Genomic DNA, 115,343 nt, shown 5'->3' on the forward strand with positions numbered 1-115,343 from the left:
AAAGCGTGTCGAATGATCGAGTGTTTTCAGTTTGAAGGTTCGGGCATCGAGCTCCGCCGACTAATTGTTGAATTAAATAAAAAGATCTATTGGCGAAGAAATGTGGAGTGGCAACGAAAAAGTGAAAAAGTATTTGGGGGCGGGCATGTGCTCGATTTTGTTGAGCCGATTTTGCTTCCAATTGAAGACACGCTAACGGTTTTCTAAAAAGCCCATCCCGTTAAGAAAACAGGTTTTAAAATCGATCTGCATGTCTATTCTTCTCTGTCAGGACAGTTGTCGTAAGGCACAAATAAATTAAGCTCCAGAATTTGTTTTTCTGGAGCCTATGTCGGGTCAATCCATCAAGGTGATTTGTAATACAAATCGGATTAGAAAGAGATAGGATGAATCTTTTTTTAGATTGCCATTAACCTGCATGTGAATCGGCTATCGGTTTTTGGAACGCGTATCCCATGTCCCAAGGGAAATAGATCCATGTATCCTGACTGACTTCGGTCACAAAAGTGTCAACGAGTGCGCGGCCTTTCGGTTTTGCATAAACTGTTGCGAAATGGGCCTTCGGAATCATATCGCGAACGATTTTTGCTGTTTTACCCGTGTCAGTCAAATCGTCGACAACGAGAACTCCTTCTCCATCATCGACTTTGACGTTGTCGCTAATTCCCTTAAGTATCTCCATTTCCGATTGGTGTCGGTAATCGTGATAAGATGCAATACATACAGTTTCTATAAGGCGAATCCCAAGTTCACGACAGATAATAGCAGCGGGAACCAAACCGCCGCGGGTGATGGCAACCATAGAACGCCATTCCTTTTTCTGGTCAGCAATACGCCACGCCAAGGCGCGTGCATCACGATGAAATTGATCCCAGCTTACGGGAAAAGCTTTATCCGGAAGCGACATACCAAGCTCCTAAATTTCCAAAAATTTTGATTGTGCCTTGTAATCCTTTTTTACCGTCCATATCAAGCAGTTAGCCATCAGTTATATCATTTGCCGATTAGAATCTGTGTCAGATCGGCTCGCAACCATAAAGTCACCGCAATCAGATGTTTGCGATTCGCAAGAATAGACATTGAACAAAGCGATGAACGATTGATGGTTAGAATCTGCATCGCGACAGCGAATTTACGATATGGGTTTTAATTCACCGAAACGATAAACCGGAAACCGGTTAAACCGGCTTTTTGTTCCGTTACAATAGACAATTATTGGCAATCAACGTTCGGCAGTACCGTAAAAAGTCAAACAAGATCGCGCTTTTTGGCGTTTGAGGGATCAGCAAAAATATGTATTTAGCTGGTGTACTTATGTCGGGAAAAGCAAGAATTTTTAAACGAGTTGAAAATTTTTTGCTAAAAGGTGTTGACCTGACGCGATCTCGCCCGTATGTTCCGCCCACTTTCATCAGGTAATCACCATAGTGAAAGAGCGCGTAGCTCAGCCGGTAGAGCAACTGACTTTTAATCAGTAGGTCCAGGGTTCGAATCCCTGCGCGCTCACCAGTTCATCAAAAAGTTTGTTTTTATAAAACTGGTCTGATTTACATTCTTTTCCGTATAACAAAATTAATTGCTTTAACTCCCGTAGGGTCGGAATAGGCTTCCGAATTTTATTTCCCTTGTGCTATTTGCTTGCCTCTCAACCTCATTATCACATTGGTCGGTATTGCAAAATCAAGAAGGGCGACAGGATTGGAAAAGCGCGTTTGTTAACGATATTTTAAGAAAGTCGGCTCACGCGCGTATACACTTCTTAAAGAATTATTAAAGATGTGTTAATTGAAACGGCATGAAATCTTATCCAACACGATAAGGCTCGGGAACGTGGGTAAATATGTCAAGGTTAATGATCGCCTCACGTCACCTTCTCTTATTGATGGTTAAATCAGACGGGTTAGTTGATGCTGTTAGAAGTTGAAAAGAATACAAAGAACAAAAGCAAGGTTTTTGCTCGTGGTTTATTTGTTTCAGTCGTTGCAATAATGCTTTCAGCGTGTGCCAATCATGCAAAAGAAGTAGCAGGCACAACGCCTGTCAAACCCGAAAGCAGCCAAGTAAAAGCTTATACAGTAATACCTGCTGCAAAACCGGCAACACCGCATTTGAGAAAAGCAGTACAGGCCGAAAATAGCTTCTATAAAGAAGGCAAGACCGCAAGGCCCATTGCTTATCTTTCAACATCCGAACGGGCATATAAAAAAGTAGGTCGTGCGTCATGGTATGGAGCAGCTTTCAACGGTCGTTTGACGGCGAATGGCGAGATTTATGATATGCATAATTTGACGGCGGCCCATCCGACAATGCCTCTCCCGAGTTATGCACGCGTAACAAATCTGGAAAATGGCGCTTCCATAATTGTTCGCGTCAATGACAGAGGGCCTTTTGCAGCTGATCGGGTTATTGACCTCTCTAAACAAGCAGCCACAATGCTTGATTATAAAGATGACGGTTTGGCTGACGTAAAAGTGGAATATGTCGGGCGGGCTCCCATTGAAGGGAATGATAAAGAGTTCCTTATGGCGTCTTACAAGCCAGGCAATATCACTCCCGAGACATTGCTCGCTATGGCCGGGGTAAACCTTAATTTGCCGACGACACAGAATGCATCGGAAAATTCCAACATAGAAGCTGCTCCACAATTTAATGAGCAGACGACAATTGGAACGACTTACCCGAATTTACCGGACGTTGGACCTCTTCCTGCTTTCAAGCCGGAAAACTCCCAATTGGTGGCCTTTGCTGATCAGGCGATCAAGAACTCTAAAGATGACGTTTTCAATACCGTTCTCAATCACAATGACAATTTAAAATCTGTTCCTGTTTCGAAGGATTCTTCTGCAAATAAAGCTGGAAAACCGGCCGACAAAAACGACATGAAAGAGAGCGCAAAAACAACTGTTGGAAAAGATTTTGCGAAAGCCGAGGTAAAGTCGGCTGCAAGAGTTGCAAAAGCAGCCGTTGGAACACCGGATCATGGTCTTGAACTGGCTTGGGCAACAGGTGTGAGTGAAGCTTTCAGTTTTGCTAGTCTCCGTTAAGCACTTGAGTGAACCGCTGGTTTGTGCTGAAATCAAATCACGGAGACCAATGATGCGCTCAACTATTATCAAACTGTTATTGTCCATTTTTTTCGCTTTTGTAACGTCGAAATCTTTTGGCCAAAATTTTGAAGTTTCAGCCACACAAGCGATCATGATCGACGGTGAGACAGGGTCGATACTTTATCAGAAAAGCCCTCACACGAAATTTGAACCTGCATCTCTTGCCAAACTGATGACTGCGGAAGTGGTTTTTCATCTGCTCGATAGTGGCGCATTGCGTGAAGACCAGCTTTTTCACATCAGCATTAACGCATGGAGGACCGGAGGTGCACCATCGCGGACAAATACAATGTTTGCTCCGGTTAATAGTGATATAAGCGTTCTTGATTTGCTGCGCGGCATGATTATCGTAAACGGCAATGATGCGGCAATTGCTTTGGCGGAAGGTATTTCCGGCAGTGAAGAAAAATTTGCTGATCTTATGAATGAACGAGCCAAAGAATTGGGGCTGAACTCGAGCCATTTTGTAAATGCAACCGGATTACCGCAAAATGGCCAATATACCACCGCCAGCGATATTGTAAGATTATCACGATATATAGCGACGCATTATCCGAAATATTTCAAAATTTATTCCGAGCCGGAAATAACCTGGAGCAGAATTACCCAACGTAATAAAAATCCGCTTTTTGCATTGGATATCGGTGCTCAAGGTTTTGCAAATGCCTATAGTGACAGTTCAGGATTTTCCACATCTTCAGTTATCCAGAATAATAACAGACAACTTTTTCTGGTTTTAAACGGTATTAAAAAAGAAAAAGATCGGCCGACCGAAGCAGCGAAATTATTGAACTGGGGAATGAATGCATTCGAATTCAAACAGGTTTTTCCGAAAGATGTAATTGTTGGTTACGCACGTGTTTTTGGCGGCGTGAAGCCGGTTGTCCCGCTTTCGGTCAAGGAGCCTGTCGACATTTTGATGAATGTCGAAAAAAAACCGGTCATATCGGCCAGGATCGTTTATCATGGCCCATTGGACGCGCCTATATCGCCTAATGTTGAAGTCGGTAAATTACAAATATTGGCGAATAAAACCGTTCTTCTGGAAAAGCCGGTTTTTACTGCTGATGAAGTTCATGAGACAGGACTTGTCGGAAAAGCCAAAGATGCCTTATATGAACTGACAATCGGTTGGCTAAGAAAATATATTTGATCTGTCATAAATAATATTCAGGATTTCAAAGTGAGTGGCTATTTTTTTACATTCGAGGGTGGGGAGGGTGCTGGAAAGTCTACTCAAATCAATCTATTAGGACAATTCCTTAAACAAAAAGGTTATGACGTGGTTGTTACCCGCGAACCCGGTGGCACTGAGGGTGGCGAGGCAATAAGGCATGTCCTTCTTTCGGGAAGCGCTTTAAAAGCCGGTAAGCTTTTTGAGGCCACACTTTTTGCCGCCGCACGCATTGATCATGTGAACGAAGTCATCGAACCGGCATTAAAAGAAGGAAAAATTGTCTTGTGTGACCGGTTCATTGATTCGACCAGAGTTTATCAGGGGGCAAATGGCGAGAATATCAATCAATATCTCGAGATACTCGAGAAATCGGCAATTCATGGGCATATGCCCGATATCACTTTTATACTGGATTTACCGGCAAAAGCGGGTATGGAAAGGGCAAATAAGCGGCGTGGAAAGGCCGTAAAAGTGGACCGTTTTGAAAAAGACGCTCTTGCAGTTCAAGAAGCGCGTCGGCAAGCCTTCCTCAAAATAGCGGAAGCAGAACCGCAAAGATGTTATGTTATCGATGCAACCCGGGATATTAATGACATCGCGAAAAAAATAGAAAATATAACTTTGCTTTTTTTGGACAGGAAAAAAGATGCCAGAACTTGAAACGCCAAGACAATATGATGACATTGATGGCGTTATCCGTCCTTCGCAAAACACACATATTTTTGGCCACAACAGCGTAATAAGCTCGCTCGGCAATATGCGCAAAGAGGGGCGTCTCCATCACGCCCTGTTGTTTGGAGGCCCGCTTGGTATCGGAAAGGCAACATTAGCTTACCATCTGGCATGGAATATTCTTTCCTCGGCTTCCGGAGATTTTATAGCACCCGATGATAGCTCGCCGATTTGGCGGCAAATTGCTCAAGGCAGTCATCCTTCCGTTATCCATATTTCAAGGCGATATGACAACAAAACAGAACGCTTCAATACCGGTATAACGATTGACGATATAAGAGAAATCAACCGGTTTTTAGGTCAAACCTCCTATAATGGTGGCTGGCGAGTCGTGATCATCGATACCGCTGACGATATGAATAGGGCTGCCGCAAACGGCGTTTTGAAAACCCTTGAAGAACCACCGGAAAAAACGCTTTTTATTCTTATATCGAATTCGTCGGGACGTTTATTACCGACAATCCGTTCGCGCTGTCATCTCGTCAAATTTCGTCCACTTGATTACGATAATATGGAAAAAGCGCTCCACCATATTTTGGTAAACCAGTTACCACAGACATCTGAATTGGACGCAATCATAGCAGAATCCGAGGGAAGTGTCAGAAAAGCAGCTCTATTGATATGTTATGGCGGAATGGAAATTATCCGTGTTCAACGGGAACTATTGAATGGGTCGGTCTTTGATGTCGTTAAAGCTCAGACAATTGCGCAAGCCTTATCGGGGCGCGACGCTATCATTCAATTTCACCAGTTTTGCGATAATTTGCTTTCTATTATCTCATCAAAAGCGATGAAAGCAGGGCTTGGCGGGAATTCGTTGCTAAGTAACCGCTATGCCGATGCTTGGAAGAATATTGCCGACGAGATCGCAAAAACAGAAGCTTTTAATCTGGATAAAAAACAATTTGTGATTAATGTTCTTTATAAGCTTCATAAATTGATTGCGGAAGATGTCTGACTATTTGGTTTTTCCGTGACAAGTGCCTCAACTATCGCTATGTCAGATGAAAAGCTGATATTGATATAGTTGGATATCCGATGCGTGAAAAATTTTATATAACAACACCGATTTTTTATCCGAATGGCAATCCCCATATAGGTCATGCCTATAACGCTATTGCAACAGATGCTATGGCACGTTTTGAACGAGCCAATGGCAAGGATGTGTTTTTTCTTTCCGGCACCGACGAGCATGGTTTAAAAATGCAGCAGACTGCCGAAAAACTGGGATTGACACCACTGGAGCTGGCGGACCGTAACAGCGCCGTATTTCAAAAAATGCTCAAGACATTGAATGTCTCGAATGATGACTTTATTCGCACAACCGAAAAGCGCCATTATGATGCCTGTCAGGCCATCTGGAAGTTGATGGAAGAAAACGGCGACATTTATCTTGATCGTTATTCGGGCTGGTATTCTGTGCGTCAGGAAGCTTACTATGACGAGAGCGACACTGAAGTAGGGGAAGATGGAATCCGGCGGGAGAAAGAAGTCGGTTCACCGGTGGAATGGAATGAAGAGGAAAGCTATTTTTTCCGTCTGTCTAAATATGAAGATCGTTTATTGGAATTTTACGAAAAAAATCCCGACTTCATTGGTCCGAATGAACGCCGGAACGAAATTATCAGTTTTGTGAAATCCGGTCTGAAAGACCTTTCGATATCCCGTACAACATTCAATTGGGGAATACCGGTACCGGGTAATCCCAAGCATGTCATGTATGTGTGGGTCGATGCGCTGACAAACTATCTGACAGCCACCGGTTTTCCGAACAAGAATACGCCAAGGGCAAATTTTTGGCCTGCGAATGCCCATATCATCGGTAAAGATATTATTCGCTTTCATGCAATCTATTGGCCGGCATTTTTAATGTCGGCGGGGATTGCGCTTCCAAAGCGTGTTTTTGCACACGGATTTTTATTGAACCGTGGGGAAAAAATGTCGAAATCAGTCGGAAATGTTATTGATCCGTTCAAGATGGTTGAACATTACGGCCTTGATCAGGTGCGCTATTTCTTTCTGCGGGAAGTGCCGTTCGGTCAGGATGGAAGTTATAGTCACGATGCTATCGTCAATCGGACAAACGCTGATCTCGCCAATGATCTTGGTAATCTCGCGCAGAGATCACTTTCGATGATTATGAAAAACTGTGATGGCCTTGTGCCGGTTCCTGACAAATTTCTTAAGCAGGATAGCGAGCTTTTGGATAAATGCAAAAACGCGCTTCAAATAGCTCGTGAAACAATGGCAAAGCAAGCACCGCATTTGGCTTTAAGTGCCATTTTCGCAGTTATTTCGGATGCGAATCGTTATTTTGCTGGCGAAGAACCGTGGGCACTAAAAAAGACGGATTTCAAACGCTTCTCGACGGTTCTTTATGTAACAGTTGAAGTACTGAGAGAAGTTGGCATTTTGCTTTGTCCTTTCATTCCGCAATCAGCTTCAAAACTCCTTGATTTGCTGGCAATTGATCAAAACGAACGTATGCTTGATGATATAGTTAACCGGAAAATTGTTCCGGAAACGAAATTGCCGGCACCAGAGCCGGTATTTCCACGTTACGTTCCCACAGAAGACGAAGATTGACCATGCTTGTCGATACACATTGCCATCTGGATTTCGAGACTTTCAGCAAAGAGCTCAATGAAGTCGTCGATCGTGCTCATAAGGCCGGCGTGGCTCGGATGATCACTATTTCCACGATTGTTCGGGATATGGACAAGCTGTTGGATATAACAGAACGGTTCGAGGATGTGTATTGCTCGGTTGGCACACATCCAAGTTCTTCTCATGACGAAAATGACACGACAGCTGAAAAACTTCTGGAATTTGCAAAAAATCCGAAAGTTGTGGCGATAGGCGAGGTGGGGCTCGATTACCATTATGACGATGCTACACCCGCGGAGCAAAAACGTAATTTTCACGAACATATCGTTGCCGCCCGCGAAAGCCTTTTGCCACTTGTTATCCATACACGCGATGCCGACAATGACACACGCGACATTCTGGTTGAAGAAACAAAAAAAGGAAGATTTCCTTTCATCCTTCATAGTTTTTCATCCGGAGGTGAGCTTGCACAAACGGCACTGGAACTTGGCGGATATATCTCGTTTTCAGGCATATTGACGTTCAAAAATGCTGAAAATGTCCGCCAGATTGCCAAAACCGTGCCAATAGAACGAGTGTTGGTCGAAACCGATTCACCTTATCTCGCGCCCGTGCCGTTCAGGGGCAAGACAAATGAACCTTCCTTTGTCAAACAGACTGCGTTAGTATTGGCTGATGTTCTTGGTGTCCCGTTTGATGAAATAGCCAAGCACACCACGGAAAATGCTTACCGTATTTTCTCCAAGATGAAATAGGACAAGATTTATGCAAGATCGCTACAAGTTTACAATACTTGGTTGCGGCTCCTCGCCGGGGGTTCCCCGTGCTAATGGTGATTGGGGGGCATGCAACCCCGATAATCCTAAAAATTATCGCTATCGCGCATCGATATTGATTGAACGTATCAAGGAAAATGGAGATCGAACAACCGTTGTTGTCGACACAGGGCCAGACTTCCGTTCGCAGATGGTTGACCATCATGTTCATGAAATAACGTCTGTCGTCTATACTCATCCTCATGCAGATCATATTCACGGAATTGATGATCTGAGGACTTATGCAATAAGCCAACATCATCTTATGAATATCTATACCGATGATGAGACATACCAAAGACTGGACGAAGCATTTGGCTATTGTTTCAAAACGCCGGAAGGGTCGAATTATCCTCCAATATTAAACCGTATAAGAATTACCCCTTACAACAAATTCACGATAGATGGTGCGGGCGGGCCGATAACCCTTATGCCTGTTTTACAAATACACGGGGATATCCACTCGCTCGGTTTCCGGCTGGATAACGTCGCCTATTGTACCGATGTGAATGCTTTTCCTGAAGAGACCCCACAATATCTCGAAAACCTTGATGTGTTGATTATCGGTGCTCTTCAATATCGCCCTCATCCAAGTCATTTTTCCGTCGACCAAGCGGTTGAATGGGGTAAAAAACTCAATGCCAAGCGGGTTATCTTGACACATATGCATATTGCTCTGGATTACGACGAGGTGGCGAAATATACGCCCGACAATGTCGAACCAGCCTATCAAGGACTAACTTTCGAGGTCGACGCAAAATAGGCCCATTGAATAAAAATGCCGGCACAATATTCTCGGTTAAAAAACATCCAGATGTCGGCATTTTTTCTGCAAGATGTCGGGTAATATAATCACATATTACGGTGATGATTACATGGCACTGTGAAAACTTCCCAGTTTTGGAATGAGCCCAAAATCCTGTCGACTAATCAATGACTCCAGTTAACAAACAGCTTTGAAACTGGCCATCTTTTCAGTTTTTTGTTCCCAAAGATCATGAATTTGAGAGGCTGAAAAGAGTGCGCCGGACAAATTCGGAATATTGGGTTTTAACCCATTATCCGGCATATCGAATGGGTTATATTGATTGATTAGCTATCTCGTTACTAAAGTGGATAGCAAAAATAATTTGTTAGCTTCATCGCATACGGAAATCTATTAGTTCAAAATGTCGAAGTTTTTAGCATTTCCGCAACCACAACAAGGGCAGGTGGAGCGCTCAATTTTATCATGACGGTGTCTACTCGACTTAATATCCGTATGATCTTATAGAAAACAGGTAATATCCGAAAATATTCCCTTATTTTTTGAGATTGCAAACTTGAGAAATTTTATATAGTTTACGCCCTAAAATAAATTGAGGGCGATATGAAACTGGATTTACACAACGTAAAAGCCGGATATGGCAAGTTGACAATCTTGCACGATATTTCCGTCAATTTTATTCCTGGTGAAGTTACAGCTCTTATCGGTCAAAATGGTTGTGGCAAATCAACGCTTCTCAAAGCGATCATGGGGTTTTTGGATCTTCAAGGTGGCAAGATCACCTTGGATGGGCGCGATATCAGAAGTTTTCATCGGAAAAAACTTGCGCAACTCGTTTCATATCTTCCTCAGGAGAGTTTTTGTCCCGATTATCTGACATTGGGACAACTTATCGAGCTCTCCTCTTATGCACGTAATTCTTTGTTTTCCGGCCCGTCAGCGAAAGATCGCGAATATTTCCATCAGGTTCTCGAGATTGTCGGGCTAGCTGACAAGGCGCATTTACCAGTTAATTCTCTTTCGGGCGGACAAAAGCAAAGAGCCTGGCTCGCGCTCGTATTGGCGCAAAAAACCGATATGATATTGCTTGACGAGCCGGTCAATCATCTCGATGTCAAATATCAGTACGCTATTTTGAAGCTCGTTCGGGAATTGAGTTGCGAGCTGAAAAAGACTGTCATCGTCGTTTTGCACGATATCAATCTGGCGACCTATTTTGCCGATTATGTTGTGATGGTGAAAGCGGGCAAAATTCATGCTCACGGCCGAACGCAAGATGTTGTTACGGAAGAAAATTTACAGCAAGTCTTCGGAATTCCGGCAGAATTGTTTGTTCATAACGGGCATCTCATTTGTCAGCCTTATCCCGACGCGGCCCAGTCTGTTCGTTACATGGAAGAATAAAATGAATTTTTCCAAGTTCTGGGCTGGGAGTGTTGTTCTTTTTTTATTTGTTTTCTATCTCGGAATAGCTTGGGGTGGCACATTTTCTTCGCCGTCTGATGTTTTTCAAGTTCTGGTATGGCGAGAGCCGAACAATTATGGTCAGGCATCCATCCTTTACCAGCGCCTCCCACGCGCAATTATTGCTATTTATGCAGGTCTGATTATGGCAAGCTCGGGATTGGTATTTCAAGGGCTTATCCGTAATCCGCTCGCTTCGGCTTCTTCACTCGGAATCAATGCAGGAGCTACGCTTTTTGTCGTGGGTGGTGCGCTACTTTTCGGTGCAAATCTGGCAGAGCAGGGGTTGGCCGCTTTGTGTGGTGGCCTGTTCGGTTTTGTTCTCTGTACAATCATTGCACGTATAGCCGGCGGCAATGAAAAGACCACCGGTCTCATGCTTATTTTATCCGGTTCGCTTGTATCCATGCTGCTCATCGGCCTAAGCAATGCACTTTTACTGTCTTATGCCGATAGAAGAGGCGAGTTCCTGTCATGGATTGCCGGTAATATCAACCATGCATATATTGATCGGTTGTATCAATTCTGGTGGATTGGTATCTTGGCGCTCGCATTGATTTTTATGTTGTCGAAGCCGCTAACCCTCATTCTCCTTGGCAGCGAGAAAGCCTCTTCAATGGGGGTAAGAACGGTCGCTGTTTCCCGCTTCGCTCTGGCATGTGCAATTGTCGCCTCATGTTCTGCCGTAGCGGTCTGCGGACCAATCAGTTTTATAGGTCTGATTGTTCCACATATGATAAAACCGCTTGTCGGACAGGATTTTAAAGTAACTTTACCGGCTTCCGCATTAACGGGAGCAACCCTTTGTCTTTTGGCGAGTACTATCTCGCAAAATGCTTTTCAACCCTATGTCGTCAATACCGGAATTATTCTGGATCTATTCGGCGGTATCGTTTTCATTTTATTGATCCGAAAATTCTATGTTTCTCCAAAGAACAGGAACGACATATGAAGATATCGCGCACACTTGACGAACGGCTTTCGATCCGCTTTGCAAATGGAAAAGAGCTTGTCATCCGCAATTTCCTGGTCGGGATTTTGCTTTTATTGTCCGCATTTTTTCTTTTTCTCATTTCCTTGAATTTGGGGACAATCGATACCGGCCTTTACGATTTCTTGAAACTTGTCTCGGGCGAAGAGATCAATCACCAATCCTATTTTGCTTTATGGGATGTGCGCCTTCCACGTTTGGCTTTGGCATTTTTGATTGGCTGGAGTGTGGCAGTTTCCGGAGCTATTCTACAACCGATTGCCCGTAATCCTTTGGCTGATCCGGGTTTGTTCGGTATCAGTCACGGTTCCTTGACAACGACAATTGTTTTGCTTGCTTTCATTCCTACAGCATCCCGTCTTCTCATCACATTTGCCTCTCTTGCCGGAGGCTTGGGCACCGCATTAGTGTTGCTTGCTTTGGTTGGTAACCGGCATTCTGGCGGTCTGGTCATTCTCTTAATGGGGATTGCCGTTGCAACGGTTCTCGCTTCAATCAATTCTTTCCTGATACTTTATCTGCCAACCGAAGCGTCCTACAATGCATCAAGCTGGATGGCCGGTTCTCTCTTTCAGGCCAACTGGTTAAGCGTTTCGGCATTTTTACCGCTTTTTGTGTTCAGCCTCGTCGGAATTTTTCTCTCAGGACATTCGCTTAACCGGTACGACTTGGGAAACGAGCTTGCGCAGTCGCTCGGTGAACCGGTTATCATTTCCCGTCCCCTATTATTATTATTCGCAGTCTTGTTAAGTGCCGCTTCTGTAACAATTGTGGGGCCGCTTGCTTTTTTAGGCATTCTGGCACCGCAACTTGCACAATTTATGAGTGGTGCGAATGGGAGTGCCAGACTTTATCTTTCGGGTCTTGTGGGGGCAAATCTCGTCATCGGGGCCGACATCATTTCGAAAAACGCAACAACCATTGCTATGCCTTTGGGATTAACAACCACCATTATCGGTGTTCCGTTGTTCATTATCGTTTTACGCCTAAAAACCCTTCGTCAGTATTTTCAAAAATAAGGAAATATTTCATGCGTATCAAATATTCAACTTTGTTAATTAGCACTGTTCTACTGACAATTTCCGCAACCGCCGAGGCTCGGGAAGTCGTTGATACTATGGGGCGCACAGTCGATATTCCGGATCATCCCGAGAGGGTCGTTGTAATGAGTGAGCCAGCAATCGCCATTCCGATGATCGAGCTTGGAGTCAATCCGATTGGCAGTTTTGGCCGCGCCGATGACGGCACATATCAGGTCGGTGCCGATTTCATTGATACTCTGTTCGGGCCGAACCAGAAAAAACCTCAAGGAATAGGGAATAACCGTCAAGTTGATCTTGAAAAACTTTATTCAATGAAACCGGATCTTATTATTGGTACGGAGTTCGATGTCGATAAGGTCAAACAGCTTTCTACCGTTGCGCCCGTCTATATGCAGCATTACACAACCGGCCATCTTGATAATTTTGTCATTGAAGAAAACCTTGCAAAACTTTTTGGCAAAGAAACCGCATTCCAAACTCTAAAAGAAAAATATCTTGAAGATGTTCAGGAAACAAAAAAACAGCTTCCGGAAAGTCTCGAAAACAAGACATATCTACCCGTCATCATAATGGATCAGATCAACATTGTGGGAGAGGGAATTGGCGTTTCTCAACCTCTTAATGATTTGGGGATGAAACCTTTTGAAGTTTCGAACGACAAGACCCATTCAGACGGATCTCCAAAAATAGTATTGCCAATCAGTGCAGAAACATTCGGTTCCCTTAATCCGGATATTCTTGTTGTAATCATTAACTGGGGGGCCCCTGACAAAAGCGTTGAAGCGACAAACGAAGCTTTGAATAAATTGGTGCCGGGGTGGGCAACCTATATGAAACCGGCGCGTGAGGGACGAGTCATTTATCTTGATGGCTCCAAGGTCTTCACACCCAGTTTTTTGAGTGCCCGTTACACATTAGGCGAAGTGAGAAAATGGGCCAAAACAAAATGAGGATATTTTGTTTCACTATATAAAATAATTATTGACTTAATTTATATCATGAGTAATAAACTCATATTTTCTTCGTTTTCCCTAAAAGGTTTCATCTGATGTCAAAAACGTTATCGAAAAACCGGTTTTTCCTATCGTCAGCCCATTATCGGATCATTTGTGGTCTGATTGTATTATCTTCTGCAGTTCCTTCTGCTTTTGCCGAGGAAAAAGAGGATCAGAAACAAACAACGTCTAATAATACTGTATTGGAAAAAGTCGTCATTAGCGGTGAAAAATCTTTGCGATCGCTTCAACACACCGCAAGTTCGGTGACGGTGCTCAGCGGTGACCGTATCGCGGAACGGCCTGCTGTGACAACGCTGACCGATCTTCTCAAAGGAACGCCGAACGTTCTTTATACAAATGACAGTGATGCGCCGATTATCCGTGGCGTTGATACTAAAGGTCCGTTGGTAAAAGGTAATGCCTATTTGGCTAACCCAATTCCCCGTGCGACAATCAGCGTCGATGGACGTTATCTGAGTGCGGGCGAATTCGGTATTGGCGCTGCACCGATTTGGGATGTCGAATCTGTTGAAGTATTCCGCGGTCCGCAGACCACAACCCAAGGGGCAAACGCGATCGCCGGTGCGATTGTTATCAAGACAAAAGATCCTACTTTTACGCCAGAGGCAGAAATACAAACTCTCTATGGCACCAGACAACAAAAACGCGGCTCTCTTATGGCTTCGGGGCCTATAACACCAGAACTCGCTGGTCGTATCGCACTTGATTATAGCGGGCGCGATACGTTTATCAAATATACAAATCCCCAGTTTCTGGATTCGGATATGGATAACGACCCGCGTAATGTCAACGGCCGTGTAAAACTGCTTTGGCAACCGTCAGAAATACCCGGATTGGAAGGCAAGCTTACCTATTCACACATGGATTCACGGCGGCCTGCTTTCGAAATTGCCTCACACCCTTATGACCAACTTCACGATACACGTAATAGTACAGACAATATCCAGACCAAAACCGATGCCGGTATTTTTGACATGAAATACGATCTGGGAAACACGGTTATTCTGTTTAACGAGTTAGAATATTCAAACGGCACTTATGATTATAACTTCGGTCGTTCGTTTAACGGTACCGCTTCAAAAGACTACGATAATGTTTCGAACGAATTTCGCGTCAATTTTGGCGACGAAACAACGACTTTAAGTGGTCTTGGCGGCGTGTTTTATTCAAAAAGCAATTCGGACAACCATATGTTGCACGACTTTGCATCAACCGATTTTACCGTCGATCAGGACAGTGTCGGTGTTTTCAGCGAACTGACATATCGTTTTGCTGAAAAATGGGCGTTGACCGGAGGTTTGCGTTATCAATATGACGGTATCCGGCACGACGGTGTTGCAAGCTATGTTCCGGGTGTTCGCCACATTTATGATGAAAGTTTTGATGCGGTACTTCCGAAAATTTCACTCTCTTACGATATTCGCGACGATATAACTGTTGGTGTTATGGCTTCTCGCGGTTATTTGCCGGGCGGAACCGGACTTAATTTTTCCGGTAAGCGGTATTATGATTTTGATGCTGAAAAAGCGTGGAACTATGAAATTTTCTCGCGTATCACCGTGCTTGACAGCAAACTCTCTATTACTCCGAATATTTTCTACACCCGCTACACAGATTCCCAACGTTCTGTCACCGATTACATGAACGGCAAACAATTCGGTTCAATCATCGTCAATGCCGATGAAGCAAAAACTTACGGTGCGGAATTGGGAGCCGATTATCAATTGCTTGACAATCTTCTGTTGCGCGGAGGCCTCGGGCTTCTCCATACCGATACAAGTGAATTCGGTGACACACGCGGCAATGTGTTTGATGGTAAGAAATTTGCAAAAGCACCGGGTTACATGTTCAATGTCGGTGCTGATTGGGATATCATCGAAAACCTTCGTTTGAGTGGCGATGTGCGCTACACAGATGACTACTATTCAACAGATGATAATGATCCGGCTTTACGCGTGGGATCCTATGCAATTGCCAATATGCAGCTATCATATAAACCGAATGATCATATGGAAATATTTGGCTATGCAAAAAATCTGTTTGATGAACGTGTTCCGACAGAAAAAAATCGCGATCGTATAGCTGGTATTCAAGCTTATATTACCGAACCACGTGAATTCGGTGTTGGTTTGAAAATGAAATTTTAATGGTCGTTATTACATATTGACTGGTCAAATCACGAGAAAGCCATATAGCGTTCTATATGGCTTTTTCGTTAGCCATTTATCGAGCGAGATATTTGTTTCATAAAAAAATACAGGAAACATAAAACGCACCACTTGTTCTTTTGATTGTTTGGATTGACTGAAATGTTTGAGCCGCCTGTCTAATTAAGTAGGCTAATCCACTGTTTCGGGTTAATAAAACCATTAAAACAGGAATGATGCAGACACATAGTGGGTGTAGATTCATCGGGCAGTTTCACCCCGATAAATTGTCACTCATTAAAACTTGCTCGCGTCACATAATAAGCAGATTTTAAAGACAAAAAGTTGTTAGGCTCGGAAGCCATCTGATTGTTCTATTCAATTGTTCGTGATATATTTTTTCAAATTTCTTTCTTAAAACTCGAACAAAATTGGCTCTAATGACTGAACCGCCCAAAAAACTTTCACGGGGAAGACCGCCTACAATCAACAAAGATAGAATACTGGAAGCCGCTATTGAAATTGGGCTACCCAAAATTACATTTGTTGGCGTTGCTGAAAAATTAGGTGTGAGCCATATGGCTCTCTATAATCACGTTAACGGGTTGGAGGCTTTAAAAACTCTTGCTGCAGAAACCATTTTCTTGAAGTGGAAATTACCTCAAATAACGTCAAACGTTAGTTTGCATGATTATCTTGTAACACTTGCTTCTTCATTGTGGAAACTCGTCGAAACTCACCAAGGTATAACGCCTTATCTGCTTCGCCGCGATATGATTACTCCCGCAATCGAACAGCGCATTTTTATACATCAACAGAAACTCGCTGAAACCTACCATCTTTCGTTCATTCAGTCGCATTGGCTCGCTTTTACCATTTGTTATCATACACTTTCGGTAGCCGATAGCGTTTTGCCGGATAATACAGATGAGGAAGATTTAACCCGTTATCAATCAAGCCTCGGCATTTTGGGTATAGATGATGAATATGCCATTGGCATTCGTGCACTTATATTGGGTAGCCTTTCTATTCTTGATGAAATTTCCGAACGAAAATAAATGGATGTAAGATATTTGAGGGGTATCAAAAATCTCTATTCCATTGATGCGATAACGTTCATCGATTCTATATTTGGTTAAAAGTCCGCGGTATGTGAATATTGATGCAAAACTAAAAAAAGAGAAATTGAAACTTAGCTCATCGGCAGTAAACATTCCTTCAAATCTTGAGGTAAGTAGCCGACAAAATCGACATTGATATCAAGGCACCTCGCTTCGATTCAACATGTGTTCCTTGAAATTCTGGATTTTTATTTTGCCGCTGGGTTGAACAAGTTTCACTCACCTCGCAATCGGTTTTTGAAATCAATTCTTGATATTTATTAAACTATTTAACGTATTAAATATTATAGTAACCAATAGATCGGTTGTGCTAGTAAATTTTATCGTGCCACATATGATTGTTGAATATTCAGCGAATTTTGAAAATCGCATTGATATTGATGTGTTGTGTGACTCGCTATGGTGAGTTCTTAAATCGAACCCGATATTCACTTTAGGCGGTATAAGGGTTAGTGTTTAACAGACAGAAATTTATCGCATAGCCGATTGTGCGCTTTTATATCGCTGACGCTAGGCATCGGAGCAGGGCACACAAAGCAACAAATCATTAATGCCGGTAACAAAATTTTCTAGTTGCAAGCAAATTTTGCGCCGAGCTTTTTAGCGAACCAAATTTCACGCTTTCATTCGAGATTAACAAAATCAATAAAAACGCTTCCCGAAAGAAAATTCCATCCGTTCACGTTTGAAAAATAATGCATAGCAAGGGTAGAGGACAGATGGCAAAAATACACTGAGAGAGCGGATTGAAAAGGCGAATAAAGATTTTGAACGGTTTCGTCGTGATGGAGTACTTAACCAAGTCAATGACCATTCGGTAGCCGCAGATGATGGAAGAACGGCTTTCAATGTGATTTCACAGGTTGATCTTGAAATTATTGCGAAAGCAGCTCACTGTTCTCTTGTTTCCTTTGGTGAAGGTTCTATGCATGACACGTCTATGGATGTTAGGCGTATTAGGTGGAGAAACCTACAAAGGGACAGCGGAGTTTGTTACCGAACTCTTTGCTATTTCCGGAACAGGGCAGGTAAATGCCGTTATGTCGCTTGACTAATAGAAGTTGAAGAACCAGTCAGATACGAGAAAGAGGATAACTACCGACTGGATTAACGATATTTCCTTGTCGGAAAACAAAACTCAAAATCGGTAAGCTACTTTTCTTCGGGCTGGCCAGCGTTTTCTTCCAATATTTTATGGATAATGGTACCAGCCAGTTTAGCTTTTTCTATAAATTCACCAAGCAATTTATGCAATTCTGACAAATTCTCTCGGCAGAAAGCCCGACTTATTTCGTTATATATCACTTCGGAACCAACCCCGACTTCCCCGATGAGGTCGGAACCGGTTTTGCTTATCATTACCATTGAACGTCGTCCGTCTTCTGGGCTAGTCCACCTTTTTATCAGTTTCCTGTCTTCAAGATCACGTAAAATGCGTGTGAGCGAAGGACCCAGAATGACAGTAGAGTCAGCCAAGTCGGTGGTAGAAATTTCATCGACTGCCGTTAAGGTTCGCAACACGCGCCACTGCTGTTCTGTTAGATTGAAATTCCTCAAATGCGGCCGGAGATACTCCATAATCGCTTCACGTGCTGAAAGGAGCGCCATAGGAGTCGATCTCTGGAATGATCGAAGTGTCATTTTCGTAATCTCGATGTTGGATTGCACGCATATAAATTGCGAACAATAAAATTGCAAATTGTTAGATCGGTCAGAAGGAGCTCTTGTTCTGTTGTCACTGCGCCGTAATCACTATGCACCGGGAGTTCGTTCTCTTATTCGTCCTTTTATTGCATAAGATATATTATGGAACTTTTTTATATCGGGCACGAGAGACGGGGACGCTGGTCGTTGATCAAATCAGCAATAAAAATGTCCAGAAAATAATAAAGCTCCTCATTATTGATAACCAACCCGACATAAATACCATGCCGATGTTTTGGTATGTTGAACTGGCACTTTCTCCGGTTTTGTGAAAACAAAGGTCTCAACCGCTATAAATACGCCAAAATAGTTAGGACTCTTATTCTAAGTTGTAGCCAAAATTTATCGAGCCTAGCGACTGACAAAACGTGTAACATTTTTCAAGTCATTTATTGAAACCCGGCCGAGCATCGTCATAGCTTTTTGCAATTCCATTGCCAAAATGGCGATCATCGCATCAGCTCCCTGTTCATCTGCGGCAGCCAATCCCCAAAGTGGTGCTCTACCAATAAAAACAGCCTTGGCGCCGTAAGACAGCAGTTTCAATACGTCACTGCCGCGACGCACGCCGCTGTCGACGAAAACCGCTAGGCGATTGTTTAGAGCTTCAACGATTTGGCCCAGCACATCCAAAGGTGTGACAGCAATATCCAAATTTCTCCCACCATGCGCGGAAACCACAATGCCGTCTGCGCCGATTGCCCGTGCTTTTTGGGCATCGTTGACACTTAAGATCCCTTTTACAATGATCTCGCCGCGCCATTTTTTACGCAGCTCTGCTACATCATTCCAATTCAACAAATTTTCGAGCTGCAAATCTTGTGATTGCACCGACGATGTAACGTTATGGCGGAAGTCTTGCGGGTAATGCCCGTAAGATGGCATTCCGCCAGAACGCAGATATGGCAATAAAACGCGAAAAAACCAGCGAGGATGGGTTGCAACATCCAAACCGGCCCGTATGGAAGGCCGGAATGGTATTGAAAAACCGTTTTTCAAATTGTATTCACGATTAGGCGAGACCGGTGTATCAGCCGTAATCACCAGCGTTGTCACGCCGCTTGCCCAAACACGATCCAATAATTGATCGGTCAATGCGCGGTTTTTCCAGACATAGAGCTGAAACCATAAATCCGCATCAGGCACCCCTGCCCTGATATGCTCCACTGGTGTGACCGATTGGGTAGAAATCGTAAATGGTATCCTGGCTCGCTCTGCAGCGCGCGCTAGTTTCACTTCCCCGTCAAATGACACAAGTCCTGCCAATGCTGTAGGCGCTATCACCAAAGGGAGTGCGTGAGTTTTCTCGGCAAACATAAAATCGGTTTGAACTGTTTCCAATCCGCTTAGAACTTCAGGAACGAAGCGCACACTATCGAGCGACTGGCGTAATTCTGTCAGAGCGATTTCATCTTCTGTTCCACGGTCAATATATTCAAAAAGAAGACGGGGAAGTTTCTTTCGCGCATAGGCTCGAAAATCATAAAAATTATGGAGCTTTGTCTCCATGTTCCTCCCCCCCCTTCATGCTTCTCCCCCTTCTCTTTAGCTATGATTTTCTATTCAAGCTTGTCTGCGGCGCGTAGGAATTAAACTTGGAAAATGAAATGGATGTAGCCGCCACTTGTACATACGGCGCCAGCTCTTCTTCTGCCCGCTCGACTGTCCAGCGTGTGGTTGGCACAGCAATGTTCAAGCCCGCGACTGCTACTCCGTGCTCATCCGTAATGGCGGCTGCAATGGAAATATCGCCCATAACCGTTTCATTAGTCACGATGGCGTAGCCTCGTTCGGCTGCCTGTTGCACGCGGTCGCGGATTTTTCGTGGATCGGTGACCGAAAACGGCGTCAGCGCCTCAAGTCTGGTCTGCGCCAACACGATATCGAGATCCTCTGAAGGACGGCGCGAGAGGATCGCTGTGCCGGTTGCTGTAAAGACGGCAGGCAATCGGCTGCCAATAGTAATATCGACATTGACCAGATGCTGCCCGGGGAAACGTGCGACAAATACTACGTCGGCGCCGTCCAATTCCTGTAGATTTGTCGTTTCTCCAATATCACGACTGATGGCCAAAAGATAAGGCGCAGCTTTGTCGATCAATTCGTTCGAGCGCAAATAATCATAAGAAAATTGCAGTATTTTGGGCGAAAGCGCATAATTACGCGTTTGATGCACCCGGCGCAGATAACCCAAGGTTTCCAAAGTGTAGACGATGCGTTGGGCTGCACTCCTATCCAATCCTGCACGCTTTGCAATGTCGGATAAAGGCAAATGGCGCTGCGGCCCGTCAAAGGCATGCAGCACCCTGAATGTTTTTTCCGTAGACCCGATAAAAAGTGAAGAACCTTTCGGATCCTTCTCCTTTTTTTTCGTTTGCTTGTTTACATCTGCCGAGGATCTGCCCATTATGCCACTTCCACTGCCAATAACGTTGTTGCGCTTATAAAGACACGCACGCCAATATGCAAAATCTTGCGAACGACATTATTTTCCAGAATATTCGAAACGTTCAAGCAATTCACCATAAACCGCACGTAAAGAAGCGCGTAATGTCTCGGCTGGCTGTTCCAATGGCATAAGAACATGGGGAGCGTTTACGCCAACCATATCCATTACCGCTTTCATAGGCCCCGGATTTGTTTCGGCAAATGCCAAATTCATCATCGGAATCAATGCCTGGTGAATCTTCAAAGCTTCATCAAGCCGCCCTTGTGAACACAGGTCGAACACTCTGCGCCATGCTTTGGGCAACATGGTTGCTGTCACCACAATGCCGCCGACAGCACCTGCTACCATATGAAGAGGAAACAACGTATCTTCACCGCTTAAAACCGCAAAATCCGACCCTACGCCTGCCATGATACGAAGGAAATGATACATATCCGTGTTACATGCCTTCATACCAATAATATTTTCATGTCTCGATAGCTCATGCAAAACGTCCGGACTGATTGCAACACGTGTTCGATAGGGAATTTCGTAGATCAATACAGGAACAGGCGATGCATCGGCGTAACGCATGAAATAGTCACGGAGACCATTTTGTGTAGGGTTTGTATAATAGGGTGTAAGAACGAGCAGAGCATCCGCTCCGGCGCTTGCCAGTTCCTTTCCTGATGCACAAGCGTCATAGAAACCGGTATCAAGAACGCCGGCAATAACGGGCACCTTTTTATCTATTGCCTGCGCGGTCAAACCAACAAAGCGCACACGCTCCATCCTTGACAAAGCCCCATATTCACCTGTTCCGCCAAGCGTCAGGATACCATCTATGCCCTGTTTTGACAGCCATGAAAACATTGCGTTTGAGGCTTCAACATCCACGACATTGTCCGTGGTCACAGGTGTGGGAACGGCGGGGATGATGCCTTTAAGGCTTTTTGCGTTCAACATGATAATCAATAACCTTTCAAAAATGTATACGCTTGTTCAACGCTTTATGCTGCGTTGACGAAATTTGTCGGCAACAAAGATCAGAATAGCGATAAAGATCAAAATCCCGCTTGAAACAGCAGCAATAACAGGCGAAACGGATAGGGTGACTTCGTCCCAGAACTGTTTTGGCAAAGTTGTTGTCACGCCGCCCGTCGAAAACAGAGCAATCGTCAATTCATCGAACGAGGTTGCAAAAGCAAATAGAAAAGATGAGAACATGCCGGCGCCCAAAATCGGGAATGTTATGTCTTTCAAGACCTTCCAAGGGCGCGCGCCCAAGCTTTGCGCTGCCAGATCCAACCGCACATCATAGTTGCGCAGAACCGCCATCATCGTCATCACCACATAGGGGACCGCAACAACGGTATGTCCAAGGATAAGACCGAAAATTGTGCCGACCAACCCCAATTGGGCAAAGACATAGAACAAGCCGACAGCAACAATGATACGCGGAACGATGACAGGAGAAAGAATGAAAGCCAGCATAAAAGCTTTCCCCCGCATCTGTGAACGCACCATTAGAAATGCTGCCGGTACGCCAATCAGCATTGACAGGATTCCCGTTCCCGATGCGATCACCAATGAACGCCATATCGCTTGCATCCAAACGGGTGAATTCCACACAGCTTCATACCATCGCAACGTAAAACCATTTGGCGGCCATGAAAGGTTGGCGGTGCTGAAGGATAAAGGGATCATCAAAAACGCTGGTAGACTGATCACAACAAGCAATAGCCAGACAAAAAGACGTGTACCGAAGGCTGCCTGTTGTTTCTCGCTTTGACGACGGGGAAAGAGCGACAAGACACGGTCGCAGAGGTCGCCGATCAAAGATAGCAAGCCATTACCAAAGCGGCGTAGCCATGAATCGCGCTGGGCGCTATTGGCAGAATTATCACCAGTCAAGCTTTCAAAACCGAATATACGATCGTAAACGATGAAGATGATAATAACGACCAAGAGTAGAAAAACGGAAACCGCACCTGCGAGCCCCCAGTTCAGGGTTTGTTGTATCTGGTCGATAATCAATTGGGTAATCATCGTTTCACGGCGTCCGCCCAGAAGCGCAGGCACGATGAAGAAACCGATAGAGGTGACAAAAACCATAATGCTTGCGGCAGCTACGCCAGGCATGGACAAGGGGAAATAGACTGTCCAGAAGGCTTTTGCCGGTCGAGCACCCAAAGTGCCTGCGGCTTTTGGCAAGTTACGATCAATATTTTCCATGACTGACAGCATGGTCATCACAGCCAATGGCAACATGGCATGGACCATACCGATCAAGACAGAATTCAGCCCGTAAAGAAGGTTGAGGGGTTGGTTGATCAGGCCTGACGACATCAAAGTGCTATTGATCACACCGTTACGTCCCAATATGACAACCCATGCAAAGGCCCGCACCAGAAAACTTGTCCAAAAAGCAAGCAAAACCCAGAATATCAACCGCCCCTTCGACTTTTCACTTGCCGTCGATATGACATAAGCTACGGGATAACCGAGCAGTACCGCAAAAAACGTCGTCAAAAACGAGATTTTCAACGTCAGCCACATAACATTAAGATAAAGCGAGGAAGCAAAGAGTTGTTTATAGGGAAGAACAGACCAGCCATCCTTGCCCCAGACACTAAGGAACAGAAGCTGCGCCACCGGATAAACCAGAAAAGCTGCCAAAAGGAGTATAATGGGAGCGCCCAAAAGTATGGGTTTGCACCAACGCGATGATGGTTTTGAGGATGCAGATGAATGCGTCATTCTTTCCCCTCCATCAAGCCGGTATGACAACGGCATCACGACCGCGCCACGAAAGGTTGAGCACATCGCCAGCATTGTAATGCGCGTCGTCGTTGCGTGTCGGGAATGATGCTACAAGTTGCCCCTGCCCCTCCTCTATTGGATTGAAATATATCTTCGTCAAACTTCCGGTCACCATAACATCGTTGACACAGGCTTTTATCGTATCAGCGCCCGCTTCGTCGGAAATAACGATATTTTGCGGTCGTATCATGATCCGGACATTTTGCTGATTTGCCACATCGACATTATTGCGCATGGCTTTGATTGTAGCGCCCGACCTGAGAACCCTCAGTGTAATCTCTTCGTCACTGCCGGAACTGACATCAGCCGAAATAATGTTGGATTCACCCAGAAACTCGGCAACAAATAAAGAACGCGGGCGAAAATATAAATCGGCCGGTGAGCCAAGCTGCGCTATCTGTCCGGTATTCATGAGACAGATACGATCAGACATTGTCATCGCTTCTTCCTGATCATGGGTGACGTAGATAATTGTGGTTCCCAGATCGCGATGCAATTGCTTGATCTCGATCTGCATATGTTCCCGAAGATTTTTGTCCAACGCACCGAGCGGCTCATCCATCAGGATGATTGATGGACGATAGACCATGCAACGCGCCAGAGCGATACGCTGTTGTTGACCGCCCGATAGCTCTCTGGGGTAGCGTTTGGCCACATGTGGCAGCCGCACCATATCCAACGCTTCCTGCGCCATTCGCAATGCTTCATTGCTTGCGACCTTGCGCATGCGTAGCGGAAAAGCAATGTTTTCTAAAATTGTCATATGTGGGAAAAGCGCATAATTTTGAAACACAACACCAAAATCACGTTCATGTGGCGGACGATAGGTCATATCGCGTTCTCCCACCACCACAAATCCCGCATCTGGACGGGTCAAGCCGGATATAAGATTAAGCAATGTGGTTTTACCTGATCCCGACGGCCCCAAAAGCGTAAGAAACTCACCCGCTGGTACAAACAGGTCGGTTGGTGCCAGCGCGACAAACTCGCCATAGCGTTTTTCAAGTTGTTTGACTGTCAAACTGAATGAAGACATGCCGTGTTCCTCTTATTGTTTTTTGCGAGATTTTCATTCGAGCGGGTATAGCAGAGGGCATAAGCCACGCATGATAGAAGTGGCCTAAATCGATCTCATATATGTCGGGGAAAGGTTACCCTCTCCCCGACATTATCAGCCCAAAAGCCATTGGTTATATTGCTCGATTACCTTGGCTTGATTATCGCGCCAATAAGCCGCGTTAATCTGCAACCCCTTTTCGCTATTGGCCGGGAAGCTCGGCGAATTCTTTGCAATTTCAGGTTTGATGAAATTGAATGCGTCAACCTGCGCAATACCAGCGGGAAAGAATTTCATCAATCCTGCATTACGTTCGGCATCGGAGGCAAAAATGATAAATTCGCGGCACAGATCTGCATTGGGTGTTCCCTCCAATATGGCCCAATTGTCCACGCCCCAGATATTTTGATCCCAAACGACACCGATATCTGTACCGGCAGCTATGGCCGAGTGGGCACGCGAAACCCAGGTCGGCACCATATCGACTTCACCAGATTGCAACATTTGTTCCACTTGGGCGCCGCTTGTCCAGAAAACATCGATATCTCGTTTGATCTGGTCCAGCTTCTTGAATGCTCTGTCGATATCGCAGGGATAAATATCCGCGCTGGCCACGCCATCGGCGAAAAGTGCTTCCTCAATGGTATCAAAAGGATGGCGGCGCAATGCACGACGACCTTCAAATTTATCCTTATCAAAAAAGTCCTTCCAGGCAGAAGGTACGGTTTTACCTTTAAACGCTTCGTTCCGATAGGCCAGAACGGTTGCATAAATATTATTTCCAACGCCCCATTCACTCATATATTTTTGCGGGATTGTAGCAATCGTCGGATTGCTTTCCAAATTATGCTTTTGTAGATATTTTTTGTCTCCGCTTGTCAGCATCAAGATTGTCGGCTGGGAAATCTTTGCCATATCCCAAGTGTAACTTCCCGCCTCAACCATTGAACGAATTTGGGCAGCAGGTTCGGCATTGGCAGGAACGCTGATAACCTCGATACCGGTTTTTTCTGTAAAAGGACGATAAAACACCGCGCTATAAGCAAGGTTATAGATGCCGCCATCATCGCGGATCGTTATCCGCTTTTTACCCTGTGCCTGCGATGGGCTCCATATCGCAGGCACAGCCAAGGTCCCCATCGTCAAAGCTGCGGTTTTCAATAATTTTCTTCGTGAAATTTTGTTCTTCATCATGCTCTCCTCTTCATGGTCAGATTTTATTATAATTTAGGCCTCAACCTTGATCTGCAGGCAATAATTTGCTGGGGTTGAGCAAATTCTTCTTGTCAAAAACCGACTTTATTGTGTGCATCAACCTCAGCTCTACCAGTGACTTGTAATGCGCCATTTCGGGCAATGAAACACGTCCGATGCCATGTTCGGCACTGAACGTCCCATGGAGGTGCATCGCCGCATCATCCACAGCACGACGCAGCCGAACAGCCAGAGCATCTCTATCCGCGCAATCCTTCCAATATTCGAATGATAAAAGTGGAATAAAATGGATATTGCCGTCGCCGAGATGACCGACAACAATGATGGGCAAATCGGCAATAATTGCGTGAACATTTTTCGTCGCTTGGCGGATAAAGTCGGGGATAGCCGAAAGTGGCACCGCACAGTCGGTTGTTAATCCAATACCAGCCTTTTTATTGGCTTCGGATACGCTATGCCGCACTTCCCAAAAGGTTAAACGCTGCGTTTCGTTTTGCGCGATAACGGCATCCTCTATCAAACCCGCTTCAAACGCTTTTTCAAGTACGTTTTGCAACGCTGCATCCAGTTCTTGCGGGGCGCCATTATCGGATAATTCAAGCAGGAGTTGCCATTCGAAGGCAGTCTCTAAAGGCGCACGCCTATCATGCACATGCTCTACCACCAGATCAACCTGCAATTGGTTGAGAAGTTCAAAAGCAGTTAGCTGCGAGCCGCATTTTTCCTGCACGAGTGGCAAGAGCTGCAATGCTGCATCAAGCGATGTCAACCCGACCCATGCCATAGCATGATTTTTTAATAGTGGATGCAGCTTTAAAACAGCAGCGGTGATTATTCCCAACGTACCCTCCGAACCGATGAATAGCTGTTTAAGATCATAGCCGGTATTGTTTTTACGCAGCCGATTAAGCCCGCTCCATATGCTGCCATCGGCAAGCACAACTTCCAACCCCAGAACGTTTTCACGTGTATTGCCGTAGCGTAGAACGGATGTCCCACCGGCATTTGTAGCTATCGTACCGCCAATCTGGCACGAACCTTCCGCACCCAAACTGACAGGATAGAAGCGGTCGTGTATCAGCGCAGCGTCATGGATGTTAGATAGAATGCATCCGGCATCGACATCCATCGTGTTGGTCACAATGTCGATATGTCGGATGCTGTTCATACGGTCAAGATTGAGGATGACGGGTAGTCTTCCTTGCGCATCAGGAACCGCACCGCCACATAGACTGGTATTGCCGCCCTGCGGGATAACCGGAATATCATTCTCGAAACAATAGCGCATCGCTTTGGAAACGGCCTGCGTCGTATCAGGTCGCAATAGGCACAATGCTTCCCCGCGGTAACGGCCGCGCCAATCTTCGGTTGCCGATTGTAGTTCGATTTCGTCTGTTGATACAGTTTTCTCGCCCAATAGCTGAACGAGCGCCCCAATATGCTCTTTGTTCCCCATTTTAATCTCATTACGATTGGATTAACTTTAATAAGAATAGAATAATCGAAATGAATATTAATGCAAATGAATCTTGCATTTATCTTGCAGAAAAATCATGGATTAAGGCACAGTCCAATTTAAAATATGCGCATTGCCTTTTTTTGTTATACCTCGAATACATTTTCGGCGTCGCAAGATTTAAACTTGATATATGTCAGAACGTGGTACGCATTTCCAATGCTCATGTGATTTCGGACCAATGTAACAAGGTGAAAACTGCCAAAAAGTTATACCTTTGCAGCGCATTTCATTTACGAGCGTCAAAACTTCTGCAACAGCGGTTGCATCACCGCTATCCGGACGGTCTTTTTAAAGGCTTTAAACCGACTTCAACAAGGGGTTCAAGCGCGCAACAAGTTTTCATGTAACCGTGTCGATGGTTATTCCCTTGACAATAGCAGAAAAACTATGGCCGGCTCGCTTTTTTCCCTCTATTTGTTAAAGGATTTGCGATCGTATAACGCATGATCTGACAAGAACCAGCTATCAGATCAAAAAACCTGAACTTTGAATTAACGTTTTGTGCTCCCTGTGAGAAGATTGAAGACAATCAAAAGGTATCTTCAGACCAATCATGGAAAAGATTAGAAGAGATGCTGCGTTACATCCCGATGACTTGGTATTCAGTCTTTTAGGCAAAGGTTTAGAAACCCGTTGCTTCAATGGACAGTACTTATTGGGTAGTGATCATTCAGTTCTTGTCGATAACAAACCGGTGACCGTTTCCAATCAGCAAGCAGGAACGGCAACTACATAGTATTTACCTGATTGCAATCAATCATTGAAACTGCTCATATTCCGGAACTAGATGCCGTTCAGCTTCGCGACATTGGATGATAAACGCGATCATAATATATTTTTCCGTGACCAATAATATCTTTGACGGGCGTGGTCGTTCCAATGCCGCACTTGGGCTTTGGCAACGGGCTTGCACTTCGAAAACTGACTTGAACAAGGAAAATTATAAAGCTCCTGATAAATCCATGACGAACCTGGAAAGCGATAGCTGCGAGCCATTAATTATCACAACCAAACATCTCGTTATTCCAACCTCTCATGAAGCCAATGGCCGCCGTTTGCTCAATGCGCTTTTACCTGAAAGCCGAACCAATGAAATAGGCTGGAATCGTTACCGTCCTACCTTTAAGACGAAGGGCCTTGCAATGAACGATCCGACAGAAGAATTGACCAAACTTTTGGATGAAGACATGTTTCTTGCATTTGTCGAGCATTATGATGATTGCCGTCTTTCTATTCCAAAGGTCAAATCAAGCGGTAATCGAATCCAATCGGCAATGATGCAGATGGAAAACTGGTGCGGGATGTCGGGAACACGACAATTCGTGTTCCGCTGGCACGAAACCAACAAATCAAGTAGTATCGTCGTCATGGTTATACAGTGGCAGCTATCGCGAAAAAGCTGGTGATGACTGAAAGACTCATTGAACAGGCGTTTAGTCGTGCCAAAAAAGATGGGTGTTTGTTATCCGGAACATATGGAAACACCACGAGGGCAGAAACAAGGGTGACTGTTCCTGCCGTTTATCTGGGCATTCATATTGTAAAGAAAAGGTTTGTGCACAATGTCGGGAAATGCAATAAATTTGGAAAATATGTCTAGCGCTGCGACACCGTGACAAGCACAAAAGATGAATAAGAAGAGTTATTAAAAACGTCGAAAAACGTGGAAAAAATCATAAAAATACCATTCCCGCGTGTCGTAAATAATTCACTTGTCTGTAGAAATAAAGAATTCGCATAACTTTATCTTTAAACATTATGAAACTATGACCGAGCCAGCTATTATACTACAAGTTAAAGAGAAATGCGGTTCTAATGTTACCTCAATATCTGCTATGTAGAGGTTTATTCAAGCCATTCGGGAAAATGCGCATCCTTGTTAAATTCATTAGATAAATCCTGATATAAGTACATTCCGAACGATATTTAAAAACGCCGCTTATTCCCTGAATTAAAAATACAATACGATTTAATGTTTATTGGTACCTTATCGTACGTGAAAAATGTTTAAATGCTTGTAGAACATTAATAGAACATATAGTGTATGTTCTGGTTTTGTTTCTCATTGATTCGTGTTATTGGAGAGTTTTATGTTAACCCGCAAGCAGTATGAATTGCTTCTGTTTATTCATAACCGCCTAAAAGAAACCGGTATTCCCCCTTCATATGACGAGATGAAAGAAGCATTGGATCTAGCATCGAAGTCGGGCATTCATCGGTTGATTACAGCTTTGGAAGAACGTGGCTTCATTCGTCGCCTCCCCAACCGCGCACGTGCTTTGGAAGTTCTGAAACTGCCCGAATCCATGGTACCTCCTATAAATACTGTGCGTAAATTTTCTCCAAATGTCATAGAAGGCACGAAGAACAAACCCTTTAAAAATATCATTGCGAAAGAGCTCAATGACGGCGAAAGCGGTCCGGCAGCCAACGTAAATGTTCCGGTTATGGGGCGTATTGCTGCAGGAGTTCCTATCTCGGCCATTCAAAACCAGACCAACATGCTTTCATTGCCTCCGGATATGGTTGGGAGCGGTGAACATTACGCTCTTGAAGTTAAAGGGGATTCCATGATCAATGCCGGAATTTTTGATGGCGATACGGTGATAATCAAACGTGGAAACACCGCAAATCCGGGAGAAATTATTGTTGCCCTCGTTGACGACGAGGAAGCAACGTTGAAACGTTATAGAAGAAAAGGCGCCTCAATTGCTCTTGAAGCAGCCAATCCTGCTTATGAAACAAGAATATTCGGTCCGGATCGTATCAAAATTCAAGGGAAATTGGTCGGGTTGATAAGACGCTACTGACGGGTTAATAAGGTGCTATCGATTTGCATAAAAATTCAGCTCATGAACGACGCCATCTAGCACACACTGCTTAATATTGATGATTGTCGGAAGTTTTATATCAAGGATTGTCAAAGCGGTTTAAAATGACCGGTTTTTGACAGCGATGTTTCGCATAGGGATGACGTTTCATTCAGGAATTATGACAAATTGGCCGATCAAACAAAAAAGCTTGAAATTTAATACCAATTTATGCGGCTTTGTGGCAGTCCGGTGATGTCGTGATGTCCAATAACAAGGACTGATTGTTTTTGACCGTGATGTTTATAGTGTTTTCAGCGTTAGGGGCTTGCCTTTTTGGTAAAAGAGATTAGGCCACCACAAAACGTATTTTGGAATTTCGGATACTTGCAGGAAATAATATGTCAGCTCCACGTGTCAGTTTTGTATCTTTGGGGTGCCCTAAAGCACTGGTAGATTCTGAACGCATCATAACAAAATTACGGTCTGAAGGTTACGAGATCGCTCCCAAACATGACGGGGCCGATCTTGTAATTGTCAATACATGCGCCTTTATCGATTCTGCACGTAATGAATCGCTCGCCAATATTGGTGAAGCTTTGAACAAAAATGGTAAGGTCATAGTGACCGGTTGTCTCGGTGCAGAACCTGAGGTAGTGACCAAAACTTATCCGAATGTCTTGGCAATAACCGGACCACAAGCTTATGAAAGCGTAATGGAAGCGGTCCATAAGGTTGCTCCACCCGTTCATGATCCTTTTGTTGATCTTGTTCCACCGCAAGGCGTTCGTTTGACACCGCGTCATTATGCTTATTTAAAAATATCCGAAGGCTGTTCCAATCATTGTAGCTTCTGTATTATTCCCCAATTGCGAGGAAAGCTCGTTTCGCGACCAGCGTCAAACGTTTTACGAGAAGCAGAAAGACTGGTACAAGCTGGCGTAAAGGAATTACTGGTCATTTCGCAGGATACGAGTGCTTACGGGCAAGATTTGAAATATAGCGAAAGTGTCTGGAAAGACCATTCGGTGCGGGCCCGTTTCTATGATCTAGCCAAAGAACTTGGAGAGCTGGGTGTCTGGATCCGTATGCACTATGTATACCCCTACCCCCATGTTGATGACGTCATTGAACTTATGGCCGAGGGCAAGATACTGCCATATCTCGATATTCCTTTCCAGCATGCTTCTCCTACAGTTCTTCGTAATATGAAGCGCCCGGCACATCTTGAAAAAATTAATAAACGCATTGAAAAATGGCGTTCTATCTGTCCGGATATTGCTTTGCGGTCAACATTCATTGTTGGTTTTCCGGGCGAAACGGAAGAAGATTTTCAATTGCTTCTGGACTGGATGAGCGAGGTAAAAATAGATCGTGCCGGCTGCTTCAAATATGAGGCTGTAGAAGGTGCAGCGGCTAACGACCTAGGATTGGAAATTATTCCTGAGGAAATTAAGGAAAGTCGGTGGAAACGTTTTATGGCACATCAAAAAACAATTTCCGCACAACTTCTGAAGAAAAAAATCGGTAAACGGTTACAGGTGCTTGTCGACGAAAGTGATGGACATAAAGGCATCGGGCGTACAAAATATGATGCTCCTGAAGTGGATGGCGTTGTACATTTGACATCTCGTCGTCCAATCCGGACCGGAGAATTGGTAACGGTAAAAATCGAACAGTCTGATGATTATGACCTTTATGGAATGATTGTCTAGAAATTACGCTAGAGTTGTTATTTGACAAGCTCTTTTGTTTTGATGAATGATAGAGGCAAGCTTTATAGTTTTCAGTATAAAAAGTTGTGTGGTGTTTTCGTAATGCGATAATTATGACAACCAGTGATAAAGACGAACCACAGTTTTTTTTGACAGCTCCGGCGCCCTGCCCGTATTTGGCCGAACGTTTGGAGAGAAAAGTATTTACCTATCTTGTTGGCCCGTATTCGATAGAAAAAAATACTGTCTTGACGCAAAGCGGGTTTCGGCGATCGCAAAATATTGCTTATCGGCCCGTTTGTGATGGCTGTAATGCATGCGTGTCTGTTCGTATTGTTGTGAAAGATTTCATCCAAGACAAAACGATGAAACGAATTATCAAGAAGAACCGTGAACTGGTTGGTCAGGTCTGTCCTCCCAAGGCAACGGCCGAGCAATATCTGCTTTTCAAACATTATCTTGAAATACGCCATGACGATGGTGGAATGAGTAAGATGACATTTCAGGACTATCAAATGATGGTCGAAGACACGGAAGTCGAAACATCGCTTATTGAATATAGGCGGAAGCCGTCTAACGGAGAAGATGACAAGGCCGGACTACTAGCCGGTGCATTGACCGATAAAGTAGAAGACGGATTATCAATGGTCTATTCATTTTTTTCACCGGAGGAAAAACGGTCTTCTCTTGGCGTGTTTATGATTCTGGATCACATTGAACGGGCAAAACGACTTGGTCTTCCTTATGTCTATCTTGGCTATTGGGTTAAGGGGGCGAGAAAAATGAACTATAAATCGCATTATCACCCCCAGGAACATTTGACATCTCGCGGCTGGAAGTTAACAAAAGAGTAGGGAAAAAGTTAGTCCTGCGAGGAACTCCATATGCTGAACGAGATGATTGAACTGAAGGGGCGTGAACCGAAATTCAAGGGGAATGCACGCCTGGTCTTCATTCATCCCGACAACCCCGATTTGCTGGTGAAGGTTTTGCGGCCGGAATGGATAGCGAAAACAAAGCAAGTACCGGAATGGAAAAAGCGGTTCAAGCCTTTGGGCGCTAATTCTGTCAACATGCATGAATTGTTTGAAATTGTGCGCATCAATCCCCATGCGGAAAGCATTCAGCCTCACATGTTTACAGTCGTCGCACTCCAGCAAACCGATCTCGGTTGGGGATTGGTTGTTAAAGCGGAAAAGGACAAGAACAACGACTACGCTAAACCGGTTGCGGCTTTCGCTAAAGATGTTAGCAAGATCCGCACTGCTTTAGATGAATTCGAGAATTGGGTGAAACAAACCAATGTCGTTTTATATGACCTTAACCCCTGGAATTTGGTTCTGGCTTATCGCAACGGCAAGGAAGAAGTTGTTATAATAGACGGTATATCTGAAAAATCCGCTTTGAAGGTTAGAACCTACTTTCCTTCGGTCAATACAAAGAAAAATCTTAAAGTTTATGCGCGGTTTGAACATTTTATGGAACGAATAAAAAACGGAAAAAACTGACGGGCTTTACAGTTCTCGGAGCCTTTGGTAGCAAGGGTATATACCGGTCGCAGCCCACCCGGTTTTTTAAAACAAGGGACAAAATGAAAACCTATCTTATCTGTTCAGGCGGACTGGATTCCGTCACACTTGCCTATCGCCTTGCCCATGAACAAAGCCTCAAAGGCGTAATCTCCTTCGACTATGGCCAGCGGCATAAGAAAGAGCTCATTTTCGCTCAAAAATGTGCTTCACGGCTTGGAGCCGACTATTATCCGATTGATATATCGGCAATTGGAAAAAATCTATCCGGATCGTCACTGACAGATGATATTGCCGTTCCTGATGGTTATTACGCCGAGGAAAACATGAAATCGACTGTTGTTCCCAATCGAAATGCTGTCTTCCTCTCGATAGCATTCGCTATTGCAGCGGCAAAACACGGAGATAGCGTCGCGATTGCCGTACACGGTGGAGACCATTTTATTTACGCCGATTGTCGTGCAGATTTTATCGATGCGTTCAATAAAATGGAACAATTGTCCTTGGAAGGACAGTGTCGATTACTAACCCCTTATGTTGATGAGGATAAATCGGCAATTGTAAAAGATGGTGTGAAATATAACGTTCCTTTTGCCGATACCTGGTCGTGCTATAAAGGAGGCGAACACCATTGCGGCCGTTGCGGGACTTGTGTTGAACGGCGGGAGGCCTTTGCCTTGGCAGGGGTAGATGATCCAACAATATATGAGGACAATTCATTCTGGATTGAAGCAGTCAATCGCAACAAAGCGAAAAAGCTTCGTTAATATCGCTTACAAATTAACTTTGCCTCAAGGACAATTCAATGGCATCCGATCATTCTATTTACGAGAATCTAAAGCAATTAGGAAAAAAGACACCTTTTCCGGAATCTCCTGAAAAAGCGGTACTGGAGCGTGTTCCCAATCCTCAGGCCGATGTAAAATACTGTGTCCGCTTTACAGCACCTGAATTTACATCACTTTGCCCTATCACAAGCCAACCGGATTTTGCTTATCTGATGATTGATTATGTGCCCCATGAATGGCTGGTCGAGAGCAAGTCGCTAAAACTTTATTTGGGGTCTTTTCGTAATCATGGCGCTTTTCATGAAGATTGTACGGTCACGATAGCACGTCGCCTCGTAGAACTTTTGTCACCCCATTGGTTGCGCATCGGAGGGTATTGGTATCCTCGTGGTGGCATACCGATTGATGTCTTCTGGCAAACAGGAAAAACGCCTGAGGACGTTTGGATTCCCGAGCAGAACGTTTCCAATTATCGTGGTCGTGGTTGATAAATAACTTAAAAAAAACGTTCTAGAAGACAGAAAAAGAACATTTTTCCGTCTTCACTTAATGAATAAGAAGGTTTGGGACTATTCTGGAGCTAACCGGAAAATTTTCCGGATCTCGGGAAGCCCTTCGGTACCATCCGCCCTGCTCCGGCGCGCGTTCCTTGCCATTCTATCAAATCTGCTGCACTACGGCTAAAGGTCCGATCGGCAGTATCATGCCATGTGAGACCATCTTCCAGTTTGAAGGTAACGGCATCACTCACTCCGCCATCTTTATAGCGTTGCAAGCGCACTCCCTTGCCGCGTGTCATTTCCGATATCTGTTCAAGAGGAAAGATAAGCATTTTTCTGTTCTCTCCAACGATCGCGAGATGATCACCGTCAACGGGCAGGCATAATTTTGCCTCGTCAGGCAATTTTACATTCATGACCTGCTTACCCTTCCGAGTCGTACCAATGACATCATTTTCAGAAACGATAAAACCGTTCGCATGATAAGAAATAAGCAGAAGTTTTCGATCGGGCACGTGAACAAATGCCGTCAAGATATCTTCGTCATTATCCATATCGACTAGGATGCGGATAGGTTCACCATGCCCCCGCCCACCTGGCAGTAAATTGGCAGCAATGGTGAAAAATTTCCCGCCGGTGCTCATGACAATAATTTTATCGGTTGTCATCGCATGAAATGCGATTTTCAACCTGTCATCTTCTTTGAAGGTAAGGGTGGAATAATCTGAAAGATGTCCCTTTAGTGCTCTTAGCCAGCCCTTCTCGGAAATAACAATCGTTACCGGCTCTTTTTCGATCATTGCCTGTTCTATGTCTTTAATATCATGATCGGGAGCATCTTCGAATGTGGTGCGTCTTTTACCCAAAGCTGTATCAGGACCGAAGATCTTTTTAACTTTTGCAATTTCACCAGCTATTGCTTTCCATTGTTTTGTATTGGATTGCAAGAGAGCATCAAGGTCGCTTTCTTCGGCTTTCAAAGCATCAAATTCTTTGCGAATTTCCATTTCTTCAAGCCGACGTAACGAGCGTAATCTCATATTCAGGATTGCTTCTGCCTGATTTTCAGTTAGCGAGAAGCTCGTCATCAATTTTTTCTTGGGCTCGTCTTCTTCGCGAATAATCCGGATAACCTCATCCAGATTGAGATAAGCAATGAGATAGCCTTCCAAAATTTCGAGACGCCGCTTAATTTCGTCAAGACGAAATCTGGACCGACGAACGAGAACATCTTTCCGATGGTCAAGCCACTGTTGTAGTGCCTGCCCCAAAGAAAGGACATTCGGTATTTTTCCGAGAGTTAGAACGTTCAGATTAAGCGGCACACGCACTTCGAAATCTGTCAGCTTGAAAATGGATTCCATCAATAATTCCGGATCGACCGTTCTCGTTTTCGGCTCCAGAACAATGCGGATATCTTTTGTTGATTCATCGCGTATATCGTCAAGCATTGGCAAGCGACGGGCAAGCAACAATTCTGCCGTCTTTTCGATAAGCCGCGATTTTTGCACCTGATAGGGAATTTCTGTAACAACTATTGAATAAGCGCCACGGCTTCCCTCTTCCTTGTGCCAACGTGCACGCAAACGAAAAACACCACGTCCGGTTTTATAAGATTCACGGATGCTTTCTTGAGGCTCGACGAGAATCCCTCCGGTTGGAAAATCGGGACCCTTTACAAATTTGACAAGATCGTCATTCGTCGCATCGGGATGTGCAATCAGATATGTCGCGGCATCGCAAAGCTCGGCAACGTTATGGGGTGGAATGGACGTTGCCATTCCGACGGCTATACCTGAAGAACCATTCGCCAGCAGATTTGGGAAAGCAGATGGCAATACGACTGGTTCCTCATCCTCTTCATTATAAGTGGGACGAAAATCAACCGCATTTTCGTTTATACCATCAAGAAGCAATGTCGCGACCGCTGTCATACGTGCTTCTGTGTAACGCATCGCGGCCGCATTATCGCCATCAATATTTCCGAAATTACCCTGCCCGTCTACAAGCGGATAGCGCACCGCAAAATCCTGTGCCAAGCGCACAAGCGCGTCATAAATTGACGAATCGCCATGTGGGTGGAACTTGCCCATAACATCGCCGACAATGCGTGCGCATTTTGCATAAGCCTGATCGGGATTGAGCTTCAACAGGCGCATTGCGTGGAGGATACGACGATGAACAGGTTTTAACCCGTCACGTACGTCGGGAAGAGCGCGATCCATAATTGTCGACAGTGCATAAGCCAAATAGCGCTCTTGCAAAGCAGAGCGCAGTTCTATGGGTTCAATATGATCTTTTTCGGATAATCGAATCACTTTACTTGACATAGTTGTTGAATAGCAATTTGGTGAATCCACCGCAAGCCGTGGACTTGTTTTCGTTTTTACTTAAGTATGATAACGATTACTAACTGATCGGTAAAAGCCAAACCGAATGACTGAATAAAAAAGGTGTCTTCTGATGAGACGATTTCAAAGTGCATTAACACGATCGACATTAGCTCTTTTAACAATGACGACAGTTCCGATATCGGCTTGGGCCGTCGATCCGAATGCTTTCACTTCCCGTTTGCAAGAAAGCACAAAACAATCAGACTTTTCGATTTCTTCAACGAAGTCTGAAGCAGACGGCAATGATATTGTTTTGCGCGATGTAACAATAAAGGTTCAGGGAGTACGTAATATCGGAGAACAAACTGACCAATCTTCTCCTTCGGACAAACAATCAAAAGAGCCGGACGAAAATGTGAGCCCCACTGCTGCCATAGTTTTTGATAAAATTGACAGCTTGCGTTTTAAAAATGTAACAGAGGATCAGGACGGAAATTATTACGCAGAAAATGTTTCGATCCCTGCGCTCAAAGGCACGATCTCCGAGGTTACATTCAATCTAAAAGATATTTCTATTGATAAAATCAGGCTTGCATCGGAAAAAAACAAAGATCCTTTATTTTTATATTTCCCGTATGAAAGCTTGGCTATCGGGCAGATTTACTCGTCCTATCAAGATCAGATATTTCTGAATGTCGAAGCTCTCAAGGCAATATATCTTTGGCAACCCGACAGAAAACGTATGGATCTCGTTCACAGCGTAAAATCGTTAAGTTACGAGCCTGATAAGATCTACAAACCTGTTGAGTATAAATGGATAAAAGACCTTGGATATGACAAACTATCCGGTTCTTTAAATTTTCATGCAAATTGGGATAGCGATAACGGTAAATTTGTTGCCGACCATAACGAGATTACGATCGATAACGCCGGGAAATTGGAATTCAGTATAAATCTGGATGGAATTACAGAAGATTTAATCAATAACGTCTATAAAATACAAAATGCAAAACAGCAAAAGACTTCAAATCAGACAGACGATGATAACGCTAAAACGTTGATTCTTTTGGGAATTGTACAACAACTAAAAATTGGTAATATAAACCTACGTTATGAAGATAATTCACTCGTTAACCGGGTACTTGATTACTGCGCAAAACAGAACACCGTAACGCGTGATGATTTTATAAAACAAATTCTGGAAAGTTGGTCGCTGATCGGTGCTAAAGTTGATGATCCCGAATTTATAAAATCTACGTCGGAACAAATAGAAAATTTTCTTTATAATCCAAAATCCCTTTCCGTTAGTGCTACACCGGAAGCAGCAGTTCCATTACCGATTGCCTATATGGCCGCGGTTACCTCGGGTGCAAAATTTATAGATTTGTTCAAAATTAAAGTAGACGCTAATAAATAATAAATCGCCTTAGGCGAAAAATTCGCAGCATATCCAAGTTATTTTATTTCTTAACTTGGATTTTTTTTGGGGAATGTCGGGCGAAAAACGAATATTTAAAAACTTTATTGTAGAGATAATATGTCGAAAGACGAAACCGGAAACACACTTACGACGTCCAAGTTGTTACCGCTGTAACATTCAGCTTCTTTCTATTTCCAAACAAAATGGGGATATTGATAATGGTAAATTGATTAGCAATCATAATGGGATCAAGCTTGATGATATTGGAAACCGCAAGATCAGCGTGAATTTCGGTGGAATTACCAAAATTATGATGAAACACTTCATTCTTGTACAAAACGAAGTCAATCCGCTTGCTACGTTGCCTGTTTTCGATCTTATTGGCGATCAATTAAAAATCGGCGATATGACTATCCGGTATGATGATAGAGGCTTCGTGAACAGGGCCTTGGATTACAATGCAGAAAAGAACCGGATGACACGCCAGACGCCGAGAACATAAATCAAGTCGATACGGCCGTTGATAGGAACCCAAATTAATGACCCTGAATTTGTCAAGAACACCGCCGAACAATTAGGTAATTTTCTCGAAAATCCCGTTTCACTGACCGTCAGTATGTTACCGGAAAAACAGTCCCTGCGGATATTATCGCCGCAATTGGTGAGAAATCCGACGTTAAGTTAATAAATTTATATTAAAATTGAAAGTGAAAGCGAATAAATAGTCGAAATCTTTCATGGAAAAACCCGGCTTTAGCCGGGTTTTTTTGTCTAACCGTTTTTCTAATCAATTATCCTTTTTCAAAGGTGCAATACGAAGCGATAGCTCGCTTAGTTGTGCCGCAGTCACCTCCGAAGGCGCCCCCATCAAAAGATCCAACGCCTGCTGGTTCATCGGGAACAGCGAAATCTCGCGCAAGTTCTTGACACCAAGAAGTAACATGACCATACGGTCAATTCCACAGGCCATGCCACCGTGTGGCGGAGCGCCATAGTGGAATGCCCGATAGAGTGCACCGAAGCGCTCTTCAACCGTTTTTTTCGACAGACCGGCAATCTCGAAAGCACGCACCATAGTCTCCGGCGAATGGTTACGGATGCCGCCTGAACCAAGCTCGAAACCATTGCAAACCACGTCATATTGATAAGCCTTGATATTCAACGGCTCCTCGGTGTCCAAAGCTTTTTTCCCGCCCTGTGGCATAGAGAACGGGTTATGGGAAAATTCAATGTGCTTTTCATCCTCGTTCCATTCAAAGAACGGGAAGTCAACAATCCAGGCCAGTGAAAACCGGTCACGGTCAACAAGGTTAAGCTCTTCGCCCGCCCGTGTTCTTGCAGCCCCTGCAAAAAGCGCAAATTTACGTGGGTCTCCCGCTACGAAGAAACAGGCATCACCATCCGCAAGTTTAAGCTGATTGCGTATAGCTTCTGTCCGTTCCGGCCCGATATTTTTAGCGATCGGACCTGCACCTTCAATATGATCACCTTCTTTGCGCCAGAAGATATAGCCCAGTCCCGGTTGTCCCTCGCCTTGTGCCCATGAATTCATGCGGTCACAAAAAGCACGGCTACCGCCGGTCTTGACAGGTATACCCCAGACTTCTGCTTTTGCATCACTCTCCAATATATTGGCAAATACCTTGAACCCTGAACCACGGAAATGTTCGCTTACCTCTTCCATAACAATCGGATTGCGCAAGTCCGGTTTATCAGAACCGTATTTTCTCATTGCATCGTTATATGGAATACGAGGAAATTTTTGCGTTACAGGTTTACCGTTGGAAAATTCCTCGAAGATACCACGGATGATGGGTTCCATGACCTGCAAGATGTCTTCCTGCTCGACGAAACTCATTTCCATATCCAATTGATAAAATTCCCCGGGAAGCCGGTCGGCACGAGGATCTTCGTCACGAAAACATGGTGCAACCTGAAAATAGCGATCGAACCCCGACATCATCAAAAGCTGTTTATATTGCTGGGGAGCTTGTGGCAGAGCATAAAATTTTCCGGGATGGATGCGACTCGGCACAAGAAAGTCGCGCGCACCTTCCGGTGATGAGGCAGTTAAAATCGGCGTCGAAAATTCAGTGAATTTGGCTTCCTGCATACGACGACGGATAGCTGCAATTATTTTTGTTCTTTGCAGAATATTTTTATGTAATGTTTCGCGACGCAAATCCAGAAAACGATATTTCAAGCGAATATCTTCAGGATAATCCGGCTCACCAAATACCGGCAAGGGTAATTCATCGGATTTCGATAGAATTTCGATTTCGTTGGCAAATACTTCGACTTCGCCGGTCGGAAGGTTGGTATTGACGGTATCATCGGAACGTGCCCGAACTTCACCATCAACCCGTAAAACCCATTCGCTTCTCACCATCTCGGCAATTTTAAACGCCGGTGAATCCGGATCGGCGACGATTTGTGTTATGCCGTAATTATCACGCAAATCGATAAACAATATCCCACCATGGTCCCGAACACGGTTAACCCATCCCGAGAGACGAACTTTTGTTTTAACATCGCTCTTGCGCAGAGCGGCACAGTTATGGGAACGATAACGATGCATAGTCTTGCCTTTTTTGTTTCATGCATTCTGAAATAGTCTACTTGTGCGCAAAAGCGCATTTTGCCGCACATTTGTCAAGCTATTGAAGGATTGTGTATGAAAAAATATAGCAAAAGACAAATATTATATAATGGGTTATAGCCTTGAATATGAAACTTATTACACATACAGACGCCCTGCAGGACGCCGTCGCTACACTTTCTAAATCGGATTTTGTAACTGTTGATACGGAGTTTATTCGTGAATCAACTTATTGGCCGCAACTGTGCCTCATACAATTGGCATCGGACGATATTGCGGTCATTGTTGATCCGCTTTCTCCTGAAATTGATCTCGCGCCGATATTCTCGCTCATGAAAAACCGGAATGTTGTAAAAGTTTTTCATGCCGCGCGTCAGGATGTAGAAATTATCTACAAGCTTGGAAATATCATTCCTTCTCCTTTATTCGATACGCAGGTGGCGGGCGCGGTTTGCGGCTTTGGCGAAAGTGTATCTTACGAACAAATTGTCGAACGCGTTACAGGTCAGCATATCGACAAATCATCCCGTTATACAGACTGGAGCAGAAGACCGCTCAGCGATAAACAGTTGTCATATGCATTGGCGGATGTAACCCATCTGAGAGACGTTTATAAATATCTTGATAAAAAGCTTGAAAAAACTGGAAGAACCCATTGGATAGACGATGAAATGTCTATTTTAACTTCGACAAAAACCTATGACATGCCAAATGAAGATGCATGGAAGAGAATTAAGGGGCGCATAAGAAAGCCAAGAGAATTGGCCGTTCTCCAACAGATTGCTGCATGGCGCGAACAAGAGGCAAAAAATCGCAATGTCCCACGCGGACGCATTTTAAAAGATGAATGTCTTATCGAAATTGCAACGCAACAACCAAAAGATGCCGATGCTTTGGCTAAATTGCGCAGTATTTCGAAAGGTTGGGAACGTTCGGCTGCGGCCGCAGAATTATTGAAAGCAGTCCAGACTGGTCTGACGACAGACCTAAGTACATTACCGCCAATTCATAAACATGTTCCCGTTGCAAATGGTACGGCAGCGGCCGTCGAGCTACTACGTGTATTGCTTAAGCTTGTGGCGGATGAAGAAAATATTGCTCCCCGTATTATCGCGAATAATGATGAACTTGAAAAAATTGCAAAACAGGATAGCGATGGTCATGTGCCGGCGTTGGAAGGCTGGCGTTACAAGATATTTGGTGAAAAAGCAGAGAAACTGTTAAATGGCAATTTGGGTTTTTATTTTCATAACGGGAAAATATTGACAAAAGAACTCTGAACGGAAAGAAATATCCGATCAAAATTCTGATTTGGCTTGAAACACGCAGTTTTATTGCAGAGGCGGATGATGGAAAAAGTCCTTACAGTTACATTTAACCCGACCGTTGACGCTGCCAGCGAAGCGGAGTTCGTGCGTCCGACCCATAAAATCAGAACATTTGATGAAAGTTTTCATCCAGGTGGCGGCGGAATCAATGTTGCCCGCGTGGTTCATCGTTTGGGTGGCGATGTCAAAGCGCTTTATGCAAGCGGTGGCATTATGGGCAACGTTCTAAACCATCTTCTGGAAGACCGTGGCATACAGTGCATTAAAATTGCGATTTCAGGAAATACACGTGTGAATAATGTTATTCACGAACGGGCTTCCGGTATGGAATATCGCTTTATTGCCGAAGGTCCCATTATGAAAGAGACAGAATGGAAAGCGGTCATTGATGCGACAAAAAAACTCGAATGGGACTGGATTGTTGTAAGCGGTAGTCTTCCTCGAAATGTTCCTATTGATGTCTACGATATGTTGATAGACATTGCTAAAAAAAGAAATGCCCGTATTGTAATAGATACCTCTGGCGAGGCTCTTAAACATGTCCTTGATAAAGGCGGAGTAACACTTGTAAAACCTAGTCAGGGAGAGTTCGAGGCTTGTACCGGAAAAACCTATAATCTTACCGACGATATTGCCAAAGCTGCTCAGGAATATTGCATCAAGGGCGCTTCCGAAATTATCACTGTTACGCTGGGACATCAGGGGGCGGTGTTGGCCACAAAGGATAAAACACTTTATCTCCCCTCACCTCATGTGCGTGTTATCAGTGCTTCTGGTGCCGGTGATAGCTTTGTTGCCGGTATGGTGCAAGGATTGGCCCTTGGTTGGGAAGCCGAGGATGCTTTTCGTTTGGCAACAGCCTGTGGCACTGCTGCTGTGGCTGAAAAAGGAAACGGTTTGTGTCAGCTTCCAAATATCAAACGCCTTTACAATTATCTTGCCCGCAAAGGTAAAAATATCGGTCCGGCAACTCTATCACAGGACTAAAAAAGTCGAGGGGCTATAAGCCCCTCCATCGGCACATTATAGATCTAGTTTCGGCAACCATTTGGATGTTTTCTTTGGATTGATGCACGGGTTTTAGCACTAGTCATATAAAAATAGATCGCAGCGCATTTAACTGCTGCATTCCCGTGAGCTTTATTCAGGGAAATAATAACAACTATCCAACGTTTGTTAAATTAGTAACGACGTCGGAAGCGCGCCTTATCGACATACGGTTATTTATCTTCTGAAACGGGTGTTCCGGCACTTAAAAAAAACAGATTCCGGTTTTATTTTAGTTCGTCCGTTTTATTAAAATTCGTCTTTAACTGATTCATATCATGAGTTTTTAATGAAAACGTTTTAAAAATTTAACCCGATGAAATCGACTTTAATAGCCTTTTGATTGTATGTTCAGTGTCTCGTTCAAAAAGTGTTAAAACACCGTCTCTTTGGTCATTAATCGGGTGTCTATCCAACTAATTGGGACTTCTATGTTGAAGGCCACCTAAGGCGTGAAATTTACACGAGAGTCTTAAAGTTGATTTCTGTTTTCAATTAGAACTACGAGCCTTGGTTAAATGCGGATGCTTTGCCTTTAAATATCCTCTAACTGAATGAGAAAGCCGGTAGTTTCTTTAAAATTTCAAACCACCAAATAGCGCAAGTCCTTATTCGTAACTTTTGCGAGTTGCTGCAAACGCCCTATCGGCCGTTCCGCAATAAGATCGGAATGGCGTTCCGGTATTGTTAAAACAATTTCCTTACCTTGTGTTTTCCATATTAAATCTGGCAGAATACCGGCAGTCGAGGCGGAAAAGAGATTGGCGACACGCATAAGCCCACCCAGAAAACGGGCTCTTTCTATGATTTCTTTATTCGCAAGTTTTATGATTGACGGTGCGTCATCGTCCACAAATAGTCCTTCATTACGATAAAAAACCGATAATGCGACATAGACACGGCCAAGATGCGTAATGCCGGGATAAGGCCCGAAAGCCACCTGATTAGCCGATTGATCGCCTCGATAATCGGGGTGAAAACGCCAACCGATATCGGCAAGAAGACAAGCCGCTTCGCGATATCTTTTTTGTTCTTCGTTTTCCTGAAAACCGAAAATATCGAAAGCATTCTTTGTAAAGCCGATCAGATCATAAGCCTGCGCCGGGGAACGGGCACGCAAAGTTGCCATTTCCTGACAGGCGGCTATGAGCGGATCTTCCAGACGTGTTTTGGGACTTAGTTCTGAAAACATAAATCCTTCACGTACTCCCGCACCTGAAAATATAATTTTCTTCGGGTTAAGACAACGCATCAGTTCTGTCAGGACAGTTGCTCCATAAGATAGGAGTTGCCGGCGGTTTTTGGAAATGGCGGAGATATTTTTTAACTGGTCCATCTCACCCTTTGCAACGCGGTGAAGAAATGATTCCATATCGGATGCGTCGACTTCGTAGCCGTGCATGACAGGAAGAGGATAGCGTTTGACTGCAATATGAAGTTTCGCGAGATTTCGCCATGTCCCCCCGACAGCATAAAAGTTTCTCCCCTTGTTTTTGCCAAGAATCTCGCTGCTCTTGAGATAGCGTCGGGCAATTTTTGTAGCTTCTGCCAGATTATTGTCAGACATATCCTGAAGCCGCAAACCTCCGAGAGGCAAAGTAATTCCATCATCACCAACCGAGGTTTCATGGATATCAACCAGTTCCAGACTTCCTCCGCCCAAATCACCGGCTATCCCATCCGGATGATGGAAAGTAGATATGATACCATAGGCGGAATAGGTCGCTTCTTCTTTACCGGTCAGAACCTTTACTTCAGCTTTGAGAATTTTTTCAGCTTCTGCAATAAAGGCCGGTCCATTCTTGGCTTCACGTGCTGCAGCTGTTGCCAATGTATGGATTGCTGAAACTCCGATTTGCTCGCAAATGGCATGGAAGCGTCTTAAAGTACGTAACGCCATTTCGACCGAATCCGGTTCGAGGCAACCGGTTTTTGCAACGCCTTTCCCCAGTCCACAAAGAATTTTCTCGTTAAAGAGAACCGTGGGGGAGCGCACCAACCCCTCATAAACGACCAATCGAACCGAGTTTGATCCGATATCGATTACGGCAACAGGTTTTCGGCCTTTTAAACGGCCTTGAGCAACGGAGCTATCCATTTATGTTTCAGTCTTTTTTCGTTGTATCGGTTTTATCTGTGTTCGTTGTATCAGTTTGTTGACGGCGTAATGCAATAATTCGAGGAGCCGAGGACCTCAAAGATTTACCACGTCCGGAAAGACTTGGATTGGTCATGAAATATTCCTGGGCATTGAACGGTTTTTCACCTTTAAGCGGAGTAATACGGCGCGAGGTTCCGTCGCTCAATATCTCGAAACTTTGCTGATTGTCTATAATATTTGCCAGCATGATCTGGGAAAGAATTTGTTGGTGAACTGTCTTGTTGAAGACCGGTACTAACGTTTCAACGCGTCTGTCAAGATTTCTCGTCATCATATCGGCCGAACCGAAATAGACAATTGCATTTTCGTTCGGCAAATCCTCTCCATTGCCGAAACAGAAAATACGACTATGTTCGAGGAAACGCCCGACAATCGATTTTGCACGAATATTATCGGAAAACCCGGGAATACCGGGGCGTAAACAACAAATGCCCCGAACTACCAGATCAACCTGAACACCGGCCTGCCCCGCACGATACAAAGCATCAATAATCTGAGGGTCGACAAGCGAGTTCATCTTCATCCAGATTGCCGCAGGTTTCCCTTCCCTTGCATGAGCAATTTCATCCTCAATATGTCCCAGAATACGACGCCGCAATGTCAAAGGTGAAAAAGCGAGTTTCATCGGCTCGTCCGGTTGTGCATAACCGGTAATAAAATTGAAGATCAGTTGAACATCGTGCCCGATGTCGTCATCTGTCGTGAAAAATGACAAGTCGGTATAGATTTTTGCTGTTATCGGGTGATAGTTTCCTGTCCCCAGATGAACATAAGAGCGTAACCGGTTCTCTTCGCGACGAACTACCAGCGACATTTTAGCATGGGTTTTGAGTTCAATGAACCCGAAAACAACTTGAACCCCCGCCCTCTCTAGGTCTCTCGCCCAGCGGATATTCGCTTCTTCGTCGAAACGGGCTTTAAGTTCGACCAGAGCCGTAACAGATTTCCCTGCTTCCGATGCATCAATGAGCGCGCGTACAATCGGGCTATCGTTCGATGTTCGGTAGAGCGTTTGTTTGATTGCCAAAACGTCCGGATCGGCTGCAGCTTGGCGCAGGAATTGGACGACGACATCAAACGATTCGTAAGGATGATGCACAACAATGTCTTTTTCCCGAATGGCCGCAAAACAATCTCCCGCATGTTCTCTGATCCGTTCCGGAAAACGCGGGTTATAAGGAACAAATTTCAGATCTTCGCGCGGGATTGAAACAATTTCCGAAATCATATTGAGTGCCAGCAAGCCATCAAGCACGCTTATACGATTATCCGGAACACCAAGCTCGGTCGTTACAAACTGGCGCAAATCATCCGGCATTTCAGCGTCGAATTCTATGCGAATGACCTGACCGCGACGTCTACGTTTCAAAGCGGTTTCAAATAGCCGAACGAGATCTTCGGCTTCTTCTTCGACTTCAATATCACTATCGCGAATGACCCGGAATGTTCCTGCCCCGTTCACTTCATATCCGGGAAAGAGTTTGCCGATGAAAAGACTGACAACATCTTCCAAAGAAATAAAGCGATAACCGTGACCTTCATCGGGCAGCAGCGTGAAACGTTTGAGCGCAGTCGGTAACCTTAAAAGTGCTGTCATAGGCTGATGGTCTGCACGACGTAACAGATGAAGTGCAATCGAAAAGCCTAAATTCGGAATGAACGGAAACGGGTGAGCCGGATCGATTGAAAGAGGCGTGAGGACGGGAAATATTGTCTCGAGGAAATGATTTTCAAGCCATGTTTTTTCAGTTTCGGTCAGACGATCAGGACGGATAATCGCAATTTTTTCCTGTTCAAGTTCATGACGTAATGCACGCAATTCTTGTTGTTGATTGGCTTGTAGCCTTGCCACCTCAGCCAATACAAAATCAAGCTGCTCCTGAGGAGTGCGCCCGTCCGCACTACGCGTAACAATTCCTGCACGCACCTGACCGGCAAGACCGGCAATACGAACCATAAAAAACTCGTCAAGATTTGTTGCCGATATGGATAAAAAACGTAGACGTTCCAATAAGGGATGTTTTTTATTGGCAGCTTCCATCAACACACGATTGTTGAATTGAAGCCACGAAAACTCGCGATTTATAAAACGTTCCGGAGTTTCCATATTGATTGTATCAGCATTAGGCTGTTTTGCCTCGGAATTTGATGAGTTTTTTGTACGTAAAGCCATATTGCTTTTCCCTTCATCCTTATTGTTTTAATGCTGCAACCGAAATAATCACATTAGTCCGCTTCCGGCGAAAACGTTTCGAGTCATCAAGTTCCGGTTTAGTCACAACTTCAAGCTTACAACTCGGATACCGCTATGACAAATCCAATATCAATTTTTTGATACCAATATTCGTTTTATCCAGTGTTTCTGGCTCTTTTTTCGGAAAACATACAACTGGGTAGCTAGCACAATTAGCCGGTTTTATTTTGATTTAACAGTTTTGAAGCCGGCCAGAAAAAGCTCGGTATACCGCATCAAAAACTCTACGAAATTGCAACACTAAACGTCGGTTTTAGCCAAAAATATTGTGATATCGTAACTTGTAGTTGAATGGTTGTTCAGCTTGCTGAAAAATTTGATCATTTTACTTCAGATAACCGCAAAAATCGCAGCTGGTTTTAAATAGCTCTCTTCTCCTATCGACCATGAAAAATGGATAATCGAGTTTTCGTGTCGGCTCTCTCGTACAAATTATTAGCCATTATTGAACAATTAGGTTATAGAGAGAAAGTTATCAGTAGAAGTGCGTAAAATGCACAGGGTTTCAATAACGACATGGAGTTCAGGCATGGCTAATCATAACATTCCTCATTTTCAAAATGATGGTGGATATAAAATGATAGAAATCGGCGTGAAGAAGTTCATGTGCGTCGGTGCCAATCCTCCGTTCGATCATCCGCATATTTTTATAGATATGGGAGCGGATGACGAAAAAATTTGCTCATATTGCTCGACATTGTACAGATATAACCCGTCTCTTTCTGAAACAGAAACGAAACCTGCCGGTTGCACATTTGACGTGGAGCAATTCAAAATCGCGGGTTGATTGTCAATCTATCAATATTGAATAAGGAATAAACTATGAATTGGCAGAACCAGGAAAAACCAATCATAGTGGGGGCAGGAATTGCCGGGTTAAGTTCGGCATTGGCATTAGCTCAAAAGGGAATAAGCACCCTTGTTCTTGAAAGTCGAGATCATCTGGAAGAAGTCGGCGCCGGTGTTCAATTGGCACCGAATGCTACCCGATTATTAAAGCGCTGGGACGTTCTGGATCAATTATTGGACGTTGGCGTCAAAGCCAAATTCCTTGAGCTCAGAGACGGTTCATCAGCCAAGACACTTCTCCATGTCGACTTGCAGGATATCTCGGAGCGACGTTGGCATGCTCCTTATATTACAATTCACCGTGCCGATTTGCAGAATGTCCTTTACGAAAAAGCCAACAATAATCCCTTGATCGATATTAAATTGGATGAAAAAGTGATTGCTGTTTCTAAAGAAACCGATGACTTGGCAGAAATTCGGTCTGATCATCAGGGTTTCGAACAACGCTTTGTAACACCGCTTGTCATCGGGTGTGATGGCGTTTGGTCGAAGTTAAGACAGTTTCCACCATTAAACGACCAAGCCAGTTTTAGCGGCTATATTGCTTGGAGAGCTACAATTGATGTTGATACTCTTCCGAAAGAATTTTTGCGTTCTTTTGAGGATGTAAAGACGGTAACCGCGTGGATGGGACCGAACAATCATCTCGTCGCTTACCCGTTGAAAGCAGGTAAGTCATTTAATTTTGTTGCTATCACGCAGGGAAACAACCCGGGTGAAATCTGGTCACGTGATGGCGATAAAAACGAGCTTTTCAAGCATTTCAAAAGCTGGCATCCGGCGATAAGGAATATTTTCACTCTGGTCGATAAATGGACGTTCTGGCCATTGTTCCAAATGTTACCGCATCGTTTCACCGATAATAAATTCCGCGTTTTTGTTGGCGATGCATCGCATGGTTTTTTACCCTTTGCAGCGCAAGGTGCTGCTATGGCTATTGAAGATTCGGCCACTCTGGCTGAAATTTTATCTAATGAAGACATGGACTTGTCTTCGGCAATGAGGCTTTACAGTAATATTCGTACGCCACGCGTTACAGCAGTCAATAAAAGGGGTGCGTTCAACCGGTTTGTATACCATGCCACCGGACCAGTTGCTCTTGCACGCAATTTGGTCATGAAGGTACGTCCGTCAGAAAGTTTTATGGCAAATCTTGATTGGCTTTATGGCTATGACGCTACCGGTTTTGCTAACAACCAATAGCAGACTCATAAAATCTGGCTTAAAAATGCCTTTGCCCTTTCATGCACCGGATGGTCAAAAAACTCATCCGGTGGGGCAACTTCGAGAATTTGCCCCTCATCCATAAAAATCACCCTATCGGCAACTTGTCTGGCAAAGCCCATTTCGTGGGTGACACAAAGCATCGTCATGCCATTTTCGGCAAGATCAATCATTGTATCCAGAACCTCTTTGATCATCTCCGGATCCAGAGCCGAGGTTGGTTCATCAAACAACATGACACGCGGTTCCATACAAAGAGAACGGGCAATAGCAACACGTTGTTGTTGTCCACCTGATAGCTGTCCGGGATATTTATGGGCCTGATCCGGAATTTTGACACGTTCGAGATAATGCATTGCCTGCTCTTCTGCTCTGCGCCGGCCTACATGCTTTACCCAGATAGGCGCAAGCACACAATTCTCGAGAACCGTCAGGTGAGGAAACAAATTGAAATGCTGGAAAACCATGCCGACATTCCGGCGTATTTTGTTCAAACTCCACATTCCATGCTTGAGAGGAATTCCCGTTACTGTAATATCCCCCTCTTCCGCCCTTTCCAGACCGTTAATACATCGTATCAATGTGGATTTTCCCGACCCTGATGGACCGGATATTATCACCCTCTCTTTTGGTTTGACTTCGAGTTCGATGTCGCGCAAAACATGAAGCCTGCCGTACCATTTGTTGACATGGTGCATCGATACATCCAAATTTTCATCAATTATATCGGGATTTTTCCGCAAATACTTATCCTTCCGCACCGTTAGTCTTCGGAGCATTCAAGCGCCTTTCAATAAAATGCGCATATCTTGACATGCCAAAACAAAATACCCAGAAAACCAGTCCTATAAACACCATTCCTGTAAGGGGTGTCTGGGGAGTGCTCCACTGCGCCTGTTGAATTGCCTGACGCACAATACCCAGAAGATCGAACATCCCGATAATATAGACAAGGCTTGTTTCCTTAAACATTCCGATGAGCACATTTATAATGCCCGGTATGACCAGGCTATAGGCTTGGGGCAAGATAACAAGACCCATTGTTTTGAAATAACCAAGACCAAGCGCTTCTGCCGCCTCATATTGTCCGCGCGGTATTGCTTGTAGTCCGCCACGAACGACTTCGGCAATATAAGCAGACGTGAATAATGCAACGCCAATCAAAGCGCGCAAAAATTTGTCGAAGGTTATATCCTGCGGAAGAAATAAAGGAAGCATAACGCTGGCAATAAATAACACTGCAACCAAAGGTATGCCTCGTACAGTCTCTATAAAAATCAACGAGATCGTATGGATAACGGGCATCTTCGAACGGCGGCCAAGTGCCAATAGGCTCCCTAGGGGAAGTGCAATGGTAATACTGCAATAGGCAATCGTCAAAGTCACAAGCAATCCGCCCCACAATTGGGTTGCGACTGGTTGTAAATGAAAATACCCACCAAAAAGCAAAAAATAGCCGATAAGCGGAACAACAAAGAGCGATACAAGTGCATTGGCTATTTTTAGCGGGCAAGAGGGAATAAGTAATGGCAAATTTATGATAACCACGATCAATGCCATGAGATCGACACGCCAACGTTCGCTATCGGGATAACGCCCGTAAATGAATTGCCAGAAATTCGCTTTCACAAAAGCCCAACACGCCCCGCTCCAGTCATCCGGCATTACTCCGCCTTGGGTGATTGTTGTACAGGCCTTGCGGTCGCTACCACTCCATACAGCTTTGATAATGAGCCAATTAATAAGCGGAACGGCAAAATAGATGACTGCGAGCAGAAGTATGATGCTCACTACACAATTTAGAGGTGTGGAAAAAAGATTGTGCCTCAACCAATGCCATATTCCCCTATCGAGTATAGGAGGAGGAGACGCCGATATAAACTTCGTCTGGACATAACGCTCGGTCATTCTAGCGCTCCACCAAAGCCATATGTCGGTTGAACCAGTTCATAAAAAGCGAAACGACAATGCTCAAGCCCAGATAAACTTCAATCCAGATAACCGCGAGTTCAACGGACTGTCCGGTTCTTTCCATAATGGTGCTTGAGACCATCATAAGTTCGGAATAACCGACGGCTGCGCCGAGAGATGTATTTTTGATCAGGTTCATATATTGGCTGGCAAGCGGTGGAATAATGATACGCAAGGCAAGCGGCAATATAACCAGACGCATAATCAGGCCATTGGAAAGACCGAGCGATGCACCGGCCTCAGACATGCCTTTATCCACACCTTGAATACCTGCACGAATTGTCTCGGCAATCAATGCACCCGTATAGATTGATAGTGCAAGATAAAGCGAAAGGAATTCCGGCGAAATATAATACCCGCCACTGAAATTGAAACCTTTCAATGTAGGAATGTCCCACGACGTGGGATAGGCAAATAACAGAAATAGAATGATCGGACAAAAAATACCGATAAAGGGGCCATACCACCATTTTATCCGTGTGGCACCGGTTTCCTTTATCATATAACGGCCACGGAAATGGAGAACGAACGCTAAAGCCATCAATATAACGGATAAAACTACAAATAATAATACATGTTCACCCCAAACCGGCCGTGGCAGATAAATTCCCCGAATATTAATTGCTAAATCACCCCAATGAAGACTTTGTCTTGCCGGCGGTAAAATCTGCATAATGCCGATTGACCAGAAAAATAACAGGACGAGCGGCGGTATGTTACGAAAAAATTCGACATAACAGAGCGAGAGCTTGGCAACCAGCCAATTTTGCGACAAACGGCCAATACCGATAAAAAGCCCGATCAGCGTAGCTGTTACCAGACTTATTGCCGAAATGAACACCAGATTGACGAGACTTGCTGCAATAACTTCGCCGTTGGTTGCGTTATCATCATATTGAATGATGCTTGATGGCTGGTTAAATCCGGCACGTTTATCCAGAAAATCAAAACCGGAAGCAATATTGGAAGCGCGCAGGTTCACAATGGTATTGTGGGCTATCCATCTGATAACCAGAAAAAGCCCCAAAATGACCAAACACTGAAGGCCAAAAGATAAAAGCGAACGCATATTGAAAAAGGCAGCCAATTCTGCCTTCAGGGAGCGCTCGGACATTATTAGCGGGTGTTTAGTCATTAGGAAAATTGACGCTATAAAAGACCATCAACGAATAGGGAGACCGTATTGCAGCCCGCCTTTCGTCCACAAGGCATTGATGCCGCGTGAAATTTTCAAAGGTGTATTCTGCCCGATATTACGCTCGAAGATTTCACCATAATTGCCGGTCGCTTTAATGATTTTTACGACCCAATCATTATCAAGCCCCAAGTCTTTACCAATTGTATTACCCTGTTCCACTCCGAGAAGACGCCGGATATCCTGATTGTCGGATTTTAACATATCGTCGACATTTGCCTGTGTTATGCCGAATTCTTCAGCATTCAACAGTGCATTATGCGTCCAACGCACAACATCCGCCCATTGGGGATCACCTTGACGAACGGCCGGACCGAAAGGTTCTTTCGAAATGATCTGCGGCAAAACAACATGATCTTCCGGATTTTTAAGCTGTAAGCGCAAGCCATAAAGTGACGACTGGTCGGTTGTGTAAACATCGCAACGCCCTGCATCGTAGGCTTGATTGACTTCGGTAAATTTGTCAAAAACAACAGGCGTATATTCCATTTTGTTATTACGGAAATAATCGGCAAGTGTCAGTTCGGTTGATGTGCCAGACTGAACACATATTGATGCACCCGATAATTGAAGCGCTGATGTCACACCTTCAAGATTCTTTTTGTTAATCATGAAGCCCTGTCCATCGTAATAATTGACACCGACAAAATCCAGTCCCAAGGCTGTTTCCCGATTGATTGTCCAAGTGGTATTGCGGATCAAAACATCGATTTCACCTGATTGAAGTGCCGTAAAACGCTCTTTAGAGCTTAAGGGAACAAATTTTACTTTGTCACCACTTCCGAAAACAGCGGCAGCAACGGCACGACAATAATCAACATCAAAACCTGTCCAATGGCCTTTTTCATCGGGAATGCTGAAACCGGCAAGTCCCGTGCTTACGCCACATTGCAGATATCCCCTCGCCTTAATGTCATCCAAAGTGCCTGCAGAGGCCGAAACAGCGCTTAAGGCCGCAACAGCAACGCCGACAGCAGCGATGTAAGTGTTGAAAAACATAATGTCCTCTCCTGTTTTTGCAAAAACTTGTCCTGATCGCTATCGAAAAGCATTATCCCGATAACGTCAAGCAAATAGCGTGCTATCATTCTAATGAAAAGCGAACAGATTTTGCTTGACCTTTATCATGTTTTATCAAAGGTAAAATATAAAGTGGAATAAAAAATTGGAAAGTACAGTTGATGACCTTAAATAAATATTCAAACCCGTCTGGCATCAATACCAAACTTGCTCATTGTGGAAATAATCCGGCCGATTATTTCGGTTTTGTCAATCCACCGGTTGTTCATGCTTCAACGGTGTTGTTTCCCGATGCGAAGACTTTAAAATCCGAAAATCAACGTTATACCTACGGCACGCATGGAACCCCTACAACCGATGCTCTTTGCGAGGCGATCAACATGCTTGAAGGAGCGGAAAAAACCGTTCTGGTGCCTTCCGGGCTTGCCGCAATTACCGTTCCACTCCTTGGTGTATTGGCACAAGGTGACCATGCATTGATTGCCGATTCTGTCTATGGACCGACACGTCGTTTTGCCAATAATATGCTCCGGAAAATGGGGGTAGAGGTAGAATATTATGACCCGACAATCGGCAGAGCTATAGAAACTTTGATGAAGCCGAACACCAAGGTGGTTTTTACCGAGTCACCGGGATCAAATACATTCGAAATTCAGGATATACCGGCAATTTCCTCGGTTGCACACGCACATGGCGCAGTTGTACTGATGGATAATACATGGGCAACACCTGTTAATTTCAAACCTCTTGACCATGGTGTCGATATTTCAATTACCGCAGGAACAAAATATCCGGCAGGCCATTCCGATATTCTGATCGGTTTCATCTCTGCAAATGAACGGACAAAAAAAATTGTCGAAGACGCCCATATGTTTCTTGGAATGAGCGTTTCCGGTGACGATGCTTACAATACTTTGCGCTCGATGCGCACCATGGGAATAAGACTTGCCCATCAAAGCAAGACTGCTTTAGATCTCGCCCAATGGTTGGAAACTATGCCGCAGGTTGCAGAAGTGCTTCATCCGGCACTTCCAAGCCATAAAGGCCATGAAATCTGGAAACGTGATTTCAAAGGCGCTTCGTCATTGTTTTCGATTGTTTTGAAAGGCGGCGGCGAAAAAGAAGCTCACGCTTTTTTGAATGCACTTAAAATTTTCAAACTCGGATATTCCTGGGGCGGCTATGAAAGTCTGGCTGTCGAAGTCCACTTGGAAGACCGCGTTTTCAAACACCAATATTTAGGTTCACTTCTGAGGCTTCAAATTGGCATTGAGGATTTTGATAACCTGAAAGCCGATCTTGAACAGGCGTTAATCGCGACAAAACTCTGAAGATAATTCAAAAAAAATAACAAAATTACAATATGAGGAAGGTAATAGATTTACTTTCCTCTTTTTTGTTAAATATCAATCGGTTGTATGTTTTTGTTAAACCATTTTATAATTTTATACAAGCTCGACATCGACAACACCGCGAATGGCTTTCATAGCACCTGCTACTTGCGGAGTTACGCGATATTTATGTGGGAGCGAAACTTCTATCTCGCGGGCACCATTATCCTTGATGATAATGAAGCCTACATCCCCGTCGCCGCCACGCTCAAGGCTACTGCCGATTTCTTCTACCATATCGGCATTACGAACAAAAATACGCATTGTTTTATGAATGCGTTCTGCTTCATGTTCCAATGACTGAACTGTTTCTATTCGTAAACTGATACCTTCCGGACGATTTTCAGCATTAACCGTTATGACGACCGATTGCCCCGGTTCAAGCATATCTCCATAGGCCGCCAATCCTTCCGAAAAAAGGATCGCTTCGAATTGTCCGGTCGGGTCGGAAAACTGGATAATGCCCATTTTCTTTCCCGATTTCGTCTTTCTTACCTGTTTTGCACTGACCGTTCCGGCAAGACGACCGGCATTTGCCCCTCGCCGCACAGCATTGGAAAAATCGTTCCAGTTTTGAACGCGGAGTTTTTGCAAAACATCCTTATATTCATCCAATGGATGGGCAGATAGATAAAAACCGATGGCTTGAAACTCGTGATGGAGCTTTTCAGCCGGCAACCATGGCTTTGCCTCAGGCAATAAAAGTGGTTCTTTCGGTCCGTCGCTCATTCCGAAAATATCGGTCTGGCCGCTCCGGTTATCGTCAAGCACCCGCATTGAACGGGCATTGATGACATCAATTCCTGCCACGAGCACTTCACGCGGAATATGGAAGCAGTCGAAGGCGCCGGCATGGATGAGACTTTCCATCACCCTCTTATTGACAATACGTGGATCCGTGCGTTCGCAAAAATCTTCCAGATCTTTGAACGGCTTGTTACCGCGTTTTTCCACAATGTGATTGACTGCAGGGTCGCCAACCCCCTTGATCGCAGCAAGTGAATAATAAATACGATTTTCGCCGACCTCGAACGCACGATAGGATGTCTGGACCGAAGGGGCGACGACTTCAATTCCGAGCCTCTCTGCTTCACGCCGAAAATCGTTAAGCTTTTCGGTGTTGCCCATTTCGTAAGTCATGGAAGCGGCTAAAAATTCAACCGGATAATGGGCTTTCATATAGGCCGTTTGATAAGAAACAAAAGCATAAGCTGCCGCATGGGATTTATTAAAACCATAATCGGCAAATTTTGCCAGCAAATCGAAGATGGAATTTGCCTGATTTTTATCCACGCCCCGTTCCACCGCGCCGGCAACGAAGTGGACACGCTGGCGCTCCATTTCTTCGTGAATTTTCTTACCCATTGCGCGGCGCAAAAGGTCCGCTTGTCCAAGCGAATATCCCGCAAGCACCTGCGCAATCTGCATCACCTGTTCCTGATAGATGATGACGCCTTGGGTTTCCTTCACAAGATAATCTATTTTCGGGTGAATCGAGGCAATCTCTTCTTCGCCGTGTTTACGGGCAATATAGGTCGGGATATTCTCCATAGGACCCGGCCGATAAAGCGCGACAAGGGCAGTAATATCCTCGATACGGTCAGGTTTCATTCCGATAAGCGCCTTGCGCATGCCCGTACTTTCAACCTGGAATACGGCGACTGTTTCGCCCCGCGTCAGCATGTCATAAGTCGGTTTGTCATCAAGCGGAATATGGGAAAGATCGATCTTTATTCCTTTGCGCGCGACAAAATCGACAGCCGTCTTCAAAACTGTAAGGGTTTTCAACCCCAAGAAGTCGAACTTGACCAGCCCCGCTTTTTCAACAAATTTCATATTGAACTGCGTAACCGGCATATTCGAGCGCGGATCACGATACATTGGCACCAATTGCCACAAAGGCCGGTCACCGATAACGATACCGGCGGCATGAGTGGATGTATGCCGATAAAGTCCCTCAAGCTGAAGTGCAATATCAAGGAGATGTCCGACCGTTGGATCTTTTTTCTTTTCTTCCTCGAATTTTGGTTCATCCTTGATGGCTTTTGCGAGCTCGACGTTGTTTCCGGGCGTTTGCGGAACCAATTTGGAAAGATAATCTACCTGACGATAAGGCATTTCAAGGACGCGACCGACATCGCGAATAACTGCTCGAGCCTGTAATTTACCGAGTGCAATAATTTGTGCAACTTGTTCGTTGCCATATTTGGATTGCACATAATGGATAACTTCTTCGCGTCTATCCTGACAGAAATCCACGTCAAAATCCGGCATGGATACACGTTCCGGATTGAGAAAACGTTCAAACAGCAATGAAAAGCGCAACGGGTCTATATCGGTAATTGTCAAAGCATAGGCAACAAGCGAGCCTGCACCTGATCCACGTCCCGGCCCTACGGGGATATCATGCGCTTTTGCCCATTTGATGAAGTCGGAAACGATCAGGAAGTAGCCCGGAAACTGCATTTTTGTAATAATGGATATTTCATATTCCAGTCGTTCTTCATAATCCTTGGGCGTATAACCCTCCGAAGGCCCGGCCGTTTCAAGGCGCATCTTCAGCCCTTCTCTTGCCTGACGTATCATTTCGTCAGCTTCCGCTTTGACAGCTGCTGCAGGATCATCGGATTGGCCGGTGAAACGTGGCAAAATCGGTTTTCTTGTCGGCGTATAGGCGTGACAGCGCATCGCAATTTCAACGGTATTGTCGATTGCCTCCGGAAGATCGGAAAACAGCTCGACCATTTCATCTTGCGATTTCAGGTAATGATCGGGTGTGACGCGTCGTCTATCCGGATTGGATACAATTTGTCCTTCTGCAATTGCCAATAGCGCATCATGCGCTTCATAACCGCTTTTATCTTTGAAGAAAGCTTCATTTGTCGCTACCAACGATATGCCATATTTATAGGCGAGTTCGACAATTTCCGCTTCCGTTGCGCGATCATAATTGCCATGCCGCTGTAGTTCCATATATAGCCGGTCGCCGAATGCTTTTTGCAGACGTTGCAAACGTTCGATAGCGCGATCTTTTTTATCTGCAACAATCGAGCTGTTTATCGGACCGTTTGGTCCACCCGTCAGGGCAATAATGCCCTCACTCAATTCTTCGACCCATTCAATCCTCGCATTTGCGGGGTCAGTCTCGCTTTTATCGAGATAAGCGCGGCTTACAAGATGCACCAAATTCTTGTAGCCCGTTTCTGTGGCTGCAAGGAGAACAATTGACGTAAAGTCCGAAGGATAACGCCATTTGGTAACACGTGGGTCGTACCCCACATCTTCAAAGTCGATAGCCAATTGGCAACCGATAATCGGTTGAATACCGTCGGCAAAACAATATTGGGTGAATTCGAGTGCACCGAAGAGATTATTTGTATCGGTAATCGCGATCGCCGGAGCATGGTCATGAAGAGCATATTTTATGACTTCTTTGACCTTTATTGCACCTTCCAACAATGAATAGGCCGAGTGAATCCTCAAATGGATAAACCGCGGGCGTTCAATTTCCTCGTTTTGTTTTTCAGTACTACCGTCAGACACGTTCAATCTTTCCAATAATTGTTCGCGATTGCCACGCCAAAAAATATAATTGATTCTGCGGGATGCTATCGTGATCAATGCATGTCTCAATCATCATCACGACGGGTTCGGAAAGGCTTTCATAGCTTTGGGCGAAGGCCCCGGCTTGCAACATCAGCCCCAACTCGCAAAATCACGCTTTTGTTTTAGAACGTTATTAACCAGATTCCTATCGTTGTCACGAACAAACTCACAGAAACAAAGGACAACACATCATATAAAATTTCGGACATCAGCTTTTCCTTTCTTGTTATGTATCCGTTATGTTCTGGTTTTGTTCTGTTTTCAAGTTTTTATTTTCGCCATGCTTTCCATAGTTAATGATTTATTTCCATGAATGATATTTCCTCTCACAATTTCAAAAGAGAGAAATATTCTCGTCAGGACTTTGTCCTTGCAACCAAGGTTCGGTTACACGTTATCGTTTCCCAGATATTCGACTGATACAGGGTTTCCGATCCCGCCCAGTCCTGCATTTTTAAATGAGAAGTTTCGCTCAAGCGGCATCCGTCAGCACTTTCGCAATGATCGGCCGATTGTTTCGAGGCTTAAAATAGCCAATCCGCACAAAACGACAATACGAATGTTTCAAACTATCAGGCTTTTAAAAAACAGGCGCCTATCCGGTCCTCAAGATGCATGTTAAAGGTCAAAATAGTCGAACATGCTTTTTCTGCAATCATTCTTTTGAATTTAAAAAAATTCCGTTGATATTGAATGGCTTAAAGCTTCATGGAACTCCTGCCACAAACTGTTTAAGGTTTCGAATTATTACGACTCCACTTCGAATAGGAGAATAGCAAAAGACCAGTCTATCCGGCATATGCAGTGAGAGACCAATAACAATTATCGTCATTTCAAAAGGAATGACATTTGTTCCTTTTTGACCGTACGGAAAAACATTCCTCGCGATTTTCGAAACCGTTTCAGCTTCAAAAAGTTTTAGCTGATGAACAGGATTTTGATACTGGTAAAAATGGTTTCCCGCCGCTAAATTCATAGTCATGCGACCGACATTACTTGACCCATTTTTTGCGACGATACGAAGCCTTTCCGGCATAGGGCCAAAGGTCGGTTTAACAATATCCAAACTCCTGAACATCGATCCGGCACAAGACGAACCCCGACTTATCGATCTCATCCAGTTAATGCCACACTCTGTTATCGACCGTAGACAGCGCCCCGGCGTTGCTTTTGCGTTAGACGGTGCTGTCACAACTGCCGAGATAGTTGTCGATTATCATCAGGCTCCTCCAAGCAATAATAAACGCCTTCCCTATAGGATATTCGGTCATGACGACACGGGGGAAATTACCTTGGTGTTTTTTCATGCTCAACCAAATTGGCTAAAAAGCCAATTGCCCGAGGGCGAAAAAGTTATTGTTTCCGGTAAAGTGGAACGATTTAACGGCCATGTTACCATGGTTCATCCCGATTATATCGTTCCTGCATCGCAGAGTGAAAAACTGCCACTTATAGAACCCGTTTACCCGCTAACGGCCGGTTTGTCTGGAAAAACTTTAGGCCGTGCAATAGGTGAAGCGCTTGACCGGTTGCCTTTATTACCGGAATGGATTGATCACACAATGCTCAAACAATCCGGTTTTCCATCCTTCAGCGTCGCTTTGCGCCGTATTCACACACCGGTAGACCCCGCCGATGTCAGTGTCGACAGTCTACCAAGAAAACGCCTTGCTTATGATGAATTTCTGGCAGGTCAATTAGCGCTGGGGTTAGTCCGGCACAAAACCAAGAAACTAGCTGGCAAATCCAATCCCCAAAGAGGCACATATACAAAAAAACTCCTGCACGCCCTGCCCTTTACTTTGACAAAAGGTCAAGAAGCGGCCATTGCCGAAATATCGCGAGACCTCGCCTCGAACGAGGCAATGTTGATGTTGTTACAAGGCGATGTCGGGTCCGGTAAAACTGTGGTGGCTTTTATGGCAATGGCCCAAATTGCCGAAAATGGCGGTCAATCCGCACTCATGGCGCCTACTGAAGTTCTGGCACAGCAACATTTTGCAACAATCGGTCCTTTGGCTGAAAAAATCGGCCTGAAAACCGTTTTGTTGACTGGCCGCGAAAAAGGTAAAAGCCGCGAAAAAATTCTTGATGATATCAAAAGCGGGAAAACCGCGATAATCATTGGAACGCATGCACTTATTCAGGACAGCGTCGACTATCATAATCTCTCGCTTGCAATTATTGACGAACAGCATCGTTTTGGCGTTCATCAACGCCTTAATCTTTTGGCCAAGGGCATCCGACCCGATATGCTTGTCATGACCGCCACCCCTATTCCACGAACTTTAGTTATGACTGCATTTGGCGACATGGATGTTTCACAACTAAAAGAAAAGCCGTCAGGGAGGAAACCGGTAACCACAGCTATTTTACCGGAAGAGCGATTGGCAGAGCTTCTCGACCGCGTCAGTGTGGCACTTCAACGTGGTGACAAGATTTATTGGATATGCCCACTGGTCGAGGAGTCAGAAAGCCTGGAGCTCACATCCGTTGAAAAGCGATTTGATATTCTCCATGCCCGTTTTGGCAATATTGTGGGAATTGTTCACGGTAAAATGGCTGCCACCGAAAAAGATCAGGCGATGCAGGATTTCAAGCAAGGCAAAACGCGTTTGCTTGTCGCTACCACCGTCGTGGAAGTCGGCGTCGATGTCCCTGACGCATCGATTATGATTATCGAGCATGCCGAACGGTTTGGTCTTTCACAGCTTCATCAGTTACGTGGACGAGTTGGAAGAGGTGACAAACAATCATCTTGTATTTTGCTTTATAAGGCACCGATTGGTAAAATTGCCGAAGCGAGACTGAATGTCATGCGTGAAACGCAAGATGGCTTTCGTATTGCCGAGGAAGATTTACGACTTCGTGGCGAAGGTGAAGTATTAGGAACCAGACAATCCGGACTTCCCGAATTTCACATGGCCGATCTTGAAGTTCACAGCGATTTATTGGCAATTGCCCGAAAGGATGCGCGCCTCATACTGGAAAAAGACCCGCAACTCATGTCGGAACGCGGTCGGGCATTGCGACTGTTGCTTTACCTTTTCCGCCAGGACGGGGCCATAAGATTACTTCGAGCCGGTTAAATTATGAAAAAGAACCATATCATCACGCCGCTTTTGATAACGCTCACCGGAATATTGGTAACAGTGGGAAGTTTTATGTTTTTCAGACAAACACCAACGTTCGAAAAGCCTGAGAACACACCGCAGGGTTCCAATCCGCCCATCGTAACCGAGCCACAACAACAAGATCAAAAACCTCAAGAAACGCAAGAAAAAATCACAACACACAATTTCTGCTACCACCAGAAATTCGAAAATAAATCTTATATCGTTTGCGAGGTCGATCCCGAAAAATATGATATTTCGCTTTTTCTAAACAATGCAAACGGTGAACCTTTCAAATATTTTCGCAATGTTGAAAAATATTTACGGGAACAAGGGAAAACGATTGCTTTTGCTGTCAATGGCGGCATGTACCACAAGGATTTTTCAGCGGTCGGCCTTTATATTGAAAATGGCAAAACGCTTCATCCCGTTTCTACCAAGGATGGGCCGGGAAATTTTCATATGAAGCCGAACGGTATTTTCTTTGTCGAGGGGAAAAAAGCCGGTGTTATGGATACGGATAGATTTCTGAAATCGACAATCAAACCGGATATTGCAACACAATCCGGGCCGATGCTCGTCATCGAAAACAAAATTCATCCACGGTTTATTGTCAACTCGCCTTACCTTGAATATCGCAATGGCGTTGGCATCAGAACAGATGGAACTGTTGTTTTTGTCAATTCCGAAGGACGAGTGAATTTTGAAGAATTCGCGCGGTTTTTTCGTGATGAAATGAAAACCCCGAACGCGCTCTTCCTTGACGGGTCAATCTCAAGCCTCTACGCCCCCGAACTGAAACGTTATGATTGGTGGTATGGGCTTGGTCCTATTATTGCTGTCGCTATCCCTTTGGAGTCGCAGGAGCAAAAATCAGGCAATTGACATCATTCCTCCCCAGAAGCGAGGAGGAATGATTATTTTTTAGCAAGTTGAATATCGGTCTATTCAACAGTTACAGATTTAGCGAGATTACGTGGCTGATCTACGTCTGTACCAAGCAGGACCGCCGTGTGATAAGCAATCAACTGGACCGGAACTGCATAAACAATCGGTGCAATGAATTCCGGAACGTCCGGCATAACAATTGTTGACAGGCTATTCACCCCTGCTTTAGCCGCACCATCCTTATCTGTAATCAGAATAATGCGTCCGCCACGCGCAGCCACTTCCTGCAAATTCGAAACCGTTTTGTCGAACCACCTATCATGTGGTGCGACCACAATAACGGGCATGTTTTCATCAATAAGTGCGATTGGCCCGTGTTTCAATTCCCCCGCAGCATACCCCTCGGCGTGGATATAGGACAGCTCTTTGAGCTTGAGAGCGCCTTCCAAAGCAATTGGATAGGACGTGCCGCGACCAATATAGAGAATGTTCCTAACACTCATAAGATCACGACATATTTCTTCAATGTCGCTATCCAGTTTCAGAACATCCGTAATAATTCTAGGAAGTTCGGAAAGCTGTTGAACCATTTTCTGTTCGGTTTTCCGGTCAAGCATACCTCGGTGTTTGGCAGCAGTCAGAACAACCGATGCCAGAGCAGACAATTGACAGGTAAAAGCTTTTGTCGAGGCAACACCTATTTCGGGGCCGGCAAGCGTTGGGAACATAAAATCCGCTTCTCTTGCCATGGTCGATTCCAGAACATTGACAACAGTTGCTGTTTTTATTCCTTTGGCCCGACAATATCGCAAGGATGCAAGTGTGTCAGCGGTTTCCCCCGACTGTGACACGAACATCGCCAAGGTTTTATCGGTCATAGGCGGCTCGCGATATCTGAATTCCGAAGCAACATCATTTTCGACAATCAGCCCGCATAATTTTTCAAACCAATAACGTGCTACCAATGTCGAATAATAGGCTGTTCCGCAACTTGCAAAGACCAAACGATCAATATTGACCCAATCGATCGGATTGGCAGATTCATTGACCTTGCCACCCCCCAAATCGACATAATGGGCCAAAGTGTGCGAAATGACCTCAGGCTGTTCGAACATTTCCTTATGCATGAAATGGCGATGATTACTTTTCGAAACAAGAAAAGCATTACCTGAAGATGTCGATATTTCACGTTCGACAATCCGGTCATCGGCATCATAGATTGTTGCACTATTGTGGGTAAGTACAACCCAATCACCGTCTTCAAGATAGCAAATCCGATCGGTGAATGGAGCAAGTGCTATCGCGTCCGACCCGACGAACATCTCGCCTTTACCATAACCGATAGCAAGTGGCGGGCCAAAGCGAGCCGCAATCATCAGGTCTTCTTCGCCTTCAAAAATCAGAGCAACAGCATAAGCGCCGCGCAACCGCTTGAGGCTAACACGCATTGCCTCGACCGGTGTCAATCCACCTTTTATTTCTCTCGTTACGAGATGAGCCAGAACTTCGGTATCCGTATCAGATTCAAAAACACAGCCATCAGCTACGAGTTCGTCCCGCAATTCGGCGAAATTTTCGATAATGCCGTTATGAACCACAGCTACTTTTTCAGTCATCTGCGGATGAGCATTACGTTCAATCGGTGCGCCATGGGTAGCCCAACGGGTGTGTCCAATGCCAATTTCGCCCTTCAGCGGCGTTTTTTTCAGTTTTTCCTCAAGATTGACGAGCTTACCGGGGGCTCGTAAGCGTCCAAGATGACCTTGGTAGACAGTAGCAATGCCTGCAGAATCGTAGCCCCGATATTCAAGCCTTTTCAAACCGTCAAGCAGCAAAGGTGCCACGTCCCTTTTACCAAGGATTCCAATAATTCCGCACATATAAAACTTCGCTCCGGGTATTAATCTGTTTATTAGAAGAGTTAGGACAGCATAACCAATTTAAAAGTGTTTTTGTTCCTGACTTTTCTGGCCTGGGTTAGTTCTAGATAGAAAATAATTCCTTTTTTTTAAATGTCAAAAATGGATTTTTTCTATCATAAATTATTTTTTTGTTTTCATTGACGAGAATCTTTGTCTCAACAAATCCGCTCGTCCTTCTTTGTTTATCTGCCTTGCGCGACCAAAGGCCACACAATTTTCTGGTACCTCTTCGGTTATTACACTGCCCGACGCAACGTAAGCACCTTTACCAATTTCAACAGGCGCGACCAGAGCGGAATTTGACCCGATGAATGCATTCTCGCCGATAATCGTTTTCCACTTGTTAAAGCCGTCGTAATTACAGGTTATGGTTCCCGCACCAATATTTGTGCCGCCACCAATTTCTGCGTCCCCAATATAAGTAAGATGGTTGACTTTGGCCTTTTCACCAATTTTTGCATTTTTTATCTCGCAAAAATTACCGACTTTTGAAGAATTCTCGAGAATCGCTCCGGGACGCAAACGCGCATAAGGCCCGATTTCCGAATGCGTTTTGACAATTGCCCCTTCCAAATGGCTAAAGCCATGAATTACAACGCCGGTTTCCACTTTTACATTACGACCGAAGAAAACATTCGGTTCAATAATGACATCGCGGGCAATTTCGGTATCATATGAAAAATAAACGGTTTCCGGTCGCAGCATTGTTACTCCGGATAGCATGAGTTCTTTGGCTCTACGTTTTTGCCACAATGCTTCGGCTTCGGCGAGTTCAACGCGCGTATTCACACCCAGAACATTCTCGACCGGTATCGTAATTGCTCGGACATCCAGTCCTTGAGAAATACCAATTGTAACAACATCCGTGAGGTAATATTCTTTTTTTGCGTTTTCATTTTTGATTTGTTCGAGCAATGGAAGAGCACGTTTGCCATTCAACGCCATAACACCGCCATTACATAATTTTATCTTTTTCTGTTCAATGGTTGCGTCTTTATCTTCAACAATTGCTTGAAGTTTTCCGTCTTTTTCGATCAAACGACCGTAGCCTGACGGATTTTCGGTTTCAAACCCCATTACAACAATGTCGGCACCGTTCGCGAGCTCATCACGCCCGCGATTGAGCGAAGCTAACTCGATGAGTGGTGTATCACCAAAAACAACCAGCACATCATCAAAATTTTTGGACAGCATTTCGCGCGCCGCCAGTGCTGCATGCGCAGTGCCAAGTCGTTCTTTTTGAACATATATTTTGGCACTTTTGGAAAAGTCTTTTACCACCGAAGATACCTCTTCGGCTCCCTTCCCGACAACAACTGCAATTTCACCATTTTTGACGGCCTGAACTTGCCGAACGACGTGGCAAACCAAAGGCAAACCGGCAATTTTATGCAGCACCTTCGGCAAATCCGATTTCATTCTCGTGCCTTCGCCTGCTGCTAGAATTATTGAGAGACAGCTACGGTTAATCATTTGCCTTTTAAATCCTCAAAAGAGATTATGGAAAAAATCGACAATGTCCGACCAGCCCAATGCTTCGACACTGCTCAAAGACGGAAATTTTTCCAACAACCAGAATGAAACATTTTGCATATCGCCGGTTAAAAAAAGGATACCGGCGATAATTAACAATATACCGATGATCTTTTCGACTTTTCCCAAATGCATTCTGAACGAGCTTAAAAACCACATAAAGAAGTTTGAAAACAAGGCCGCCAGAATAAAAGGAATAGCAAGACCGAGCGAATATATACCGAGCAGTAATGCGCCTTCACCAACCGATTCTTTTGATCCGGCAAAAGTCAGAATCGGTCCAAGGACCGGTCCTACACAGGGTGTCCATCCAAAAGCAAACGCCAGACCAATAATGTAGGCTCCCAATGGACCCGCCGGTGTTTTTCTCGTCTGGAAGCGAACTTCCCGCGCGAGAATTCCGATTCTGAATACACCTAAAAAATTAAGTCCGAAGATTATAATAATAATCCCGGCAACCATCGCCAATATGTCACGATATTGACCGATAAAATGCCCGACGGTGCTGGCTGTTGCACCCAGTGCGATAAAAACTGTTGAAAAGCCCAATGAAAAGGCGATTGCAGCGACAAACAATGCTAGACGGACGGGCTGTTTGTTTTGCATGTCGCTATTGCGAAAATCTTCGACGCTAACACCGGCCATATAGCATAGATAAGGAGGCACCAGCGGCAATACACAAGGCGATAAAAATGATAGTGCTCCGCCTAAAAATACCCCGAATGTCGATAATTCTGAAAACAACTGTCTCGTTCCGTAAATTTTGTAACAGTTCTATCCTATATTAATCTCAATGAAAACCTTCAACCTTACGAAAAGCTACACTTATAAAAATCTGTTCCTTCGTATAAATATGACAAATTAAATCCATAGAGTTTTGCAATACTGGTTCCAAACAGTCCCGATAGGCGCATTGACCAACGGTTTAAAAGGATAAAAATGACAAGCGAAAATGAACTGAACGAGAACACCGTTGACAAAAACGCTCGCAAGCAGCCCTCGTGCCTTTTGCATCTGGCAAAAACATCGATTGTTCCGTTATTAGGACTGACAATCGCTGCAATTTCATTTTTTGTTCTCTGGGAACTTTTGAAAACGACTTCCAGACACGACACAATCGAGGCTTTCAAAAGTTATACAACACCGACATTGTTGCTTGCATTGTTCTTCACCGCGCTAAGTTTTTGCGGCATTGCGCTTTATGATGTCGTAGCGGCTCGCACAATAGCACCTGGTAAAATCACAATGCCGGTCGCAGCTCTCGCTGGATCTGCCGGTTATGCTGTATCCAATGCTCTCGGTTTTTCCTTTCTTACCGGAGGAGCACTCCGTTACCGCGTTTATGCGGGAGAAGGTGTCGGTCTTGCCGATATCGGGCGTATCATCAGCATGTCCTGGTTTTCAATGTGGTTTGCTTTGCTTACCGTTATCGGATTTGCGCTTGCGTTCGAACCTGAAAATCTCCCCCTTCTCGGCACCTTAAATTTAACGGCTGACAGGATTGCCGGCATCGCCATTATTCTCATATTGATTGCTTTGATTTTGTGGCTTTACGGCGGAGCAAGAGAGCTGAAAATTGGCCCGCTTTCTTTGAAACTTCCTGGTTCTCGCGGCGCTTTGATGCAAATTTTTGCGGGTCTGATTGATATTACCTCTGCATCTGCCACGCTTTATGTGCTCATGCCTGCCGATTTACAAACCGGTTTTCTCGCTTTCAATCTGGTCTTCGCAGTTGCCATTGTTATCGGTGTGGTTAGCCATTCACCGGGTGGCCTTGGCGCTTTTGAAGCCATTCTCATTGGTGGTTTGGGCCTTGCCGGAAACGCACAAGGTGTGGCTGCTCTTCTGACCTACCGGTTGATTTACACAATATTGCCGCTCGTCATTGCAATTGTCGGCATCGCATTCTGGGAAATGTTCCGGCAACGCAAACGTGTTTCGGCACGTGCCGCACAGGTTTCGCGCATTATCGAACCGATGATACCGTTCATATCGGCCGGTCTGACCTTTCTGGCCGGTGTCGTAATGTTGATATCGGTTGTCACTCCCGGGCGCCGGATAAGACTTGATGTCCTGTCGGATATATTACCCCTGATCTTTATCGAGACTTCGAATCTGGCCGCCAGCCTTATCGGTGTAACACTTCTCGTTGTTTCCTACGGATTGGCGCGACGCCTTGTCAATGCATGGTTTGTTACCATCTTCCTTTTGCTTGCAGGTGCGGTTTTCTGCCTGACCAAAGGACTTGATTGGGAAGAAGCTACTATTCTGTGCATATTTGCATTGATCTTATGGGGGTTCAAACGCTCGTTTTATCGTCGGCCATTGAATAATGGTTTGACCATAAGTTGGGGTTGGCTTGCCAGTATTGCCGCCTTTGCATGTGCGGTTATATGGCTCGGCTTTTTTGTTTACCGTCACGTCGAATATTCAAATGAATTGTGGTGGAGTTTCGCCTGGAACGCCAATGCACCGCGTTTTTTAAGAGCAAGCGTTGTCATATTTTCCGTTATCTTTATTGCAGCGCTTTACAATATTATCCATAGACCACTGCGCAAGCGGTTAAAACGCGCGACAACGATTCCTGATTGTATCCCTAAGCTCGTTGCCCAATCACCTTTGTCGGATACTGCATTAGCGCTACTTGGAGATAAACAGTTTCTGATTTCTCCCAACGAGGACGGCTTTATTATGTACAGTAAATCCGGTGGTAGCTTGATTGCTTTAGGTGAACCCGTAAGCAATGACGAAAAGGTTTTTAACGATCTCGCTTGGGAATTTCGTAAACATGCCGATGATGCAGCCTTGCGCACTGTTTTTTACGGCGTAGGTCCGCGTCATTTGCCGCTTTATCTCGATATGGGGTTAACCGCAATCAAGTTGGGCGAGGTCGCCAAAGTCTACCTCCCCGATTTTTCACTTGACGGGCCAAAACGCCAACCATTCCGTTATGCTGAACGTAAAGCGACCCGCGAGGGCTTGGTGTTTTCCATTATTCCGGCAAATGAAGTAGAAAATCATTTGTTAGCACTGCGACATGTGTCTGATACGTGGCTTGCCTCGAAATCCGGAGCTGAAAAACGTTTTTCAATCGGTTATTTCAATGACGAATTTTTAAAACGTTACGATGTCGCAGTCATGACCAAAGATGATCAGATTGTCGCTTTTGCCAATGTCTGGAAAAGTGGTAACAAAAATGAAATAACAGTCGATATGATGCGTTACCTGCCCAATGTATCCAAAGTTATGATGGATGCATTATTTGCCAATCTGTTGCTTTATGGCAAAGAACAAGGATTCCAGTGGTTCAATTTGGGAGCTGCTCCTCTCGCTGGTCTGTCGACCAACCGTCTGGCTGCAAGGTGGCAACGTATAGGCTCTTTTATTTATCGGCGCGGACGTGATCTTTATCATTTTGATGGCCTGAAAGCGTTCAAGGATAAGTTCGATCCGGTTTGGTCACCGCATTATCTGATCTGCCCCGGTGGTTTTGAAACCGCTAAAGTTCTTTTTGATGTCACAACACTTATCAACGGCAACCCGCTGGAGTTTTTACGCAAATGACAATCCGACGTATAATTTTATTGGTCTTGGCCGTTTTTATTATTGCAGCCGCTGCTTATGGTGTTTTGCATCGGGGCAAGATCAACCGGCTATGGGCAAGTTTCATCGGCTCCACATCTCCTGTTGTTTATGCAGAAGGAGAACGTTTCACCGATATACCGGTTTATTTGCCGCAAGGAGATATCAGAGGTCTTGTTATACTCGTTTCCGATACCGGTGGTCCAAAAACACGGGAAACAGATATGACTGCGGCATTGCTGAAACGGAACCTTATTGTGGCATCTGTCAATTTTGATAACTGGCGCGAGGAACTGGATAAAGAAGATGGCGATTGTGTTTATCTCGTATCCGATCTTGAAGCTCTGTCAAAAGACATTTTGCGCCGGTTGGATCTTGACGTTTATTTTCATCCTGTTGTGGTCGGAATTGGTGAAGGAGGCACGGTTTCCTATGCAGCAGCCGCCGATTCTCCGGAAAATACATTAGCCGGCACTGTAGTCCTTGATCCGTCGCAATCGTCGCACACACGGTTACCTTCCTGCACGGAAGAGGCTGACGCAACAAAAATGCCCGACGGCGGCTATAGTTATGAAACAGGTGTAAAAGTCCCCTCTCCGGTGACGATTATCAGTAATTCATTGGCCGGTAATGACGTAAAGCAGGCGGCACGAGATAAAGTTGCCGCAATCATCAAGGACCCGGCTTTTGAATCGCGGATGAAGGAAACTGTTGATACAGCGCTTGATTATGCTATTCGCGATGCGGCGGATGCCGACCTGCCCATTATTGATATGCCATCCAAAAACCCGGCAAAGGCACTGGTTATTTTCTTCTCTGGCGATGGCGGTTGGCGTGATATCGATATGGAAATTGGCGATCTTTTGCAAAGCCAGGATATTCATGTGATCGGCATCGACTCGTTACGTTATTTCTGGAGTACACGCACCCCTGAGGAAATTGCCAAAGATATAGAGCAACTTGTTCAAGAGGCTGACCCCGAACAACGGTTACCGGTTGCACTTTTCGGTTATTCTTTCGGAGCGGATGTTTTACCGTTTGCTTGGGAAGTACTTGATGAAACGGTCAAAGACCAAACGGTTATGATAGCGCTCATGGGCTTGTCCAAAACAGCGGATTTTCAGATTTCCATTGATGGTTGGCTCGGCGGTTCGGGTGACACACCTGTTCTTGATCAGATGCAATATGTGCCTGCAGATAAAACGGTCTGTGTCTATGGGGAGGACGAAGATGATACTGCTTGTACAGATCCTGCGCTTGATGCAACAAAACGTTTAAAACTGCCTGGCGGACATCATTTTGATGAAGATTATAAAAGTCTTGCAAAATCTCTTCATGCAATCTTGATTGACAAGATACAGGCAGAAAAAAATGACCATAAGTCATCAAACCGATAGAGAAATGAGGATACCCGTCTTTCTCGAATTTGTCGGATACTGACTTCTTTTGCACGGTGATTTAAAAATTGTAATTGTAGATTAATTTTTGCCAAAATGCCCGTCTGGATGTTCAAGCGGGCCTTTTCACACAGAATAAAAAATATTGTTGCAGATATCTCGTTTTGTAAAAACCGGCTCAAACAACTTTGAGTACTACGATTATCAAAGCAATAAAGGAGACAAATTTAGAATTTTAACAGGTTAACCACATTCTAAAAATCGAAACAGCCACGTAAAATTCGGCAATTAAGCAGAGAATGTTCTGCCATTATTCAAAACATCGCAACCAACCTGCCAATTGAAATCCATCGTCAATCGTGAGTTTGCTTGCCTTCTCGATGAGCTATTTGAAGGGAGCAAGAAAGGGCATCGTGCCCCATGAATAGAACAAGCATATTCGAGGCATAATCATAAAGCCAGCCACGTTATTATCGGACGAATTGCGTTTCAAATCCGGAAGTCTTTACAGCAGTTTAATTATTAATTCGCCTCGCTTACGATAAAGAACATCAACATGAAATATGACGGTGCAATTAAAAGATTGCGTACTTAAAAAATAGGAAAAACCAATTGAAATCTTTCGAATCCATTGATTTCACTATTCTCTAATTTTATTCGTTTTTGTAAAAAACCGGTAAGCCCCTTCTTTTTGCCTTTCATGTCAGCAACATTTGAAACCGCCCTTCCCTCCATATCTTGCTTCCTGACGCTCCCGGAAGAAATCATTATAAGACATGGGCGTCTGGTCAGGATGAACATTCTTCATATGTTGAACGTAAGTGTCATAATCGGGTACTCCGACCATCAACTTCGCTGTTTGACCAAGAAACTTGCCAACGCTAAGGAAATTCAAGCACATATTCAGCATCCTCCATATTTTTAACGTTATAGCGCTACCTTCTGGTAACGCCATAACGTTGTTTGTACCCACCTCTTTTATCTGACCTTAATAGGTTCAGAAGGAAACGGTTCATAAGGCGTTTCATGGACAGTGGGTTTATCGCTTTTCAGTGACTTTAAGGCCGATCTGATCGTGAATAAGGTTAACGTAACAACGACAACCATAAATAATGCCGTCAAGATACCGTTGATATAATTACCAACTGCCAATTGTTTATTAGCCGCTTTTCCGGCAGCAACAAAAAAGCTAAGCTTGGCATCAAACACTTTCTGCCAACCGGCCGTCATTGTACAGATGAACAACCATGCCGCCGGAACAATCGCCACCCAGGCATAACGTTGCTGTTTCATTTTAAACAACACAACAGCACATAGCAGGAGCGCAACGGCTGCAAGCATTTGATTTGCAATACCGAATAACGGCCAAAGCGAATATATACCGCCTTTGGGATCGACCGCACCTTGGTAAACAAAATATCCCCACATCAGCACAACCAGTGCGGTAGCAACCAAATTGGCGAAAAGATTATCTGTTTTTCGCATATGCGGAACCACAATACCAAGGAGATCCTGAAGCATAAAACGAGCCGAACGTGTACCGGCATCAACCGCCGTCAAGATAAACAATGCTTCAAACAAAATTGCAAAATGATACCAGAAGGACATGCCCATCCAGCCGCCTAAAGCATTATGCAAAATATGAGCCATCCCCACGGCAAGGGTAGGTGCACCGCCTGTTTTGGCAATGATGGATTTTTCGCCCACTTCGTTAGCGATATTTGTCAACATTTCAGGTGTCACCTGAAATCCCCATCCTGAAACAACTGTTGCAGCCGATTGCACAAGATCGCCGGTTCCAGATGGAAGAAGCACACTCAATGGTGCGTTCATTGAAAAATAGACACCGGGATTGATGACGCTCGCAGCAATCAGAGCCATGATGGCAACAAAAGATTCCATCAACATGCCACCATAACCAATGAAACAGGCTTGGTCTTCATTAGCCAACATTTTCGGTGTCGTTCCCGATGAAATGAGAGCATGGAAACCCGAGACTGCCCCACAGGCAATTGTAATAAAAAGAAATGGAAAGAGGTTACCGCCCCAAACCGGTCCGGAGCCGTCCACATATTTGGTTAAAGCCGGCATTTCGAGCATCGGCCGAACCACAACAATACCAATTGCAAGAGCAACAATCGTACCGATTTTCAAGAAAGTAGACAGATAATCGCGTGGTGCAAGCAGTAACCACACAGGTAAAACCGCTGCAATAAATCCGTAGATGATGATCATCAACGTCAATGTTGTTGCTTCATAATTGAACCAGGACGCATAAGAACTGTCTTTTATCCAGCCGCCTGAAACAATGCCGAATAGAAGCAGGACAAGACCGATAACGGAAACTTCACCTATTCTGCCAGGCCGGATAAAGCGCAGATATATCCCCATAAAAAAGGCAAGAGGGATAGTGAAAGCGACTGTATATGTTCCCCATGGACTTCCCGCCAAAGCCTTTACGACCACCATTGCCAACACGCCGAGGATGATAATCATAATCATGAAACAGGCAATCAAGGCTATTACACCGGCAACATCCCCCATTTCTTCACGAACCAGCTCGCCGAGTGAACGTCCATCGCGCCGCGTGGATATAAATAATACCATAAAATCCTGAACGGCTCCCGCCAGAACACATCCCGCCAGAATCCACAAGAGTCCCGGTAGATACCCCATTTGCGCAGCTAGTACCGGCCCCACAAGGGGCCCTGCTCCCGCTATTGCTGCAAAATGATGCCCAAAAAGAATTTTTTCGTCTGTTGGAACGTAATCAAGCCCGTCATTACGCCGATAGGCTGGTGTCATACGCGTGCTGTCCGCTTTTAAAACAACACTGGATATAAAAATCCCGTAAATCCGGTAGGCAACCAGATAGACACAAACTGCCGCCACAACAATCCACATGGCGTTGATTGCTTCACCCCGTTGAAGCGCGATATAGCCCAATGAAAAGGCTCCCAGTACCGCCAAGATGATCAAAATTATGATTTGAGTTGTGGTTAAGGGTTTTCTTATGGTCGCCATATGCCCCTCCTCCTGAAAATCCTCACAATGAAAAATACTTGCTTTGTGGCCTCCACCGCCAACAAAAGCCCTCCTTCAAATTTCTATTATTATTTATAAAGTTTTGTCTACTGCATTAATCAACACAATAAAATTACCTGTGAATATCTGACGCACCAGTACTTTACCCGGACATTTGGTTAAAAGTACTTATGTCTTACAATCTGACACCGCCAAACAGCACCGCTGGCATCAGAAAAGAAAAGTGGTTTCCAGTTTACGAAAGCTTTTTCCCCCCCCACATTTAGGAACGTAAATTTACAACTTTTTCGATTCACGAAAATGAAATCCCCGGGTTCAAACCGTATTTTATAAATAGAGTGCCCACTGCAAATGCGGGTTTAGCAAAAAGTCATAAAATTCCGATTTTGATCGATAATTGTCTTTCAATCTTGTTTAGCCAAACTCTTTTTTGTGCAAACTTCGAACAAAAATCGATTAATACCAATTTGTGCCCGACCAAGACGAATTTGACTTCAATCGAAGCTATATGGGTGGTTTTTGAGTAATTACGATTATACAAAAGAAAATTGAAATTGATTGCCAAAAAACAGGTACGTTTTTTCTTATGAAATCTGCGCTGATGGCAAAAAACGAACGGGTTTCCACCAGACAAGATTATAATGATTCATGCGTTAAACGTTTAGCCACAGTAAAGCAGTTTTATAAAAGCAGTAGGTTACCGAAGATCATTGTCCGACAAGATTCACAGCGCTTACATATGGCAGGAAGCGGAATTGATCGAGCTTCCTAATGTCACTTCAAGATCATTTAACGCCCATTTTTCTGAACATATCGAACAATCAGAAAGAGCTGATAAACGCTTGATCTGGTGATTGCCCCCTTCAGACAATACGGCATAAATTTAGAGAACACATGGCTCCAGAAAAACATCCGAATGCGGTTCCAAATTCGTCAAAAATATAGCGCTTAAAATAATCGGGCCTGAATAATCAGGCCCGAAAAACGTTTGCTTGGCATATGTTTATTTAGTCATATCAAGGACAACCCGGCCTTCAATCTTGCCTGCTATCATATTATCAAAAATATGATTGATGTCAGACAGCTTATCGGTGGAAATATGTGATTTGACCTTTCCGGCAGCGGCAAAATCCAATGCCTCTTGAAGATCCAACCTTGTGCCGACAATGGAGCCACGCAGTGTTATTCCATTCAACACCATATTAAAGATCGATACCGGAAAACTGCCCGCCGGTAGTCCGTTCATGGACAAAGTGCCGCCACGACGAACCATACCGAGCGCCTGTTCAAACGCTTTTGGAGACGCAGCCGTAACGAGCATGCCATGCACGCCACCATCGGTAAGCTTACGCAATTCGGCAGTCGCATCAGTGTATTTTGTTACATTGATTCCGACATCTGCCCCTAATTGTTTTGCCAGTTCGATTTTGTCATCGGCAACATCGATTGCCGCAACATTGTAGCCCATTGCTTTTGCATATTGTACGGCGAGATGACCAAGGCCACCAATGCCGGAAATACCAACCCAGTTGCCCGGTTTTGCGTCTGTTACTTTCAAACCTTTATAAACTGTGACACCGGCACACAGAACGGGTGCTATCTCGTTAAACCCGATATTTTTTGGTAGATGTCCAACATAATTCGGATCAGCCACAACATAATCGGCAAATGCACCATTGACAGAATAACCTGTGTTCAACTGATTTTCACAAAGCGTTTCCCATCCGGCCAGACAATGCGAGCAACATCCGCAGGCCGTATATAGCCACGGAACGCCCACCCGATCGCCTTCTTTCACATGTTTTACGCCACGCCCCACAGCTGAGACATAGCCCACACCTTCATGTCCGGGAATAAAGGGCGGGTTCGGTTTCACCGGCCAATCGCCATGTGCAGCATGTAGATCTGTATGGCAAACACCACATGCTTGCACACTTACCTGAATCATTCCTTCTCCCGGTTCGGGAATAGGTACCTCATCGATGGTAAGCGGCTTTCCAAATTCACGCACTACTGCGGCTTGCATCGTCTTTGCCATGATGGTCTCCTTCATTGGCTAGGAATATATGAGCTTTTACGGATTAGTCCGGTAATTCACATATTCTGTATTTGTATTTGACGAATTCTAAATTGGTGCGGTAACCGCACGCCTTTTGAAATATGGAAAATTTTTCTTTTTCAACAAGCTCGTTTTTGATTTTTTCTCGCTTCTCGAAGTTAATATTTGTTATTGCTATATCAATCAAGAATGATCAAAATACTACTATATTTATTTATGCACTCTACTGTTTCATATTAGCACATATAAATATAGTCGAGTGAGCCCATTTTTCACATCATATGACAAATAACAAGCTAATTTTACGATATGTTGTCGGAATTTTTGTCTCGATGAATTGATATATGTTTGTTAAAGAATATAACTTTTTACGTCCGTCGAATTAAACATGATGAAAACATTATGACATATTTTATTGAATGACTCTGCATAGTTTCGAAGTTGTTTTATTTTTAGTATTGATAACGAAAAACGTTCGACAGCTTTCATATAAATAAAAATCAGAAATTAAAAATATTTACTTGTCATTTATTATAGTTTTATCTTAATTAAACTCATAATATCTGTTAAAATAATTAAATTATTATATCCTTATCTATTTTCACCGTATTGGAAATTTCAGTAAAATACCGTTTTTTTGCCAATAAAAAACGAGAACGGACATTTCCAACAAAATCATTGCCATAATTTTATCCATGTTCGGAACAACTCTGCTTTCCGGTTTGCGAAAATCACAGAATGTCCAATCAATAGTTACATCTCTTACATGTGCGATCACTTAAGTCTGATGAGGAGTGGAAAGTTCAATCACAGAATATCCGGTGTATGATGCCGTTTTTTCTTTTGAGACGATATGAGCCTAACGAGCGAAAAACCAATGCGATTATTCGGCCACCAAATCGATTAACCTGTATTTCCTTAATCTAAAATACAAAAAACCGGTCAATTTTTTGACAGCATGGCGGTGCTTCCAAAGTGTCATCGTGAATGGCCGCAACCAATATCTTGAAACGGCAGAGGCAACCATCACTGAAATTTAAACGGAATCGCTTCTTCTCGATTACTGTTTTTTAAAACCTGTCTTAATCTATCATGTTATTTATTTGGCTAGTTTTTTAACGGAGGCTGTTTCAAAATAGGAACAGAAAGTGGCCTATTTATCACTATTTGATAAATATCAACCTTCAACTTGCTGTTTTTCCAGTAGATTTTCCTTTTTTTCGGTTTTTCCAAAAATATTTTTTCTGTCACGAAATAGTGATATTTCGCAACTATAAATGGTTTGTCGCGTTTAATTTTAACTTCAACCCGAAGGCATTCCTGTTGCGGAGGTAGAAACAGGAGAAAAATGTCGACAAAGAAAATTGGAATAAAATTGCATAGAAGGATGCCAAAAATATGAAACGGCTAACCCGATGGTTTTTGGTCCTTGTTGTTATAGGGATCGTAGGTTTTTTTGTTCTTACCTCCCCGATCACTTGGTCACTTACTCATCCCACTCGAGACGTTGCTGATAATACCGCGCCTGATCTGGAAAATGGTCGCGTTGTATTTGTTGCCAGTGATTGCTCGACCTGTCATGCTTCGCCCAATCAGGATAACCCGCTAAAGCTTGGTGGTGGGCGTGCATTGGACACAGAATTCGGGCGTTTTTATATGCCTAATATTTCGTCGGATAAAAAGGACGGCATTGGTAATTGGACACTTGCCGAGTTCACTAAAGCAGTACGCGAAGGTGTAGGGCCGAATGGTATCATGCCCGATGGACAAAACCTTTATCCGGCCTTCCCTTACACATCATATCAGCGTTTGACAGCAAATGATGTTCGTGATCTTTTTGCCTACATCAAATCGCTCGAACCGGTATCAGGTGTTGCACCTGATCATGATTTGAAATTCCCGTTCAATATGCGTCGCGGCATTGGTGTGTGGCGTTTGGCATTTCTTGACGGTAAAGCACTGTCACCCATGGCCGTCACACCGACGACAGACACAAAAGACACCAAAGATGAAGAAGCACTGCTTGAACGCGGACGTTACCTTGTTGAAGGAGCCGGTCACTGTGCCGAATGTCACTCCACACGAAATTTTATAGGCGTGATAAAAAGCAATCTGCGTTATGGCGGTGGTGCTACTCCGGATGGCAACGGTCATTTCCCGAATATCAGTCAGGACGATACCGGCATCAAATTCTGGGCTGAAAATTCTATCTTCAATTATTTGAAGACCGGCAAAAGCCCGATTAACAAGGTCGCTGGCGGCGATATGGCGGAAGTCATCAAAAATACGAAGCAACTTCCTGACGAAGATCTTCGTGCGATGGCCGCCTATATCAAAACCTTGCCAGGCGTCGATCTGCCCGCTCCCGGACAGCCGAAGTCAAACCATACTTCGAAGCTTGTAATGTTGCCCACAACAAACAAACTCGACGTTACTTTGCCAACGTCATCGGATAATGCGGTTAAAGGTGCAGACACAGTTTATACTGTCTATACAAAACCGTTTTACATCGATGAAAACGGTTCAGGTGACGAGGATGGCAAGTTACTGGCAGCAGCCAAGCTCGCAGTTCTTGACCACAAAGGCGATAAGTTGAAAGTTCGTCTCGACGGTTGGCAAATGGATGGTGCTCCCTCGGTAGTCTATGCGCTGAAAGGTCAACGCATTATGTATGCCGTGTTGGGCGACAAGGCCATGGCCTCCTATAAACTTGGCAAAGCAGTTGTTGATGAGGAAACCAAACAAACCTGGTATCCTGTAAGTCTCGAATTGTGGACAAGCGATAAGGATGTCAATGTTTCAATCGGCGACATGTGGTCATACACATCCGATCTCTTCAGTGCAACCTGTAGCGTTTGCCATTCACTCCCTGAATCCGGCCATTTGCTGGCCAATCAGTGGATCGGTAACCTGAATGCAATGAAACGTTATACGTCTTTGACACCTGACCAATATCGTTTGCTCTTGAGCTATCTCCAGAACCATTCGAAAGATGTCAATGACGGTCAAGAGGTACACTGATGGCTGTTGTTCAATCAGAAACGTCATATAGCGGAAACAAGCAACCGAATTCTCGGGAAGATCAGGCTCAAGCGACAATAATCGATTGGTTCGCCCGTTTATTCATCGCCCCGCCGAAGATCGAATTGCTTGAAGAATGTAGTTCGCTTCCCGTTATGACTTTTCTGGAAGAATTCGGTGAAGAGCTCAAAGCTACGGAGTTAACCACAATGATTGCGGATTATTTCCGCAATCATTCTCCGGAAGAGCTCAATCATTTGATTTCGCAACAATATATAAGTTTGTTTGACGGAGCTCTTGGACCGCTCTCTGTTCCTCCCTATGAAAGTTACTATCGGGATGAAAACGGAAGATTATTCCAGGCCCCATATGTCGAAATGCTGGATGTATTGACGAGACTTGATGTTTCGGTTGCTGCATCTTGCAAAGAACCGGCCGATCATATTGCTCTGGAATTGGCCGCTTTGGCTGAAGCTTTCCGTCAACATGATCAAGACGCCATTCGCAACATGACATCTCGTCTGGCTTCATGGCTTCCCGAAATGCATGCTGCATTGGGTAAAGTGGCTAGTCATAGCCTTTATACCCATTTGGTCGAGTTGCTTATTATTTATCTTTCGTCTTTCAGTCGCCTCTTTGGCAACCAAGACAACATTAAACACTAGGAGAATGCTATGTCATTCGACAAAACAAAAATTACCCTACCGGAAATGAACCGCCGTTCATTTCTCAAAAGTAGTGCTATGTTGACCATGGTCGGTGCCGCGAGCGGTTCGCTTCTCAGCCGCGGTGCACAGGCTCAATCAGCCTCCAAATTGACTATGTCCGGCAGTCACTGGGGCGTTTTCCGGGGACGTGTTGACCACGGACGCCTGGTTGAAGTGACACCATGGGAACATGACCCTCATCCGACGCCGATGTTGGAAGGTATGATGGATTCGATCTATTCACCTTCGCGCATTAAATATCCGATGGTCCGTCGTGCCTGGTTGGAAAAAGGTCCCGGCGCCGACCCTGAAGGGCGTGGAACCGGTGACTTTGTCCGTGTAAGCTGGGATAAGGCCATTGATCTTGTTGCCGGCGAATTAACCCGCGTTCGTAAGAAATATGGCTCAAACGGAATTTTCGGCGGTTCATACGGCTGGAAAAGTGTTGGCAAGTTCCACAATTGCCGAACATTGTTGCGCAGAATGTTGAAGACAACTGGCGGTTTTGTAAACTCGCTCGGCGATTATTCAACCGGTGCTGCTCAGGTTATTTTGCCCCATGTTGTCGGATCTTTGGAAGTCTATGAACAATGTACATCATGGGACGTTGTACGTGACAACACAAAGACACTTGTATTCTGGGGATGTAATCCTGTGAATACAGACCAGATTGGTTGGTTGATTGCTGACCATGGCGCATTTGTTGGTCTCGAAGAGGTCAAGAAAGCTGGCATTCGCGTTATCTGTATTGATCCGATCAAAACGGAAACCTGTCAATATCTTGACGGCGAGTGGCTAGCTCCCCGCCCGCAAACCGATGTTGCCATGATGCTCGGTATTGCCCACACACTTTATGCGGAAAAACTTCACGATGAAGAGTTTCTGAAAAAGTATACCGTCGGTTTTGACAAGTTCCTTGCCTATCTAATTGGAAAGGAAGATGGAACTCCGAAAACCGCCGAATGGGCTTCGAAAATTTGCGGCATTGATGCCGACATAATTAAACAGCTTGCTCGGGATTTTGCTAAGAACCGCACAATGATTGCCGCCGGTTGGTCTATCCAGCGTCAACACCATGGTGAACAATCCCACTGGATGTTGGTCACCCTCTGCTCGATGCTTGGACAAATTGGTTTACCTGGAGGCGGATTCGGCTTTTCCTACCACTACTGCAGTGGTGGTTCACCAACGGCTACGAGTCCAATTCTCGGTGGTATTACCGATGGACCTGCAGCTCCCGTAACAGATTTGCCTGCCGGTTGTCACCCCGGCTCTACCGAATCTGCTTGCCAACCTAAATCCAATTCCATTCCGGTTTGTCGCCTTGTGGAAGCGCTGCTTCACCCTGGCAGAACCATAAAGTATAACGGGTCGGACATTGTTCTGCCGGAAATTCATATGGTCTATTGGGCTGGTGGCAATCCGTTCTCGCACCAGCAGGACCGCAATGAAATGGTCGAGGCTTGGAAAAAACTGGATACATTTGTTGTTCATGATTTCCAATGGACTGCCTCGGCACGTCACGCCGACATCGTTTTGCCGGTAACAACTTCCTATGAACGCAACGACATCGAACAATTGGGTGACTATGCGTTAAGCCATATTGTTCCGATGAAGAAACTTGTCGAACCGATGTATGAAGCACGTTCCGACTTCGATATTTTTAGCGATATCTGTGAACGTCTTGGTAAACGTGAAGAATACACTGAAGGCATGAACGAAATGGACTGGATCAAGAGCTTCTATGAATCAGCCCGTCTGGAATCTCGTGCCAAGGGAATGGAAATGCCCGTATTCGACACTTTTTGGCAAAGTGAAGAAGCACTCGGTTTTCCTGTAAAGGAAGCACAAAAACAGTTTGTCCGTTATGCCGATTTCCGTGAAGATCCGCTGCTCAATGCTTTGGGCACACCTTCCGGAAAAATCGAAATCTACTCGCTCAACATCGAGAAGATGCATTATGACGATTGCCCGCCCCACCCCACCTGGATGGAGCCGATTGAACGTCTTGACGGACCGACAACCAAATATCCGCTGCACATTGCATCCAATCACCCGATTTATCGCTTGCACTCACAATTGTGCGGCACCAAATTGAGAGAGAAATATGCAATCGGTGGACGCGAACCATGCTGGATCAACCCGAAAGATGCAGAAGCACGTGGTTTGAAAGATGGTGACATTGCTCGTGCCTATAATGATCGTGGACAGATTTTGGTCGGCATCAAAGTAACCGATGTTATCCGCCCCGGTGTTATCCGTATCAATGAAGGCGGCTGGTATGATCCGGTAAATCCGAGAGAGCCTCATTCGCTCTGTCGATATGGCGACGTTAATAACTTGACAACCAGTGTATCGACTTCAAAATTGGCTCAGGCGAACTGCGGTCAAACTGCCGTGGTAGAAATCGAAAAATTCACCGGTACACTTCCCCCGGTTGAAGTCTTCGTTGAGCCACGTAAAGCAGGCTGAATGCAATAAAAGTAAAAGGAGGCGAATTTCGCCTCCTTTTTTGTTTGTTTTTAAAGAATTAAGGCGATAATTTAACTGAATTGAAAAACGCTCTTGATCTTCTAGGCGTTGCACTTTAATACCGCCTACAATGTAATGGACGTTCCATTCGCCAAGGGGCTATAGCTCAGCTGGGAGAGCGCTTGCATCGCACGCAAGAGGCCAGCGGTTCGATTCCGCTTAGCTCCACCAATTTTCCTCTTACAACTATATTGATCAGATAGGATTGAGCGTTTCTGCCGGAATCTAAATCATTAATGGTTTCCGGTTTAAGAATAACTCGGCAAATGCATTGTTAGCGAAAAACATAAGTTGAGCACGTAATCAATAAAATCCATCTTCTGTAAAGGTTTTGAATTTTCATTGTTCAAAAAATTTGCATGCTTGAATTGCTCGCTCACTGTTGAATTATCGCGCTATTTATTTTCAAAAAATATTCGTGATCAAAAACAGCCGACGTTCAATAACGATAGAAATTTTCTCGGATTCATTTACGTCTTCAGTCAACAACCGTCTATTTCAATGAAGAAAGCTGACACACTTTGTGATATAAAATTGGCTCCGGCTTGGTGTCAAAAGAGAAAAACACGAATTACCTAAGCCTTAGACCGTCAATAGTATGATGGTCTATGTGCCAATTTCGGGCTATTTATTTGCCGAAATTGCAAGGTTAAGCTCGCGCACGAATTCTTTCGGACTAAGCTTTCCTGATATGGCAAGCATAATGACGGGTAATTTATCCATCGGAGTGGATGAAATTTTCAATGAACGAGGCATGTCCAGATAAGCTGTTACGGCTTTTTGGGCTTCATTTTCAAAATTGGTGTCCTTTGCAAATGAAAGCCAGCCAGGAAGACCCGTTTTCCATTTTGCTTTAAGCGCATCAGCACTTATTCCCATTCTCTTTGCTTCGGTATTAACAAGCTTTTGGGTAATGGAGCGGTCTTCAAACTTTAATTTACCACCATAAAAATTATAACGCTGAACCTGAGCAAGCATACCAAGCCACATTTGGCTAGACTTGATATGGCCGCGTTCATTTTCGCGTTGAAGTGTCACAACGGTTAACAGTGAGTCAAGTGTCATACCATCCATTTTCAGGCTGACGTCGAGCACCCCACCTTTATCAAGCACAAGATGGAAATGTTTCAAATCCATCATAGCAAGATAACCGCCATATGCTCCGGAGATGTCCAATCGTCCGGTCGCATTTTTATAGCCCATCGCAATAAAGTCTTTTCTGGTCGAGCCATCCGGAAAATTGTCAACAAAAACGGTTATTTTCTGAATATTGATTGTAAAATCAACAGGATTTTCACGAATAGAGGGGCGAAGAGAAACAGAGCCTTTTTCGAGCAACGCCAAACGTTTTTTGGAATTGTCTTGCAACTCTAACTTGCTGAATCGCCCGTTCTGGTACCGGAAACCGATGTTCTGGTTATAAATGCCCTTGTTCGGGGGCAGTATTACATTGTTAAAGCTTACATCGGCAACTTTGATTGTGTTACCTTCGTAAACGTATGAAATTTGCGGTATCGCCACTTTATCTACTGAAAAACCACCATGGTCTTCTTGCTTGATACCTGAAAATTCGACTTTACCCAGTGATGAAGCCGGTGAAATCGGCGTACCCGTTACCCGCACATTATCAAGTATAACATGATCGCCATCACCAAGGACTGCGCCATAGGAAACCGTCACAGATTTTCCGAAAGCTTCCGAAAAACGATTAACGAAAGCATCTCTATCAATCGCATAAGCTGAATGCGCTACAAGAGAGGTGGCGATTGTTAGAACGAAAGCAAGTGAAAGCAACCGGTATATTTTTAAAAACACCTTAATCAACCTGCAAGATTGCACTCCAACGAAACCTCTAGCATCTATTTTTGATCATTGTGCCGGGTTTTCAACCCTGCACGACCTTAATCCTGACTTACAGCCGAAATTATTCTCGCCGGAGTGTAGAAAATAAGATTGGTTGTGCCGCGCAAGATGTTTCCACTATCGTCCATCATGCGCTGCCCGTTTGTCTCGCTCGTTTCTTTCATCATAGACGTCGAAAGCGAACCATCATGGGCAAGAGCCATGAGCGTTGGAGAAGAAGCAAACACATTATGTGCACCACCGTCAACATCGGACAAATCCAGAACCGCAATACCGTTTTTTTGTAATAACGGTATACTTGAACCATCTCCGACACGAGCGTGCCCACCAACCAGACGACCGGACACTGCTAACGCCTTGTCTTTACGCGAAACAAGCACTGCTGTGGGTTGTGGCATTTTTTTAACATCCTTGAGCTGACGCTCGAAAACGTCGACATCAATGTCCGGCGCGGCCATAAGGAAACTTGATATTCTGTCGATCGGATAACGTTTACCTTGAAGCGAAAGGCTACGTAACGCCTCCATTGTTACGTAATTTCCCATGGAATGAGCGACAACAGTAATCTCGTTGGCATCCGTTTCACTGAGCAATGTCAGAAGATCGGCAAGCCCGTCACGTGCAAAATCCGCACTGTCACGGTCATAGACATAAAGCGGGATAGAGCCGCCCGAAGGCCATGAATAATGCACGGTAACCGCTTTTAATGAATAGTCGTAAGAGAATTGCGCTGCTCTAAAGGTACTATCGGCAAAATTGTTGTTGTAGCCATGGATAAAAAGAAATATCTCGCGCTTTCCTTTAGGTTTCTGATCAAGCGCTTTATTGAGCTCTTTCTTGAATTCCTCGCGGCCATTATATTTAACCATATTAACCGCAGAAAAATACTTTTTCAAATCGGGCTTATAACCGTTTGTTTCAACCAATCCTTTTTTGTGTTCTTGTGGTATACCCACATCAACACGTGCGTAATTCAGGTTTTTCGACCTCTTTGTGCCAAAAGGTTCGGAATAATCATCTTGTGCTTGTCTGCTCGTTGCAACATAGACAGGAACCACTGCCTTGGGTTGGCCAGGTTTGTGAATAGCGGCATTTTGAGCTGCAACAGTTGCCGGTGTAGCATTTTTTCCGTGCCATAAAACAGCACGGGGGCCACCACAATTTGTAAGGGCGATCAGACAAACGCAAAACGCTATATATCGACCCAGTAGTTTTATTCTCATTTAAGTGTAGCCCTGAAACGATTGAGCGAGAAGACAAATAGTACAGAACCTATCACTGCCAAAGCAGCAAAATTTACCCAAACAACCGAAAAACCGGCTCCACGATAAAGAATTGATTGAGCCATCATAATGAAATGCGTATTCGGCGCTGCAAGCATGATATTCTGTATAAATTCCGGCATACTTTCACGCGGTGTAACGCCGCCTGACAGGATTTGTAATGGCATCAGAACAAGCATAAGCAAAAGGCCGAATTGTGGCATGGATCCAGCAACCGTTGCCAGTGCAATGCCCATTGACGTGGTGGCGAACAGATGTAGGCAGGTTCCCGCAAGGAATAACGTAACCGACCCTTCGATCGGTACTTTTAGCAGGCCTTGCACAATAACGACCAACGAAAACGTTGCCGCAACGAGAACGATTGCCCCCATTGACCATACCTTCGAAATCATAATTTCGGTCGGTGTGACCGGCATAACAAGAAGATGCTCGACAGTTCCATGTTCGCGTTCACGGATAAGCGCAGTCCCCGTCAAAATGATGGAGAGCATTGTCACATTATCAATCACATTGATAATCGAACCGAACCATGATTTTTCCAATTCGGGATTGAAACGTGCGCGTAGGGTAAGCGAAACCTGTTGTGGTTCTTTCGTGCGGTAGTGCGAAACGAACTCTTTCACTTCGGCGTCGACAATCTGCTGAATGTATTGTGAACCGGTGAGAGCCTGCGTTGTACGTGTCGCATCAACGTCAAGCTGTATTGCGGGAGACCGGCCGGCAAGAACATCACGCTGAAAATTTGGTGGAATATCAACAGCGAATGTATCAATCCCCTGATCCATGCGGGAATCAAGTTCGGATTGGTTTATATCTTCGGGCGTAATGAAATAAGGCGGAAGAAATGCCGTGGCAATGCGTGTTGACAAAGGTGAACTATCTTCATCAACAATTGCTATAGGTGTCTTGTTCAAAGTTTCAGGCGTCGCATTAGCCGATATATAAATGGATATTGTGAATGCGTAGACAATCAGGACCAATAGCATCGGGTCACGGAAAACGCCGAGCAATTCTTTAATTCCCAAATCCAGAATATGATTTAACTTCATGACTTTACTTCGCCTGTTTTTTAGTAAGCCACGAGGCTATGATGACCAAAATCGGACCTGCCAGTATCAGCGGAATAAATGAACCGACAAGGTCATGGAACTGGAGTGCTTTAGCAAAAGTGCCACGTGAAATCAGAATAAAATATGTCGTCGGATAGATATCGCCGATCAATCGACCGGCTCCTTGAAGGGAGCTCACCGGATCCATCAATCCGCAAAATTGTGTTGCGGGTAGTATAGTGAGGACTGCAGCGCCAAAAATTGCGGCAATCTGGCTATTCATAAAGGTTGAAATCAACAATCCGAAAGCCGTTGAAAATGCCACATAAAGCAAACCCGCCAACATGAATGTCAAAATGCCGCCCGTAAAATGCACCCTGAATATAAAAATGGCGAACAGCCACAGTAAAATACAATTGATAAGTCCGAGCCCAATATAAGGCAGTTGTTTACCAACCAGGAATTCGAGCCTTGTGACCGGTGTAACGTAAAGATTGATGATGGAGCCCATTTCCTTTTCACGCACCACGGATAAAGCTGCAAGCATGGCCGGAATAATTAAAAGCAAAATCGGTATAACAGCGGGCACCATTGCAGTAAGACTTTCAATGCCGGGGTTATAGAGGAATCTGACTTCCAGGCGATAATCCCCCATAGTGGCCGCTTTTCCCTGTAGCGTTTTAGCTTTATTCTGGAGCCACAAGGCGTGCATACCTTGAACATAACCGCGTACTGTTTCGGCACGTAGCGGCATTGCGCCGTCAATCCAGGCACCGACCTCGACATTGCGGCCCCTTTCCATATCTTTCCCGAACTCGGGTGGTATTTCGATAGCGAGACTTATTTCGCCCGAGCGCATACGCGCATCAAGGTCGTCATAATCGACAATATCTTTCTTCTGGATAAAATATCGGGATCCCGAAATCTGCTGGACATAATCGCGACTGATAACCGATTGGTCGTGATCAAGCACTGCAAAAGTCAAATTTTCAACTTCGGTATTGATTCCATAGCCGATAACGAACATCAAAATGACACTGCCAAGTAAAGCCATCGTTGCGCGGATAGGATCGCGACGCAATTCCAATGCTTCACGGTTGGCATAGCTCATCATCCGCATAAAATCGAAACGTCGTTTAAAACGGCTTCCATGCGACCGTTTAATCTCCGGATTTCCATTATCATCGGATTTTTGTTTGTTAACGTCCGTTTCTGATGATTTTTCACTTGCCTCGTTTTTGACACTCGAAGATACATCGACTTTGGCTTTTTTCTCGGCATTCTGCTTATCTATAGCATCTTGCAGATATTCTATGAAAGCTTCCTCAAGTGTATCGGCATTTTTCGATTTTACAATTTCCGAAGGTTTATCGGTAATCAAAACTTTGCCGGCATGCATAAGAGAAATACGGTCACAGCGCTCGGCTTCATTCATGAAGTGTGTCGTAATAAAAATGGTAACATTATCATTACGCGACAATTCGCCAAGTTGCTGCCACAACTGGTCACGAGCAATAGGATCGACACCGGAGGTCGGTTCATCAAGTATAAGAATTTCCGGCTCGTGCAACAACGCAACGGCCAGAGACATACGTTGTCTGATGCCAAGCGGCAACGAATCCGGCATCGCATCGAGTACATCCTTAAGCTCGAAGCGGTCAATCATTGCCTGCATACGTGCCTTGACTTTTTCCTCCGGAATTTCAAACAGTTTTGCATGAAGTTGCAGATTTTCAAGAACCGTCAATTCAGCGTAAAGTGAAAACGCCTGACTCATATATCCAACGTGACGACGCGTCTCCATATCATTGGCATTGATTTGTCGTCCAAACAATTTGGCGGTGCCTTCTGTTGCCGGAAGCAGTCCCGTCAACATCTTCATTGTCGTGCTTTTGCCGCATCCATTAGAGCCTAGAAATCCGAAAATTTCGCCTTTTTTAATGCGGAAACTTACATGATCAACTGCGGTAAAATCGCCAAAACGCTGTGTAAGGCCGTCAGCTTCTATCGCTATTTCTTCATTTCCGGTTTCTTGACGAGGCGGAATAACAACTTCCACGTGGCCTTTCTGTTCTTCCGTCGGCATGAGAGCGATAAAAGCTTCATCAAGGTTTTTGGTCTTTGTCTGTTCAAGCAATTGATCCGGCGTACCTGTGGCGAGTATTTTGCCATCATACATGGCAATCAGCCAATCAAACCGCGCAGCTTCTTCCATGTAAGCCGTCGCGACCATAACGCTCATATCGGACCGTTCTTTGCGGATATCGTCGATCAGGTCCCAGAATTGACGTCTTGAAAGAGGGTCAACACCTGTTGTCGGTTCATCAAGAACAAGAAGTTTCGGGTCATGAATAAGTGAACAAATAAGACCAAGCTTTTGCTTCATACCCCCCGAAAGCTTGCCGGCTGGACGATCTTCGAAACCGTTAAGTCCGGTTCTTTGGCACAATTCCGAAATACGTGCTTGCCGTTCTTCTTTTTCTTGTCCAAAAAGTCGAGCAAAGAAATCGGCATTTTCCTGAACCGACAAAGTCGGATACAAATTTTTTCCCAAACCTTGAGGCATGTAGGCGATGTCGGGACACACATCAAGACGGTGCTGCTTATCACGCATATCACCGCCCAATACGTTAACAGTGCCGTCCTGAATCTCGCGTGCTCCGGTAATCAGCGACAACAGACTTGACTTGCCGACACCGTCCGGACCTATCATGCCGATCATTTTTCCTGTCGGCACTTCAAGATCGATACCGTCTAGCGCTATCTTTTCACCGTAAACCAGACGGACACCAGATAATTTTACGACTGGTCTATCTGTTTCCGGTTTTGAGAGTTTGGAAGATTCTGTCATTGAACTACAGGAGTGCTAACAATCGACGGCCATTTTGCATTAGGGTCAGTTTTAACATAAGCCACGCCGGGCAAACCAGTTTTGACCTGTTTAATATATTTTTCCAACAAATTTTGTGGGATTTGCGCACGAACACGGAACATAAGTTTTGCGCGCTCTTCGGCAGTTTCGACAGTTTTCGGCGTAAATTGTGCAACATCCGAAACAAACGAAATATTTGCAGGAATAACATATTGCGGAGCGGCATCCAGCACTATTCTCACTTCCGTACCGATTGCAATCTTACCTACCGTCTTTGTAGGCAAAAAGAACGTCATATATACATCGCCAAGATCTACCAGATTAAGCACCCGACCTCCGGCTGCAACAACTTCGCCGGGCTGAGCAATACGGTATTGGATTCGCCCCGATCTTGTTGCTTTCAATTCGCTATCGTTAATGTCGGATTGGATACGTTCAATCGTTGCTTTGGCAGCTTCAACAGCCGCTTCGGCATTCACAACATTTGCTTTGGCTGTAGAAACCGCTACTTTTGCAGCAGCAAATTGTGCTTTTGATGCCGCAACGGCTGCAAGAGCGCCGTCATAGGTTGCCTGATCATCATCTCTAACCTGGGTAGAGACAGTACCTTTTTGCTGCAATGTAGCCGAACGTTGGTACCGTCTATTGGAGTTATCGCGTTGTACTTCATTTTGCGCAACTGTTGCCTCGGCCGCCTCTTGTTCGGCTTGGCGCTGCTCGACTTCCATTTTAGCCGTATCAACATTGATAACAGCCCGTTTCAACTGTGCCTGCGCCTCACGTAACTGCGCTTGCAAGTTTTCAGTATCCATATGGGCAACAACATCACCAATATTGACAAAATCGCCCTCTCTCACGGTAATATCCTGAATGCGCCCGGCAAGCTTCGAGGCAATATCAATTTCGGTAGCCTCTATGCGACCATTTCCCATAGCTATACCTTCGGGCAACCCCGGATGAAGGTAGGTTTTCAAGCCACTATAGACAGCAACTATGGCAATCACAGCGATCGCTATCCAACCCCATTTTGCCTTACCTTTTGCAGCCATCAAACAGTCTCCATTCTAATTCCGATAAAAAGGAATGCGTTTCTAACCAAGTTTGGCGCGTCACATTATCATCCATAGTTGCATTTGAAAAGTTACCTTTTATAAAAGAAAAGCCGACCAAACTTCATTGATTAACGGGCGAACAAAAAATAAAAATCGGATTGTCCTGTCGTTCCGTAGATAGTCCGTTCACTACCAATCTGTTCTATTAAACCGGAAAACGAATAAAATTTTTCTAATGATCACAATGGCTTCTAAAACGTTGTTACTGACTATTTCATATTCCTGATTATTCAACTTTATCTATGACAGAATTTTTTATTGGCAAATATTATTAAGAAAGTATCAAATCCACTCATTCCATCCCCACTTGGTTATCAGCCGTATTTATCATGCCTGAGCGCTATTTCGGGTAGGAGAATAAAACAACGGCTTTCTAAGGGGTGGATTTCGCCCCTTTTAAAAGCATTTACAGTGAGTTTCTAACAAAAATTAATTCATACCCCGTCCACCGACGAATACAGGTTTCAATCGGGAGATGAATAGCGCAATCGGAACAAGAATGGTGCGGTCGAGAAGACTCGAACTTCCACGGGTTTCCCCACAGCGACCTCAACGCTGCGCGTCTACCAATTCCGCCACGACCGCACGTGGTAGAAGCCTGTAATTAACCGGCTGGCGGCATTTAACAAATCGACGGCAGCAAAACAAGACCTTTTTTCAAAAAACGTGAATATTTATGTTACAACACGGTTAAGAAAAGCGGTTTTAACGCTTTGTCTCTATCGCATTCGGTCTTTAAATAAGTTCAGCTCCGATATACGTCTGCCGGATTAAAAAGCGGCTTTTCCGAATCCACTTCAAGGCGGGCAACGCCATTTTTCACCTTTAGACGCCGATAAAAGCAACTCTTACGGCCTGTATGACAAGTTGCACCCGCTCCCAGAACACGAACTTTCAACCACAATGCATCCTGATCACAGTCGACACGAATCTCTTCAATTTTCTGTATGTTTCCCGAGCTCTCGCCTTTTTTCCATATTTTTTGACGGGACCGTGACCAATAATGCGCAATTCCCGTTTCAAGTGTGAGCTTCAGCGCTTCTTGATTCATAAAAGCGACCATCAACAAACCGTCACTCTCCGCATCGGTTACGACTGCGGTAACGAGACCTTTTGAATCGAATTTGGGTAAAAATTCTGCCCCCTCTTCCAGATTATTTTTCGCTTCAGACAATTCCATCCCTCGCCGTCATCACAATCCGCGTATCATTTTTAAAAAATTAACCTGCGCTTCGACATTATCTTTATAAAAACCGCGATAAGTCGCTGTGACAGTTGTTGATCCCTGTTTTTTCACTCCGCGCATTGCCATGCACATATGTTCAGCTTCGATAAGGACAGCAACTCCACGCGGTTTGAGGTAACGATAAAGCGCATCAGCTACCTCTGCCGTTATGCTTTCCTGAGTTTGCAAACGTTTGGCATAGACATCAACGACTCTGGGAATCTTTGATAATCCGACCACTCTGCCGTCCGGCATATAAGCAATATGGGCTTTACCGATGATCGGAACCATGTGATGTTCACAATGCGAATAGAAAGGAATATCCTTTATAAGAACGGGATCATTATAGCCTGATACTTCGTCAAACACCGTGCCAAGAATTTCTTCTGCCGACTGGTTATAACCGGCAAACATTTCTTCATAAGCTTTAACAACACGCTTGGGAGTATTGACCAGACCTTCCCTATCCGGATTTTCACCCGCCCAAAGAAGCAACGTGCGTACAGCTGCTTCCGCCTCTTCACGGCCAGGCCGTTTGTTTTTTGTTTGATGAGCCGCACCAGTAGCGTTTTTTTGAGCGGATTGCATTATTCAACTCCAATTTACCAGCAGAGAAAACTTGGTAGTTTTCATGACTACTCCTATATAGACACATATATCGAGAATCAAAGTAAGTTCATAAAAAACAGGTTGTTTTTTCGAGCAACAAAATATGATTGACGAAATTTATAACGACAAAATCCTCGGCTATGCGGCACATATCGACAAAATCGGTCGTCTCCCACAGCCTGATGCTACGGCACAAAAACACTCCCGAATCTGTGGATCAACTGTCACTGTTGACCTCAATATGGAAAACGGGGTTGTAACGGGATTCGCGCATATCGTGCGGGCATGTGCTCTGGGGCAAGCCTCCTCCTCATTGATGGCAAGCCACATTATCGGCCTCAAAGCTGATGAACTGCGTTCGCTCAGAGAGACTGTCTGGCAGATGTTGACTAAAAACGGGCCGGTTCCAACAGGCAAATTTGCAGATTTCGCCTGCCTCGAACCGATCAAGAATTATAAAGCCCGCCAACCGTCCACTATGCTCACATTTGATGCGGTGGTAGACTGTATAGACCAGATCGAATCCCGCCAAAAAGATGGGCATAATGATAATGTCTCGAAGCCGTAATTACGATGGGCCTTGGCGCAAAACCCCGGGAAGGCTTCTCGGCACCGGTCTCGTGCGCTTTTATCAACTCACCCTTTCGGGCTTTATTGGCAACCAATGTCGACATCTACCGACATGTTCGGAATATACTTATGAGGCGATTGCTCGTTACGGATTATGGACAGGATCGTGGATGGGGCTATTCCGCATTATGCGTTGTGGCCCGTTCGGCACGCACGGATTTGATCCGGTACCAACTTGTCTCGACCCGGCTTGCCATTGGTATATGCCTTGGCGTTATTGGAAAATTGCTGCAAAGAGACATGAATAGACTTTCTTTTTAGAAAAAGAAAACTTAAAAGGACAGGCATTGAACCGCTTTGTTATAACCGACAAAAGCAATTGACACCCCCACCCGCATTCGTTGGCGGGACTGGACTAGGAGTAATTTTATGTCTTCCACTGTTTCTATCTCATTTCCTGATGGCTCGAAGCGCGATTATCCTGAAGAGATGACCGGATTGGAGCTTGCTCAATCCATTTCAAAGTCATTGGCAAAGAATGCTGTTGCTTATAGCTTTGACAATGTTCTACGCGACATGTCCGATCCGCTTGGCCAGTCCGGCTCGATCGAAATTATCACACGTGACGATCCACGTGCGCTTGCGCTGATCCGCCATGATTGTGCTCATGTTCTGGCAGAAGCCGTGCAGGAATTATTTCCGGGAACTCAGGTAACCATTGGACCGGTTATCGAAAATGGCTTTTACTACGACTTTGCCCGCAATCAACCTTTTACGCCTGAAGATTTGCCGGTCATCGAAAAGAAGATGCATGAAATCATCAAGCGCAACGCAAAATTCACGAAAGAAGTGTTGCCGCGTGAAAAGGCAAAGAAGATTTTTGCCGATAAAGGCGAGCTTTATAAAGTTGAATTGGTTGATGCAATTCCGGAAAATGAAGACGTAAAAATTTATCATCAGGGGGAATGGTTTGATCTCTGTCGCGGACCACATATGCAGTCTACAGGGCAGATCGGAAACGCGTTCAAACTGATGAAAGTCGCCGGTGCTTATTGGAGAGGCGATTCCAATAACCCGATGTTGACGCGTATTTATGGAACTGCCTTTGCCAACGAAAAAGATCTTGCTGCCTATCTTCACATGCTTGAGGAAGCCGAAAAGCGTGATCATCGTCGGTTGGGACGCGAGATGGATCTTTTCCATTTTCAGGAAGAGGGTCCAGGCGTCGTTTTCTGGCACGCCAAGGGCTGGAAAATGTTCCAGAATCTCGTAAGTTATATGCGTCGGCGTCTTGATGATCAGGGATATTCGGAAGTCAATGCTCCACAGGTACTTGATAAATCCTTGTGGGAAATATCGGGGCATTGGGGCTGGTACAAAGAAAACATGTTTAAGGTTACACCGGCAGGCGATGATGCCGATGACGACCGCGTTTATGCCTTGAAACCCATGAATTGCCCAGGACACGTGCAAATTTTCAAGCATGGGCTGAAATCTTATCGCGAATTGCCAATCAGACTTGCCGAATTCGGCGTTGTTCACCGTTATGAACCATCAGGTTCATTACATGGTTTGATGCGCGTTCGTGGTTTTACTCAGGATGACGCGCATATTTTTTGTACAGATGAACAACTTGCCGACGAATGCTTGAAAATCAACGATCTGATTTTAAGTACCTATGCCGATTTCGGTTTTAACGAGATCACTGTCAAGTTGTCCACACGTCCTGAAAAACGCGTTGGTTCCGACGAATTATGGGATCACGCCGAAAGCGTCATGTCAGAGGTTTTGCGCACGATCGAAGAAAAATCGAATGGCCGCATCAAAACCGGCATTCTTCCTGGTGAAGGTGCATTTTACGGTCCAAAATTCGAATATACTCTGAGGGATGCAATTGGCAGAGAATGGCAGTGCGGAACAACGCAGGTCGACTTCAATCTTCCCGAACGTTTCGGCGCATTCTATATTGATAAAGATTCAGAGAAACGCCAGCCGGTCATGATACACCGTGCTATTTGCGGATCTATGGAACGCTTTCTCGGTATTCTTCTTGAAAACTATGCCGGCCACTTGCCTTTATGGTTCGCACCTCTTCAGGTCGTGGTTGCCACGATCACATCGGAAGCCGATGATTATGCAAAACAGGTCGTCAAAAAGCTCAAAGCTGCCGGCTTGTTAGCAACAACCGATCTCAGGAACGAGAAAATCAACTATAAAGTTCGTGAACATTCATTACAAAAAGTACCGGTTATTCTGGTTTGCGGTAAAAGAGAGGCGGAAGACGGTTCAGTCAACATGCGTCGACTGGGAAGTCAGGAACAAATATCCCTGCCCCTTTCAAAAGTTATCGCCGATCTGAAAGAGGAAGCAACGCCTCCCGATCTTCGCCGGGCTAACGTAGAAGAATAGAAATTAACCCGTTGTCTGGCAGATAAGTCTGCTTATCTGCCAGATTTTTCAGACATTGATCGCGAGTGATCAAGAATATTAATGAAAGCCTTGGCTTTGCTGAGAACCGATTAATTTCAATATTGAATTTAAAAACAAAAATGGACCACGCACTTAACAAGTACATGCTATCCAATAATATTTTTCATCTGAAAATAAGTAAGAAAAGCCATTCCCGGATGGTTTTAGTTATTCAAACCGCTTCGTGAAAACTGCTGTTATTTAAAAATTGTCAATCCATTGAATCATCAACAGGTGCAACAGGTTGTGCAGTTGTCAACACATCGACATCCTGATCGTGGCCGGACGTGACGGAAAATTCTTTCTGATAGATTTGATCTTTATTTTTCGCGATAGCAATATAATCGCCTTCAGCAAGAACCAGTGTAGCATAAGCGCCAACCGTCTCACGGATAATATCACCAGAATCGTTGGTGATTGACCAACTGGTGTCTGCCAAAGCTTCTCCCCCTTGCTGGCGTACAAGCTTCAAAGTGATCAAGGCTGCATGATGTTGCATCGTTGCTTCGGTAATTTTACCGGCATCAACTTTGATATCGGAGCGCGAAATCGCATTTGCCGATCCGTAATTGGAAACAATATGATAATCTCCGGCTTTCAAACGTATGACTTTGCCGGGTTTTACATCAGCCAAAATCAATGCAGTATCGTCGTTCTCGCTGTCGTCCGAATAAATCGAAAAACGTAAATATTGCGGGTTGATCTTACCTTCCGGCATCGTCGCATTGAGTTTTAGTCCACCAGCATTCAATACCAGAATTTCAGACATTTTTTGGTCTGTAGTTACAGTTACCCGTCTCATAGCGCTGGCATGTCCGAAAGACACATGCACAATGTAACTACCCGGATCGAGCGTAAAATGTGCGTCTCCCCCCTCTGAAGAAGCGACCAGTGGTAATTTGTTATCGACACCATAAATCGGTTCGTAAATACGCCAAATGAGACCGCGTGTGATATCTGTACCTTTGTCTGTCAATCTGGCGCTCAGTGCGAGATCGGCTTTTTGTGACGACGTCGCATGGTCTAATGGAACTGTGGAGGGGTGAGCCTGAGGAGAATTCGGGCTTGCCGGAGGTGGATTTGAGGTTTTGGGCGCCGGTTTTTGCTTGAATTGATTATCTTGATGATGTTGTCCCGGAGCAACCAGATTTAATTCCGGCTTTTTTTCCTCTGCATAGCTATTAAAGGCGCAGAACATCCACGAATAAATGAGGATAATCGCTGGAAAGATTATCTTTTCTATGTTTTTCGAATTGGAAGTTACTGTCATCTCATTTTAACTGTCAGCATTATGATGGGATTCAAGAGTTTTAGCAAAATAGACTGAAAAGCATATCAGGTGCTTTTCATTGTTAACCGGACTATATCGAAAAACTGGCTCCACAGCCACACGAAGATACGGCATTGGGGTTGTTTATTTTAAATGCCTGCCCCATCAGGTCATCGACGAAATCTATTTCAGAACCATCCATTAAAGGCAATGACACCGAATCAATAAATATCTTTGCGCCATCTTTTTCTATGACCAGATCGTCGTCGGCTGGGGCTTCGTTTACCAGATCATATTTATAAGAAAAACCGGAACACCCGCCACCTTCAACGGAAATGCGCAAAGCTGTCTTGTCAGGTTCTCCCGCCAAAATCCGCGCTATGCGCTTGATCGCCGAATTTGTAACTTCAACGCCCATAATCAAAATTTCCTTGCGTTAAACTGTTTTCGTAAACTTGAATATCAGATAAGAGATATTTTCTGATGAATCTAGGTCTCGATCGGAAAAGTTGCAATGGATATAAAAAATATAGGCTTTGGTTATCGGCCGCGAGCGCCCTATGCCAGCGATCCGGCAAAAAGCCGTGGACGTTTGTTTTATGAACCTGAAAGCCCTACGCGCACACCTTTCCAGCGGGATCGCGACAGAATAATCCATTCAAATGCTTTTCGGCGTCTGAACCACAAAACACAGGTCTTTATAGCTGATGAAGGTGACCTTTATCGGACACGTTTGACGCATACAATCGAAGTTTCGCAAATAGCCCGTGCATTGGCACGGGCATTACGTCTTGATGAAGATTTGGCAGAAGCTATCGCGCTGGTTCATGATTTTGGCCATACGCCATTCGGTCATGCCGGCGAAGATGCTTTGAATGAAAGGATGAAACTTTACGGTGGTTTTGACCATAATGCCCAAGGCTTACGGATTGTTACATCTCTCGAACACCGCTATCCGAAATTCAATGGTCTAAATCTCACTTGGGAAACTCTTGAGGGACTGGCCAAACATAATGGCCCGCTTGCGGGGTCGGCGGCCACCAATTCGTCAATACCGCTTGCAGTCGCAGAATATAATGAACATCAGGATCTGGAACTTGACCGTTTTGCCAGTCTTGAGGCCCAATGTGCCGCCATTGCCGACGATATTGCCTATAACGCTCATGACATTGATGACGGGCTACGTGCCCGCCTTTTAAGTTTGAAGCAACTGGAAGACGTCGAACTAACAGCCGGTATCCTCGGGTCGATAAAAAGTGAATATCCCGATCTTGATAAGACAAGAACCGGTTATGAAGTCGTTAGACGCCAGATCACGTTAATGGTCGAAGATGTCATTCAACACTCGTTTGAACTTATTGCCGAAGCCGCGCCAACGAACGTCGATGATGTTCACGCTGCAGGACGACAACTGGTAAATTTTTCCTCCTCTATGGCTACGAAGGAAAAACACTTGAAAAAGTTTTTATACAAAAACCTCTATCATCATGAATATGTATGGGAACGAAGGCGCGAAGCAGAAAAAATTGTTGCCAACCTTTTCGATTTTTATTTCAAAACGCCGCAAGCAATGCCCGATGATTGGTATCAGGCAACCGGTGATGGAGACGTTACTAGGCGCGCGCGCGTAATTTCCGATTTTCTTTCCGGTATGACAGACAATTATGCACAAAGAGAATATCGACGATTGTTTGACCGCGAGACCTATTTGTCTTAAACGAAGGTGACAACAATACGGATTTTCATGATGAATATTTTCAACACATTCGAACAGAAGATTAAGGAACTGCTGCAACAGTCTGATATTAAATCAAAAGATGGCCAACCACTTGATTTAAATCGAATAAGCGTTGAAGCACCACGTGACCCGTCACATGGTGATCTTGCGACAAATGCCGCTATGGTTCTTTCGAAAGCTGTCGGCTGTAATCCTCGTGTTTTGGCCGAAAAGCTCGTAAATCTTCTCGAATCCGACAACGATATTGAATCTGTCAACGTTGCGGGCCCCGGTTTCATCAATCTGCGCCTTACGGATGATTTTTGGCGCAACATGCTGAAAACCATAATAAAATCGGGTCCTACATTTGGTCGCTCGGATATCGGTGTCGGTAAAAAAGTCAATGTTGAATATGTTTCAGCCAATCCGACGGGTCCGATGCATGTCGGTCATTGCAGAGGAGCCGTGGTAGGTGATGTGCTTGCCAATCTTCTCTCGTTTACCGGTCATGATGTCGTAAAAGAATATTACATTAATGATGCGGGTGGCCAAATTGATGTATTGGCAAAATCCGTTTTCTTGCGTTATCGCGAAGCGCTGGGTGAAAATATCGCAAAAATACCCGAGGGATTATATCCTGGCGATTATCTGGTGCCTTTGGGACAGGCTTTAGCCAAAGAATTTGGTAACAAGCTTCTTGAAATGCCGGAAGATGAAAGGTGGCCTCTTATAAAAGAGAGATCGGTTGATGCCATGATGCGGATGATCCGCGACGATCTTGCTGCTCTCAACATTCACCATGACGTCTTTTTTTCCGAAAAGACGTTGCATGCAGACAATGCAAAAGCGATACGCAGTACCATCAACGATCTTACGTTGAAAGGCTATGTTTATAAGGGAACCCTCCCTCCTCCGAAAGGACAAGCTTCGGAAGATTGGGAAGACCGTGAACAGACTCTGTTCCGTTCCACCGAAGTCGGTGATGATCAGGACAGACCATTAATCAAATCGGATGGGTCATATACCTATTTTGCGGCGGATGTTGCCTATTTCCGCAACAAATTCGAACGCCAGTTCAATGAAATGATTTATGTTCTCGGTGCCGATCACGGAGGATATGTCAAGCGCTTGCAAGCTGTTGCAAAAGCTATTTCCGGCGGCAAGGCCAAGTTGACAGCATTGCTCTGCCAACTCGTAAAGTTGTTTCGCGACGGGCAACCGGTTGTTATGTCCAAGCGTGCGGGTTCTTTTGTGACCTTGAGAGATGTGGTCGACGAAGTGGGACGCGATCCAGTACGTTTTATGATGATTTTCCGTAAAAGCGATGCGCCATTGGACTTTGATTTTGCCAAAGTAACCGAACAATCAAAAGACAACCCGGTATTTTATGTCCAATATGCAAGTGCCCGCTGCCACTCGGCTTTTCACAAAGCCGAAGAACAACTGAATATCAAGAATCCGTCGGTCGACGATCTGACGGGTCACCTCGATATGCTTAGTGATTCCGGCGAAATCGCACTTATAAAGAAGCTGGCTGAATATCCCCGTATTGTCGAACAGGCGACAAAGAATTATGAACCGCACCGTTTGGCATTTTATCTATACGATTTGGCATCAAGCTTCCATGGGCATTGGAATAAAGGGGCAGAGAATGAACAGTTGCGATTTGTCGCGCTAAACGATATGAATTTGTCATTGGCAAGATTGGGACTGATTCGTGCGGTCTCCAGTGTACTATCATCGGGCTTGGGAATAATCGGTGTTGACGCGCCAGTTGAGATGCGGTGACGAACAACACTTTAATGCCATCTGGTAACACCCGTCTTGCGTGTAATATATTCATTTCATATATATGATATTAAAGCAGAATATTGGTTTTTAAAAAGAATCCGCTTAATATACGGCAGAATGCAATAAACAATTGATTGCGTAACCGACCACGTAGGAAAAGCTATGACAGATAATAATCGTAATGCCTTTCGTCCCGAAGGGCAGGCTCAACAAAGCAACGATCCGCTGCTTGAGCTGACACGTTTATTCAATCTGGATTTCAATCCCAATGGGAACAATGAATCTAATCGGCCGTCTAACCCGGAAACCAGTGCAAATGTAACACCTGCACCTGAGACAAATAATCCCGATGACGCCGATTTATCATTTTTGGACACTGGTGCGGCGCCAGAAGCCCCGCAGGCGCAAAACTCTCCCTATCCTCAGGACGATATCGGTTCGACGCAGCAAAATGTGAATGACGATCTGGATTTTCTGCCCGGAGCCGACCAACAACAGTCACCTTCAACGGCAGGCGGAGCAGGTTTGCCGTTTAATGAACTTTATGATGCTCCCTCGTTCACTCCACAAGCACGCACACCAGAGAATGTTGCGGGTGCGCCGAACACGTACAACGATGATCAGCTCGACATGCCACCTGATCTTCCGATTGGTGACGAACCTATTTTACCCAGGCAAGGTTTTAATCAATCCCCTGGTGCGCCGCTAAATAGCACTCTACCGGAAGACTTCGATTTTGTGCCTGAGCGGAATGCAGACTCGCCCACATTCCAGAATAGAAGCGAACCTGATCCTGTTTTGCCGACACCTCCTCAAAACAACTATAATCAACCATCGGCGCTAGCACCCGATACAGCTTCGGCTGTGAGACAAGTTGCGGGTGAATATCCACATCAATACGCACCGAACGCTGCGGGGCAATTTACTTCACCGGATAGCTCACCCCGGTATTCCCCACAGCCGACGACGGCACCCGTTCAAGAACAACAAACGACGCAACAATATCCCGCTTTCGATGAAATGAAATTTGACAAGGAGCTGGAAAATCTCCTTGTGAATGCGCCCCTTGAAAGCTTTGACAATAACGCTAATCCGGCTGATACAGGCAATAGTTTTTCGGCTTATGTATCTCAACAAGAGACTAATCCGGTTCAATCAAATAACGATCAATACGGATATTCCAATCAATATGCGGCAGTTAACAATGCGGAAGTAAACAATCCAGCTGCAAACGATCCGGAACCGTTTGGAAGTACCGTTACGCAAAACTATAATCCACAGCAAATGCAGCCGCCTTTGCACTCCGGAGAGGCAATGGGAGCGAACAATACTGCTCCGCAAAATGTTGGAAATACCCAATCGCCCTTGCCTTATACGCCGCCAGCCGCCGATGTAACAGCAGCGGACGAAAGTTTTTTTGATAATCATGATCCGTTGGAAGATAATGTTTATGGCCGCGACACAGATTATGCGAATTCATATAATCAGAATTCGGATACGCAATTATTAGACCGCAACCAGTCACCTTCGGCATCCGTAGGTGAACAACATAACATTGCTGCATTTGATCTTGAAGATTTGTCAACGGGCGAAAATGTTATTGTCAATCCTCCCGCACCTCAAATGTCCACCGACGAGCAGCAACAAGAAGGAAATTTTGCACCTGAACAAGATCAATATGCGCAATCTTTAAACCAGCAGGAGCCGGAACCGTCCAAAAATCAAAATAATGATTTTCAGCCGCAATATGTACAAAATCAACAGGCGCAAATTTCTCAACCGGTTTTAGAGGAGCATGGACAAGACGACTATTCATATCAATCTAGCCCGGTCTCTGGAAACGATGAAAATTTACAATATGGAAATGACAAAAATGGCGACCTTCCGCCAGATGTAGATACATACAATTTTGCTGAAAACGTCGTCGAAACAACCGAGCCGGTTGATGTTCCCGACATTCCCTATGCTGAAGAAGAGACGGCACAACAAGGCGATGCTCTTGAAAACGAATTTGCTGATGTATTCAGCGTTGGAAATAAGCAGGAAAGCGCAAATAAAGCGGCCGAGCAGGACGATTTTTTTGCCGATGCCTATGCACAATCAGGTTATAATTTAAAAAAACAGCAATCTTTTGAAGAAGCTGATTTAGAACAAGCAAATTATGATAATGCCGGTTCATACACGAATTACCCGACAGAAGCCCCTACTCAGCCGGATGAAAATCTACCTTTAGAGAGTCTGCAAAATCAAAAACGGTCAAGCTCTTTTGTAAGAAAATTGACCATTGGCGGCGTTGTTTTGTTTATTGCTGTCGGTGGCGGTTATGCTGCATCGAAGTATTTTCTCCCTTATAATAGTGATGGTCAGTCAACCGTTATCCATGCCGACGAGGCTCCATATAAGATACAGGCAGAACAGACTTCCAACAATCACGATACATCGAATAATCAGGACGTTTATAACCATGCAAACGGAGCAGACGATACTTCGAAAGAAAATCAGGACAAACTCGTTGACCATTCGGAAACTCCGGAAGATATAACGGCCTTGAATAATGTGCCTGATAGTGTTGACTCTTTTTCTGACCCTTCCAATGTCGAGGATGCAATCACAGCCGCTTCGGATCAAACTGTTCCCACTCGAGAAGTGCAATCTGTCGTCGTAAATCCGGACGGAACAATTTCTCCAAGTAATTCGGCGGACAATGCTGAAAAGAATGCTGATAATTCGGATACTGAAAATTCACACGCCGAGGCAGCAATTGGCGCGACGAAATCTCCGAATGCGGTTAATCCGACTTCATCAACAACCAACTCGCAATCCAATACCGAAACGTCAACAACGGATTCGGAACTTGCAAAAATCATCAACGATGACGCAAAATCTAATGAAAAAAATAATGCGTCTGCCAATGTGAATAATTCAGAAAACGAAAGTGATATTTTTAATTCGGTAAAGACACCGCAAACGAAAAAGCAGGCACAACCAGTACAAACAGCCGATTTGTCAGAGGAATCTTCAGCTGCGTCCAAGCCGGTTGCACCAGCGAAAAGTGCGAACGTCACACCAATGGCGAGCGTCGGATCAGGCGGATATTATGTCCAGATAGCTTCCCAACCAACAAAGGAATCGGCTGTCGCATCATTGAATAACGCGAAAAATTCATTCGGCGCTTTAATCGGCTCGCTTCCATTGAGCATAGAGCCAGCTTCGATACCGGGTAAAGGTACCTATTATCGGGTAAGAGTACAGGTAGGACCGCGCGAGAATGCAATCAGTATTTGCGAGCGCATCAAAAGCCAAAAAGGAAATTGCTTCGTTGGAAAATAGCTTTAGGAAATAGCCATTTTCCAATGTTGATGAACTAATGGGTTATTTGTTTGGGAAATTTCCGCTTCTTGTCAGGCAAATTTTCCTTTTTCCTAATAAAGCGACTATCATTGACAATTCAAAACGCATCCTGCCCTGAACGGAATTTAATCTTTGTCCGATTTTTTGTAGTCGCAAAGTTAAAAAAGCAGAAATAAATAATTAAGAAACCTGAAAATTTGAAAAATCGTTTGTTTAAGAATTCTATTCTTATTGAAAATTTCTTTATAATTTAAAATATAAAATATTTTATTATTTTCTATATTTTTTATTATTTCTCTAAAAAAAGTCTTGTAACCGGTTATTTACTATTACCACTATTTCTCCGGAAAAGTTATTTTCGACATCGTCGACAATAACGACTACTCAGCATGTCAATGGAATTGAAAAATCCGATCATAAAACATCAGGATGTGGTTGTCTCAATCACGACTCGTAAATTGATAATTCAAGTTCAATATCGAGAAATCACGAATTAATTAATAAGTTACCGTTTCTGTAATTTTACCATTTTCGTTATTTTTGAAAAATCCGTTAAAGCCGATAATCCGTCGGTTATATTAGGACTAAACAATTTTCTTTGTTTGCAGATAACAACTTGAAAATCTTCGTTCTTCAAATGCGAAAAAGATTTCACAATGTTGTTCTTCCAGCCTCGAAAAGATCTAAAATCGTTGACACAGATGCCAAACAAATTTTAATGTTCAAACCTTATTGCACGACCAAAATTGTTAATTGTTAAAGGTGTGCAATAAGGAAAGATAGATTTCAAAAGGTTATTGTCATGACAGGTTCCAGTACTGTTCTTCCATTTAAAATAAAAAAAAATCCCAATCCCGTTAGCGCTGAAAAGCGTGCGGAACTATTGAAGAATCCTGGATTTGGTCGCGTGTTCAGCGACCACATGGCAGTGGTGCAATGGTCGACTGACAAAGGTTGGCACGACGCAGTTATAACTGCACGCAAACCTTTTCAGATTGACCCGGCAAGTGCAATTCTTCACTATGGGCAGGAAATTTTTGAGGGATTAAAAGCCTATCGCGCTCATGATGGTCGCATCCTCCTTTTTCGTCCGGAAGCAAATGCAGAACGTTTTCATAATTCGGCAATACGACTGGCCATGCCACCAATCGGCAAAGATGTATTCCTTGCAGCAATCAGTGAACTTGTAAAAATTGATCGTAATTGGATTCCGGAAACACCTGACTCCAGTTTGTATCTTCGTCCTTTTATGTTCGCCAATGAAGCCTTTTTAGGTGTTCATCCGGCCAATGAATATATTTTTAGTGTTATTGCGTCACCAGTCGGGTCTTATTTCAAAAGCGGTTCGACGAAACCGGTCAGTGTTTGGCTCGATACCGAGTTCAGTCGTGCTGGCCCCGGCGGCACAGGTGAAGCAAAATGCGGCGGCAATTATGCCTCCAGTCTTCTTGCCCAAATCAACGCCGAAAAAAATGGTTGCGATCAGGTTCTGTTCCTTGATGTTGTTGAACGCAAATGGATTGAAGAACTGGGTGGTATGAATGTCTGTTTTGTTATGGATGATAATCGCTTGATTACCCCTAAACTTGATGGAACAATTCTGCACGGCGTAACGAGGATGTCGATTTTGCAGCTCGCCAAGGATAATGGCATGAAAGTCGAAGAACGCAGCTATTCCTTCGACGAACTCAAAAAAGACGCAAAAAGCGGTCACCTCAAAGAAGTATTCGCATGTGGTACCGCCGCTGTGATAACGCCAATCGGTGTATTCAAATATGAAGATGGAGAAACCGTCATTGGTAACGGGAATGGCGGCGAAATAACCCAGAAATTACGTGAGCAACTCATTCATATTCAAAAAGGTGAAGCAAAAGATCCCTATGGTTGGGTTAAGACTGTAAAAGTCGACTGATTTTCTTGCGTATTGTTTGTAGCATATTGAAAGTGCAGCCTGAATAGGCTGCACTTTTTTGCGTTTAACTGTCTTCATTCATGTGATATTGCTGAAACGAATTCGATTTAATATCCTTGCCACGATGGAAAGCCTTTTATCAACTTTAAAATTAGGCAATTATTTTCATAAATAAATATATTTTTACTAATTAGTTATTATCGGACACACATTTATGAATATATTTATATAAAAAATTATTTACTTGGAAATTACGTTAGTAATTATATTTAATTTGTTAAAAACGTTATCATGAATTTGTCGAAAATAGCATTATAGAATAACTCTACTTTTGAGCCCTATATTAATATACACAACGCCAAACTATTTAATTTGAAAAATAACTTTCCGGTAATTTATGAGGTGTGAACGCTTCTCCTTATTCGTTTGCCTCACTAATTACTGAAAAATATAAAGCGATTACGCAAGTTGTTGTTTTGCCAAAATGCAGTTTGTTATCTGTCAAATAATCAAACAAAGCGTCCGGTATATTCAGAGAACATCGTCGATATTTAAAAAACCGCCGCTGTTACCTCGTAAAATAGTGGCAAAACGTGTTCCCGTTTCTTGATGGAACCGATATGCAAAAAAAGGCGTATTTCACAATCGAAATACGCCTTCGGAATAATGTAAGTGCATCATTCACCGGCAATGCCGGTTCAATTCATCCGGATCAGTCGAACTTTTTCATGTCCTGATGGCGGGCAATGATATTACGAATTGTGCCCGTATGTGAACGCATTACAATTGTATCTGTTTGAATATAATTTTTGGCAAATTTTACGCCGGAAAGCAGGTTTCCGTCCGTAACGCCGGTCGCTGCAAACAGTACATCACCCTTTGCCATTTCTTCCATGGTGTAAACTTTGTTCGGGTCTTTTACGCCCATTTTGGCAGCACGGTCGATTTTTTCTTGCGTGTTCAATTGTAAACGACCTTGCATCTGCCCACCAATGCATCGCAAAGCCGCTGCAGCCAGCACACCTTCCGGTGCGCCACCTATCCCCATATAAATATCAATACCGGTTTCATCGGGATCGGTTGTATGAATAATGCCTGCGACATCGCCGTCACCAATCAAGCGGATTGATGCACCGGTTGTGCGTACTGCTTCAATAAGTTTGGCGTGCCGAGGCCTATCCATGATACAAGCTGTAATCATATTCGGCTTGACGCCTTTTGCCTTGGCTAGTGCATTGATATTGTCAACAGGGCTTGCATCTATGTCAACAAGGCCTTTGGGATATCCTGGGCCTATAGCGATCTTCTCCATGTAAACATCCGGTGCATAGAGCAAATTGCCTTTTTCCGCCATAGCAATAACAGCTAACGAATTAGGCAAGTTCTTCGCGCATATGGTTGTTCCTTCCAGAGGATCGAGCGCTATATCGACAGACGGACCTTCCTTGGTACCTACCTTTTCACCGATATAGAGCATAGGAGCTTCATCGCGTTCTCCTTCACCGATAACAACCGTACCATCTATCGGTAGACGGTTCAATTCTTTGCGCATCGCATCAACGGCTGCCTGATCGGCTGCCTTTTCATCTCCACATCCACGAATGCGTGCGGCGGCCACTGCCGCGCGTTCGGTAACGCGAGCGAGCTCAAGTGTTAAAATACGATTGAGTCCATGTAATGTACGGTCAGCCGAGTTCGACATATGATTGATCCCATCGGGTAATTGTTAAAAAAGCTAAAGTTGTTGCGCAACATTATATAATAGCCTTTTGGCAAAGACTAACGTTTATCGCAAGAGGAATTATGATCAATTCAAGACTTATAATTGATAACATTAGTGATCATTACACAAACCAATGTCAAAACGCCCGATTTTTAGTTCGGACGTTCTATGCGTATCATTTGCGGCTTATCAATAAGGTGCCCGTCTTCCATAATGGACGACAAAGCTTTACGCACTGACGACTCGGTTGTTTCGTGTGTCACAAGAACAATATTCTTCGTATTCGGTTGTATATTTTCTGCAAGTGGCCGTTGGACAATAGATTCCAGTGAAATGGAATTTTCAGCCATACGTTTTGCGACAGTCGCAAAAACACCGATCTTGTCATTGACTGTCAAACGGATGAAATATCCCCCAGCATGGGCACGCATCCGTGCACGTTTATAAGGTGCAAGAGCTTGAGCCGGTGTGCCGAAAACAGGTCCGTGTTGAAAACCCGGATGAGATTTCGCAATATCGGCAATATCGCCGATGACAGCCGATGCTGTTGCGTTCCCTCCGGCTCCGGGCCCCGACAGCAGCAATTCACCAAGAAGATCGGTTTGTATAGAAACCGCATTTGTGACACCTTGCACTTGCGCAATAACGGAAGAAGTGGGCACCATTGTAGGGTGCACACGTTGTTCAATACCGGTGTCGGTTTTTACAGCTACGCCAAGAAGCTTGATCCGGTAACCGAGCTCATCCGCCGCATGAATATCGGCAAGTGATATATTGCTTATTCCTTCAACATAGATGTCGTCGACGGAAATGACGCAACCAAATGCCAAACTTGTCAGCAGAGCAAGTTTGTGCGCCGTATCAAAGCCTTCGATATCGAAAGTAGGATCAGCTTCGGCATAGCCCAGTTTTTGAGCTTCCTTCAAACATTCTTCAAAAGAAATTCCTTCTGCGAGCATCCGGGTCAAAATGTAATTACATGTACCATTCAGAATACCGTAAACTCTGGAAACATTGTTTCCCGAGAGCGACTCGCGCATTGCCTTGATAACGGGAATACCCCCTGCAACCGCTGCCTCGAAGTTTAAAAGAACGCCTTTTTTCTCGGCAATTTTTGCTAACGCCACCCCGTGGCGAGCGAGCAAGGCCTTGTTGGCTGTTACAACATGGTGACCGTGTTTCAATGCTTCTTCGACACAAAAACGTGCAATCCCCTCCTCGCCGCCAATGAGTTCGACAAAAACGTCAATATTGTCGCTTGCAGCCAGAACCAACGGGTCATCGACCCATTCAATGTGTTGAAGATCAATGCCACGCTCTCTTGTTCTGTCACGTGCACTCACAGCCACGACTTCAATGGGCCTGCCACATTGTTTTGTCAGCAAGTCCTGTTTCTCTTTCAATATACGAACAACAGAACTTCCGACCGTTCCAAGCCCGACTATGCCGATCCTCAACGCATTTACCATTGGTTAGGCTGCCTTGTTTTTTTCGTCAGAAAAGAAGCGCTTTATATTGCGCGCAGCCTGTCTTAAACGGTGCTCGTTCTCGACAAGTGCAATGCGGACATAATCATCTCCCTGCTCACCAAATCCAATTCCGGGAGAAACCGCAACATCGGCTTTTTCGATGAGCAATTTTGAAAATTCAAGTGAACCCAGATGCTTGTATTGCTCCGGTATCGGAGCCCATGCAAACATAGTCGCCTCAGGCGAAGGAACGTCCCATCCGGCACGGTGAAAACTTTCGACCATCACATCACGACGTTTTTTATAGACCGACCGCACATAAGCAATATCCGATCCGTCACCGTTCAATGCATAAGCCGCAGCAACCTGAATTGGCGTAAATGCCCCGTAATCGAGATAGGATTTAACGCGCGTCAAAGCGGCAATCAATCGTTCATTACCCACTGCAAAGCCCATGCGCCAACCCGGCATTGAAAAAGTTTTCGACATTGACGTAAATTCGACAGCAACATCAATCGCACCTGGTACTTGTAAAACTGAAGGTGGCTCTTTGTCTCCAAAATAGATCTCGGCATAAGCGAGGTCAGAAAGCAGAATGATTTCATTCTTTTTGGCAAAATCAACGACTTCCTTATAAAAATCGAGATCCGCAATATAGGCAGTGGGATTGGATGGGTAATTCAGAATGACAGCAATCGGCTTTGGGATCGAATGCTTGACCGCGCGATCAAGCGCACGGAGCAATTCTTCACCCGGATAAGCAGGCATAGAGCGGATAACCCCACCAGACATAATAAAACCGAACGAATGGATGGGATATGTCGGGTTCGGACACAAGACAACGTCGCCGGGGGCAGTAATTGCCTGTGCCATATTTGCAAACCCTTCTTTTGAACCCAGTGTGGCGATGACTTGCGTATCAGGATCCAATTTTACGCCGAAACGGCGTTCATAATATTTTGCTTGTGCCCGTCTCAATCCGGGAATGCCGCGTGATGCGGAATAACGGTGTGTTCTGGGATCCTGTACAACCTCGCAAAGTTTATCGACGATATTTTGCGGCGTCGGCAAATCCGGATTCCCCATTCCGAGGTCAATAATATCGGCCCCCTTCGCTCGCGCCGCTGCCTTCAGGCGGTTAACCTGTTCGAATACGTAAGGCGGCAAACGACGAATTTTATGGAATTCTTCCGACATTTTTTAATCCGGTCAAAAAGTTGATGTTAAAAGTTTAATGATCAAACATATATGGTCCAAGAACGATTAATCCTGTTTACCACTCTGTTCGATCTGGCGGACTGTTTCTTCCGCCTCACGACGCGCATCGTCCTTGGCTTTTGCCAAATTGGATGCACTATTCGCGGATGGCCCCGGCACTTTTTTCAGACGTGCCGCTTCCGAATCCAACCGGTCGGTCAAAGATTGTTTATCGACTTCAGAAAATTGTTCGGTTGCAGCGCGGGGTTTATCCGAAAATCGCGGATATGATTCTTGATGGGAGGCACCTGCTTGTTCCGGAGCGGTAAATTCTGCGCCACGAGCACAGCCCATTACGGCAACTGCTATCATAGTAAGAACAATACTGTGCTTTCTTTTAAAAGGCCTGTGCATCTTAATTCTATTTTCCCATCACTTGCATAAATGTTTTCTTTATCATGAGATTATCACAACGCCAAGGTCAAGAGAGGATAGGAGATATTCGAGCAGTTTTGTTGTTTTCCTGCAATTGTGTGGTTAAAGTGTCATAGATTACAATTTTGACTCGCAACGTGATAAAAATTTTTTATTTTCAATATAAATTCGACGCATTTTTTTGCGAGATCGGATACTTCAACTGGAAGTGTTTATTTAGGATAGTGAAAAAGCGTTAGGCCTTCGGCCGCAATGAAAGGTTGCTGATTGTTAGCAAATACCGACATTTTTCCGAAGAAAAAGCACTCATATCTTTTTCACGGCAGCTCTTTATGTTCCGGTCTGGTCATGGTGGCGGCTTTGTCATTGTCAGCCTGTACAGCCAATAACGGGGGAATGGGCGGAATAGAAAAGGCAGTCGGCACTCAAAACTCGCAAATAGACAATGGTTCGGGTAACCCTGCCGCTACAAATGGTGTGAATCCTCAATCTGCTCAAGAAATCGACAACAATCAAATAGCCGCAGATCAAAGTCGTGCTCAACCGGCACAAGTGCCGCTTCCGACACAACCGCCCTCGCACGATAATAAGGGGGGAGAATCTTCGCAACAAACACCTCTGACAGATAATAAAACGGCGGACAATCATTCCTCGTCCACGGGAAATTCAGGGGTTGCTATTGTCGGTTCCGCAACTGAAACAGCTTCAGGCGACGAGCCGAAACCTAAAAAGACCGCGCTTTTTTCATTTCTTGGAAAAAAGACCAAACCGGCTGCGTCTAACGATACCCCGCCGACAACCGACTCTAAGACGAGTGAACAGTCGTCACAGCCCGATGCATCTTCTCCCACTCAAAACACACCAACAGCAGCACCGGAAGCCCAACATAATAATGGTGCCACTTCTCCCTCGGGCCAAACAACAGTTTCTCGTGATTCTTCTACAGAGGAGGATTCACAAGACGCTTCCAACAGACGACAACCACCTGAACGCGACGCTAAAAGCCAAAAACAAGGAAGTTTAATGCGTCTATTCGGTCGTTCGGATAACCAAAAGAGTAATAAGCCGGTTGATAGCGAAACCAAAACAGCACTTGTACCGCTGCCGAAGAAAGATCCGCATGAATATAATGACGACTTACCCGGGGTTCGGCCCAATGGTGGCATTGTTATTAAACATCGTACGAGTCTCTATGATGATACCGACATTGATGCAAACGAAATTGATTCGCCTTCGCTTTACACGCTCGCGTCGGTCAGTATCTATGGCCGTTCATTGCCAAATGGATTGAAAGTAGCCCGTAAAGATGTTGAAGTTTCATGCCTGAGACCTCAACTCGTAGCTATCTTGAAAACTATAGAACGACGCTTCAACAAGCCGGTTATTATAACATCCGGCTATCGTAGTCCGTCATATAACCAAAAAGTAAATGGCGCAAAACGCTCCATGCATATGTCCTGTGCAGCGGCGGATATTCAGGTTCCCGACACAAACAAATGGGAAGTTGCCAAATTTGTACGCGCTTTGCCCAACCGAGGTGGTGTAGGCACCTATTGTCACCAATCAATCCATGTCGATGTGGGGCCAAAACGCGATTGGAATTGGACATGTTCAGCAAAAAATTAAAAAAAAATGCTTAAGGGGGCTTGCGATTAAAAAATATCCTCTCTATAAGCCGTCTCACTGATACGCGCCCATCGTCTAGTGGTTAGGACGCCGCCCTTTCACGGCGGAAACAGGGGTTCAAATCCCCTTGGGCGTACCACCTTTGTATATTCAAATCATTGAGTTGTATTATTTTTCAAAGCGAAGTTAAGCGATTTTTACTTTTCGCTATTTTTATTAAACGGTCACAGCCTATCTTGATGTTTGTCGGACACAAACTTGTCATTCAAATCCATTGAAAACGAACACTTCTTATCGATTTGCGGTAAAGTTTTTCACCATTATGGATGCGAACTCGGTTATTTTTGCCACACTCAACAGTGGCACCTCGCTCATAACAATTTCATCCAAGACCAACCTTCTGCCTATCTTGTTTCGACAATGCTATCTGGCATGAGTCAAACACAACTCCGGAAAAGCCTTTTCGACTACATAAGCCTCATGACAGCGCCGAAAGACTAAATTCTGAAACGGCTAGACGCGCTTGGGCGCGTAGCTACCGAATTGCTCAGAAAAGCCAACGAGGCAATCACCACGGCTCTTCTTGGCTAATATCAACAAGCCGAAGACAATAGTTCAAGAGGTCATTTGATCTACAGATAGGCAAGACTTTCATCTTGGAGCTGCGCGACAAACGTCAAGAGTAGAAAAAGAAGTAATCTGCATTCCAAACCATTATGGTAATTCTTGGCAACAAGTCGATTGTCAAGGCAGGTTGCGCCAATGCGATTCAATTTTGCAATATTCTTACAGTTACATTCGCATGATGGTCCATCAACTACATTTATACCATTAGTACATGTTTTATCATCACATGAGTTATGGCAATCAGGTAGCTTAAGATAGATGTTATAACTATGCTTTCGAATATTATTTTTACGCAAAAGCAATGCGACACGGCTCTCGCCGACAATGCATGACAAGCAACAGCTATTGAACGCTGCATCAGTTGACCGGCCGTAAAAAGCCCACTAGCCGATATAATTGACTAGTTGCCGGTTATTCATATGGATGTCCAAGAAGGCGCCAATTCTTGAAAAAACTAGAAATTATCAACGAAATCCTCCGCAGCTTTCTAAAATCTTGCGTTGGTAAGTGATCTTCAACTGTTGATGGACAAGTACCAAGTCTGTTTCTGCACAATTAATCTGCAAAAGCAGGTGCAAGCATTACCTTATCTGAATTCTTATCTAGACATCACCACAACCGGAAATATCACTGAACAACCTTTGACAATTCGTAATGCGCTTCGAATATGTAGCACTCGTGTGAACAGTCATTGACATTGAAGAAAACAAACGCAAAACGGAATGCCAATAACTCTTTCAAATTAGCTGCGTTTTATGGAAATAAAGAAGTTACCCCCATCATCAAACGTTACTTATAGTTGGTTTAATTCAGGAATGCTGAATTAATTAGCCATCGTGTTATATATGGATATTGCACAAACTCGCGTTCTATGTTCAATTCCCAACATTAGCTGATTCAAAATGAAGGCTGGGGATGGAAATTGCTTTCGCTACTTTTCAATTGCGAGATTTAATTGAATCATCAAAAAAATTGAAAAACTTGTATGGTGACGAATTAGCTAATGATTTGATGTCAGTTTTTCGTGATTTTGAGGCAGCAGAATCCCTGGATGAAATTATAAAATTTGGATATGAAGCTTTATTTATAGCTACAGACGAAATTTTATTAAAGCTTCGTCCAAATTTAAGTGTTCAGTTCAAGATTAATGATCTGATAAATCGGACAAAATCAAATGTTATTCTTGATCCCAGTAAAATTCGACATATTAAAATAACAGGTGTTAATCATGAAAAGCCTTGATACTTTTTTGCCAGATTGGGTATCGCCGCCTGGGGCTACCATTCAACGCTTAATGGTTAAAGCCGGATACGATTATAAAGAATTAGCCAATGAAATAGATATTCCTGATAATGTACTACTTAAAATCATAAGTGGTGACGAAGTTATAACTCAAGATATAGCACTTCAATTAAGCAGTTTTTTTGGCTCGACACCTAACTTTTGGCTAAATCGGGAAAAAAAATATAGAGACGAAGTTGTTCGACTGAAGAAAACTCCCAAATTGATAGATGAATTAAATTTTTCTTGGGCATCTACATTTCCTATAAATGAAATGAAAAAATTGGGTTGGTTACCGACAACAACCAATACCAAAAATGTCATCGAAAAAATGAAATCTTTCTTTAACATAAAATCGGCAAAAGATTGGAATAATAGATATTTAAAATTTAATGCTGTCGCAGCCTTCAGAACCTCGCCCACATATATATCTAATCCTGCAGCTGTGACTGCATGGCTGAGGTGGGCTGAAATAAAAGCAGAAAATGTTGTATGTTCTGACTGGGATGTCGATATTTTAAAATCTAATATTCAAAATATGAGGAAACTAACAAGGCGCAAGGATCCAGCGCTATTCATACCTGACTTGAAACGAATTTGTGCAAACTGCGGGATTGT

Annotated in this window: 84 protein-coding genes and 4 tRNA genes (1 of these 88 cut by a window edge); 50 read left to right on the plus strand and 38 right to left on the minus strand. The window is 44.5% G+C overall.

Annotated elements, in window-relative coordinates; all coding sequences use genetic code 11:
* A partial coding sequence (locus H3S82_RS11145; protein ID WP_210326699.1) for a hypothetical protein occupies positions 1-207 on the plus strand: 207 nt, incomplete at its 5' end.
* Between the two features lie 202 nt (positions 208-409).
* On the opposite strand, the gene gpt is transcribed toward H3S82_RS11145, so the two are convergent.
* A complete protein-coding gene (gene gpt / locus H3S82_RS06940; RefSeq protein WP_078039507.1) occupies positions 410-907 on the minus strand; it encodes a xanthine phosphoribosyltransferase in 498 nt (165 codons plus the stop codon).
* 526 nt (positions 908-1,433) lie between these two features.
* Between gpt and H3S82_RS06945 the strand changes: the two genes are divergently transcribed.
* The 15 genes from H3S82_RS06945 (at position 1,434) to H3S82_RS11290 (ending at position 18,044) form a co-directional block, all read left to right on the plus strand.
* Positions 1,434-1,509: transfer RNA gene (locus H3S82_RS06945), tRNA-Lys, on the plus strand.
* A 398-nt stretch (positions 1,510-1,907) separates the two neighbouring features.
* Positions 1,908-3,044, plus strand: coding sequence for a septal ring lytic transglycosylase RlpA family protein (locus H3S82_RS06950; protein WP_246785246.1), 1,137 nt, complete (start codon positions 1,908-1,910; stop codon positions 3,042-3,044).
* 49 nt (positions 3,045-3,093) lie between these two features.
* Positions 3,094-4,260: a D-alanyl-D-alanine carboxypeptidase family protein gene (locus H3S82_RS06955; RefSeq protein WP_369458837.1), complete on the plus strand. Its 1,167-nt coding sequence runs from the start codon at positions 3,094-3,096 to the stop codon at positions 4,258-4,260.
* A gap of 30 nt (positions 4,261-4,290) precedes the next feature.
* Positions 4,291-4,944 (plus strand): dTMP kinase, encoded by a 654-nt coding sequence (tmk, locus tag H3S82_RS06960; RefSeq protein WP_198232065.1) that lies wholly within the window; start codon positions 4,291-4,293, stop codon positions 4,942-4,944.
* Positions 4,931-5,974, plus strand: a complete 1,044-nt coding sequence (locus H3S82_RS06965; RefSeq protein ID WP_198232064.1) for a DNA polymerase III subunit delta' — start codon at positions 4,931-4,933, stop codon at positions 5,972-5,974. Before tmk ends, H3S82_RS06965 begins: the two co-directional genes overlap by 14 nt.
* A gap of 80 nt (positions 5,975-6,054) precedes the next feature.
* Positions 6,055-7,602, plus strand: coding sequence for a methionine--tRNA ligase (metG, locus tag H3S82_RS06970; protein WP_198232063.1), 1,548 nt, complete (start codon positions 6,055-6,057; stop codon positions 7,600-7,602).
* Between the two features lie 2 nt (positions 7,603-7,604).
* Positions 7,605-8,378 carry a TatD family hydrolase gene (locus H3S82_RS06975; protein WP_198232062.1) on the plus strand — a complete coding sequence of 258 codons (774 nt, stop codon included), beginning with the start codon at positions 7,605-7,607 and terminating at the stop codon, positions 8,376-8,378.
* Between the two features lie 10 nt (positions 8,379-8,388).
* Positions 8,389-9,201 carry an MBL fold metallo-hydrolase gene (locus H3S82_RS06980; RefSeq protein ID WP_198232061.1) on the plus strand — a complete coding sequence of 271 codons (813 nt, stop codon included), beginning with the start codon at positions 8,389-8,391 and terminating at the stop codon, positions 9,199-9,201.
* A gap of 606 nt (positions 9,202-9,807) precedes the next feature.
* Positions 9,808-10,608, plus strand: coding sequence for an ABC transporter ATP-binding protein (locus tag H3S82_RS06985; protein ID WP_198232060.1), 801 nt, complete (start codon positions 9,808-9,810; stop codon positions 10,606-10,608).
* A 1-nt stretch (position 10,609) separates the two neighbouring features.
* Entirely contained in the window at positions 10,610-11,620 is a 1,011-nt protein-coding gene (locus H3S82_RS06990) for an iron ABC transporter permease (protein ID WP_198232059.1), read from the plus strand.
* Complete coding sequence (locus tag H3S82_RS06995; RefSeq protein ID WP_198232058.1) at positions 11,617-12,678, plus strand: iron ABC transporter permease; 1,062 nt, start codon at positions 11,617-11,619, stop codon at positions 12,676-12,678. Before H3S82_RS06990 ends, H3S82_RS06995 begins: the two co-directional genes overlap by 4 nt.
* An 11-nt stretch (positions 12,679-12,689) precedes the next feature.
* Complete coding sequence (locus H3S82_RS07000) at positions 12,690-13,652, plus strand: ABC transporter substrate-binding protein (protein ID WP_198232057.1); 963 nt, start codon at positions 12,690-12,692, stop codon at positions 13,650-13,652.
* A 98-nt stretch (positions 13,653-13,750) separates the two neighbouring features.
* Complete coding sequence (locus tag H3S82_RS07005) at positions 13,751-15,868, plus strand: TonB-dependent receptor (protein WP_198232056.1); 2,118 nt, start codon at positions 13,751-13,753, stop codon at positions 15,866-15,868.
* 440 nt (positions 15,869-16,308) lie between these two features.
* Positions 16,309-16,926, plus strand: coding sequence for a TetR/AcrR family transcriptional regulator (locus H3S82_RS07010; protein WP_198232055.1), 618 nt, complete (start codon positions 16,309-16,311; stop codon positions 16,924-16,926).
* A 992-nt stretch (positions 16,927-17,918) separates the two neighbouring features.
* On the plus strand, positions 17,919-18,044 hold the full coding sequence (locus H3S82_RS11290; RefSeq protein WP_255519327.1) for a hypothetical protein: 126 nt from the start codon (positions 17,919-17,921) through the stop codon (positions 18,042-18,044).
* 97 nt (positions 18,045-18,141) lie between these two features.
* Here the strand turns inward: H3S82_RS11290 and hpaR are convergent, their stop codons facing one another.
* From hpaR to H3S82_RS07050, 8 genes are all read right to left on the minus strand, one after another.
* Positions 18,142-18,630 (minus strand): homoprotocatechuate degradation operon regulator HpaR, encoded by a 489-nt coding sequence (gene hpaR, locus H3S82_RS07015; protein WP_198232054.1) that lies wholly within the window; start codon positions 18,628-18,630, stop codon positions 18,142-18,144.
* A 414-nt stretch (positions 18,631-19,044) separates the two neighbouring features.
* Positions 19,045-20,202, minus strand: a complete 1,158-nt coding sequence (locus H3S82_RS07020) for an alpha-hydroxy acid oxidase (protein WP_198232053.1) — start codon at positions 20,200-20,202, stop codon at positions 19,045-19,047.
* 40 nt (positions 20,203-20,242) lie between these two features.
* Positions 20,243-21,100 carry an IclR family transcriptional regulator gene (locus H3S82_RS07025; protein ID WP_198232052.1) on the minus strand — a complete coding sequence of 286 codons (858 nt, stop codon included), beginning with the start codon at positions 21,098-21,100 and terminating at the stop codon, positions 20,243-20,245.
* Positions 21,101-21,178: 78 nt separating this feature from the next.
* A complete protein-coding gene (gene dapA / locus H3S82_RS07030; protein WP_198232051.1) occupies positions 21,179-22,087 on the minus strand; it encodes a 4-hydroxy-tetrahydrodipicolinate synthase in 909 nt (302 codons plus the stop codon).
* 36 nt (positions 22,088-22,123) lie between these two features.
* A complete protein-coding gene (locus tag H3S82_RS07035; RefSeq protein WP_198232050.1) occupies positions 22,124-23,881 on the minus strand; it encodes an ABC transporter permease subunit in 1,758 nt (585 codons plus the stop codon).
* 13 nt (positions 23,882-23,894) lie between these two features.
* The gene (locus H3S82_RS07040) at positions 23,895-24,980 is read right to left on the minus strand and encodes an ABC transporter ATP-binding protein (protein ID WP_198232049.1); all 1,086 of its coding nucleotides are present in this window, start codon (positions 24,978-24,980) and stop codon (positions 23,895-23,897) included.
* A gap of 135 nt (positions 24,981-25,115) precedes the next feature.
* Positions 25,116-26,195, minus strand: a complete 1,080-nt coding sequence (locus H3S82_RS07045) for an ABC transporter substrate-binding protein (protein WP_246785247.1) — start codon at positions 26,193-26,195, stop codon at positions 25,116-25,118.
* 40 nt (positions 26,196-26,235) lie between these two features.
* Positions 26,236-27,672 (minus strand): FAD-binding oxidoreductase, encoded by a 1,437-nt coding sequence (locus H3S82_RS07050; protein ID WP_198232048.1) that lies wholly within the window; start codon positions 27,670-27,672, stop codon positions 26,236-26,238.
* A gap of 601 nt (positions 27,673-28,273) precedes the next feature.
* Here H3S82_RS07050 and H3S82_RS11295 point away from each other — a divergent pair.
* The 8 genes from H3S82_RS11295 (at position 28,274) to queF (ending at position 35,065) form a co-directional block, all read left to right on the plus strand.
* Entirely contained in the window at positions 28,274-28,471 is a 198-nt protein-coding gene (locus H3S82_RS11295; protein WP_369459120.1) for a Mu-like prophage major head subunit gpT family protein, read from the plus strand.
* 76 nt (positions 28,472-28,547) lie between these two features.
* Positions 28,548-29,141 carry a Mu-like prophage major head subunit gpT family protein gene (locus H3S82_RS07060; protein WP_198232046.1) on the plus strand — a complete coding sequence of 198 codons (594 nt, stop codon included), beginning with the start codon at positions 28,548-28,550 and terminating at the stop codon, positions 29,139-29,141.
* Between the two features lie 684 nt (positions 29,142-29,825).
* The gene (gene lexA, locus H3S82_RS07065) at positions 29,826-30,545 is read left to right on the plus strand and encodes a transcriptional repressor LexA (protein WP_077971517.1); all 720 of its coding nucleotides are present in this window, start codon (positions 29,826-29,828) and stop codon (positions 30,543-30,545) included.
* Positions 30,546-30,946: 401 nt separating this feature from the next.
* Positions 30,947-32,260: a 30S ribosomal protein S12 methylthiotransferase RimO gene (rimO, locus tag H3S82_RS07070; protein WP_198232045.1), complete on the plus strand. Its 1,314-nt coding sequence runs from the start codon at positions 30,947-30,949 to the stop codon at positions 32,258-32,260.
* Positions 32,261-32,373: 113 nt separating this feature from the next.
* Positions 32,374-33,114, plus strand: coding sequence for an arginyltransferase (locus H3S82_RS07075; protein ID WP_078039522.1), 741 nt, complete (start codon positions 32,374-32,376; stop codon positions 33,112-33,114).
* Positions 33,115-33,144: 30 nt separating this feature from the next.
* Positions 33,145-33,768, plus strand: coding sequence for a YrbL family protein (locus tag H3S82_RS07080; protein ID WP_198232044.1), 624 nt, complete (start codon positions 33,145-33,147; stop codon positions 33,766-33,768).
* An 83-nt stretch (positions 33,769-33,851) separates the two neighbouring features.
* Positions 33,852-34,556 (plus strand): 7-cyano-7-deazaguanine synthase QueC, encoded by a 705-nt coding sequence (gene queC, locus H3S82_RS07085; protein ID WP_198232043.1) that lies wholly within the window; start codon positions 33,852-33,854, stop codon positions 34,554-34,556.
* Positions 34,557-34,594: 38 nt separating this feature from the next.
* Complete coding sequence (queF, locus tag H3S82_RS07090) at positions 34,595-35,065, plus strand: preQ(1) synthase (protein ID WP_078039525.1); 471 nt, start codon at positions 34,595-34,597, stop codon at positions 35,063-35,065.
* A gap of 92 nt (positions 35,066-35,157) precedes the next feature.
* On the opposite strand, the gene parC is transcribed toward queF, so the two are convergent.
* Entirely contained in the window at positions 35,158-37,407 is a 2,250-nt protein-coding gene (gene parC / locus H3S82_RS07095; protein ID WP_198237126.1) for a DNA topoisomerase IV subunit A, read from the minus strand.
* A gap of 241 nt (positions 37,408-37,648) precedes the next feature.
* Here parC and H3S82_RS07100 point away from each other — a divergent pair, with 241 nt between their 5' ends.
* Positions 37,649-38,827 carry a hypothetical protein gene (locus tag H3S82_RS07100; protein ID WP_198232042.1) on the plus strand — a complete coding sequence of 393 codons (1,179 nt, stop codon included), beginning with the start codon at positions 37,649-37,651 and terminating at the stop codon, positions 38,825-38,827.
* Between the two features lie 313 nt (positions 38,828-39,140).
* The gene (locus H3S82_RS07105) at positions 39,141-39,332 is read left to right on the plus strand and encodes a hypothetical protein (RefSeq protein WP_198237127.1); all 192 of its coding nucleotides are present in this window, start codon (positions 39,141-39,143) and stop codon (positions 39,330-39,332) included.
* 285 nt (positions 39,333-39,617) lie between these two features.
* Here H3S82_RS07105 and aspS read toward each other — a convergent pair whose 3' ends face one another.
* Positions 39,618-41,408 (minus strand): aspartate--tRNA ligase, encoded by a 1,791-nt coding sequence (gene aspS, locus H3S82_RS07110; RefSeq protein ID WP_198232040.1) that lies wholly within the window; start codon positions 41,406-41,408, stop codon positions 39,618-39,620.
* Between the two features lie 149 nt (positions 41,409-41,557).
* Between aspS and rnd the strand changes: the two genes are divergently transcribed.
* Positions 41,558-42,709 (plus strand): ribonuclease D, encoded by a 1,152-nt coding sequence (rnd, locus tag H3S82_RS07115; RefSeq protein ID WP_198232039.1) that lies wholly within the window; start codon positions 41,558-41,560, stop codon positions 42,707-42,709.
* A gap of 66 nt (positions 42,710-42,775) precedes the next feature.
* Positions 42,776-43,744: a 1-phosphofructokinase family hexose kinase gene (locus H3S82_RS07120; RefSeq protein WP_198232038.1), complete on the plus strand. Its 969-nt coding sequence runs from the start codon at positions 42,776-42,778 to the stop codon at positions 43,742-43,744.
* A gap of 643 nt (positions 43,745-44,387) precedes the next feature.
* Here the strand turns inward: H3S82_RS07120 and ppx are convergent.
* Both ppx and H3S82_RS07130 read right to left on the minus strand, forming a co-directional pair.
* Positions 44,388-45,902: an exopolyphosphatase gene (gene ppx, locus H3S82_RS07125; RefSeq protein ID WP_198232037.1), complete on the minus strand. Its 1,515-nt coding sequence runs from the start codon at positions 45,900-45,902 to the stop codon at positions 44,388-44,390.
* A 7-nt stretch (positions 45,903-45,909) separates the two neighbouring features.
* Positions 45,910-48,138 (minus strand): RNA degradosome polyphosphate kinase, encoded by a 2,229-nt coding sequence (locus H3S82_RS07130; protein ID WP_077971537.1) that lies wholly within the window; start codon positions 48,136-48,138, stop codon positions 45,910-45,912.
* Positions 48,139-48,748: 610 nt separating this feature from the next.
* On the opposite strand from H3S82_RS07130, the gene H3S82_RS07135 reads away from it, so the two are divergent.
* Positions 48,749-49,006, plus strand: a complete 258-nt coding sequence (locus H3S82_RS07135) for a zinc-finger domain-containing protein (RefSeq protein ID WP_198224584.1) — start codon at positions 48,749-48,751, stop codon at positions 49,004-49,006.
* A gap of 35 nt (positions 49,007-49,041) precedes the next feature.
* On the plus strand, positions 49,042-50,271 hold the full coding sequence (locus H3S82_RS07140) for an FAD-binding protein (RefSeq protein WP_198232036.1): 1,230 nt from the start codon (positions 49,042-49,044) through the stop codon (positions 50,269-50,271).
* 5 nt (positions 50,272-50,276) lie between these two features.
* Here the strand turns inward: H3S82_RS07140 and H3S82_RS07145 are convergent, their stop codons facing one another.
* From H3S82_RS07145 to H3S82_RS07160, 4 genes are read right to left on the minus strand one after another with little or no spacing between them, the layout of a single operon-like run.
* Positions 50,277-50,990, minus strand: a complete 714-nt coding sequence (locus H3S82_RS07145; protein WP_198232035.1) for an amino acid ABC transporter ATP-binding protein — start codon at positions 50,988-50,990, stop codon at positions 50,277-50,279.
* A gap of 49 nt (positions 50,991-51,039) precedes the next feature.
* Complete coding sequence (locus tag H3S82_RS07150; RefSeq protein WP_198237128.1) at positions 51,040-52,200, minus strand: amino acid ABC transporter permease; 1,161 nt, start codon at positions 52,198-52,200, stop codon at positions 51,040-51,042.
* 1 nt (position 52,201) lies between these two features.
* On the minus strand, positions 52,202-53,377 hold the full coding sequence (locus tag H3S82_RS07155) for an amino acid ABC transporter permease (protein ID WP_198232033.1): 1,176 nt from the start codon (positions 53,375-53,377) through the stop codon (positions 52,202-52,204).
* 48 nt (positions 53,378-53,425) lie between these two features.
* On the minus strand, positions 53,426-54,457 hold the full coding sequence (locus H3S82_RS07160; RefSeq protein ID WP_078039538.1) for an amino acid ABC transporter substrate-binding protein: 1,032 nt from the start codon (positions 54,455-54,457) through the stop codon (positions 53,426-53,428).
* A 182-nt stretch (positions 54,458-54,639) separates the two neighbouring features.
* On the opposite strand from H3S82_RS07160, the gene H3S82_RS07165 reads away from it, so the two are divergent.
* The gene (locus tag H3S82_RS07165) at positions 54,640-55,809 is read left to right on the plus strand and encodes a cystathionine beta-lyase (protein ID WP_198232032.1); all 1,170 of its coding nucleotides are present in this window, start codon (positions 54,640-54,642) and stop codon (positions 55,807-55,809) included.
* Positions 55,810-55,923: 114 nt separating this feature from the next.
* Here H3S82_RS07165 and dnaE read toward each other — a convergent pair whose 3' ends face one another.
* Positions 55,924-59,412: a DNA polymerase III subunit alpha gene (gene dnaE / locus H3S82_RS07170; RefSeq protein WP_198232031.1), complete on the minus strand. Its 3,489-nt coding sequence runs from the start codon at positions 59,410-59,412 to the stop codon at positions 55,924-55,926.
* Positions 59,413-60,455: 1,043 nt separating this feature from the next.
* Here dnaE and recG point away from each other — a divergent pair.
* Together recG and H3S82_RS07180 are read left to right on the plus strand one after the other, a co-directional pair.
* On the plus strand, positions 60,456-62,564 hold the full coding sequence (gene recG / locus H3S82_RS07175; RefSeq protein ID WP_198232030.1) for an ATP-dependent DNA helicase RecG: 2,109 nt from the start codon (positions 60,456-60,458) through the stop codon (positions 62,562-62,564).
* A gap of 3 nt (positions 62,565-62,567) precedes the next feature.
* Positions 62,568-63,473 (plus strand): phosphodiester glycosidase family protein, encoded by a 906-nt coding sequence (locus H3S82_RS07180; protein WP_246785248.1) that lies wholly within the window; start codon positions 62,568-62,570, stop codon positions 63,471-63,473.
* 59 nt (positions 63,474-63,532) lie between these two features.
* On the opposite strand, the gene glmS is transcribed toward H3S82_RS07180, so the two are convergent.
* From glmS to H3S82_RS07195, 3 genes are all read right to left on the minus strand, one after another.
* Positions 63,533-65,356, minus strand: a complete 1,824-nt coding sequence (glmS, locus tag H3S82_RS07185; protein ID WP_198232029.1) for a glutamine--fructose-6-phosphate transaminase (isomerizing) — start codon at positions 65,354-65,356, stop codon at positions 63,533-63,535.
* A 162-nt stretch (positions 65,357-65,518) separates the two neighbouring features.
* On the minus strand, positions 65,519-66,871 hold the full coding sequence (gene glmU / locus H3S82_RS07190; protein WP_198232028.1) for a bifunctional UDP-N-acetylglucosamine diphosphorylase/glucosamine-1-phosphate N-acetyltransferase GlmU: 1,353 nt from the start codon (positions 66,869-66,871) through the stop codon (positions 65,519-65,521).
* A 15-nt stretch (positions 66,872-66,886) separates the two neighbouring features.
* A complete protein-coding gene (locus tag H3S82_RS07195) occupies positions 66,887-67,675 on the minus strand; it encodes a cytochrome c biogenesis CcdA family protein (RefSeq protein ID WP_077971554.1) in 789 nt (262 codons plus the stop codon).
* A 195-nt stretch (positions 67,676-67,870) separates the two neighbouring features.
* Between H3S82_RS07195 and mprF the strand changes: the two genes are divergently transcribed.
* Positions 67,871-70,495 carry a bifunctional lysylphosphatidylglycerol flippase/synthetase MprF gene (gene mprF / locus H3S82_RS07200; protein ID WP_198232027.1) on the plus strand — a complete coding sequence of 875 codons (2,625 nt, stop codon included), beginning with the start codon at positions 67,871-67,873 and terminating at the stop codon, positions 70,493-70,495.
* Positions 70,492-71,910 (plus strand): virulence factor family protein, encoded by a 1,419-nt coding sequence (locus tag H3S82_RS07205; RefSeq protein WP_198232026.1) that lies wholly within the window; start codon positions 70,492-70,494, stop codon positions 71,908-71,910. Before mprF ends, H3S82_RS07205 begins: the two co-directional genes overlap by 4 nt.
* 703 nt (positions 71,911-72,613) lie before the next feature.
* On the opposite strand, the gene H3S82_RS07210 is transcribed toward H3S82_RS07205, so the two are convergent.
* The 3 genes from H3S82_RS07210 to adhP form a co-directional block, all read right to left on the minus strand.
* Positions 72,614-72,811: a YbdD/YjiX family protein gene (locus H3S82_RS07210; protein WP_078040385.1), complete on the minus strand. Its 198-nt coding sequence runs from the start codon at positions 72,809-72,811 to the stop codon at positions 72,614-72,616.
* A 77-nt stretch (positions 72,812-72,888) separates the two neighbouring features.
* On the minus strand, positions 72,889-74,934 hold the full coding sequence (locus H3S82_RS07215; protein WP_198232025.1) for a carbon starvation CstA family protein: 2,046 nt from the start codon (positions 74,932-74,934) through the stop codon (positions 72,889-72,891).
* A gap of 1,024 nt (positions 74,935-75,958) precedes the next feature.
* Positions 75,959-76,993, minus strand: coding sequence for an alcohol dehydrogenase AdhP (adhP, locus tag H3S82_RS07220; protein WP_198232024.1), 1,035 nt, complete (start codon positions 76,991-76,993; stop codon positions 75,959-75,961).
* Positions 76,994-78,412: 1,419 nt separating this feature from the next.
* On the opposite strand from adhP, the gene H3S82_RS07225 reads away from it, so the two are divergent.
* The 4 genes from H3S82_RS07225 to H3S82_RS07240 all read left to right on the plus strand — a co-directional run bounded on the left by H3S82_RS07225 (position 78,413) and on the right by H3S82_RS07240 (position 83,445).
* The gene (locus H3S82_RS07225) at positions 78,413-80,035 is read left to right on the plus strand and encodes a c-type cytochrome (RefSeq protein ID WP_198232023.1); all 1,623 of its coding nucleotides are present in this window, start codon (positions 78,413-78,415) and stop codon (positions 80,033-80,035) included.
* Positions 80,035-80,700, plus strand: coding sequence for a molecular chaperone (locus tag H3S82_RS07230; RefSeq protein WP_198232022.1), 666 nt, complete (start codon positions 80,035-80,037; stop codon positions 80,698-80,700). The genes H3S82_RS07225 and H3S82_RS07230 overlap by 1 nt, the downstream gene beginning before the upstream one ends.
* 9 nt (positions 80,701-80,709) lie before the next feature.
* Positions 80,710-83,214 (plus strand): trimethylamine-N-oxide reductase TorA, encoded by a 2,505-nt coding sequence (torA, locus tag H3S82_RS07235; protein WP_198232021.1) that lies wholly within the window; start codon positions 80,710-80,712, stop codon positions 83,212-83,214.
* 155 nt (positions 83,215-83,369) lie between these two features.
* Positions 83,370-83,445: transfer RNA gene (locus tag H3S82_RS07240), tRNA-Ala, on the plus strand.
* Positions 83,446-83,898: 453 nt separating this feature from the next.
* Here H3S82_RS07240 and H3S82_RS07245 read toward each other — a convergent pair.
* The 8 genes from H3S82_RS07245 to folE form a co-directional block, all read right to left on the minus strand.
* Positions 83,899-85,089 carry a hypothetical protein gene (locus tag H3S82_RS07245; protein WP_198232020.1) on the minus strand — a complete coding sequence of 397 codons (1,191 nt, stop codon included), beginning with the start codon at positions 85,087-85,089 and terminating at the stop codon, positions 83,899-83,901.
* Positions 85,090-85,175: 86 nt separating this feature from the next.
* Positions 85,176-86,360, minus strand: a complete 1,185-nt coding sequence (locus tag H3S82_RS07250) for an alpha/beta hydrolase (RefSeq protein ID WP_198232019.1) — start codon at positions 86,358-86,360, stop codon at positions 85,176-85,178.
* The gene (locus tag H3S82_RS07255; protein ID WP_198232018.1) at positions 86,357-87,469 is read right to left on the minus strand and encodes an ABC transporter permease; all 1,113 of its coding nucleotides are present in this window, start codon (positions 87,467-87,469) and stop codon (positions 86,357-86,359) included. The genes H3S82_RS07250 and H3S82_RS07255 overlap by 4 nt, the downstream gene beginning before the upstream one ends.
* Positions 87,470-87,473: 4 nt before the next feature.
* The gene (gene rbbA, locus H3S82_RS07260; protein ID WP_198232017.1) at positions 87,474-90,320 is read right to left on the minus strand and encodes a ribosome-associated ATPase/putative transporter RbbA; all 2,847 of its coding nucleotides are present in this window, start codon (positions 90,318-90,320) and stop codon (positions 87,474-87,476) included.
* The gene (locus H3S82_RS07265; protein ID WP_198232016.1) at positions 90,317-91,390 is read right to left on the minus strand and encodes an HlyD family secretion protein; all 1,074 of its coding nucleotides are present in this window, start codon (positions 91,388-91,390) and stop codon (positions 90,317-90,319) included. The genes rbbA and H3S82_RS07265 overlap by 4 nt, the downstream gene beginning before the upstream one ends.
* 563 nt (positions 91,391-91,953) lie before the next feature.
* Positions 91,954-92,038 (minus strand) — tRNA-Leu (locus tag H3S82_RS07270).
* 160 nt (positions 92,039-92,198) lie between these two features.
* Entirely contained in the window at positions 92,199-92,633 is a 435-nt protein-coding gene (gene hisI / locus H3S82_RS07275; protein ID WP_198232015.1) for a phosphoribosyl-AMP cyclohydrolase, read from the minus strand.
* Between the two features lie 12 nt (positions 92,634-92,645).
* Positions 92,646-93,266, minus strand: coding sequence for a GTP cyclohydrolase I FolE (gene folE / locus H3S82_RS07280; protein ID WP_077971581.1), 621 nt, complete (start codon positions 93,264-93,266; stop codon positions 92,646-92,648).
* 124 nt (positions 93,267-93,390) lie between these two features.
* Between folE and H3S82_RS07285 the strand changes: the two genes are divergently transcribed.
* The 3 genes from H3S82_RS07285 to thrS all read left to right on the plus strand — a co-directional run bounded on the left by H3S82_RS07285 (position 93,391) and on the right by thrS (position 96,266).
* Positions 93,391-93,855: an iron-sulfur cluster assembly scaffold protein gene (locus H3S82_RS07285; RefSeq protein ID WP_078039556.1), complete on the plus strand. Its 465-nt coding sequence runs from the start codon at positions 93,391-93,393 to the stop codon at positions 93,853-93,855.
* Positions 93,839-94,165 carry a membrane protein insertion efficiency factor YidD gene (gene yidD / locus H3S82_RS07290; protein WP_369458820.1) on the plus strand — a complete coding sequence of 109 codons (327 nt, stop codon included), beginning with the start codon at positions 93,839-93,841 and terminating at the stop codon, positions 94,163-94,165. The genes H3S82_RS07285 and yidD overlap by 17 nt, the downstream gene beginning before the upstream one ends.
* A gap of 121 nt (positions 94,166-94,286) precedes the next feature.
* The gene (gene thrS / locus H3S82_RS07295) at positions 94,287-96,266 is read left to right on the plus strand and encodes a threonine--tRNA ligase (protein ID WP_198232013.1); all 1,980 of its coding nucleotides are present in this window, start codon (positions 94,287-94,289) and stop codon (positions 96,264-96,266) included.
* A gap of 271 nt (positions 96,267-96,537) precedes the next feature.
* Here the strand turns inward: thrS and H3S82_RS07300 are convergent, their stop codons facing one another.
* The gene (locus H3S82_RS07300) at positions 96,538-97,596 is read right to left on the minus strand and encodes a hypothetical protein (protein WP_198232012.1); all 1,059 of its coding nucleotides are present in this window, start codon (positions 97,594-97,596) and stop codon (positions 96,538-96,540) included.
* A 91-nt stretch (positions 97,597-97,687) separates the two neighbouring features.
* Positions 97,688-98,014, minus strand: a complete 327-nt coding sequence (locus H3S82_RS07305) for an iron-sulfur cluster assembly accessory protein (protein WP_210326698.1) — start codon at positions 98,012-98,014, stop codon at positions 97,688-97,690.
* A 96-nt stretch (positions 98,015-98,110) separates the two neighbouring features.
* On the opposite strand from H3S82_RS07305, the gene H3S82_RS07310 reads away from it, so the two are divergent.
* The 4 genes from H3S82_RS07310 to H3S82_RS07325 all read left to right on the plus strand — a co-directional run bounded on the left by H3S82_RS07310 (position 98,111) and on the right by H3S82_RS07325 (position 106,367).
* Positions 98,111-99,313 carry a deoxyguanosinetriphosphate triphosphohydrolase gene (locus H3S82_RS07310; RefSeq protein WP_198232011.1) on the plus strand — a complete coding sequence of 401 codons (1,203 nt, stop codon included), beginning with the start codon at positions 98,111-98,113 and terminating at the stop codon, positions 99,311-99,313.
* 30 nt (positions 99,314-99,343) lie between these two features.
* On the plus strand, positions 99,344-101,101 hold the full coding sequence (argS, locus tag H3S82_RS07315; protein WP_198232177.1) for an arginine--tRNA ligase: 1,758 nt from the start codon (positions 99,344-99,346) through the stop codon (positions 101,099-101,101).
* 165 nt (positions 101,102-101,266) lie between these two features.
* Positions 101,267-104,434, plus strand: a complete 3,168-nt coding sequence (locus tag H3S82_RS07320) for an SPOR domain-containing protein (RefSeq protein WP_198232010.1) — start codon at positions 101,267-101,269, stop codon at positions 104,432-104,434.
* Between the two features lie 823 nt (positions 104,435-105,257).
* On the plus strand, positions 105,258-106,367 hold the full coding sequence (locus tag H3S82_RS07325) for a branched-chain amino acid aminotransferase (RefSeq protein ID WP_198232009.1): 1,110 nt from the start codon (positions 105,258-105,260) through the stop codon (positions 106,365-106,367).
* A 712-nt stretch (positions 106,368-107,079) separates the two neighbouring features.
* On the opposite strand, the gene glpX is transcribed toward H3S82_RS07325, so the two are convergent.
* From glpX to H3S82_RS07345, 4 genes are all read right to left on the minus strand, one after another.
* Positions 107,080-108,069, minus strand: coding sequence for a class II fructose-bisphosphatase (gene glpX, locus H3S82_RS07330; RefSeq protein ID WP_077971598.1), 990 nt, complete (start codon positions 108,067-108,069; stop codon positions 107,080-107,082).
* 173 nt (positions 108,070-108,242) lie between these two features.
* Positions 108,243-109,559, minus strand: a complete 1,317-nt coding sequence (locus H3S82_RS07335) for a homoserine dehydrogenase (RefSeq protein ID WP_077971599.1) — start codon at positions 109,557-109,559, stop codon at positions 108,243-108,245.
* Positions 109,560-109,562: 3 nt separating this feature from the next.
* Positions 109,563-110,756: an LL-diaminopimelate aminotransferase gene (locus H3S82_RS07340; protein WP_078039561.1), complete on the minus strand. Its 1,194-nt coding sequence runs from the start codon at positions 110,754-110,756 to the stop codon at positions 109,563-109,565.
* Between the two features lie 66 nt (positions 110,757-110,822).
* A complete protein-coding gene (locus H3S82_RS07345; RefSeq protein ID WP_078039562.1) occupies positions 110,823-111,128 on the minus strand; it encodes a hypothetical protein in 306 nt (101 codons plus the stop codon).
* A 330-nt stretch (positions 111,129-111,458) separates the two neighbouring features.
* On the opposite strand from H3S82_RS07345, the gene H3S82_RS07350 reads away from it, so the two are divergent.
* From H3S82_RS07350 to H3S82_RS07365, 4 genes are all read left to right on the plus strand, one after another.
* The gene (locus H3S82_RS07350) at positions 111,459-112,817 is read left to right on the plus strand and encodes a D-Ala-D-Ala carboxypeptidase family metallohydrolase (protein WP_246785249.1); all 1,359 of its coding nucleotides are present in this window, start codon (positions 111,459-111,461) and stop codon (positions 112,815-112,817) included.
* Between the two features lie 64 nt (positions 112,818-112,881).
* Positions 112,882-112,956, plus strand: a tRNA-Glu gene (locus tag H3S82_RS07355).
* A gap of 1,403 nt (positions 112,957-114,359) precedes the next feature.
* Positions 114,360-114,686 carry a hypothetical protein gene (locus H3S82_RS07360; protein ID WP_198232008.1) on the plus strand — a complete coding sequence of 109 codons (327 nt, stop codon included), beginning with the start codon at positions 114,360-114,362 and terminating at the stop codon, positions 114,684-114,686.
* A protein-coding gene (locus H3S82_RS07365) for an ImmA/IrrE family metallo-endopeptidase (RefSeq protein ID WP_198232007.1) crosses the window boundary here: on the plus strand, positions 114,673-115,343 show its 5' portion. It continues 430 nt past the right edge of the window; the window shows 671 of its 1,101 coding nt (coding positions 1-671); its start codon is at positions 114,673-114,675; its stop codon lies beyond the right edge, outside the window. The genes H3S82_RS07360 and H3S82_RS07365 overlap by 14 nt, the downstream gene beginning before the upstream one ends.

This window comes from Bartonella sp. M0192 (assembly GCF_016102305.1).
In the GTDB taxonomy this organism is placed as follows: domain Bacteria; phylum Pseudomonadota; class Alphaproteobacteria; order Rhizobiales; family Rhizobiaceae; genus Bartonella; species Bartonella apihabitans.

Bases quoted from the DNA above. Each gene is read 5' to 3' on its own strand.
- gpt (WP_078039507.1), bottom strand. From the start codon at position 907: ATGTCGCTTCCGGATAAAGCTTTTCCCGTAAGCTGGGATCAATTTCAT.
- H3S82_RS06950 (WP_246785246.1), top strand. From the start codon at position 1,908: ATGCTGTTAGAAGTTGAAAAGAATACAAAGAACAAAAGCAAGGTTTTT.
- H3S82_RS06955 (WP_369458837.1), top strand. From the start codon at position 3,094: ATGATGCGCTCAACTATTATCAAACTGTTATTGTCCATTTTTTTCGCT.
- H3S82_RS06965 (WP_198232064.1), top strand. From the start codon at position 4,931: ATGCCAGAACTTGAAACGCCAAGACAATATGATGACATTGATGGCGTT.
- metG (WP_198232063.1), top strand. From the start codon at position 6,055: ATGCGTGAAAAATTTTATATAACAACACCGATTTTTTATCCGAATGGC.
- H3S82_RS06975 (WP_198232062.1), top strand. From the start codon at position 7,605: ATGCTTGTCGATACACATTGCCATCTGGATTTCGAGACTTTCAGCAAA.
- H3S82_RS06980 (WP_198232061.1), top strand. From the start codon at position 8,389: ATGCAAGATCGCTACAAGTTTACAATACTTGGTTGCGGCTCCTCGCCG.
- H3S82_RS06985 (WP_198232060.1), top strand. From the start codon at position 9,808: ATGAAACTGGATTTACACAACGTAAAAGCCGGATATGGCAAGTTGACA.
- H3S82_RS06990 (WP_198232059.1), top strand. From the start codon at position 10,610: ATGAATTTTTCCAAGTTCTGGGCTGGGAGTGTTGTTCTTTTTTTATTT.
- H3S82_RS06995 (WP_198232058.1), top strand. From the start codon at position 11,617: ATGAAGATATCGCGCACACTTGACGAACGGCTTTCGATCCGCTTTGCA.
- H3S82_RS07000 (WP_198232057.1), top strand. From the start codon at position 12,690: ATGCGTATCAAATATTCAACTTTGTTAATTAGCACTGTTCTACTGACA.
- H3S82_RS07005 (WP_198232056.1), top strand. From the start codon at position 13,751: ATGTCAAAAACGTTATCGAAAAACCGGTTTTTCCTATCGTCAGCCCAT.
- H3S82_RS07010 (WP_198232055.1), top strand. From the start codon at position 16,309: ATGACTGAACCGCCCAAAAAACTTTCACGGGGAAGACCGCCTACAATC.
- H3S82_RS11290 (WP_255519327.1), top strand. From the start codon at position 17,919: ATGACACGTCTATGGATGTTAGGCGTATTAGGTGGAGAAACCTACAAA.
- hpaR (WP_198232054.1), bottom strand. From the start codon at position 18,630: ATGACACTTCGATCATTCCAGAGATCGACTCCTATGGCGCTCCTTTCA.
- H3S82_RS07020 (WP_198232053.1), bottom strand. From the start codon at position 20,202: ATGGAGACAAAGCTCCATAATTTTTATGATTTTCGAGCCTATGCGCGA.
- H3S82_RS07025 (WP_198232052.1), bottom strand. From the start codon at position 21,100: ATGGGCAGATCCTCGGCAGATGTAAACAAGCAAACGAAAAAAAAGGAG.
- dapA (WP_198232051.1), bottom strand. From the start codon at position 22,087: ATGTTGAACGCAAAAAGCCTTAAAGGCATCATCCCCGCCGTTCCCACA.
- H3S82_RS07035 (WP_198232050.1), bottom strand. From the start codon at position 23,881: ATGACGCATTCATCTGCATCCTCAAAACCATCATCGCGTTGGTGCAAA.
- H3S82_RS07040 (WP_198232049.1), bottom strand. From the start codon at position 24,980: ATGTCTTCATTCAGTTTGACAGTCAAACAACTTGAAAAACGCTATGGC.
- H3S82_RS07045 (WP_246785247.1), bottom strand. From the start codon at position 26,195: ATGATGAAGAACAAAATTTCACGAAGAAAATTATTGAAAACCGCAGCT.
- H3S82_RS07050 (WP_198232048.1), bottom strand. From the start codon at position 27,672: ATGGGGAACAAAGAGCATATTGGGGCGCTCGTTCAGCTATTGGGCGAG.
- H3S82_RS07060 (WP_198232046.1), top strand. From the start codon at position 28,548: ATGATAAACGCGATCATAATATATTTTTCCGTGACCAATAATATCTTT.
- lexA (WP_077971517.1), top strand. From the start codon at position 29,826: ATGTTAACCCGCAAGCAGTATGAATTGCTTCTGTTTATTCATAACCGC.
- rimO (WP_198232045.1), top strand. From the start codon at position 30,947: ATGTCAGCTCCACGTGTCAGTTTTGTATCTTTGGGGTGCCCTAAAGCA.
- H3S82_RS07075 (WP_078039522.1), top strand. From the start codon at position 32,374: ATGACAACCAGTGATAAAGACGAACCACAGTTTTTTTTGACAGCTCCG.
- H3S82_RS07080 (WP_198232044.1), top strand. From the start codon at position 33,145: ATGCTGAACGAGATGATTGAACTGAAGGGGCGTGAACCGAAATTCAAG.
- queC (WP_198232043.1), top strand. From the start codon at position 33,852: ATGAAAACCTATCTTATCTGTTCAGGCGGACTGGATTCCGTCACACTT.
- queF (WP_078039525.1), top strand. From the start codon at position 34,595: ATGGCATCCGATCATTCTATTTACGAGAATCTAAAGCAATTAGGAAAA.
- parC (WP_198237126.1), bottom strand. From the start codon at position 37,407: ATGTCAAGTAAAGTGATTCGATTATCCGAAAAAGATCATATTGAACCC.
- H3S82_RS07105 (WP_198237127.1), top strand. From the start codon at position 39,141: ATGATGAAACACTTCATTCTTGTACAAAACGAAGTCAATCCGCTTGCT.
- aspS (WP_198232040.1), bottom strand. From the start codon at position 41,408: ATGCATCGTTATCGTTCCCATAACTGTGCCGCTCTGCGCAAGAGCGAT.
- rnd (WP_198232039.1), top strand. From the start codon at position 41,558: ATGAAACTTATTACACATACAGACGCCCTGCAGGACGCCGTCGCTACA.
- H3S82_RS07120 (WP_198232038.1), top strand. From the start codon at position 42,776: ATGATGGAAAAAGTCCTTACAGTTACATTTAACCCGACCGTTGACGCT.
- ppx (WP_198232037.1), bottom strand. From the start codon at position 45,902: ATGGATAGCTCCGTTGCTCAAGGCCGTTTAAAAGGCCGAAAACCTGTT.
- H3S82_RS07130 (WP_077971537.1), bottom strand. From the start codon at position 48,138: ATGGCTTTACGTACAAAAAACTCATCAAATTCCGAGGCAAAACAGCCT.
- H3S82_RS07135 (WP_198224584.1), top strand. From the start codon at position 48,749: ATGGCTAATCATAACATTCCTCATTTTCAAAATGATGGTGGATATAAA.
- H3S82_RS07140 (WP_198232036.1), top strand. From the start codon at position 49,042: ATGAATTGGCAGAACCAGGAAAAACCAATCATAGTGGGGGCAGGAATT.
- H3S82_RS07145 (WP_198232035.1), bottom strand. From the start codon at position 50,990: ATGCACCATGTCAACAAATGGTACGGCAGGCTTCATGTTTTGCGCGAC.
- H3S82_RS07150 (WP_198237128.1), bottom strand. From the start codon at position 52,200: ATGACCGAGCGTTATGTCCAGACGAAGTTTATATCGGCGTCTCCTCCT.
- H3S82_RS07155 (WP_198232033.1), bottom strand. From the start codon at position 53,377: ATGTCCGAGCGCTCCCTGAAGGCAGAATTGGCTGCCTTTTTCAATATG.
- H3S82_RS07160 (WP_078039538.1), bottom strand. From the start codon at position 54,457: ATGTTTTTCAACACTTACATCGCTGCTGTCGGCGTTGCTGTTGCGGCC.
- H3S82_RS07165 (WP_198232032.1), top strand. From the start codon at position 54,640: ATGACCTTAAATAAATATTCAAACCCGTCTGGCATCAATACCAAACTT.
- recG (WP_198232030.1), top strand. From the start codon at position 60,456: ATGCGACCGACATTACTTGACCCATTTTTTGCGACGATACGAAGCCTT.
- H3S82_RS07180 (WP_246785248.1), top strand. From the start codon at position 62,568: ATGAAAAAGAACCATATCATCACGCCGCTTTTGATAACGCTCACCGGA.
- glmS (WP_198232029.1), bottom strand. From the start codon at position 65,356: ATGTGCGGAATTATTGGAATCCTTGGTAAAAGGGACGTGGCACCTTTG.
- glmU (WP_198232028.1), bottom strand. From the start codon at position 66,871: ATGATTAACCGTAGCTGTCTCTCAATAATTCTAGCAGCAGGCGAAGGC.
- mprF (WP_198232027.1), top strand. From the start codon at position 67,871: ATGACAAGCGAAAATGAACTGAACGAGAACACCGTTGACAAAAACGCT.
- H3S82_RS07205 (WP_198232026.1), top strand. From the start codon at position 70,492: ATGACAATCCGACGTATAATTTTATTGGTCTTGGCCGTTTTTATTATT.
- H3S82_RS07210 (WP_078040385.1), bottom strand. From the start codon at position 72,811: ATGTGCTTGAATTTCCTTAGCGTTGGCAAGTTTCTTGGTCAAACAGCG.
- H3S82_RS07215 (WP_198232025.1), bottom strand. From the start codon at position 74,934: ATGGCGACCATAAGAAAACCCTTAACCACAACTCAAATCATAATTTTG.
- adhP (WP_198232024.1), bottom strand. From the start codon at position 76,993: ATGGCAAAGACGATGCAAGCCGCAGTAGTGCGTGAATTTGGAAAGCCG.
- H3S82_RS07225 (WP_198232023.1), top strand. From the start codon at position 78,413: ATGAAACGGCTAACCCGATGGTTTTTGGTCCTTGTTGTTATAGGGATC.
- H3S82_RS07230 (WP_198232022.1), top strand. From the start codon at position 80,035: ATGGCTGTTGTTCAATCAGAAACGTCATATAGCGGAAACAAGCAACCG.
- torA (WP_198232021.1), top strand. From the start codon at position 80,710: ATGTCATTCGACAAAACAAAAATTACCCTACCGGAAATGAACCGCCGT.
- H3S82_RS07250 (WP_198232019.1), bottom strand. From the start codon at position 86,360: ATGAGAATAAAACTACTGGGTCGATATATAGCGTTTTGCGTTTGTCTG.
- H3S82_RS07255 (WP_198232018.1), bottom strand. From the start codon at position 87,469: ATGAAGTTAAATCATATTCTGGATTTGGGAATTAAAGAATTGCTCGGC.
- rbbA (WP_198232017.1), bottom strand. From the start codon at position 90,320: ATGACAGAATCTTCCAAACTCTCAAAACCGGAAACAGATAGACCAGTC.
- H3S82_RS07265 (WP_198232016.1), bottom strand. From the start codon at position 91,390: ATGGCTGCAAAAGGTAAGGCAAAATGGGGTTGGATAGCGATCGCTGTG.
- hisI (WP_198232015.1), bottom strand. From the start codon at position 92,633: ATGGAATTGTCTGAAGCGAAAAATAATCTGGAAGAGGGGGCAGAATTT.
- folE (WP_077971581.1), bottom strand. From the start codon at position 93,266: ATGCAATCCGCTCAAAAAAACGCTACTGGTGCGGCTCATCAAACAAAA.
- H3S82_RS07285 (WP_078039556.1), top strand. From the start codon at position 93,391: ATGATTGACGAAATTTATAACGACAAAATCCTCGGCTATGCGGCACAT.
- yidD (WP_369458820.1), top strand. From the start codon at position 93,839: ATGTCTCGAAGCCGTAATTACGATGGGCCTTGGCGCAAAACCCCGGGA.
- thrS (WP_198232013.1), top strand. From the start codon at position 94,287: ATGTCTTCCACTGTTTCTATCTCATTTCCTGATGGCTCGAAGCGCGAT.
- H3S82_RS07300 (WP_198232012.1), bottom strand. From the start codon at position 97,596: ATGACAGTAACTTCCAATTCGAAAAACATAGAAAAGATAATCTTTCCA.
- H3S82_RS07305 (WP_210326698.1), bottom strand. From the start codon at position 98,014: ATGGGCGTTGAAGTTACAAATTCGGCGATCAAGCGCATAGCGCGGATT.
- H3S82_RS07310 (WP_198232011.1), top strand. From the start codon at position 98,111: ATGGATATAAAAAATATAGGCTTTGGTTATCGGCCGCGAGCGCCCTAT.
- argS (WP_198232177.1), top strand. From the start codon at position 99,344: ATGAATATTTTCAACACATTCGAACAGAAGATTAAGGAACTGCTGCAA.
- H3S82_RS07320 (WP_198232010.1), top strand. From the start codon at position 101,267: ATGACAGATAATAATCGTAATGCCTTTCGTCCCGAAGGGCAGGCTCAA.
- H3S82_RS07325 (WP_198232009.1), top strand. From the start codon at position 105,258: ATGACAGGTTCCAGTACTGTTCTTCCATTTAAAATAAAAAAAAATCCC.
- glpX (WP_077971598.1), bottom strand. From the start codon at position 108,069: ATGTCGAACTCGGCTGACCGTACATTACATGGACTCAATCGTATTTTA.
- H3S82_RS07335 (WP_077971599.1), bottom strand. From the start codon at position 109,559: ATGGTAAATGCGTTGAGGATCGGCATAGTCGGGCTTGGAACGGTCGGA.
- H3S82_RS07340 (WP_078039561.1), bottom strand. From the start codon at position 110,756: ATGTCGGAAGAATTCCATAAAATTCGTCGTTTGCCGCCTTACGTATTC.
- H3S82_RS07345 (WP_078039562.1), bottom strand. From the start codon at position 111,128: ATGATAGCAGTTGCCGTAATGGGCTGTGCTCGTGGCGCAGAATTTACC.
- H3S82_RS07360 (WP_198232008.1), top strand. From the start codon at position 114,360: ATGGAAATTGCTTTCGCTACTTTTCAATTGCGAGATTTAATTGAATCA.